Source organism: Pseudomonas sp. YuFO8 (assembly GCF_035065025.1).
In the GTDB taxonomy this organism is placed as follows: domain Bacteria; phylum Pseudomonadota; class Gammaproteobacteria; order Pseudomonadales; family Pseudomonadaceae; genus Aquipseudomonas; species Aquipseudomonas putida_AE.
Genome location: NZ_JAXDEQ010000026.1, coordinates 1 through 81,984, shown reverse-complemented (window position 1 = coordinate 81,984; position 81,984 = coordinate 1). Strand labels below are relative to the sequence as shown.

Below are 81,984 nucleotides of genomic sequence, written 5' to 3'. Positions count from 1 at the left end.
CCTCTACCGTGGTTTCGTGCGCGACATATACCTTGCCGGCGAAGGCGGCCTTGAGCCTGGTGCTGCTCTATCGGGCCTCTTCGCTGGCAAGCCAGCTCCTACAAAAATGTGCCTCTGCCGTGGTTTCGTGCGCGATATATACCTTGCCGGCGGGCGGCCTTGAGTCTGGTGCTGCTCTATCGGGCCGCTTCGCTGGCAAGCCAGCTCCTACAAAAACGTGCCTCTACCGTGGTTTCGTGCGCGACATATACCTTGCCGGCGAAGGCGGCCTTGAGTCTGGTGCGAGTCTTTCGGGCCGCTTCGCTGGCAAGCCAGCTCCTACAGGGGAATGCGTTCGCTTGGGATCAGGAATGGATATGTACTCGGTCAATAAATAATAGGTCGGCTGTCAGGACGCCGTCGTCGGAACGCCGCCCGCAGCAAGCCGGCTCCTACAGTAGATCGGGGACAGCCGCGGACGATTGGTCGGCTATAAGGCCGCCTTCGCGAGCAAGCCCGCTCCCACAGTTGGGATCGGGTACCGCCGCGAGAGACGGGTCGGCTGTAACGCCGTCATCGCTGCGATGCGGCGACCGGACAAGCCAGCTCCTACAAAGCCGCGCCGGTTCACTCGTCCTCTCCCTCACCTTCAGGTACAACACGATTCTGCGTCAGGTAGCGATCCAGCGTCTCGTTCTGCGCAGGTTGGGAATTATCCCCCGCCACCTGCCACAAATGCCGCTCGATCCCCTGCGCCAGCATATGCCCCACCGCCGCCTCGATCGCCGACAACACGCACAACTGCGCCGGTTCATTGGTGGTGTAGCCCACCTCGGCCTCGAGCAGTTTCTTGAACTCGATGAACTTGAACACCCCGGCACTGCGGGCCACGGAGTAGATGGTCTTGCTGGTCATGACGTTGGACAGCACCTGGCCGCTGCGCACGTCCACCGCCCGCAGGTTCACCGTGACCTGGTCGACGCGATACTCACGGGCTATGTCGATGCCCAGGTAGCGTGCGCCTTCGCCGCCGCTGCGTACGTTGGTGTCGTAGGCGATGATCCCGCCTTCGAGCATCATGTTCGCCGCTTGCAGCGGTGGCAGTTCCGCCTGGATGTTCACCGGGGTGTTGGGTTTCTTTTGCGAGGCGCGGATGATCTTGCGTTCGGTCAACAGGTTCTGCAGCCCTTCACGCTCGAGCACCACGAACCAGCCGCTGGCCTGCAAGGCGTCCATCAGCATGCTCGCCGCGCCCTGGGTGACGCTGGTGGAGAACGAGCTGGCCGGGGTTGGCTTGTATTGCCCGGTCTGGTCGCGGAAGCCGTAGACCACCGCCATCAAGCGGCCCTTGGGTCGTGGCATGTTGATCAAGTCATAATAAGTCGAGGCCCTTGGGGTCAGGGTCGGGGTTTGCGAGTCCTGTTCGGCCGGCATCGGCTCGCGCAGACTGCACCCCTGTAATGCCGCCAACATCAGCCCCAGCGCAATTATTTTTTTCATGTCCTTAACTCCCCATAAACCCGCATCCCCTCAAGGGGCCAGGCCATTCACCTGGATTTCCGAAACTTCGCCCGTGGCCCGGTCGGTGACGTTGATCGTCAGCGCACCGGAGTCGTCGACCACGTCGACGATGAAAGCGTCCGTGGACAGGCTCCCCGTGTTGCCGGTGGAGATGTTGTCCAGCAGTTGCCCGAGCAAACGCGATTGCAACTGGGCGCTGAAGCGCTCCAGGGCCGAGGTCCCGGCCACCGAGGTGCGATCCTTCAAGTCGGGATCGTCGTAGTCGTTCTGCGCCTGGGCATTGTTGAGCAGCCAGGTGCCGTTCAACGGGTTGCCGCCGAACGATGGGTTGACGGGCGTGTAGACCAGTTCCGTGCCCTGGGCCAGGGCGCAGGCGCCCAGGCCGAGCAAGCATCCACCGGCGCGCTGCAAAAACGTTTTCGCTTTCATAGTTCGTCCCTCTCAAGGTCCGTGGTGTCCTGCAACAAGGCTTCCAGCTTGCGCTGGACAATCTGCCCGCGTACCCAGTCGGCGGCGGCATAGGCCTCGTCCTTGAGCTCCACGGTGTTCGGCGGCAGGAAGCGCCGGTAAACCAGTCGTTGTTGAAATTCCACGGTCACCAGGCTGCCCCAGCGAGCCGAAGGTCGTTCGCGTACCACCAGGTTGAAATCCATCGGGCTGGTGGCGCGCAGGCGTTCACTGAACGAGTAGTAAAATTCGTGGCCGATGTGCGAGATCGTGTCGTCGACGATAAAGCCGAGCATTTCGTCCTCTTCACCGGCCCAGGTCACAGAGGTGCTCAACACCAGGATCAAGGCCAGGCAGAAGCGCTTCATGGCTGCACCGCCTGGGACGCTGCGGACTGGCCTTTGGCCGGGCCCGAGGCGCCGTCGAGGAAGGCTTTCTCGGCCACGAACTGCCAGTCCTTGTAGCTGGCCATGCCGTTGAAGTCCGACCACTGGCTGGGAAAATCCGCCTGCTTCAGGGGCTTGTCCGTGGACGGGCTGCTGATGCCGGTAATGCGTCCGTCGAAGCCGCGCATCAGGAACCATTCGCCGCCGCCAATCGGGTCCGGGTACAGCTGGCGGATATGGTGCTTGGCGCCGGGAAAACGCTCGTCCTGCACCAGGTCGGCGAGTTCCCTGGGGTACTGGGCCAGGCCTGGCGAACTGCGGTAATAGCTGCGCAGTGCCTGGGCGTACTGGGTGCCAACCCACAGCAACTGGCGTTCACGGTCGCGGCGCGAGGCGGTGGACCACAGCTCGCCGGCACTGGCCAGGCCCATGCCCATCACCATGATCAGGAACAGCACACCCAGGTAGGTGAAGCCGTCTTGCCCCGCAGGCTTACCACTCGGAATAAAGGCTGCCATCACGGGCCCTCCCTGTGGCACCACTCTTGATATCGGCGACACCGCCGGCCACGCCATCAGGCGGTGCAACCATGACCCAGGCGTCCTTGCGTTCGGTGATCGGGTCCATCGGCGGATTGCGCAGGTAACGCTGTTCAACCAGCTGTTCGAGGGAGTCGGGATAACGTCCGGTGTCACCGTAGTAGTGATCCAGGGCTTCGCGCATCGCCGACAGGCTCTGGCGCAGGGTGGTCTCCCTGGAGGCCTCGAGGCTGTTGAAATAGCGTGGCAAGGCGATGGTCATCAGGGTCGCGATGATTGCCATGACCACCATCAGTTCCAGCAGGGTAAAACCCTTTTCCCGACGCATATGCTCACCACTCCCGGTAGGCGATGCCGTTGAGCCCTTTGCCGTGGGCCTTGGAGTAAACGTCAAAGACGTCCTCGCCCTCCCGCGGGTTCTGAGCCGTACTGTCGTAGGAGCGCACGCCCCAGCCGCCTTCGTCGTCGCGCTTGACCGGTGCCAGCGGGTCATGGGGCACGCGCCGCAGGAAGTAGAACTTGGCACCCTTGGCGCTGCGCACATCACGCACGCCTTCCACCAGCACCTGCAGGTTCGGCGGGTAGCCGCTGCTGTTGAGCGACTTCTCGATGTAACCGGCGTCGAACGCGCGCTTGTAGGCGTCGATGGCATCGCGGATCTGGTACAGCGCGGTGCGCAATTCCTGCTCTTTGCCCCGGCGCACCACGGTCTCGGTCAGCGGTGCGGCCATGCCGGCCAGCAGGCCGATCAACGACAGCGTCACCACGACTTCGATCAGGGTAAAACCGCGTTGCGAGGCGTTCATGATCAAGGCTTCCCGACGGTAACGGTGGTCGCGATCGGTGCGCTCATGCCATTGGTCCGAACCTCTTCGACTTCGACCTTCGAACGATCCGGCGCCTGGATGTGCATGCTGGTTTCGGTGCCGGTGGTGAACTCCATGTCCGACGGGCTCTGGTACGGCAGGTTGCGCACGATCCGCGGAGTGATCGACAGCACCAGCTCGGATTTGCTGACATCGTCCTTGTTGCTGCCGAACAGGCGACCCAGGCCAGGAATGTCGCCAAGGCCGGGAATCTTGTTGCCGGTGCTGCCATGGTCGTTGCGCATCAGGCCGGCGAGGATCTGGGTTTCGCCGTCATGCAGGCGCAGGGTGGTCTGCGCGTTGCGGGTATCGACCTGGACCGGAATCGTGCCCTGGCGGGTCGGCTCCAGGGGCGTGGCGTTACTCACTTCCAGGGCCACCTTGATCGCCACTTCGTTGTTCAGGTGCACGGTGGGCTGCACTTCCAGTTTCAGACCGACATCGAGGTAAGTCACGCTTTCGGTGATCACCGGTCCCTGGGTCGACGGCACCGACGTGGCGCTGATGATCGGCACGCGCTGGCCGATGTGGATGCGCGCCTGCTCGCGGTTGCTGACGCGGATGACCGGGCTGGCCAGGGTGTTGATGTCCTTGTCCTGGGCGTTGATCTTGGCCTGTGGCGACGGCTGGATGGTGATCCGGCTGGAGTTGATGCCCTTGAGCTGATCGAGCAGGGTCACCGCCGAACCATCGCTGTTGACCACGCCGAAGGTGTTCGGCCATTGCAGGCCAAGGTCGAGGATGCGCTGGGTGGCGACTTCCATCACTTCCACTTCCAGCACCACTTCGGGGTTGGACTGATCCTGGGATTGCAGGAGTTTTTCCGCCATGCGCACGGCGTCGCCGGTGTCGCGCATGGTCAGGGTATTGAGGCGTTCATCGACGAACACGTCGCGGGTCTTGAGCATGGTCTTGACCATGTTCAGCGCGGTGTTGGCATCGATGCTGGTCAGGTAGAAGGTGCGCATCACCAGTTCCTGGTAATCCTTGAGCTTCTGCGGCGAATCCGGGTAGATCAGCAGGGTGTTTTCGTTCACCACTTTCTGGTGCAGCTGGTTCTGTTGCAGCAGCAGTTCCACGGCGTCTTCGATGCGCACGTCACGCACGAAGATGGTGGCTTTCATGTCCGGGCGCAGGTCCTTGTCGAAGATGAAGTTCAAGCCGGCGACCTGGGACAGCACTTCGAAGATGGTCTTGAGGTTGGCGTCGCGAAATTCCAGGGTCACCGGTTTGTCCAGGCGGGTGCGCAGTTGCGGATAGGCCACCACGTTGCGGCTCTGCACCAGGCGGATATTGCTCTGCAGTTCCAGGGCGCCTTCGTTGTTCGGGTCCAGTTCGAGAATCTGTTTGACCTGACGCTCGGCGCCGTAGATGTCGCCGCGGCGCAGGTCGCCGCGGGCCAGTTCGAGTTTCTCGTCGAGGCTGCGCATGTGTTCGAGTTGGCGCATGGCGTCCTGGGCGCGGCGGTTGTTCGGTTCGATGGTCAACACCCGGCCGTAGGCCATGCGGGCCGACGCGAAATCACGCTGGGTGCGGTCCATGTCGGCCTGGGTCAGCAGTGCCGTGATCGCCCGGGCACGGGAGCTGTTGAGGGCGATGTGCAGTTCGGTGTCGCGAGGGTTTTCCCGCAAGCCCTCCTCGATCCTGGCCAGGCCGGCTTCGTACTGCCCCTGCTCCATCAACTCGGAGGCTTCTTCCTTGGCGACCTGCGCCGAGCTGCACGCAGCCAGCCCGGCACAGAGACAGAGGCTCATCAGCAAACGGGATTTGTTCATTGCGCGCTCCCCACAGACAAAGTCTGGGACAAATGCAGAGGCAAATAGACCAGGCTCAGTTCCAGATCGGAAATCCCCTCGATCTTCCATGTTTCGTCGATCACATCCCCTTTACGCACGACGTAGATCTTCTCGCCGTTTTGCAAAAACACTTGCAGGTCGGTGCGGTCATCGATTCGCCCGATGAACTGGAAAGGCATCGGCGGTGCAGTGGGGACCTGCACCACCGGCGCGACGTTGACCGGTTTTTCGGTGACGCTGGCCAGGGTCGGCGCGGCCTTCCAGCTGCGCGCGGCGAACAGGTCGCCCGCCGGGCTCAGGTCCTTGATCGCCACGGGCGCAGCGGAGGCTTGCGCCGCTGGCAACGCGCTACGTTTTTTGCCTTTGGCCGGCGTGGCCACGGCGGCCACGGCAAGGTCGCTGTCGTCGGCCGGCTTGAAGTAGTCGGGCAACCAGGTCAGCGCCGCGGCCACGCCGAGGAACGCCACCCAACCCATAGTGCGTTTGCTGTTCATCATGACCTCGACAGGTAAAGGGTCATGCGGATCCGCCCATTGAGGTCGGTGTCGGCGATCTTCTTGCGTTGCAACTCCAGGTCTTCCACCACCACCGCCGGCAACTGGCCGAGCAAGGCGTGCATGAAGCGCCGCAGTTGCGGGTAGCTGCCCCGCACCGGCAACAGGATCTGGTAACGGGCCAGGTGGGTCTTGGGATCGATGCCCAGGGAGTACTCGCCCCGGGACAGGGTGATGCGTTCCTGGGCGGCCAGCGCATAGATCTTGTCGATGGCGACGGTAGCCTGGGGCTGGGTCGGCAACTTGCTGCGGAAATCATCGAGCTGACGTTGCGGTACCACCGGTGCGGCGACCGAACCCTCTTCGACCTTGGCCAGGTATTCGCGGGCTTCGCGGGTCTGCTGGCTCAGTTGCTGCAATGACTGCCAGTCCGGCAACAGGCCGAACAGCCCATAGGTCAGCGCCAGCACCAGCATGGCCAACCCCGCCAGGCCAGGCACGCCCAGGCTTTGCAGGTATTCGTGGACGATCAATCTAGGGATTTGCATCGCCAATCTCCCAGGTAGCCGACAGGTTGAATTGCACCGGGTGTTCCGGCACGTTGGCGACGATTTCGTGGCTGAGCAACGACACGTCGGAGAGCTCGTCGCTGGCTTCGAGGCGGCGGTGGAAGTCGAGCATGGCGTCCAGGTCACGCGCCTCGGCGCTGATCCGCACCTGGCCCTTGCGGGCGTCCGGGGTCAGGGTGAGCAAAGCGACGTTGTCCCGGGGCATGGCTTCCAGGGTGGCGAACAGACGCTCCCAAGGGCGGCGCAACTGCTGCGAGACCTTGCGCATCTCGGCCAGGTTCTGCGCCTGCTCGCGGGTTTCGGCCGGGGTCAGGCTGACCTTGCCACCGGTGTCGCCGGTGAGCACCCGTTGGGTGTTTTGCAGGTGACCTTGCTGTTGTTCGGCCTCACCGCTGAGGTGTTGCGCAAACACGATGCAGGTCAGCGCCAGCACCACGCCACCGGCCAGCAGGCTCCAGCCCAGGGGGCTCGAGCGGCGGCGTGGCTGAAAGTCGAGCATCAGCGGGCGCATGTCAGGCCACCGTCCGGGACATGACGTACAGGCAATCGCGTACGTTTGTCCGGCCTTCTTCGAGGGTGCGCAGGTGCACACCGGGCACTTCAGGATGGGAGTCGATGCGTGCCGGTGCGTGCAGGTAGACGTTCAGCGGCCGTTCGCTGGCAGAGGCCTGCAATTGGCATTCGCGTCCGACCAGTGCGCTCAGTGCGGCATCGCTGTCGCTGCTGCCGACCGAACGCACCGCTGTCCAGCGGCCTTCGCGGGCCAGCAGCAAGACGCTGCGCACCGGCTCGGCGACCACGAACAGGAAGTCGCCGGCGTCGAAGCTTTTGTCGAAGTGATTGAACGCCGCCATCAGGTACGGTTGCACCGAGCGCAGGCGCAGGCCACGGCCGCTGACCAGGGTACGCAGGCGCTCGAGCAAATCCTGCGGCAGCGCCGTAGCGATGCGGTCATAACCGGCGGGTTCGGCCGACAGCACCAGGTCCCAGGGTTGGTTCGCCGCGCCGTAGAGGTCTTCCAGGCACAGCTGGGCAAACCCCTGCAGCTCTGCGGGGCTGCTGATCTGCTCGCTCCAGGGCACCAGGCAGAACCGGCTGAAGTGGCCGGAGACCACCACGGTCAACTCGGCACCGGCGCGGGCATGTTCGCCCAGCAGGCGGTCGAGGGTTTCCAGGGCGACCGCCCAGGCCATGAACCCTTCATCGATGAAGCCGACGCTGCCCAGCCACAGGGTGTCGCCACCTTGACGCTGACCGAGGCCGACACCGCTGGCGCCGAGCACGGCGACATAACGCTCACGAGATAAAAGTGACACGATTGATCTCCTCGAGAGTGGTCCGGCCTTGTTGCACCAGTTCCAGCGCCGACTCGCGCAGCAGGCGCAAGCCACGTTTGCAGGCGTGTGCCTTGATTTTCGAAATCGGTTGGCGCTCGACGATCATCTGCCGCAGCTCGTCGTCCAGGTGCAGCAGCTCGGCAATCGCGCTGCGGCCGCGGTAGCCGGTGCCACGACAATGACCGCAGCCCTTGCCGTGGACAAACTGGTAGTGGCCGACCTGTTGCGGGTCCAGGCCCGAGCTTGAAAGCTCTTCTTCGCTCGGCGTGTACGGCGTGCTGCAAGCGCTGCACACCAGGCGGATCAGGCGCTGGGCCAATACCGCATTGAGCGCGGACACCAGGCTGTAGGGGTCGATCTCCATCTGGGTGAAGCGCCCGATCACGTCGAACACGTTGTTGGCGTGGATGGTGGTGAACACCAGGTGCCCGGTGAGCGCCGACTGCACGGCGATCTGCGCGGTGTCGGGGTCGCGGATCTCGCCGACCATGATCTTGTCCGGGTCGTGGCGCAGGATCGAGCGCAGGCCGCGGGCAAAGGTCAGGCCTTTCTTTTCGTTGACCGGGATTTGCAGCACGCCCGGCAGCTGGTATTCGACCGGGTCTTCGATGGTGATGATCTTGTCCACGCCGTGGTTGATCTCGGTGATCATCGCGTACAGCGTGGTGGTCTTGCCGCTGCCGGTGGGGCCGGTGACCAGCACCATGCCGTAGGGTTCGGCGGCCAGGCGGCGCAGTTGGCGCAGGGTTTCCTCTTCAAAGCCCAGGGCCTGCAACTGCACGCCGCAGACCTTGTCGGCCAGGTCCTGCTTGTCGAGCACCCGCAGCACCGCGTCCTCGCCGAAAATGCTCGGCATGATCGACACCCGGAAGTCGATCTGGCGGCCGCTGATGCCGATCTTGAAACGCCCGTCCTGGGGCACGCGTTTTTCGCCGATGTCCAGTTCGGCCATGACCTTGACCCGGGAAATCACCTGCTCGGCGAACTCGTTGCCCTGGATCTTGCTGATGTTGTTGAGCACGCCATCGATGCGGTACTTGATCACCAGGCCGCTGCCGGTGGTGCCCAGGTGGATATCGCTGGCGTGCATCTTCAGCGCGTCGTAGAGGGTCGAGTTGACCAGCTTGACCACCACGCTGGAGTCTTCGCTGATGCTGGTCAGGGACAGGCTTTGCAGGGTGTCGATCTCGGTATTGCCGTCGGCCTGGGCGTTGAGCGACTCCACCGCGTGGAAGCTCTCTTCATGGCGCGCCAGGTAGGCTTTCAGGTCGTCGGCATGCACCAGGTACAGCGGCGCGCCGTGCAGGCAGTCGTCGATCCAGGCAAGGCGTGCAGTGTCGAAGGGGTCGGCAAACACGCCAATGACCGCGTCGGCGTGACGCAGCAGGATGAATTCGCGCTTGAGGCATTGGGCCAGGGTGACCCGGTCGAATACCGGGGTCGATTGGAACAGGCTGTCGGTGTCGAGCACCGGATAGTGAAGGGTTGCGCCCAGGCACTGGATAAAGGGCATGGGGGCCAGTTCGCAGAGCACCCCGAGGGCTTCGAGCATCCGCTCGCCGGTACTGCCGGCCCGGGAACGGGCCTGGGCCAGTTGCTCACTGGAAAAACGAGTCGGTACAGAGTCCAGCGGTGGCACATCGACGACAAGGGATAGACGGTCCATGGCTTGCTCTCCAACACCCGGGGCTTAGAGCCCTGTCGGCGCGGCGAGCAATTGCGGCATGTGCCGGAACCTCTTGTCGCGCCATTACTCCCCGGTGAGCAATTGTTCGTCGTCTGGCGCTGTGGAGGCCGAGGTACTTCGTCGGCGATCTGCTAGCACCCAACTACCGTCGTACAACTGCAGCGGGAAACTCTCGGTCCTGCTCTGGCGTCGTTCGACAAAGCCTTCGGAACTGCTCACCGCCGCGTTGGGTTCGCGCTGTCGCCCCAGAAGATCAAGCACTGCACGCGCCAGTTCCGCCATCGGAAAGGGTTTGAACAGGATATGGCTGACTTCCAGTTGCCGGGCCCTTTCGCAAACCTCTGCGGTGGGGTGCCCCGTGATCAGCACAAAATGACACTTCCTGTTCTGGCGGACGGCATCGAGCACCTCAAAGCCTTCCATATCGGGCAAGCGGTAATCGAACACCATCACATCGGGTGCGAAGTCGCCGGCTTCAGCGATTCCTTGCGCACCGTCGTGAGCAATCCGGACTTCCAACCCTTGCGCCTGCAGGTAACCCTGGAGGTTTTCTGCAAGAAGTTGTTCGTCTTCAACAACCAGTACTTTGTTTAACAAGGTGGACTCCTTGAACCCCAGGTCCGAGTACCGAACCTGGCGGAGTGCGCGCCTTGATAGGTCTAACGCACACTTCATGCCAGGCTGAGTGCCGGTAATTTTATGTATTCATGTCCTTGAATTTAAAAGCAATGCCGTTTCGTCCACATGCCCCACCCCCCAAAAGCGGGGGAAAGCGAACGGACGTGCAGCGAAGCTTTCCCCCACTGTTGGGGAAAGCTCATTGATCGTCAATTCTTTCGATGCTGTTGCTTGCGCGCAGCTGCGCCAGCGCCTGCAGACGCGCCTGGACCTGTTTCTGTCGGGCAAGGTAGGCCCGAACCATTTCAAGTCCCTGCTCTTGTGTGACATCGGCGGCCTCCATTCGGTTCTCCAACAGGATCAAATGCCAGCCCACCGCCGTGCGCACCGGCTCGCTGACGGACCCGGGTTTGAGGGCAAAGGCTGCGGCTTCGAACTCCGGCATCATGCGCCCCCGGGCAAAGTAACCCAGGTCGCCGCCGGCGCTGGCCGAAGCGTCTTCGGAACCGCTGCGCGCGACGCTGGCAAAATCGGCGCCTTCACGGATGCTCGTGTGCAGTGCCTGCAAGCGTAGTCTCGCGGCTTCGACTGTGGAAGCGTCCGCCCCCTGAGGCACTTTTATCAGGATATGCCTGACCTGGATTTCCTCGGGACGGTTCATCTCGGCGCGGTGCTCCTGATAGAACGCCCGCACCTCTTTTTCGTCCGGCTCGCCGACCCTCGTGAGCTCAGTAAACATCTGCTGCGCCGCCAGGTCGCGGCGGGTGTACTCGATGTAAGAAGCCTCATCGAAACCGGCGTCTTCCAGGCGCCGGGCGAACACCTGTGGGCCACCCATGGCCTGGCGGGTCTGCTCGACCTGGTCCTGCACCGTGGCATCGCTGATCACCACCCCGCGCTTGAGCGCCTCCTGCCACAGCAGTTCCTTGTCGATCAGCGCATCCAGCGCCGCCGTGCGCAGCTGTTTGTAGGCGCTGGGGCTGCGGATGCTGGCGACCGCCCGGCCCTGATCCTCCAGGTATTCGGCGAAATAGCGCTCCAGGCGTAGCTGGGAAATTTCCTCGCCATTGACCCGTGCCACGGCCGGGCCATTGCTGCAAAACGCGGCGGGCACCCACAGGGTCAACAGCACCATTACAGTCGTGAGTTTCATCTTCGGCCTCCGGATCAGGGCGTGGCGGCAATGGGTTTGTAGGGGGCGACCAGATAGAAGCGCTGGTCGGGCAGGTCCACGGTGACCACATGGGCGCCGCTCAGGCCCAGGCGTCGGCCCGGCCCGAAACTGATCAGCGGGGTCAGGCCGGTATCGAAGTCGTGCAGGCCTTCCAGGGCACTGATGAGTTTTTCCCGGCTGGCATCGCGCCCCGCCTGTTTCATGCCCTCGCTGAGCAGCAGCATCGAACTGTAGGCCCCGACCTGCAGCACCGCGTGTTCGCCGCCGAGCTTCTGGCGTTCGCGCAATTGGGTCAGGGCGGTGCGCCCGGTGCGCGTCCAGTCGCTGGGCACGAACGGATACGCCAGGAACACCCGCCGGGAAAACCCGCTGGGCACCTGCATCAGATCCCCCGCCACCTGGTTCGAGGCGGCGAACAGATAAGGCACCTGGCCCGCGGTCTGCAAGCGCGCGGCCAAACGACTGAAGCCGCCACTGCTGCCCATGTAGAACACCGAGCGCGAGCCCAGTGGCAACTCGTCCTGCGCCGTCTCGTAGGGTTGCAGGCGCACTTTCTGCCAGGCGTTGTCCTGCAGGTATTGGGCAAGTTTCTCCGCCGCCAGGCGCTGGCCCGGCTCGTTCGGGTAGGCGATCAGCGTCGGGCCCTGCAGCACGCGCAGGCTGGTGGCGGCGTAGTTGGCCAGGGCAATCATCTGTTCGCGCAGCCCCGGCAGCGGCTCGAAAATCTGCCGACTGGCCTGGGCCGTGCCCTGCAACGACAGCGGCCCGATCAGGGGCACGCCGGCCTGCTCCAGGCGCGGGGCCAGTTCGTTATCCAGCGCCGGCACCAGCGGTGCGACCAGGGCGAACACCTGTTCCTGTTCGATCAACTGGTCGAGCGCATGCTCGGCGCTGACACGGTCGGGACCGGGATCGAGGATGGTCAGGCGCAACTGCCGGCCATGGATCCCGCCCGCTTCGTTGATCCGCGCCACGCTGCCCCGCAGCACCGCCGCCACCGTGGTGCCCTCCTCGCCCAACACGCCAGTGCTCGGCAGCAAGGTGCCCAGGTGCAGGCTGTCGGGGCTCAGGCCCGGATCGCGCTCATCAGCCAGGCGCTTGAGGTAGGCCGTCAGGTTGCGTTGATCGCTCATCGACAGGACGAACCGCGGCATCGCCGAATCCAGCCGGTTGTTGCCCGGGTCACGCCCCTCCTGGATCGCACGGGCCACAGTGCCCTCGGTGTAGGCTGGGTAGGCACGTCCGTTGATCTGCTGCTGGCCGTAGGTACTGGTCAGCCGCGACCAGCTCAGGTCCGGCGGGCGCACTCCGCCTTCCGGGCGCCCCAGGCCATCGCTGCCGTGGCAGTTGGCGCAGGGCACGCTGGTGGCCGGCAGCAGCATGCCCGCCGCGCCGATCCGGGCCATGATCGGCTCGCCGTTGGCGGAGACACCTTCGCGGTACAGCCGCTTGCCCGCACTTTCGCTGGGCGTCAGCGTTAATGCCTGGGCGCTCAGGCTGATGCCGCCGAGGAGAAGCAGGCCGAGGATCAGGGCGTTTTTCATGGCCCTGGCTCAGCGACCGGCCACGGGCATTGCCAGCAACTGCAAGCGCTGGGCAATGGCGGCGGCCGGGGCATCGGGACGGATCCTGCTCCAGCGCTTGTTCGCCACGTCACCGACGATCAGTTGGGTGGAGTGCTGCTCGGGGGACGGTATGACCTGGCCGATACGGCCCAGGACCAGGTCCATCTGCGCTTTGTCGCCGGTAAGAAAAAGCCAGTGGGGCTCATCGACGCCCTGCTTCAAGGTGTAAGCCTTGAGTACCGCCGGGGTGTCCCGCAGCGGATCACTGGTAAGGGAGATAAAGGTGATGCCGTCCGCCTTGTCGCCCAGCACTTCGCGCACTTGCTTGAGCTTCTGGGTGATCAACGGGCAGGCATCGGTGCAACTGGTGAAAATCACATTGAGCAGCACCACGCGGTTTTCCAGCGCGTCGCTGTAGAAACGCAGGGTATTGCCGTTCTGGTCCTGCAACGGCGTATCGGTGAACCAGGTCTTGGCATCGCGGGTGCCAGCGGTCGGCTGGGCGGCGGCCGCCACCGTATCGGCGGCAGGCGCCGCGGGTGCATGCCCTTCGTGGGCCATGGCCAGGGCGCTGGCGAGGCAGGCGCAGAGGCTCAGGGCGAACCCGTGGAGAAGTCTCATGGCTGATGCTCCATGGCGATGGCCGTGTGTTTGGCATGGGTGTTGCGTTCACCGCTGAGCTTCTCCACCTGCCGGGTCAATATGTTCGGGTCGGTGAAGCCGTAGTAGCGGGTCCAGTGGCGACTGTTGCCGTCCCCCACCAGGATCAGCGGCGCATGGTTCTTGAAGTCGCCACTGAAGCTGCCCAAACCCTTGAGGGTTTCGTTGACCGACTGCGTGGAACCGGTCAGCCAGCTCCAGCCCGGGCCGTTCTGGAAGGCGCGGGCGTAGTCGTTGAGGCGCTTGGCGTCGTCGCGCTGTGGGTCGATGCTGATCGACACCAGTTGCACCTCGGTGCCGACCCGCGCACCCAGCTGTTTCTGCACCTTGCCCATGATCGAGGACACCACCGGGCAGACCGTGGTGCAACTGGTGTAGATGAAGCTCATGACCACGATCTTGTTGGCCACCAGGTCTTTTTCCAGGCGCACGGTCTTGCCGCTCTGGTCCACCAGCGCGACGTCGGCAAACTTGACCTGGGCGGTCTCGGAACTGGTGCTCTTGGCCGCCTGGGTGTGGCCGGCATGTTCGTCTACCGAGTGGGCCAGGGCCTGGCCGATGGCTAATTCCAACGAGCAGGCCAACAGGCAGATCGTCAGCAGTCCATGATGTGCGAATCGGTTCATGTCGATGTCCTCTTCAATGAGCAATGCCTGGGGTTACCCGAACGCTGGCAAAAGTCTGGTCGTCGAAATTCGCGCCCAGGGACGCCGCACGCACGTGCAGGTACCAGGCGCCTTTTTGGTCAAGGGTGACCGGGGCTTCATAAATGCCATTGCCGACGTCCCGTGCTGCGACGTGCTGGGGCCGTGAACTCGGCGCGAGGAAGTAGCGCACCTGCACGTCCTTGACCCCGCTGCGCTGGACCTTCTGCTTGCCCTGGACGATACGAAAACGCACGACATAAGGGCTGCCCAAGGCAGCCGTGGTCTTGTCGAGCATGAATTCCACTTTCGGCACGCCGGCGACGGGCGGGAGTTTGTCGTTGGTCTCCACCACGGCGCTGAAGCAATGGATGATGTTGGGCTGGTTGAGCAGGAACGCCACATCGAAGCGCCCCGCCGCCGGCAGCTTGATCCGCGAGCTGTACAGCCCCGGTTCGACCTCGCGCAGGCTGCGGTCGATGACCAGTGCTGCCCGCGCCACCTGCCCGCGATTGGGGTAGCCGGACATCGGCGCGTTCATGCCTTCGGCGTAGAAGTAGGTGGTGTTGTCCACCGGGTTGACCACAAACACCGCGTTGTCGTCCCGCGACACCGCCAGGCTCGACGCCAGGGGCAGGTCACCGGCCAGCCGTGGTGGCTGCGGCCCGGCTTCGAAACCCTGGCTGATCGGCTTGCGGCCTTCGCCGAGGGACGCCAGGTTGATCATCGTCACCTTGGCCGAGGCCAGGCCGCGCACGTAGGCATAGGCCTTGGTGAACACCACCTGGTAGGGTTCGGCGGACACGTCCAGTTCATGGATCAGCGCATCGTTGGCCGCATCGATCACCGCGGCCTGGTTCTCCAGGGTATTGAGCACGATGCCGAAACGCCCGTCGGCGCTGAAGCCCATGGGGCCAAGGCCCTGCTTGACCTTGATCACCCGCCGCACCGACTGGCTCGCGGCATCGACCACGGTCACCGTGCCGTCCTTGCCATCGGCCACATAGGCCGCGTCGGACAGTGGCGAGTACGCCACCGACAGCGGGTGCGAACCGGTCTTGAGCTGCTTGGCGATGGTCAGGCTGGCGATATCGATGAGGCTGACGGTGCCGTCGTCGCGGTTGGTGACAAAGGCAAAACGGCTGTCCTTGCTGAAGGCGATCTCGTGGTGGCCGCTGCCGGTGGCCAGGTGCTTGAGGGTCTTGAGCGTGGCGGTGTCGATCACCGTGACCCCGGATTGCTCGGCCGACGGAGCATTGTTGCCCACCCACAGCAGGCGCTCGTCCGGTTGCAAGGCCACGCGCACCGGGTTACTCCCGGCGGCCACCGAGTCGATCAGCTTGAATTGCTCACTGTCGATCACCGCGACTTCGCCCGCCGTCGGCATCGACACGAATACCCGCTTGTTGTCCCTGGGGGTGACCCAATCCATCGGCGGTTGCTTGATGTCGATGCGGGTCAGGGTGCTGGTGATACCGCCCACCGAGACTGACGGGTCGACCACCGAGACGCTGGCATCACGGTTCATCACCATCAGGAAATAGCTGTTGAGATCGAGCAGCGGCCGTGCGCCGATACTCGACTTGAGGAACACCCCGACCCGGGCCTTGCAGCTCTGTTCGCGGCCCTGGGCCTGGTCGGCAGCAACGGTTTCCGGGTCAATCCAGGCGCCGGGGGCGATGCCCGCCAGCGGTTGGCCGGACGCCTTGTCGGTGACCTTGAAACGCACGTCGGCAAACTCACCCTCGCGCAACACGCCGCCTTCGGCCAGCGGCCGTACTTCCAGGGCCACCGACACGCCGTCGCGTTCAAGGGTCTGGTCGCTCCAGGTGTCGGGTAGCGCAATGTCGCTGAGCAGGGTCGGCGGCGATGTGCGCCACACCCCGAACCAGATCAGCGCGACCCCGACGATCAGCGCCACGCTGGCGATTTTGATGGTCCTGTTCATGTCACTCTCCCCTTCAGATCTATCCCTGCCTCACCGCGCCCCCTGTAGGAGCTGGCTTGCCAGCGAAGGCGTCAGCACATTCAACATTGATGTGTCTGACACTCCGTCTTCGCTGGCAAGCCAGCTCCTACAGGTGTTGCGTTTGCCTGCCCTACGGCGCTGGCGCCGGTTCCGCTTCGTTGGTCACCCGCAACAGCCCCCACAACCCGGAGGTGTTGCCGTAGGCGGCGTAATCGCGGAACAGGTAGTCACCCGGTATCGCGTTGACCCCCCCGGCGCTCGGCAGCATGAAGCTGAAGTGGGCTGCCGGCAGGACGCTCTCGCGGGCGCCGATGTACATCGACATCGGGTTGTAGCCGAACTTCACCGAGCCCACGCCAGGGGTGCCCATTGGATAGCCGCCGGTATCGCTCTTCTCCGACAGGAACGGGTTGGTCGACCAGACGTGCCCGTCCAGCTGGAAGGTCGTGCCGCGACTGCCGCCGGTAGGCATCAGGATGTGCGTACGGAATGGTTGCCCAGGCCTCGCGTAAAGCACCGGCGTTTGCGGATCACCACCCACCAGCGCATTGCTGTAGGCCATGTGCGCGTTCACCATGTCGCCGTAGCCCGCGCCATCGGCATGGCCGAACGGTGCATCCGGGGCCAGGCCGAAGCGGTACCACATCGGCTCGGTCCTGTAGTTGATGGCCATGCTCGAGTTGTCCTGCGGATCGTTCGGCACGCCGAACCCTTCCGCGGCAATCCCTTCCACCGGCCGACCATTGGCCCAGCGAATGTTCAAGGCCTTCTGCCAGACCATCGCAAAGTCGCGGTAGCTGGTTTGCCCTGGTGCGGTGACCGTGGCATTCACTTTGCGCGTGTCGTCAACCCAGGTGGCGCCCACCGGCAGGATGCTCGCCGCAGCGGCCAGGCCTTTTTGCGACTGCTTGATCACGTCCGCCGGAGTGAAATTCAACCCGCCGAACTCGATCGCCGTGGCGTTGATGTTGTCGACATTACGTCCCAACTGAGTGATCGGTTTGCCTTCACGCTCCAGGTGCCCGGCGTAGTACTGGTAGGTACGGGTCGGGTAGGCTCCGCTGCTGCCGACACGCGGCGGCACGGTCTGGGTCGGGTTGGCGCCGACGTTGGTGCCGTCGGATTTGGTGATGTCGTACGCCAGCAATTGCGCGTGCAGACCCACGTGGCTCGACGGCCGCATCAGGTTGTTGCTGAAGGTGGTCGAACCGGTGCCACTGTTGCGATCACGCTTGACCATGCCTTGCATCACCGCGGTCTGGGCCAGGTCCGGCATCACGCTCGGCAGACGGTTTTCCAGGGTGACATTGATGCAGTCACCGGCCGCTGCGCGCAGCACCAGGGGTTCGACTGGCACACCGGGTTTGAGCTTGCCGGTGGCAGGGTCGAGGTCGGCCTTGCGCACATACAGGATCGCGGTCGGGTCATGCAGCGGCCCGCTTTGCCCGCCGATGGTGATGGTTTCACCGTCTTCAGGGTCGAACACAGTGACCTGCGGAATGCTCACGGTCCGCGAGTTGAACACCAGGGTGCCGCCGGCCGGATTCAACGGCCCGCCGACATGCTGGCCGAGACCCGCCGGATCACCGATGGTCAGGCCCAGCGGGTTGCGGAGGATGTCGTTGGCCAATGCCGCCACCACTTCATAGTTGCGTTGTGGGGTCGGCCTAGTGCCGATACCGTTCGGGTTGGCGCCGTACCGTGGGCAGATGCCGTCGAACGCCACGGTGTTGCGCATGCCGGTAGGCTTGGCGTTGTTGGGCAGCGCGAACAGATCGCTGCGTTGCGCCGTGTAGTTGCGCATCACGCCCCAGATGCCGCTCCAGTAGCCTTCGATCGAAGCATCCATCGAGTACAGGTAGTCACCGGTGGTGGCCGCTGAGCTGGACAGCATCGACACCGGTGCAATGAAGCCCATCTGCTCGGAGATGCCGATCATCTGCGACGCGCGCCAGCCGGAGTTGGAGCTGTTGCCGAAACCGGAACCGCTTTGCAGCCACTTCACGCCGTGCAGGGTGACGTTGTGCTCCTCCTCGTGACCACCGGCATGCACCCGCAGCCGCACGTTGTCGCCGGTGTAGGTCCGCAGCATCGGGGTGAACGGATCGCCAGGCTCGGCGCCGCCCTTGTTGATGTGCGGCGGGAACAGCGTGGTGCCGCCGGTTGGGCCGGTGGCCGCGGTGATCAGGTTCGGCGCCAGGTTCATCGCCGGGATCGCACGGTCGGTACGGCTTTGCATGGCGTACGCCAGGTCGCCGCCCAGGCCATCGGCCTGCATGCCGCGCTTGCCGTCCGGGCCGACCTTGTTCGGGTCGTACACCCGCAGGGCCAGCGGTTCGTTGCGGTAATTGACCACGAACATGCCCGGGTCATCCACCGAAATGGCTTGAGGGCATGGCCGGGTTGGGCAGCCGGGCAGCATGCCGCCCTGCATTTCGACAATGCCGTCCAGCAAGGTACTGGCGTTGTTACGCACAGGCGGGTTGATGGCGTAGCGGAAGCTGTCCGCCGTAGCCGGGAAGGCTTGTGCATTCGGCTTGCCGTCCGGGCCTGCGCCGACGTACACACCGGCTTCATACGCGTGCTGGAAGTCGCTGTACTCGAGGAAGAACTCACGGAAGCTGTCGTTCTTGCCATCGCCGTCGATGTCACCGGTATTAATCACCGCTTGCCACGAAGTCGGTCCGCCATCCTGACGCGCGCCGCTGTACAACGGCTCGCCGGTCTCGGCGTGGAACCAGGTGGAACCGGCCGGTTCTGCCAGTACGGTGGCGTACAGGCCAATCTGTTGGTGAGTCGATGGGCCGAGGTGGTCGTGGGTGAAGATGGTGCCCAGGCCACGGTCGACGCCTTTGGCGTTCACCACCGGATCGACGAACCAGCGCTGCATCGCGGTACGCGCGCCGACCCAGTCAGCCCGGCCATATTGACCGAAGTACGGGTGGTTCTTGGCTTTCGGGCAGGCCGGCGTGCCGTCGCGTGGATCAGCCCCTTCGCACTGGTTGAACTCGCGGATGGCGTGGATGCGTTCTTGCACCGCACCTGGGGAAAGTACGCCGTCTTCGTAGTTCCAGCCGTTGGACGAACCATCGGCAGACACCAGGTCCCACTTCGGCAGGTGAATGTGCTGGCCGATCACGTCGGTCGGCGTGCGCACCTGATAGTCGTCCATCTCATAGGTGGCCGGCACCAGGTTGGTTTGCTGGTACTGCACGCAGTCGAAGGTGTTCATGCGCATCACCAGAGGTTCTGGTGGACGCTGCTTGGTGATCACCGGCCAGGCGTCTTCCCACAGCGCGAGGATGCGCGCTTGCGGGAAGTGGTAGCCGACCTTGTTGTACACCGCGTCGAACTGGATGTTGGCCGCCTTGTAGATGCGCGGACGGTCGGCGGTGAAACTCGAGGAGCCAATGAAGGACATGCCGTCGAGCCGCTCACCACTGTTGAATTCACCGATGCCGGCGCTGCTGCTCAGGCGTTTCTGCCGGTCGTCCATGCACGGTTCATAGAATGGCGCACCGGCCATCGGCAAGGCGCCGTTGGTGCGGAAAGGCCGTGCGACGATCTGGTTGCCCGGCAGCAGGGCGAAACTTGGATGGTCTTTCTTGGCGTGGAAGGCCATTGCCGCTTGCTCGACTTCGGTGCCCTCTTCCGGCAGGTAGATCGGCTTGGCGCGCGTGACCGTCTTGGAGAAATCCAGCGAGGTGGTAATGGTCTCGGCCTCGCCACCGGCAGACATGCCGTCCAGCACATGGCGGCCCAGGCCACCGTCCCAGCCACCGGACTGAGCCGGGTCAAGGTTGGCCCACAAGGCTTTGCCCGTGGCTTTCAAGGCCTGCGCCGTGGCAGCGTCGAGCATGTCCAGCGGCGGAGTCGGTGGGCGTTGGCCGACCGAGCTTTCCATGCCGCCGATCCAGAATGGATAACCAGGGTTTTTCAGGGTGCCGTCGGCGTTGCGGTTGGCTTCGCTGCGATCGACCAGGGCCAGGGAACCGATGGCCTGGGCGCCGCCGCTGCCGCCATGGTGCTCGCCGTCATCGTCGCCCTCTTCTTCATCGTCATCGTCGTTGGCGGCCAACAGGCCCTCGCCGATTTTCGGTACCACGGCGACTTTGCCTGGCATCGGTGCCATGGCTTTGCCGGGCAGCGGCACTACCGCAGGGATGGGTGTGCCAGCGACGATTTCGCCATCGGGCAAGGCCCGTGCGCCCGCCGCGGGTTTACCGCTGCGCAGGGCATAGGGCTCGCTGTGGTAACCGTCGTTGCCTTGCTGCGAGACTTCGAGCTTGGTGCCTTCTTCGAACACGTCGTGCACCCGCCACATGGCCCACATGCCCTGGGCGAAGTGCGGGTAGAAGTGGCAATGGTAGATCGCGTCGCCCGCTACCCGGTTGCGGTTGCCCGAACCGCCGTTGGCGATTTCATAGGTGTAGCCGGCGCCCGCACCGATGCCCTGGGCGTCCACGTAGTCCGAGTTGTCATCGTTGGGGTTGAACAGCCACTGATGCCCGTGCAGGTGGAAAATGTGCTGTTCATGGCCGTTGTGGGTGTTGCGGAATTTGACGAAGTCGCCGATGTAGCTGTGGTTGACGTTGGACGGCTCGGACGGGTACAGCGCCATGGTCGCCTTGACGCCCACCTGGTCGGCGTTCGGAGTCTGGCCCGGGGTGATGCCTTCCAGGCCGGCGTTGGCCGGAACGTCCACCAGCATCGCCACGTCGCCGACGGTGTGGGAGCTGAGGAAGAATTCTTCGTAGGCGCAGGACAGGCAATCGTGCATCGGACCGACGCCGAGACGGTTGGCGACCACTTCGGCGCCCATGCCGCCGGAGCCATAGTTGATCATGAAGGAATCGCGGGTCGGCTCCAGCACGTGGGCCATCACCGGGTCGGCCCAGTAGGCCGGAAACGCCTGGGTCGCTGCGGTTTCATCCTGGAACTGCGAGGCGAAGTCGCGGAACGGTTCCAGCCGATTGGGAAGCGCCGGGTTGCGTTTGCCCACCGATTCCAATGGATAGGTGGAGGGCGGGAAACTGCCGTCGGCATTGCTGCCCATGACGATCGCGTCGCTCTCGCTGGAAATGATCTCATTGCCGTCGACCATGTTGATGATCGGCGTGCCGGCCTTGCCTTCACGGACCCACGGCTCGCGTTGCGGGTAGCGGGCCTGGTAGTCGACGATCGGCTGACCGGCCGGGGTGCGCCCTGTGGTCGCCAGGCGCATTTCTTCTTCGGTCACCGTGTTGCGGTAGGTGCGACCGCCCTTGGGCACCACCACGACCTGGCCGAACAGACCGTTGGCGACGTTGCCGGCCGCACCTTCACCACCGAAAGTTGCGCCACGGCTGCTGGCGGCGAACACCCCTTCGCGCTCGGCATACAGGGTGTATGAGCGGCTGGCGCCCGGAGCGATCAGGCTATTGGCATTGCGCCCGGTGAACGAAGCGATGTCGTCGATGCTGTTGACCGCTTGCATGCCGTTGACCTGGAAACCGACATGCCGGTCGGCCACTTGCTCGTCGACCTTGAAGTTTTCGTTACCGCCCACTTCGATGCCTTCTTCTTCCTCGCCCTCCTCTTCCTCGCCACCGTCGTGGGAACCGGGGTTGGCCTGATAAGCCAGCAGGTTCTGCAGGTTGATGGTCAGGCAGTCACCGGCGGCCACCCGCAGCACCAGCGGACGTGGACGCTTGTCGGGACGCAGCGAAACCTTGCCCGGCACCGCCGCACCACCCTGGGCCAGTGAGACGTCATGGTCATCGACCACATCGCGACGCAGGGCGAACATCATGCCGTTGACGTTCTGCGCACCGAGGCGGTTGAACATCAGCGGCTGGTCCAGCGCCACGACGTTGGCCACCAGGTTGCGCTCACATCGCGCTGCCGCTTCGGCGACTTCGATGCCGAGCATCGATGCGGCCAACAGCAGCCAGGGAAGGACGGATGGAGCGTGGAATGTGCCGGTCATGATCACGGGCCTCGCTGTGGGTGCTCACAGGGAATAATTCTCGACAAAACCCTTTGAGCAATCTGCATGCCATAAAAAATTTATCGTTATTTCAAACAGTTACAGTCGCCATTCAATTCATCGGGGGATATTCCCCACCCATTCCCCACTTTTGCGTCGGGGCCACCATGCCCCAATGTTGGGGAAACTCGCCCCAAGCTGTTCGTCATAGCGGGGCATCCGCCGCCAGCCCCTGCAGGCGCCGGTATTGGCGCAGCACACTGGGCACATAACGCTGGGTTTCGGCGAACGGCGGGATCACCCCGCCACGGCTGAGCACCGCTTGCGGCCCGGCGTTGTAGGCGGCCACGGCGAGGGCGATGTCGTTGTCGAACATCGTCATCAGGCGCTTGAGATATCGGGCTCCGCCCTGGATGTTGGCCTTGGGGTCGTAGACGTTTTTCACCCCCAGCTCGCGGGCGGTGTCGGGCATCAACTGCATCAACCCGCCCGCGCCCCTGGGCGATACGGCGCGGGCGTTGTAGCTCGATTCGGTCTGGATCACCGCGTGCAGCAGCGCGGCCGGCAACTCGTTGTCCGTGGCGGCCTTGGAGACCAGCTCGGCATAGGGGCGCGAAGCGATCATTTGCGGCTGCTGATCGAGGCTGACCGCCGCCACTTCGACCTCTTGCACCACCCGTTCGTAGTGGCGGCCGGGGCGATGGACGTTGGACAAAACGAAGTCGCCCTTGGCGTCCCTGGAAACAAACACATCGGCCTGGACAGCACCGGCCAGCAGCATCATGCCAAGCAATCCTGTGGTGAGAGTTTTCATGGTTCTACCTCCCCTGACCGGCCCCGAAAAATGGGGGTAATGCCCCAATGGCCAGTCGCGTATCAGCCATACGCAAGCACTGTGCCGAAAGCGCGAGTGGCCGGAATACGGGGGCTGCACGAGGATGTCCGAAGCTTGAGCGGGGCTTTGCATGGCAATTGCATAAGCCGTTGACGCGACCCTTCTGCCGACTGTGTGAGGTCAACATGAAACAGCGTCTGCGTTTCGCCCCGCGTGCTTTTCCCCCTCGAGCCGAGCGCGGGTTCACATTGCTTGAACTGTTGGTGGTGCTGGTGGTGCTGGGGCTGTTGGCCGGCATCGTCGCGCCGAAATATTTCGCGCAACTGGGCCGTTCCGAAGTGAAGGTGGCCAAGGCGCAAATAGAAGGCCTGGGCAAGGCCCTGGACCTGTACCGCCTGGAGGTCGGCCATTACCCGTCGACCGAACAGGGGCTGCAGGCACTGGTCACCGCCCCCAGTGACGAAACTCATTGGACCGGTCCGTACCTGCAGAAAAAACTGCCGCAGGACCCCTGGGGCCGTAACTACAACTATCGCTACCCTGGCGAAAACGGCGAGTACGACCTGCTGTCCATGGGCAAGGACGGCCAACCCGGCGGCGAAGGCGAAAACGCCGAAGTCACCAGTTGGCAATGACGGGAATGGCGACCATGCGTTTTCACCTCAAAGCGGTCGGCAAGGCCGGTGTGGTTTCAATGACTGTCGAGGCACCGGGTGACAGCGAAGCCCGGCGCATCGCCGAGGACCAGGGCCTGCGGGTGGTCAGCCTGCACGCCGAGCGGCACTGGCGGGCGCTGCGCCCCAGGCAGCGTGAGACCTTCAACCTGGTGTTGTTCAGCCAGGAACTGACCACCCTGCTCAATGCCGGCCTGCCGTTGATCGATGCGCTGGAAAGCCTGGCGGAAAAAGAGAATGCGCCACAGGCCCGCAAGACCTTGAGCGAACTGGTGCGCCTGCTTTACGAAGGCAAATCGTTTTCCCAGGCGTTGGGCCAACTGTCGGCGGTGTTCCCCCCGCTCTACGTCGCCTTGGTCCAGTCCAGCGAGAAGACCGGCGCCGTGGGCGAAGCCTTGGGCCGCTACGTCAGCTATCGCCAGCGCATGGACGAGGTTCGCCAGAAGATCGTCAGCGCCTCGATCTACCCCATGCTGTTGCTGGTGGTGGGCGGTGGCGTGGTGTTGTTCCTGATGGGTTATGTGGTGCCGCGCTTCAGCCTGGTGTTCGAAGGACTGGGCTCGAACCTGCCGTGGCTGTCGCAGATCCTCATGAGCAGCGGCATGTTCCTGCACGCCCACCAGGGCGAATTCTTTGGCGCACTGGCGACGATCGTCATCGCCCTCGCCTTCCTCCAGCGCCAGCCGGCCTTTCGTCGGGGCCTGGACCGCTTGATCGAGAAACTGCCGGCGGTGCATCAACGCATCTTCATGTACGAACTGGCGCGGTTCTACCGTTCCCTGGGCATCCTGCTGCAAGGCGGCATCCCCCTCGTCACCGCCATGGGCATGGTCCGCAACCTGCTCACCCCGGCCTCCCGATTGCGACTGGACCAGGCCTGCGAAAGGGTGCGCGAGGGGCAATCCCTGTCGACGGCGCTGGAACTCAATCACCTGGTGACCCCGGTGTCCCTGCGCCTGCTGCGCGCTGGCGAACAGTCCGGCAACCTCGGGCAGATGATGGAGCGTAGTGCGGACTTCTACGACGAAGAAATCAGCCGCTGGATCGAATGGTTCGTGCGTTTGTTCGAACCCTTGCTCATGACTTTCATCGGGCTGCTGATCGGGGTGATCGTGATTTTGATGTACATCCCGATATTCGAACTGGCCTCAAGCATTCACTGACGGCTCTGGGACGGGCCTGCGCCGGCAATCGCCGTCTTTTTCGCTGTGACATCGAATAAAGCCGGACCCAGGCGTGTTTACCCACTGAATATGGCAGCACGTTGCATTGTTCATCAACGTTCCAACTTGAATTAAAAGACGGAGAAAGACATGCACATCAACAAGCTATTACTGGCGGTAGCGATTGGCGCGGTCTTATCGGCGTCTACCGTCCTGATTCCGGACAGCCTGTCCGGGGTATCGAGTGCCCAGGCGAAAGAAGGCGGAAGTGGTGGGGGCGGTGGTGGCGGTGGCCACGGTGGTGGTGGCGGCAGTGGTGGCGGTGGCGGCGGTCACGGTGGTGGTGGCGGTGGCGGTGGCGGTGGCGGCGGTAATGGTGGTGGCCACGGCGGAGGCAGTGGTGGCAGCGGCGGTGGCAATGGCGGAGGTCACGGCGGCAATAGCGCCGGCAGCGGTCATGGCGGCAGCGACCATGCTTCGGGACACGCCGGCAATACAGCCTCTAACTCCGGACGTAGCAGCACCCACTCTGAACCGGGCGACGATCATGGCGTACATCAGGCCGGGCATGACGACAATGGTGTTCACCGCTCCGGCGAGGTCGGCGACGACCACGGCGTTCACCGTGCTGGCGAAGTCGGTGACGATCGCGGCCTGCATGCTGCTGGCGAACCCGGCGACGACAAACGCGTCAACTGACCTGGTCTAAACCCTGTGGGAGCCAGCCTGCTGGCGATGGCGGTGGGTCAGACGACATCAATGTCGAATGTCCTGACGCCATCGCCAGCAGGCTGGCTCCCACAGTGGATTGTGTGAACCGCCGATCTACAACACAACTTCCGTCTGATCCAGGCGCTCGCGCAAAAACTCGATCAGCACCTGCACCGGTCGCGACGCCTGGCGATGCTGCGGATACACCGCCGACAGCGTCAGCGGCTCGGGACAAAATTCATCCAGCACCGCCACCAATCGCCCATCCTTCAACGCCGCCCCGACGATAAACGTCGGCAAATAGGTAATCCCCATCCCGGCAATCGCCGCGTCCTTAAGCAGCTCGCCATTGTTGACCCGCATCCGCCCGGTGACGTTGACCATCAGCGGCTTGCCCTGCCCTTCGAAGCGCCATTGCACCTGACGCCCATGACCGTAAGGCAGGCAGTCATGCTGGTGCAGGTCTTCGGGTTTGACCGGCGTACCGCGCTCAGCCAGGTAAGCCGGGCTGGCGCAGTAGACACGCTGGATGGAAGCGATGCGCCGCGCGATCAACGTCGAGTCTTCCAGCGTGCCGATGCGCAGTGCCAGGTCGTAGCCCTCGCCGAGCAAATCCACCGGGCGATCGCTCAGGTCCACCTCCACCGTGACGTCACGATAACGCTGCAGAAACTGCGGCAGCAGGCACCCCAGATGCGCCAGCGCAAACGACAGCGGCGCACTCACGCGAATGGTGCCGCGCGGCTCGGTGGTCTGCCCGGCGATGCCCTGCTCCACCTGCTCGACTTCGCCCAGCAGGCGCAAGGCCGATTCGTAGTAACTTTGCCCCAGGGGCGTGACATCCAGCCGCCTTGTCGAGCGATTGAGCAGCCGCACACCCAGACGCGCTTCGAGCTGCATCAGGCGCCGGCTGACGAACTGTTTGGATAATCCCAGTTGATCGGCGGCGGCCGTGAAGCTGCCGGAGTCCATCACCTGGCAAAAAATACGCATATCTTCGAACGGGTTCATTGTCGCGCCTTGATTGACAGTCCGACACTTTACAACGTTTACAAAGCAAAAGATCGCAGCCTCCGGCAGCTCCTACAGTTGTACGCGTTCCCCTGTAGGAGCTGCCGAAGGCTGCGATCTTTTCAGCCTGTCGACTTACTTCGAAGTAAAGGTCGTGTAGCTGTTGATCAGGTTACGGTAGTTCGGAATGCGTTCCGACAGCAGGTTGGCCAGGCCTTCCATGTCATTGCGCCAGTCGCCTTGCAGCTCGCAGGCAACCGAGAACCAGTTCAACAGCTGTGCACCGGCGGCCGACATGCGGGCCCAGGCGGCTTGTTGAACGGTGGTGTTGAAGGTGCCGGAAGCGTCCGTCACCACGAACACTTCGAAACCTTCGGCCAGGGCCGACAGGGTCGGGAACGCCACGCAGACGTCGGTGACCACGCCGGCGATGATCAGTTGCTTGCGACCGGTGGCCTTCACCGCCTTGACGAAGTCTTCGTTGTCCCAGGCGTTGATCTGGCCAGGGCGTGCAATAAACGGCGCGTCCGGGAACTGCGCCTTGAGCTCCGGCACGATCGGACCGTTGGGGCCGCTGTCGAAACTGGTGGTGAGGATGGTCGGCAGTTCGAAGAACTTGGCGATGTCGCCCAGGGCCAGCACGTTGTTCTTGAACTCATTGGGCGAGAAATCCTGGACCAGCGAGATCAGGCCAGTCTGGTGATCGACCAGCAGCACCACTGCATCGTCTTTGTTCAGGCGTTTGTACGGAACGTTGCTCATGAAAAACTCCTTGGTGGATGGTTGTCGCTTAAGTTGATTAGAAAGCAAAACACGAGCAGCCGAAGGCACCCCAGAACCCGGCGAAATCACTCACCGGCGCTTCGACAGACGCGCCCGCTCATGGCTGTGGGAGTGCACCGCGCAGGGTCCGCTGCACTGGTGAACCTGCGCCTGCAACGGCGAATTCGGCCGCCAGTGGCCCGGTACCTTCACCACCGGCGACCAGTCCGGCAGCACCGGCACGCTGGCGGGCCCAAGTTTTTCGAAATCATCGGCGGCATACACCACCTTGCCGCCGACCACGGTCAGCACCGACTCGATCCATTTGATCGCTTCGTCCTCGACGCTGAAATAGTCCGCGCTCAAGGCTGCCACGTCCGCCAGTTGCCCGACCTTGATCTGGCCTTTCTTGCCCTGCTCGGAGGAGAACCAGGCGCTGCCGTGGGTGAACAGTTCCAGGGCGGTCTGGCGCGACAGGCCCTCGGCGTGCAATGCCAGGCCACCGACGGTGCGGCCGCTGACCATCCAGTACAACGAGGTCCATGGGTTGTAGCTGGACACCCGCGTGGCATCGGTGCCGGCGCCGACCGGTACACCTTCGGCCAGCATGCGCTTGATCGGTGGCGTCGCCTCCGCTGCCTTGGCGCCGTAGCGCTCGACGAAGTATTCGCCCTGGAACGCCATGCGATCCTGGATGGCGATGCCGCCACCCAGCGCCCTCACCCGCTCGATGTTGCGGGGGGTGATGGTTTCGGCGTGGTCGAAAAACCACGGCAAGCCGTTGAACGGGATGTCGCGATTGACCTTCTCGAACACGTCGAGCATGCGGCTGATGGATTCGTCGTAGGTGGCGTGCAAACGAAACGGCCAGCGCTGCTCGACCAGATGGCGCACCACCGGTTCCAGTTCGTCTTCCATGGTTTGCGGCAGGTCCGGGCGCGGTTCGAGGAAGTCCTCGAAATCCGCCGCGGAGAACACCAGCATCTCCCCGGCGCCGTTGTGCCGCAGGTAGTCGTCACCCTGGTGCAGGGTCACGCTGCTGGTCCAGTTCTTGAAATCGGTCAGTTCTTCCTTGGGTTTCTGGGTGAACAGGTTGTAGGCGATGCGCACGGTCAGTTGCTGGTCCCTGGCCAACTGCTCGATCACCTGATAGTCGTCCGGGTAATTCTGGAAACCGCCGCCGGCGTCGATGGCGCTGGTCAGGCCGAGGCGATTGAGTTCGCGCATGAACTGGCGCGTCGAGTTGACCTGGTACTCCAGCGGCAACTTCGGCCCCTTGGCCAGCGTCGAGTACAGAATCATCGCGTTGGGCCGCGCCACCAGCATGCCGGTGGGTTCACCGTTCGAGTCCCGCACGATCTCGCCACCCGGCGGGTTCGGCGTGTTGCGGGTGTAGCCGGCGACCCGCAGCGCGGCGCGGTTGAGCAAGGCGCGGTCATACAGATGCAGGACAAACACCGGGGTATCGGGCGCGGCCTGGTTCAACTCTTCGAGGGTCGGCATGCGTTTTTCGGCGAACTGGAATTCGTTCCAGCCACCGACCACCCGCACCCATTGCGGCGTGGGTGTGCGGTCGGCCTGATCCTTGAGCATGCGCAGCGCATCGGCCAGTGACGGCACGCCTTCCCAGCGCAGTTCGAGGTTGTAGTTCAGACCGCCACGGATCAGGTGCAAGTGCGAGTCGTTGAGGCCGGGGATCACGCAACGGCCCTTGAGGTCGATCACCTGCGTGCCAGAACCGCGCAAGGCCATGGCCTCGGCATCGCTGCCGACCGCGACGAAGCGGCCCTCGCTGATGGCGACCGCAGTGGCGCGTGGGTTTTCACGGTCGACGGTATGAAATTGGCCATTGAACAGAATCAGATCGGCGTTCATCGCGTTTCCTTGGGCGCAGTGGAAGAAGACAGCCAGGGCGCGAACAGGCGCGTCGCCATCGGCATGAACAGGTACACCACCGACAGCACGATGGTCAGGGTGATCAGGAAGGTCGCGACCACGTAGTTGGAGAGCACGGCGTTGAGCCGCAACAACGGCCCCCAGAGCAGCGGCACCAGCAAGGTGTGCGGCAGAATCACCAGCAGCGTCACCACGGCCTGCTTCCAGCGCGGCGGTGGCGAGCCCGACTCGACTTGGGGGGCGAACCAGAATTCGTTGACCGGGTTGACCTCGGTCTGGTCGCCGTCGGCCAGCATCGGCGTGGCTTCGTTGACCAGCGCCTGGCGTTGGGGCGAATCGAGCCAGCGCTGCATCGCCGAGGTGGAGCAAAAGCGCAGGACGCAGGTGTACATATCGAGGCCCGCGTTCTTGCCGCGCATCACATCCACGCCCAGGTGCCCCTCCTGCTGTCCGGCGACACTGACGATGTTGCGCAGCCAGGCCTCGTAGGGCACTTCATAACCGGCCCTGACCCGGTGTTTGATGACCAGGGTCACGACCTCCTCGAAAGGCGAGTCGAGCACGTTGGAATCAGGCATGGCGGAGGGCTCCGGCGAGACAATATTGAATTGAATAATGCCGGGGCGAGAAAGGAAAAAATTGAATGTACGTGCTCTTATTGCGAGGGACCCCGAGCCCCCTGTAGGAGCTGGCTTGCCAGCGAAGGCGGTTTTACATTCAACAATGTTGCTGACTGACCCACCGCAATCGCGAGCAAGCTCTCTCCCACAGTGGTCCGAGTACATCTGTAGGAGATAGGTTGGCCTGGTAGCCGCCTTCGCTGGCAAGCCAGCTCCTACAGGGGTTGGGTACATCCGCAAAAATACAGGTTGGCCGGCAGGCCGCCGCGGTCACGCCGGGATCGACAGCGGCTCCGACATGAACTGACTGATCCGCGACCGCAACCAGCGCTCCGCCGGATCATTGTCATGCACCCCGCTCCAGGCCATCGACAATTGCGCAGCGGCAATCTCGAACGGCGGATCCTCGGCACGCAAGCCACACCCCTCCACCAGCGCACACGCCGCATAATCCGGCACCGTCGCAATCATCTCGGTGCCGGCGAGCAACGCGCGCAAGCCGCTGAACTGCGGAACGCCCAACACCACCCGGCGGGTGCGGCCAACCTTCGCCAGATCCAGGTCGATATTGCCGCTCAGGTCCCCGGAAAACGACACCATCGCATGGGGACGCGCGCAATACTCATCCAGGGTCAGCGTCCCCGGTCGCTTGTCACCGCGCAGCACTTTGCAGGGAATATCCCGCAGCTTCTTGCGCTTGGCATTGGCCGGCAGGTCGGTGGTGTAGCTGACGCCCACGGAGATTTCCCCCGACGCCAGCAACGCCGGCATCAGCAGGTAATTGGCCCGGCGCACCACCACGACAATGCCCGGTGCCTCTTCCTGCAGCTTGCTCAGCAGAGGCGGAAACAGACCGAACTCGGCATCGTCCGACAGGCCAATGCGAAAGACGTCGCAACTGGTCGCCGGATCAAATTCCTTGGCGCGACTGACCGCGCCGGAAATGGTGTCCATGGCCGGTTGCAGCTCCTTGAGAATCGCCAGCGCCCGTGCCGTCGGCTCCATGCTTCTACCGTTGCGCAACAGCAAAGGGTCGTCGAACAGATCGCGTAACCGCCCCAGCGCCGCACTCACGGCCGGTTGGCCCATGAACAGTTTTTCCGCCACGCGGGTCAGGTTCTTCTCGAACATCAGCGCTTCGAAAATCACCAGCAGGTTCATGTCGACGCGACGCAGATCGTTACGGTTCATAGGCACGGTTCCCTTGTGTGTTGAGCCAGGCGCGAGGTGGCGATTGTGTCTGACTTTACCCAGGACTGCCCACCCTGCATAAGGAATTAACAACGTTTAACTCGCGCGCCAGAGCCTTGGGGTTCAAGAATGAATCCTACCCATTCGGACATTCGCCATGGCTCAGTTCCAGCAAAGCGCCGCTCGCGCGACAGTCGCGCAGCCCCAGGAAAAAAGCGCCAGCGGCCTCAGTCCGCAGCGCGAACAGTTGGTGAAACAACTGATCCTCGATCGCCTCGGCGAATCCCTGCAAGTGACCGAACTGGCCCAGGCTTGTTCGCTGTCGCGCAGTCATTTCTCCCGCGCGTTCAAGTGCAGCACCGGCTGTTCGCCACAGGAATGGATTCGCCAGCAACGCATCGCCCGGGCCAAGCAGCTGATCCAGCACACCGACCTGAGTCTCACGCAAATCAGCCTCGAATGCGGCTTCTGCGACCAGGCTCACTTCTGCCACATGTTCACCCGCAGCGAGGGCATCAATCCGTTTGCGTGGCGTTGCCGGGCCGTACGCGCCCTCCCCACATCACCTGCCTGCGGGCAGCACCCGGATCATCGAGCACCGAGTTCAACCGCTGTGATAAACGACGCATTGCGCGCCGGCAAAAATATGAGGAATATGCTCCAGAAGTGCGTTCCAGACGCATTCACACAGGAGCAACCCGTTGACCCTCGCCCTCGAACAGGCTGTGCATTTCGGCCCCTACCGGATCTACCCCGGACAACGTCTGGTGCTGGAATCCGACCGGCCCCTGCGCCTGGGCCGACGCGCCATGGACATCCTGTTGATCCTGCTGGAACACGCCGGCAAGGTGGTCAGCAAGCAACAGCTGATCGCTGAAGTCTGGCCCGACAGCGTGGTGGAAGAGATCAACCTGCGGGTGCACATGGCCGCCCTGCGCAAAGCCCTCGGCGACGGCCAGGCTGGCCAGCGCTACATCGTCACCGTGGCCCAGCGCGGCTACAGCTTTGTCGCGCCATGGTCGCTTGCGCCCATCGAACACCGTCCGCAAAATGACCTGGTTGAATCCAGCGGCCATAACCTGCCCCTGCGCCGCGCCCGCCTGATCGGCCGCCAGGTGCTGGTCGACAGGCTGGTGGCGCAACTGCCGCGCCAGCGCTTCATCACCCTGGTCGGCCCCGGCGGCATCGGCAAGACCAGCGTCGCCCTGCGCGTCGCCGAGCAACTGATCGGCCACTACCGCGACGGCATCCGCCTGCTGGACCTGACGCCGATCAACGACCCCTCGTTGATCACCGGCCACCTGGCGACATTGCTGGGGTTGTCCCTGCACGACAGCGAACCGCTGAGCACGCTTGCCACGTTCCTGCGCGAGCGGCATATGCTGCTGGTCATCGACAACTGCGAACACCTGATCGACCGCGTGGCACTGCTCTGTGAAAGCCTGCTGGGTGGCGCGCCGCAGGTGCACATCCTCGCCACCAGCCGCGAGAGCCTGCGCGCCGAAGGCGAATTCGTCCAGCGCCTGGAGCCGCTGGATTGCCCCCCGCCCTTTGCCGTACCGGACCGCTCCCAGGCCCTGGGTTTTTCCGCACTACAGCTGTTTATCGAGCGGGCCATGGCCAACCAGGACAGCTTTGAGCTGAGCGAAGCCGAATTGCCGCTGGTCATCGAGATCTGCCAGCGCCTGGACGGCATTCCGCTGGCCCTGGAACTCGCGGCCGCGCAAGTCGCCAACCTTGGCCTCAGCGGTTTGCTGGCGCAGTTGCAGGAAAGTTTTCGCCTGCTCGCGCACAGCGGCCAAACGAACCTGGGCCGGCATCAAACCCTGCGCACGACGCTGGACTGGAGCTTCAACCTGCTCACTGCCTGCGAACAGACCTGCCTGCGGCGCCTGGGCATCTTGCGCGGTGGCTTTACCCTGGAATCGGCCGCGGCGGTGATCGTGGGCGAACACATCGAACCGCGCGAGGTGTTTGGCTCGATCATGCAACTGGTGGCCAAGTCGCTGCTGATCGTGGACGTCGGTGACGAAGAGGTGTTCTACCGCCTGCTCGACACCACCCGCCGTTATGCCCTGGAAAAACTCGAACAAAGCACTGAACTGCCCGACACCCGCAAACGCCACGCCGAACGGTGCCTGGCCCTGATGCAACAGGCGCAGGAGGACTGGGAACAGATCCCCACCGGTCTGTGGATCGAGCGTTATGCCCGCAGCCTGGAGGACATCCGCGCGGCGCTCGACTGGGGCCTGTCTGCATCAGGGCCGCAGGCGCTGGCGATCCGCCTGACCGCGACGTCCACGCCGCTGTGGCAGGAACTGTCGCTGCTCAACGAGTACGGCGGTTATGTGCGCAAGGCCCTGGCCCTGCTCGATGCCGCGCCCGAAGTCTGCCCACGGCTGCAAATGCTGCTGAAACTGGCCTTGGGCAGCACCTGTTACCACGCCCAGGGCGGCACCACCGAAACCGTCGAGGCCTTCGTCAGCGCCCGGGCTTTGGCCGAACACTGCAAGGACGTAGCCGGACAACTGCGCGCCATCTCCGGGCACCTGGCGGTCAACCTCAGTTGCGGCCACTATCAAATGGCCCTGGAACAGAGCGAGCAATTCGATCGCCTGGGGTTGCATGGTGACCCGATGCTGTCCCTGAGCACCCACCGCCTGCGGGTCCTGGCCCTGCACTTTGCCGGCGATCAGCAGCGGGCCCGGATGAACGCCGAAGAGGTGATCCAGCGCATGGCCCACAGTGGCCATCTCAATCGCTTCACCCATGGATTTGGCGTGCAATACGACCAGAGCGTCGCCGCGCTGACCATCCTCGCCCGTATCCTCTGGATCCAGGGCCAACCGGAGCAAGCCTGGCGTACGGCCCGGCAGGCACTGGACATCGCACTGCAGATCAACCATGGCACGTCCATCTGTTACACCCTGGCCCTGGCGGGCTGCCTGATCGCCCATTACAACGGCGACGCCCGAACCGCTCGAGAACTCTTGCACCTGCTGCTGGAACAGGCGCAGAAACACTCGGTGCTGCTGTTCCATACCTGGGCTAGACACTATGCCTTGGTCATCGACGATGCCGAAGTCGATGCGTTACCGCGTCCGGGTGTGGGTCTGATCAAGGAAATCATGGTCACCCTCGACAGCGGCCTGGTCGATGATGAGTTGCTGCAACGCGCCGAGTCCGGCGCTGCGGGCTGGAGCACCGCGGAGATTCTGCGGGCCAGGGCCGATGTGCTGCTGGCCGCTGATTGCCCGGTGCAGGACTGTGCCGCCGAGACCTTGCTGAGCAAGGCGCTCAACGTGGCAAGAGTCCAAGGAGCCCTGGCCTGGGAACTGCGCAGCGCCACCTCGTTGGCGCGGCTTTGGCAGCGTCAGGGCCGCGACCGGCAGGCCCGGGAGCTGCTGTCGCCGATCCACCAGCGGTTTACCGAAGGCCATGCCACACCGGACCTGGCCACCGCGCAACGCCTACTCGGCGAGCTCCACAGCCACGAGTCGGCTTGATGGCCGGTGGGTGTGACTGACGTAGCCGGCGTAGCGCATTTCGAAGGTGCGCAAGGCCCCGCTCTGTTCGAGTTTTTCCAGGGCATAACAACGGGTGGTATTGAGGAAACGGTAGCGCGTCACGCCGCGCAGTTGCTCCAGTGCCAGCAGCGATTTGAGCGCCAGGCTTTGCATCACGCTGCTCAGGCTGGACGGCGGCAGCGTCGCGCAACTGATCACGGCGATCGCCGCGTCGAGGGTAAACGCCGATTTAAACACCGCCAGACGCTGCAACACGGTTTGCTCCATCGGGCTCAGCCGCTCATAGCTCCAGTCCAGGGCCGCCTTCAGGGTCTGGTGTCGCGGGACCGCCGTGCGCCGCCCCTGGGTCAGCAGCTGAAAACAGTTGTCCAGTTGCGCTTGCAGCCCCACCAGCGCCAGCGCATCGATCTGCGCCGCCGCCAACTCGATAGCCAATGGCAGCCCATCGAGTCGCCAACAGATTTCGCGCACAGCCTTGAGGTCCTGCTCGCGCAGGGCAAAGCCTTGCTGGCGGGCGCGGGCACGGCTGACGAACAACTGCACGGCCGAATAGCCCATGACCTCATCGACACAACGTACCGCCGACGTCGGTGGCAGCAGCAGCGGCGGCAATGGCAAGAGTTCTTCGCCGGTGGCCAGCAGCGGCTCACGGCTGGTGACGAGAATCGACAGGCGCGGTGCCGAAATCAACAGCTGCTCGACCAGTGCCCGGCAGCGTTCAAGCAGATGCTCGCAATTGTCGAGGACCAGCAACGCATGCCACTGTCCCAGCGCGTCCAGGGTCGTACCCACATCCAGTTGCAAGGTGCGCGTCACACAGTCGACCACCTGTGCCGGGTCGTCGATCATCGCCAGATCCACCCGCCACACGCCATCGCGAAAGTGCTGCAACAGCAATTCGGCGACACGCAGGGCAACGGTGGTCTTGCCGATGCCACAGGGCCCGACCAGGGTCATGCAACGGCGCGCTGGCAACTTGCGCACCAGACTGCCCACCACGGCATCGCGACCGATGACGGGTGTGAGTCGTGCCGGCAGGTTGTGGGGGGATGGTGCAAAGGCGTCGCTGGCCAAAGGCGTGAGCTCCAGCGCCTGGCGCACCGGCGCGACAAAGCTGTAGCCACGCTCGGGGATGTTGACGATGTAGCCGTGCCCGTCCTGCCCGTCACGAAAGGCCCGGCGCAGGGCGGCAATGTGCACGCGCAGGTTGATGTCCTCGACCACCGTTCTCGGCCAGACCTGGGCAATCAGATGGTCCTTGCTGACCACCGAACCGGCATGCTCAACCAGCACCTGCAGGATATCCAGCGCCCGCCCGCCCAGGCGCAGCGGCTGATCACCCTGGCGAACCAGTCGCTGATTGACGTGGAAGGCGTAGGGGCCAAAGTGCAGCACCGTGTCGCTGATTACATTTCTGAGGCTGTTCATACGCTTTCATCCGCTGGAAACCTGCTCGGCACATGACAGGCTCCGTACCTTCCTTGCAATGAGTTCAGCGGTATCTTGGCAGGCCCCGGTGACGGTACAACCGCCATGGGGGGAGCGTCACGGCCAATAGGGTGCGCACAACGGACAAAACTATTAGTTGAACTGGTCGCGGTACTGGATTGGGGTCAGGCCGAGCTTTTCACTGAACAGGAAACGCATGTGCCGCACGCTGCCGAAGCCGTAATGCCATGTGGATAGCCGTCTGCTTTTGCTTTTAACGCCAAAGACTTTCAGACATTTACCACTTGGACGTAGGACTTTTCCCAAAAGCAATTAAGCAGTCCAAATAGCTGAGGCACCGAGAGCTTCACCGAGGGTATTCTCACCTAATAAAAAATCGTGCAGACGCCAACTTTTTTTACAATTCCACTGTGTGTTATCGCATACCAAACAACCATACACCTTATCGAAACCCAGTCATTCCCGATCCGGCGAATCAGCCCAGTGCTCACCTCAAAATAAACTTTGAGCGCCAGTTCAAAACAATAAAAAAATGAAACCTTAAGGAAAATACCAACAAGGATTAAACAATGAAAATCGGACATCTAAATTGGTTAGTTAAGCCCGTGGGCTACCAATCGATAACAAAGCGCTGCCCTAACTGCGAAATTAGAAAATTATTTTATCCTTCAGGTTGCTTTCGCGTCAACGCACAGAAAAAGACGCTTGACGTATGGAATATCTACAAGTGCGAAAAATGTGACTATACGTGGAACATCGATATATTCTCCCGCATCAACACTAACAAACTCAATTCAGAACTGCACGAGCACTTCCTGCATAACAACCTCGATCAAGTTCGACGTTGCGCTTATGACTACTCTACCTTGAAGAAAAACAACGCCAAACTCGGTCCCACTCCGGAATTTTATCTTGAGGGCCCGGATCCCTATGCACTTAATAATGGAGCTACCGTCCGCATTGAAGTCCTTTTCGAGCACCCTATACCGGTACGTCTGATCAATTTGCTGACACGTAAGCTTTCGCTTTCCCGTAGTGAGGTGTTAAAGCTTCTAGAGCACAAAGTGCTGTTGGATATTACCTTGGACGAATTGAATAAAAAAATCAAACGACCGTTCTCATTTCTTCTAGATTTTAAGCGACTGATTGATCTTCACCCGCCAGCTTCAGATTCCTGACACACTCTTTAAACAGGCAAAGATTTAACAGAACGAGTAAAGTTGAAGCGAACCAGCACCGCAACTATCAATAGCAAGACAATAGTCGTTCCCATTACCGAAAACACGGCATTATCGAAAGCCAGTCGTGCATTCATGACCAGCGAATCACCAACCGCACCCGGCAACTGTTCGGCCATCAGTATCGCGCTATCGATACCATCTCGGGCCAGTTCTGCATCAATGGAGCTTTCAGGAATAAATAATGTTCGACTGTAAACAACCGACATCAAGCTGCCCATGATTGCAATACCCAACCCCCCTCCCAATTCATATGATATTTCTTCGATTGAGGCTGCCATTCCGGCACGCTCGGGCGGTGCGGCGGACATAATCGTATTTGATGCAGCCGTCATACTGGCTCCAACACAAGCCCCTAGCAGAAATAAACAAGATACTTGCAGGTACATGGAGTAGGAGAAGCTGAACATGAACAGGCAATGCCCGCAGCGTACACAGTCAGCACACACGACAGAAAACGGTCGCTCCTGAAGCGCGGCAGAAGCCAACCACACAACGGACTGCCAACAATGGCGCCTAAAGACAAAGGCAAGAAGTAAAGCCCGGTCTGCAACGGAGAAAGCTCCAGAACCAGTTGCAATCGTTGACTAAGGACCAGGTTGATACCCATCAGACACCCGGCTACCACCAACCCGGCCAGAACCGCAGAGGAAAACGCAGGGTTACGAAAAACCTGCATATCAACCAATGGAAATTCGCTGTTGCGTTGGCGACGGGCGAACAGCAGGGCAAAGGAAATGCAGATCAGCAATGCCAGAATGACATCCGCATAGGTAGGCATCTGCTTGGCAAATTCCTTGATCGCATACGCGAGACTTATCAACACCACCGTGATTTGTAACGAAGCAACCAAGTCCCAAGGTTGAGCAGAATCGTTCTTGATATTTTTGATCAGCAATCCCGACAACAAACATGCTATCAACACAATCGGAACGTTGATCAGAAACACCGAGCCCCACCAGAAGTACTCAAGCAGTGCCCCGCCCATCAAAGGACCAGCAGCAGCACCTCCGGAGGCAACTGCTGCCCAAATGCCAATGGCAATAGAGCGTTCATCTTCATCTTCAAAAGACAAACTGATGATTGCAAGTGTCGCCGGCATCATGGCTGCCGCCCCGACACCCAAAAGTCCACGAGCAAGAATCAAAACAGCGGAAGTTGGTGAGAATGCCGCCAGTAGTGACGCCGCGCCGAAAATGAGCAGGCCAATGATAAAGATTCGTTTGTGCCCGATCCGATCCCCAAGCGTGCCAGCCCCTAACAAAAGGCCTGCAACCACCAATGGATACATATTTACGATCCAAAGCTTTTCTGAGGTAGAAGCCCGCAGCTCATGGGTTAAAGTGGGCAGCGCGATATATAAAACCGTCATATCAATCGCCACCAGAAGAAGTGCAATCGAAACAACAGCCAATACAAGCCATCTATATTTATCTACATGCATCTTCGCCCCCACCTAACTTGCTACTTTTAGTGCTTGCGGTAATAACAGCGGCCTCACAACCCCAACAACCTAACCACAAGCCCGATACACAATCAACAGGCACAACGCAAAACTCGAGCAAGAAAGTCAAAAGAAGAACACGCTGTAGGAATTATCCCTGCACTTCCACAAACACCTCACATGAAACACATTTCCTTTCGACTTTACACACAACTTCTTTCAGAACATGCGCCTGCCCCTCAGGATAAGACCCATCGAAAAAGGAGAAGATCAGTAGATATTACGGATCAGGAAATCCGTCTATTAGTGTTCGAAAATTGTAACGGTCAGAGGACACTAGCTGAACTGCTCACGGTACTGGATCGGGGTCAGGCCGAGCTTTTCACTGAACAGGAAACGCATGTGCCGTACGCTGCCGAAGCCACTTTTGAACGCCACGGTCTTGAGCGGCAGGTCAGCGGTTTCCAGCAGGTTCCTGGCGCGGTCGATGCGGGCGCTTTGCAGGAACTCCATGGGGGTCATGTTCACTTCCCGGGCAAAAACCCTGGCGAAATGGCGCGGGCTCATGTTGGCCAGGCTGGCCATGCGTTCGATGCTGAAGGCTTGGTCCAGGTGTTCGAGCACATGGTTCTGCACCCGGGTGATCGGCGTTTCATTTGGGGCCACTGCCGCCATTAGCGGGCTGAACTGCGCCTGGCCGCCCTGGCGTTTCATGACCACCAACAACACCTTGGCCACGTCCTGGGCGACTTTCTTGCCATGGTCGGCGGCGACCACGGCCAGCGCCAGGTCAATGCCGGCAGTGACGCCGCCGGAGGTGATGAGGTTGCGGTCCTGGACGTAGATCTGGTCGGTTTCGACCGTCGCCTTGGGGAATGCCTTGATCATCCGTTCGGTGTAGTGCCAGTGGGTGGTCACGCGATAGCCGTCGAGCAAACCGGCGTGCCCCAGCACGAACGCCCCGGTGCAGATCGAGCCAAAGGTCTGCGATCGGCTGACATTGCGCTTGAGCCACTCGAGCAAGGGCGGATGTTTTTCGTTGTAGGCACCGGGGCCGCCGGGCACCAGCAGCAGATCAAAGCCGTCACAGGCCTGCTCGACCGGCATGTCCGCCTGCACCCTCACCCCATTGGACGCCCGCAGTGCGCCGGACTCGGTGCCAAGGGTCGTCAGCACATAGTGCTCGTCGGGCTTGAGATAACGATTGGCGATGGAAAACACCTCCATCGGCCCGGCCATGTCGAGCAGGAGAAAGTCGGGGAACAGCACCATTGCCACGGTTTTCATGGGTTCAATCACTGAAATCAAGGAAGGTCTTTGTGCCGAACACCGAACCTGTGGGAGCGGGCTTGCTCGCGAAGGCGGTGTGTCAGTCACCAAATTTGTTGAATGTAACACCGCATTCGCGAGCAAGCCCGCTCCCACAGGGGTACTGCGTCCGTAGGTACACAGCTGTCAACCTGAAAGAGACAGTATTTCAGTTTTCATCTACTTATTGCACCAATGGATTAACATTAACCTTCTCCTCACTCGGACGAATCAACGTCCCAAAAGGAGATTTCATCATGCTGACCCTTCGCAAAGCATCGGATCGTGGCCTGGCCAATCACGGCTGGCTGAAGTCGTTCCATACCTTTTCCTTCGCCAGCTATCGCAACCCGAAAGAACAGGGTTTTTCCGATCTGCTGGTGATCAACGATGACCGCGTGGCTGCCGGCAAAGGCTTCGGCCAGCACCCGCACCGCGACATGGAGATTTTCTCCTATGTGCTCGAAGGCGCGCTGGAACACAAGGACACCCTGGGCACCGGCTCGGTGATCCGTCCCGGCGATGTGCAGTTGATGAGCGCCGGCAGCGGCGTGGCGCATAGCGAGTACAACCACTCGGATTCGCGGCCCGTGCACTTCCTGCAAATCTGGATAGTGCCGGACGTTAGCGGTGCCAAGCCACGCTATCAGCAGGAGCATTTCAGCACCCAGAAGAAACGCGGTCGCCTGCAATTGATCATCTCCCCCGACGGCGCCCAGGGTTCACTGACGGTGCGCCAGGATGCGCGGGTGTATGCCGGCCTGATCGATGGCAAGGAAAGTGCCACTGTGGAACTGGCTGCCAATCGTTATGCCTATGTCCATGTGGCTCGTGGTCGCGTTGAACTGAACGGCGTGGCACTGCAGGAAGGCGACGGCGTGCGGGTTCGCGAGGAACAGTTGCTGAGCTTGAGCAATGGGGTGGATGCCGAGGTGCTGGTGTTCGATTTGCGTGCGAATGAGTTGCCAGAAATGCCATAACCCTGCGGGAGCGAGCCCGCTCGCGAAGAACGGAAGGACAACGCGGTTTCCAGGGAGCACGCGTTATCGTTGACGTCCATCGCGAGCAGGCTCGCTCCCACAAAAGGCTTCGACAATTTCCTCAATCACCACACGGACCCTCGCCGTATGCCGAAGGTCCGCGTGGGTCACCAGCCACACGTCATAGGGCAACGGCCGAGTACGCTCCGGCCACAGCCGGACCAGTCCATCCCTCTCCCCCACGTACACCGGAATTTCCCCGATCCCGATCCCCTCGGCAATGGATCGCCGCACCAGCAGGCTGGAACTCAGGCTTGCGACAATTCGCCCGCGCCCCACAGGTTCACTGACCAGCGTCATGTCCTTGCCGCTCTGCAGATACGGCTGATACACCACCAGATCATGCCCCTCGAACGCCGATCCCGGCTCGGGTACACCGTGGGCATTGACATAGGTTTGCGAGGCGAACAGGCCCACCGGCCAACGGGCGATTCGCCGCGCGATGAGGTCCGGATTGTCCGGCCGGGTATTACGTACGGCGATGTCGGCTTCGCGTTTGGCCAGGCTGAGGATTTGTGTCGAGGCGTCCAGTTGCACCCGCACGTCGGGGTGACGTTGATGCAGTCGAGCGACGGCCGGGATCAGGAAGTCGATGGCCATGGAGTCGGTGGTAGTGACCCGCACGGTGCCCGTCAGCCGGTCGTCGAGGCCTTGGATACGGCGCTCCAGTTCCAGTGCCGAATGCTCCATTTTCTCGATGGCGCGCATCGCCGCTTCGCCGACCGCGGTCAACGCATAACCTTCGGAGGTACGCAGGAACAGCGTCGCTCCCAATGACTTTTCCAGCGACGTGATGCGCCGGCCCACCGTAGCCTGGTCGACACCCAATACTCGCGCGGCGCCGCGCAGCGTTGATTCGCGGCAGACCGCGAGAAATACCCGTGCGTCATCCCAGTTCATGGAGCTCTCCATCTGATGCATTTGCGCATCACGATAACGCGAAATCGCTGCGCTGGTGCATCACTAAACCTGGTTAAGCTGATCACCAGTGAAAAACTTGCAGGAGAGCACCCATGCTCAGCCCCCTGAACACCCCACGCAACGCATTCTGGCTGCCGATTTTTGCCGGCCTGTGCGCCAGCCTGGTCAGCATTGGCCTGGCGCGTTTTGCCTATACGCCGTTGATTCCCTCGCTGATCCAGGCCCATTGGTTTTCCGCCAGCGACGTGGTGTACCTCGGTGCCGCCAACCTGGTGGGCTACCTGATCGGTGCACTGATCGGCCACCCGTTGGCGCGTCACACATCCAACAAAACTGCGCTGCGGCTGATGATGCTGGCGGTCACCCTATCGTTCTTCGCCTGTGCCTTTCCCTTGTCGGTGAGCTGGTTTTTCGGCTGGCGTTTGCTCTCGGGCGTCGCCGGTGGCGCGATCATGGTGCTGGTGGCGTCGACGGTGTTGCCGCATGTGCCGGCCTCGCGCAAAGGGCTGGCCAGTGGCGCGATCTTTCTCGGCATCGGGCTGGGCATTGCCGGGTCGGGGACGATCGTCCCGCCGCTGCTGAGCTTGGGCCTGCAGCAAACCTGGTTGGGACTCGGCTTGCTGGCACTGATATTGACCGCTATCAGCTGGTTTGGCTGGCCGTCGGCTGCGCCCCAGGCAACGATGACAGCGACGGCCGATGCCGCGTCGACCCGCACCCACCCGGGTGTCTACTTGCTGTTTGCCCAATACGCACTTATGGCGGCGGGGCTGGTGCCAGCCATGGTGTTCCTGGTGGATTACGTGGCTCGCGGCCTCGGTGCCGGGCCACAGGTCGGCGCGCTGATCTGGGTGATGTACGGACTCGGCGCGATTGTCGGGCCGGTAAGCTATGGCTTTCTCGCGGATCAACTGGGGGCGAAGCCGAGTATTCGTCTGGTGCTGGTGGTGCAGGCGATTGCCGTGGCGCTGCTGTCGATCTCCAGCTCTTTCGCGGCATTGGCGCTGCTGGCAGTGATCCTCGGCTCGTTCCCACCGGGCATCGTGCCGCTGGCACTGGCGCGGGTTCACGAATTGGTCCCCGGGCATCATCAGCAACAGGTGGTGTGGAGTCGCGCCACCGTATCGTTTGCCACCTTCCAGGCCATTTCCGGGTTTGCTTATTCCGCCTTGTTCAATGCCAGCGGCGGCCATCATGGGCTGATGTTCGTGATTGCTGCCGGGGCGATTGTTTTGGCGTTGTTGCTGGAGTTGGCGGTGCGTTTATCGAGTCGGCCTGACTCTCTTGTTCAGGTCAGTTGCCCATGAAGATCAAAAGATCGCAGCCTGCGGCAGCTCCTGCAAGGGGCCTGCATTCCCATGTAGGAGCTGCCAAAGGCTGCGATCTTTTGATTCTCCGCGCGAAAGCGCGGTCTCATTTAACGGACACTTTGCCCACAGGTATATGAAATGAATTTGCCCAAAGACATGACCCTGATCGAAATCACCCAACCCGGTGGCCCTGAAGTCCTGCAACCACGCCAGGTGCCCTTGCCCACTGCAGGCGTCGGTGAAGTGCTGATCCGCGTGCATGCTGCCGGGGTCAATCGCCCCGACGTTCTTCAACGAGCCGGCAAGTACCCGATGAAACCCGGCATGAACCCAAACCCAGGTTTGGAAGTGGCCGGCGAAGTGGTCGCCGTTGGCGCAGATGTCAGCGAGTTTATCGTCGGCGACAAGGTCTGTGCGCTGACCAATGGCGGCGGTTATGCGCAGTATTGCGCGGTCCCGGCCAGCCAGGCGCTGCCGATCCCCGAAGGCATGGACTGGGTGCAAGCGGCGGCGGTCCCGGAAACCTTCTTCACGGTGTGGGCCAATCTGTTCGACATGGGCGGCGCCAGCAAAGGCCAGCGCGCGCTGATTCACGGTGGCACCAGTGGCATCGGCACCACCGCCTTGATGTTATGCCGCGAGTTCGGTGTCAAGGCATTTGCCACGGCGGGCAGTGAGGAGAAATGTGTGGCGATCCGCCAATTGGGCGCCGAAGCGATCAACTATCGCGATCAGGACTTCGTCCAGGTCATCCAGGAAAAAACCGCCGGCAAGGGCGTCAATGTCATCCTCGACATCATGGGCGCTTCGTACCTGAACCAGAATATCGCGGCACTGGGAATGGAAGGTCGACTGGTGATGCTGGGTTTCCTCGGCGGTGCCGTCGGCAAGGATGTCGACCTGCTGGCGATCATGAGCAAGCGCGCGACGGTCACCGGCTCGCTGCTGCGCCCGCGTACCCGGGAAGAAAAAGCCTCGATTGCCGAACAATTGCGCGAATACGTATGGCCGGTGCTGGCGGCCGGGCGTTGCCTGCCGATGATCGACAAGGTGTATGCGCTCACCGAGGCCTCCCAGGCCCATGCGCGAATGGAAGCTGGCGATCACATCGGCAAGATCGTGCTGCGCGTCGACTGATAGCGCCGCATCCCCCCTGTAGGAGTGAGCCCTGCTCGCGATGGCGGAGTGTCAGACGACATCAACGTCGACTGACACTCCTCCATCGCGAGCAGGGTTCCCACAAGTCGCATTTTTCCCCACCCCGCGCGCGCATCTGTTAAAACGCGGTCTTCATGTCCCTACCGGTGAACCACCCAATGCCCTCTGCCCTGCTCACCCGTCTACGCCTGCGCTGGCTGCCGCTGCTGTGCATGGCCGCGCTGGTCGTCGGCTTGCCCGTGGGTTGCGGCGCACTCAAGTACAAAGAGCGCGAGTTGCTGTTCCGCATCGAGCCGGGCACGGCCGGCTGGTATCGCGGCCTGCCGCAGGATGTGCAGGAATTCGACATCAAGCCTGCCAGTTTCAAGGCCGGGCAAAACCTGCATGCCTGGTGGTGGCCGGCCGCGCGCCGTGACGCGCCGTCGATCCTCTACCTGCATGGCGTACGCTGGAACCTGACCGGCCAGGCCTTTCGCATCGAGCAGTTGCGCGCCATGGGCTATTCAGTGCTGGCGATCGACTACCGCGGCTTTGGCCAGAGCAAGGGTGACTTGCCGTCGGAGGCCAGCGTTTACGAAGATGCCCGCGCTGCCTGGGATCGTTTCAGCACGATGCAACCGGACCCCGGCAAGCGCCTGATCTACGGCCACTCCCTGGGTGGCGCGGTGGCCATCGACCTGGCCGCAGACTTGGCCGCGCAAGCGAAAAAGCAGCATGGCGCCGTTCCGGTGCGCGGCCTGGTGATCGAGTCTACCTTCACTTCCCTGGGCGATGCCGTGGCGGAAGTGGCCGACAACAACCTGCCGGTGAACTGGCTGCCGGTGCGCTGGTTGCTGTCGCAGAAGTTCGACTCCATCGACAAGATCGTCGACATTCACATGCCGTTGCTGGTGGTCCATGGCCTGGCCGACCGGTTCATGCCTTCGAGGTTCAGTGAGCAACTGTTCAATGCCGCCAACGAACCCAAGCGTCTGTTGCTGATCCCCGGCGGCACCCACAACAACAGCATGAGCCTGGGCGGCAGCCAGTATCGTCAGGCGCTGGAAGGCTTGATGAAGGCCAAACCGCAGATGGCCGGGCCGATGGTCTCGCGAAGCGCCCAGGATTCCTGAGGGTTATCGATAGCCCCGTGCCTGCAGGTCGAACAGCTGCGCATAACGCCCACCCGCCGTGACCAGCGTGTCGTGATCGCCACGTTCCAGAATCGAGCCCTGATCCAGCACGATGATGTGATCGGCGTTGCGCACGCTGGAAAAACGGTGGGAGATCAGCAGGGTCATGCGGCCCTGGGTGTGCTGGCTGAAATGCTCGAACACCGCCGCTTCCGCCGCCGGGTCGAGTGCCGAGGTCGGCTCGTCGAGGATCAGGATATCGGCATCGCGGCGCATGTAGGCGCGCGACAGCGCGATTTTCTGCCACTGCCCGCCCGACAGCTCCAGCCCACCGGCAAACCAGCGCCCCAGTTGCGTGGCGTAACCGCGATCGAGCCGCTCGATGAACGGCGCGGCCATGCCTTCGGCGGCGGCTTGCTGCCAGCGCTGCTCGTCCTGGAACGCCAGGGTGTCGCCCACACCGATGTTCTCGCCGACGGAAAACTGGTAGCGAATGTAGTCCTGGAAGATCACCCCGATGCGCCGGCGTAGCGCATTTTCCTCCCAGGCCTGCAAGTCGCTGCCGTCCAGCAGGATGCGTCCTTGATCGGGACGGTACAGCCGGGTCAAGAGTTTGATCAGCGTGGTCTTGCCCGAACCGTTCTCGCCCACCAGCGCCACACTGTGCCCCGGTACCAGGTGCAGGTCGATGCCCGCCAGCGCGTCGCGGCTTGCACCCGGGTAACGGAAGCCGACGTTCTCGAACCGCAAGCCATCGCCAGGCACCGCGCCCACCGTGAGATGGCCCGTGGCGGCGACCACGGGCTCGGCCAGGTATTCGTAGAGGCTCGACAGGTAGAGGCCATCCTCGTACAGGCCGCTGATGGCGCTCAGGCTGCTGCTCACTGCCGCCTGCCCCTGCTTGAACAGCACCAGGTACATGGTCATCTGGCCGAGGCTGATGTTGCCGTGCACGGCATCGACCACCACCCAGGCGTAGGCCAGGTAGAACGCCGCGGTGCCCAGCAGGCCGAGGACAAATCCCCAGCCATCGCGACGCAGGGTCAGCCGCCGGTCCTCGGCATAGAGCCTGGCAAAGGTGTCGCGGTAACGCTGCAACAGCAGCGGCGCGAAACCGAACAGCTTGACCTCCTTGATGTAGCCCTCATGGGACAGCAACGTCTCGATGTAGGTCTGCTGTCGGCTCTCCGGCGCACGGCGGGTAAAAAGGCGAAAGGCATCGCCGGAAAAATGCGCCTCGGCAAAAAACACCGGCAACGCGCCGACCACCAGCAACACCAGCGCCCAAGGCGAAAAATGCACCAGCAACACCCCGAAGCTGATCAGCACGATCAGGTTCTGGATCAGCCCCAGCGACTTCATCACCAACGCCAACGGCCGGGTCGAGGCTTCGCGCCGAACCCGCACCAGCTTGTCGTAGAACTCCGAATTCTCGAACTGCACCAGCGATAACGTCTGGGCCTTTTCCAGAATCATCGTGTTGACCTTCTGCCCCAGCTGCACCCGCAACAGCGACTGCTGCACCGACAGCGCACGCTGGGCACCCGACAGCAAGGCCAGTACCCCCGCCTCCAGCAGCACATAACGCACCACCGGCCACAAAGGCGCACTGCCCTGCTGCGCATGCAATTGCATGGCAAAGACCACGGCATCGACAATGCGCTGGCCCAGCCACGCCGCCAATGCCGGAAGCACACCGGCAATGAGGGTCGCCACCACCAGACCCAGAAACAATGCGCGCGAGGTGCCCCAGACCAGCAGCAAGGCACGCTGGGATTGGTCGAGCAATGAGGTGACGCGGGCAAATACCGGGCTCACTCCAAAGGCTCCGCCAAGGTATCGAACCGCTCCCCCTGAAACCGCGCCCGATACCGCCCCGGACTCTCCCCCGTCCACTTCTTGAACGCCCGGTGAAATGCGCTCGGCTCCTGGAAACCCAGTTGTTCGGCGATGTCGCCGATACTCGCCTGGCTCTCACGCAACTGTTCGAACGCCACCCCACGGCGTACTTCGTCCTTGATCTCCTGATAGGAGCAGCCCTCGCGCTCGAGTTTGCGGCGGAAGGTACTGGGGCTCAGGTGTTGTTCGAGGGCAAAGGCCTGCAGGGTCGGCCACTCGCTGTAATGGCTGTTGCGCAAGCGCTGGTGCACCTGTGACGCCAGGCCGTGCTGGTTGCGAAAGCGGATCACCAGCCATTGTGGCGCGGTGCGCAGGAACACTTTGAGCGACGCCAGGTCCTGGACCACCGGCAGGCGCAGGTAGTGACTGGCGAACTCGATTTCGGTGCGCTCGGCGCCGAAGGTCAGGTTCGGCCCCCAGAGCAAACGGTCATCGCTGAGCGACAGGCGCCCGTGGCGAAAGTCCGCGCGGTCGATCGGGATGCGTCGTCCACCCAGCCAGCACATAAGGCTGATCATCAACACCAGGAAGGTCTCTTCGCCGAAACGGCTGACGTCTTCGTTGGCCCCCTGGCTTTGCAGGCTGATGACAGCTCGTTTGCCGCGCACGGTCAGGGTGCCGCGAAAATCGCGCAGGAACAGTCCGAAGTTGACCAGGCACTGGCGCATGGCCTTGTGCAGATCGGGCTCCTGGATCAGTGCCCGACAAATCAGGGCGAAGCTGCCCGGCGGCATGCCGTGGGAATCGAGGCCGAAGAATTCGTCGTCGAGCTCGCGGATCTGGATCAGCCACAGCGCTGCGAACGCGCTGGCCGGTACCCGCGACGTGGGTTGCGCAATCACCGCCGGGTCGATGCCGGCCTGTTCGAGCACAGCCCGAACACGCTGCGGATCGTCCCCCAGCCCCTGGATCATTGCCTGCACGAAGTAGGCGGCCACCGAGTCCTTTTCCCGCATGCGAACGCTTCGCTCCCCATCACCCGAAATGGCAAAAAACATCAGTGCCGTTGAACAGTTTCGGCATAGGACAACCACCCTGCCGGCTCTAGACTCGCGGCAATAGTACGCTTTCGGCCATACAGGCGGCCAAGGTATCGCAGGGTTTATCGAAAGGACGGCAACATGAATCTGCAAAACATTGGCGTGATCGGCGCCGGCACCATGGGCAACGGCATCGCGCAGGTCTGCGCCCTGGCCGGTTTCAACGTGACCCTGGTGGACATCAGCGAGGGTGCCTTGCAAAAAGCCCTCGCCACCGTCGGCAAGAACCTTGACCGCCAGGTCGCCAAGGAAACCCTGAGCGCCGAGCAGAAAAACGCCGCCCTCGACAAAATCCGCACCAGCACCGATTACAGCAACCTGCGCGACGCGCAACTGGTGATCGAAGCCGCCACCGAGAACCTCGAACTGAAACTGCGGTTGCTGCAACAGGTTGCCGCACAGGTCGGCGCCGAGTGCGTGATCGCCTCCAACACGTCGTCGCTGTCGATCACCCAGCTCGCGGCCAGTGTCAGCCAGCCTGAACGCTTCATCGGCCTGCACTTCTTCAACCCGGTGCCGGTGATGGGCCTGATCGAAGTCATTCGCGGCCTGCAAACCAGCGATGCCACCCATGCCCTGGCGCTGGACATGGCGACCCGCCTGGGCAAGACCGCGATCACCGCCGGCAACCGCCCGGGGTTCGTGGTCAACCGGATCCTGGTGCCGATGATCAACGAAGCAATCCTGGTGTTCCAGGAGGGCCTGGCCAGTGCCGAAGACATCGACGCCGGCATGCGCCTGGGCTGCAACCAGCCTATCGGCCCCCTGGCCCTCGCGGACCTGATCGGCCTGGATACGCTGCTGGCGATCATGGAGGCCTTCCACGACGGCTTCAACGACAGCAAATACCGCCCGGCGCCATTGCTCAAGGAAATGGTCGCCGCCGGTTACCTGGGACGCAAGACGGGGCGCGGCTTCCATGCCTATGCCTGAGCGTTGTTCGCGTTTCGCCGAATACCGGGACAAGGTGCTGGAGCTGTTCGCCAGCAAGGGTTTCGGTCAGGTCGGCATGCGCGAGCTCGCGACGTGCCTGGGGCTTTCCCCGGGCTCGTTGTATCACCATTACCCAAGCAAACAGCACCTGCTGCTGGACTTGATCGAAGAGTTCTACGAAGAGCTGCTGGCCACGCTGGGGCGTATCAAGCAAAAGGCGCCGGGTAAACGCGACCGCCTCAACAGCCTGATCCGCGCGCACCTGAACCTGCATCGCGACATGCCCTGGCATTTTCGCCTGGTGGAACGCGACAGCGGCTGCCTGAACGACGAGCAACAGGCACGGGTTCGACATTTGAGCGAGCAGTACCAACGCCAATTGATGGTGATACTCGGCGCCCGTTCGCGGTTCAGCGAATCGGGCCTGCTGGCGGCCGGTCATGCCATCGCCGCCTTGCTCAACAGCGCGCCCAGCTGGCTGGCGTCCCATGCGCTGGAAGAAGGCGAGCACAATGAACTGCTGGAGAACATGGTCGGTGGCGCCATCGAGCGCTTGCTGGCGCCGAAGCGCCCAAGCGAGGCTATAAGCCTGGCCCGGCCTATCGAGAATCCATCTAAAAAAACCCAGGCTCCCACCGCGATTTAGCGCTTTGCTTGCCCAGTCAATCTCATCGGAATTCGCGCTGGTACCCGGCGTCCAATCCGATGTGTATCTTCAATGACCGGGAGCAGCACCATGAAAATCAGTCCCTACCTTATCTTCAATGGCGATTGCCGCGCCGCCTTCACGTTTTACCAGCAATGCCTGCAAGCCCAGCTCGAGGCGATGATGACGTTCGGCGAAACACCCGCCGCCGAGCACGTCCCCAAGGAACATCACCACCTGATCATCCACACCTGCCTGAAGGTCGGTGACCAGATGCTCATGGCCTCGGACACCACCCCCGACCGTCCGACCCAGGGCATGAGCGGTTGCTCGATTTCCCTGAACGTCGACAGCATTGCCGAAGCCGAGCGGGTGTTCAACGCACTGGCAGAAGGCGGCAAAGTCGACATGCCACTGGAAGCCACGTTCTGGGCCGCACGCTTTGGCATGCTGGTCGACCGCTTTGGTGTGTCGTGGATGGTCAATTGCGAAAAGGATCAGTGACACTGTTAAGACCGGCTGTCTGGCAACTCCCGGGCCGTCTGCTACCGTCAACTTCTAACCCCTGTAGCAGCGGCCCTTCGGAGAAAACCCACCATGCAAGCCCATGACGCGTCATGGTCCACCCGTTTCAAACTGTCCTTGCTGGCGGGCGGGCTCACCGCCGCGCTGCTGGCACTCAGCGGTTGCGCGACAGTCGATGCCCAGACCACCGCCTACGTCGGCGTGGAACATCCCGCACCGACGCTGCCCAGCGAAGTCGTGGTGCTGCGCACCGAGCCCCTTCGCCCGCACGTTCGACTGGGCGAAATACTGATCGACGCCAGTGTCGACCCCGCCCCGCCGATTACCGAGGTTGAAGAAAAATTGCGGGAAGAAACCGCCAAGCTCGGCGGCGATGCCGTGGTGGTGGTGTATGACCATATCCAGGCGGTCGGTGCCTATGTCAACGGGCCGCTATGGGCGCGCGACGTGCAGACCATCGAGGGGCGCAAACTCAAAGGGATCGTGATCAAGTACAAGTGAGGCGCGGGGATTTTTCGTCGAAAAATGCCGGTCGAGTAGCCTTCATCGGGCCTCGCCTGACAGGACACTGAATGAACCTTGTAGGAGCTGGCTTGCCAGCGAAGGCACCCGAACGACCAACGCAATACTCAAAGACGCCTTCGCCGGCAAGCCGGGCTCCTACAGTCCACCGCTACCCCCAATTGATGGGAGCCCCGTAGACACCGTCTTGAGCCTACACCAACCGCTCAATCTTCTGATGCTGCCACACCAGTTTGTAATACAGCGTCTGCAACGCCAGCATCCCCAGATACGCCACCGGAAACGCCATCCACACCCCTTGCAGCCCGAACCGCGCGTCCAGCAGATACGCCACCGGCAACTGCACGCCCACCACGCACACGATCGAGATCGCCACCGGCACCATCACCGTGCCGCTGGCGCGCATGATGCCGCCGATGATCGCCTGGAAGCCGAACACCAACAGGCTCCAGAGCATGATGTGCAGCAAGTGCTCGGCCATGCTGCGGGTCGCATCCTCGGTGAGGAACGAGCCCAGCAGCCAGTGCGACAGCAAATACCCCAACACCACCAGGCCGCCGGTCAGGCACACGTTGATCATCAACCCGGTCTTCAAGATCGGCCCGATGCGTTCGATGCGCCCTGCCCCGATCGCCTGCGCCCCAAGGATCGACGCCGTGATCGCGATCGACAGCGCCGGGAACTGCACGTAATTGACGATCTGCGTCACCGCGCCGTACGCCGCCGTCGCCTGGGAACCGTGCTGGTTCACCAGCGCCAGGATCACCAGCTCCGACAGCGACAACACCACCATCTGCAAGCCGGTAGGCAGGCCGATGCGCAGCACCTTGCCGAGGATCGCCCTGTCGAGCTTCATCGCCGCGAAAAATTCCCGGTCCGGCGCCAGCGGATGGCCCTTGCGGATCAAGCGCCACGCCAGCCACCCCATCGCCGCCAGGTTGCCCGCCAACCCGGCAAATGCCGCACTCTGGATCCCCATCGGCGGCAACCCCAGCCACCCGCGTATCAACGCCGGCGTCAACGCCAGGCCGATACAGGTCGACACCACCAGCGCCAGCAACGGCGACAACGTATCGCTCACCCCGCGCAGCAACTGCGTGAACAACACGAACACCAACAGCGTCGGCATGAACCACAACATCACATGGGCATACGCCACCGCATCGTCCAGCACATCCCCCGGCGTCCCCAACCCCACCAGCGACGACCGCGCAAACACACTCCCGACCACCGCCGCCACCAGCCCGATCAGCAATCCCAACAACAAGGTCGAGCCGGCAATGGCCTTCACCAGATGCGTCTCCCGCGCGCCCCAGGCCTGGCCAATCAACACACCCGCCCCCGCACCCAGGCCGATGACCAGGGCGATGAAAAAGAACACGATGGGGAACATGCCCGACACCGCCGCCAGGGCCTGGGTGCCGAGCATCTGGCCGATGTAGATGCTGTTGACCGTGCCGGACATCGACTGGAGGAAATTGGACAGGACCATGGGCGCGAGGAACAGCAGGTAGGTTTTCCAGAGGGCGCGTTGCGGTTGGGCTGGGGTTTGCATGGGGGTAGAGGTCCATCTCGACGGCGGGCGTGTTGATTGAGGATAGCTTCGGTGGCTGAAACCAAAGGGCGATGACCATCTCAGGTCTGTGTTTGGATTTCCAGTGAAGAGATGTGAAAGGTCTGAGATTTGATCAGCAAAGGTCCTACATAAAGCTCGGAAACCCTCACCTACCCTGCGGATGCCATGCGGCTTATAGTCAGTCCCGTCGCCCAAATGGCGATTCAGGTTTGGCGACCTGATCACAGAGAATGCGAAGGCTATCCGCTTCATTGCAGGTATCATCGCACCCGCAAAGCCGCTGTTATGGCGGCTGTGCGCGGGAGACCTTCGGGTCTGCCGGTTTTCTCTGTTGCCGGTTCGCCAACCTGCGCACAGCTGCCACCTGATCGTTTGGCGACGACTGAGTGACGGCTCTAAGCCAATCAAATAGAGAACTTCACTATGAATCGATACATGCCTCTTACCGGGATTGACCTGATTCCGGCTTCTCTGCTCATTGACACCCAAGCCCCCCTCGACGTCCTGCAAGCCATGGCGGATTACCGTATCCGCACCGTGACGCAAGTGCTGGAAAACATCGCCTTTCGTGCCGAAATTGGCTGCGACACGGTGGTGTTGTCCGACTTCTCAAAACTGCTGGCGATCCCATTACGCGATGGTTGCGATTTGATGGACGTGATTGGCCGACGCTTGCGTGCCCAAGCGGCGGAGTAAATGAAAAGGGCGCCCAAGGCGCCCGCTTCTTTGATCCGTCGACAAATGATCCTGGCCCATTTTTCTGAATGGCAACCAGCAACAGTCAATGAATCTTCCATTGGCAACGACCCAGCGAAACCCTTGATAACTACCCTGAAGCCTGGCACTGAATCTTGTCGCCCTTGCAGTCTCTCTTGCCCAACCTACCCGAACAGGGTACAAATCGCTCAAGTTGTACGACAACATAATAAAAAACCCCCACATCATACCCGAGTTGTCCTATCACCCTTCGAGATCTGCCATGCCCCGCCCTACATTTGCGCAAACCGTACCGCCACCCTTCCCCCGCCATCTCGCCTTGATCATTCTTTTGTGCATGGGCTGCGCATTCGCCGGCAACCATGTGGCGGCGCGGGTCGCTTTTGATGATGGCGCGGGTGTGTTGCTGGCGATTTTGATGCGTTCTGGCGGGACCTTGCTGGTGCTGGCAAGCCTGGTGCTGTGGCAAAGACAAAGTTTGCGTCTGCCGGCAGGTGCATGGCGCTGGCAATTGCTGTTGGGCCTTCTGATTACCGCGCAGAGCCTGTGTCTGTATTCTGCCGTCGCACGGGTCCCGGTGGCGCTGGCGCTGCTGGTGGCGAACGTGTTTCCCATCCTGCTGGCGTTGCTCACCTGGGCGCTGGGTGGCCCGAGACCGACCGCACGCACCGCTACGTTGATGGGTTTGATTCTGGTGGGGTTGGTGTTTGTGCTGGATGTCCCCGGGCGCCTTTCGACCACGACCAGCGTCGGCCCGCAATGGCTGCTGGGCGTCGCGCTCGCGTTCTGCGCCGCCAGCGTATTCGCCTGCGCGCTGTGGATCACCGACCACAAGTTGTCTCAGGTGCGTGGTTCGGTGCGCAGTCTGCTAACCATTTTCATCGTCTTCAGCAGCGTCAATCTGGCGGGACTGACGGGTGCCGTACCTGGCGGACTAAACCTGCCCGCAACCTCGACCGGATGGCTGGCCTTGGCCACCTTGGTTGTGCTGTACGGCACCGGTTTTATCGTGCTGTTCATTTCGGTGCCTCGGCTGGACATGCCACGCAATGCGCCGGTAATGAACATCGAGCCGTTGGCGACGTTGCTGATGGGCTGGATTGTGCTGGATCAAATGCTCAGCGCGGGGCAGATCCTGGGTGGGGTGATTGTGGTCACCGGCATCGTTTTGCTGACGTATCGCAAATCAGTTATCAAGGCTGACGCCAAAGCTGTGGCGTGAAATGCCTCGATGAACCGTTCGTTTCACTGCACCGCTTGCGCGATATCCCCACAGAAGAATATCGGTGCTGCCATCTCGCATTCGAGTGAAATGCAGCTGGCAACAGGCCCGCTGCGAAAGCTTTTGGCACCTTGCGCACGATATGTCATTGGGTGCGCAAGGTCGTCTCAGCCTGCAACAGGGCCGCATCCGGCCCTGATGAATTACTGCTGGGTGCCGGGCAGCAGTTCAAAGGTAGGGGTAAAAGGCGTAATGGCGGCCATCAACCGTTCGAAGGGTTTGTGGTCGCCTTCGAAGGTAGCTTTTCCCGCCGCGACGAGTTGAGCAAAGCTGGTTTTCCTTGCCATCACGCCTTCAAGATCCGAGCGGTCAAGGGTGATGGTCAGGTCAGCCTTTTTCGCTTGCTGCCCCTTGATGGTGGTCAGCGTTGAATTGCTCAACTCAACCACGAACTGTTCACCGTTGTCGGGTGTCCTGAGATTCAGAACCAGGTGTTGATCCGCGACCTTGCTGCCGTCCAGGGCAATGCCGAGGTATTCCAGCCACAACTCGGTGCTCATCGCGCGGATCATGTCCGGCCCGGTGGGTTTCGGCGGCACTCCCTTGGGCATGCCATGGCGTAGTTCATACGCCGCCGCCAGGAAGCTGTTGCGCACGCCCGCACTTTCCTTCTGATAACCAACCTGCTCATAGACGTCCGCGAGCAAGTCCTTGGCCTGGGTGTTCTGGGGTTCGGCGTACACCAGCTTATTGAGAATTTCATAGGCTTCGCGGTATTTGCCCTGATCGAACAGGGATTTGCCCTTGACCATGATTTTGTCCGCGCCCCCCATCATTTCCACGTACAGCGGTGCCGAATCTTTCGGAGACAACGGCATCAGTGTCGCCGGGTTGGCATCCCAGTAACCCAGGTAGCGGTTTATCACGGCACGGCTGTTGTGCTCTTCGGAGCCGTGGTAGCTATGGGTCGCCCAGTTGTTTTTCAGGCTTTCGGGCAACTTGTAGACGTTTTGGATCTCGTTGATGGTGACGCCCTGGTTGGCGGCGTGCAGCACGGCATTGTTCAGGTTGGCATAGGCATCGCGTTGCGCGCGCATGACGTCCTGAATACGCTCATTGCCCCAGCGTGGCCAACTGTGGGAGGCGAACATGACATCGGCCTGTTGCCCGTAGCGATACAGGGCGTTGTTGATGTTTTTCGACCAGACCAGTGGATCACGGACCAGAGCACCGCGCAGGGTGTAGATGTTATGGATGGTGCCGACGATGTTTTCAGCTGCCCAGAATGCCTTGAACTGCGGGAACCAGGTGTTCATCTCTGCCGGCGCCTCGGTGCCGGGAGTGCTTTGAAACTCCATTTCAATGCCGTCGATGGTCAGGGACTCGAAATCTTTCTCGATGTAGCGATTGGGTTCGATCAGGCCCATGTTGCCTAGCGAGGCATTTTTTCCGATAGCCATGTCGACATGGCCATAGGGGCTGTGCGGCAGCATCACGCCATATTGGAAAAAGGCGCGCCGGGTCATGGCGTTGCCGGCGTAGACGTTTTCAGCCACGGCATGCTCCATGAAACCGGTGGGTGCTATGAGCGGGATCTTGCCGCTGCGCACATCGGCTTCATCGACCAGACCGCGGACACCACCGAAATGGTCGGCATGGGAGTGAGAGATCACTATCGCCACGACCGGGCGCTTGCCGAGTTTTTCATTGATGAAATCCAGCGCAGCCTTGGCGGTTTCCTTCGACATCAGGGTGTCGAACACAATCCAGCCCGTATCGCCCTTGATGAATGTGATATTGGCCAGGTCAAACCCACGCACTTGGTAAATCTTTTCCGGAACGACCTCATACAGACCGAAGGCCATGTTGAGTACCGCCTGGCGCTGCAAGGACGGATTGATACTGTCGTAGTCCTTGCCCCCGAGCAGGAAGTCATAGCTGCCCATGTTCCAGGCGACATTTCCGGCTTCGGCCATGATCTTGTTGTAGGACGGTGCCGCGATGAAGCCTTTCCTGGCTTCTTCAAAATCACGTTTGTCCGCGAACGGAAGGGTCTTGCGTACAGCATTTTGCGCTTCGATCGTGTAGGACGAAGGCGCTTTACCCTTGCTGTCGAAGTGCGAATTTTGTGTCGCTGCCGGTTCAGGATTTGCGTCGTTTGCCACGGCAGCAAAGAGCAGAGGGCTGATGCCGCTCCCAAGGGTGATTGCCAATGCCAGATGAAGGGTCTTGTTGTGCATGGGGGTTCCTGCGCCAGAGGGCCATGAGCGTCAATGGGGAAATTTGCGCTCGATTGTATTTATTGGGTACGCGTCACCTTGACCCGCCTGGCCATGAATAGCATATTCATTTCATTACGAAAAATTCCGTTTCAGCCATTTTCGATAACATAAAGGTTATGAGATGACACCGCGTCGCTTACGTCAGTTTCTGGCATTGATTGAGCAGGCACACTTTGGTCGAGCGGCCAAAGCGTTGGGGGTTTCCCAGCCGGCGCTGAGCAAAAGCATCCAGTTGCTGGAGAGCGAACTGGGGGTCACGCTGTTTGATCGACGCTCAGACGGCGTCGTATTGACGGCGTTTGGTCAGTTGCTACGGGAAAAAAGCCAGCGCCTGTTAGTGGCCGAGGAGGATTTGCGCCGCGATATCACCCTGTTGGCGGGTGGCGATATCGGCGCGCTGAAAGTGGCCTTGGGTCCCTATCCGAGTGTCACCAGCGGATACGCCAGCATCGCGCGTTTGCATGCCCGACATCCGCAGATCAAGGTCACTGCCCATGTCGCCGGCTGGCGCGAAGTCGCTCATCAGGTCGCCACGGGTGCAGTGGACCTGGGGATCGCCGAAATCAGTACCTTGCAAGGCCGGGAAGAGTTCACCTGTGAGTTGCTGGGTGAGCATGTGGGCCGTCTGTTTTGTCGCCCCGGCCATCCCCTGCTATCGCAAAAACGTTCACCAACGCTGGCGCAAACACTCGACTACCCTTGGGTGGCCTCGCGCATTCCGCTGCGGTTGGCGACCCATTTGCTTCCGGCAACGTTGGGCTGTGCCGGCGCCTACGATCCCTTGACGGGTGATTTCGTACCGGCGATCGAAATAGACGTGCCCATGCAAATTGTCAAATTCGTCGAGAACAGCAATGCCCTTGCGTTAGGCAATCTATCGACTTTCGAGCAGGAAATCAGCGCAGGGGCAATCGTGCCGTTGCCCGCCCATGACCCTGCCCTGCGTACCCGTTATGGCTTCATTTACCTGAAAGAGCGCTCACTGCCACCCGCGGTAGAGATTTACATGCGGGAGGTGCGAGCTGTGGAAGCAGAAATTTGTCAACGTGAACGCATCCTGGCCCGGATGGGCAGCGAGTGAACTGAGTTATATATCCAGGAACGCAATGCGACATTATTGAGCTATACCCAATAGTCCCCCCAACGCACTTCTTCCATTCTTGGAGGTTGGCAATGAAACCCTGTCTCTCCCTTTCAGCACTATTGATGACCGCAACGCTCTTGGGCTGCTCCAGCTCTTCACACCACCAGTCAATGAATCTTCCTTTGGCAGCGACCCAGCGAAACCCCGGTCACACCGCCACGACTACATTGACCGGCGAAGGCAATCAGACCAACTTTGACTTCTACCTGACCGGCGTTCCCAACGGCACCATCCTGCCGCCGCGCATCTACACCTTCATCAACAAAGGCAGTTGCCAGCAACCCGGGGCAGTCGCGTTCGCAATGAACGACAAGGTCAACACTGAACCCAATGCAGGCACCGGCGGATGGACGTTTTACAGGAGCGCGCCGATCGCCATGCCAGACCTGCTTTCCGGCAAGTACGCCGTTGTCGTGCGAACTTCACCCGAGGATGGCAGCGCCGATATTTTCTGCGGCGATGTTGTACATGCGACTCGATGAAACACCCATCGCCGTGAGTAGTTGAGTCGCGTTGTATGTGGCGATTGTGTTTACCGTTTCCAGGTTGGTGTTAACCCAGTTTGTAATACTGGCGTTACATCAGCCACTGAAGCACTGCAATCGCCCGTTCATTTGAAAAAACCGCACTAGACTCCTTCCTGCGCCTTAATCCGTGCACGGTCATGCAGTAATGGGGAAATGATTCTGTACGCAGTACCTAGGCTAATTACTCGGTGGTCAATGCATCAGGGGACAATGTAAATATGCACTCATCACCCGGTTGCCAACACTTTGAAACAACGAGGAATCCTGGTATGGAACAGCTATCGGATCGTTTCAGACGCTCAATAGTGTTTGCCGCGCTTTTGTCATTGACCGGGCTTGCCCACGCAGCCCAGACGGAAAAGACCAATATCCTGTTTATCGTCTCCGACGATACCGGTTATGGCGACCTGGGCCCCTACGGCGGTGGGGTCGGTCGAGGCATGCCCACGCCCAGCATCGATCAACTGGCGGCAGAAGGGGTCACCTTCTACTCGTTTTATGCCCAGCCCAGCTGCACTCCGGGTCGGGCGGCCATGCAAACCGGGCGTATCCCCAATCGTAGCGGCATGACCACCGTGGCCTTCCAGGGCCAGGGCGGCGGCTTGCCAGCCGCCGAGTGGACACTGGCATCGGTGTTGAAAACTGGCGGCTACGACACCTACTTCACCGGCAAATGGCACTTGGGCGAAGCCGACTATGCGTTGCCCAATGCCCAGGGTTATGACGTGATGAAGTACGTCGGCCTGTACCACCTCAACGCCTACACCTACGCAGACCCGACCTGGTTCCCGGACATGGATCCGGAAACCCGCGAGATGTTCCAGAGGGTCACCAAGGGCGCATTGTCCGGCAAGGCGGGGGAAAAACCGGTCGAGGAATTCAAGGTCAATGGCCAGTACGTGGACACGCCGGTCGTAGACGGCAAACCCGGCGTGGTCGGCATTCCGTTCTTTGATAACTATGTCGAAAAAGCCGCCCTGGAGTTTCTCGACACGGCGGCCAAATCGGACAAGCCGTTTTTCATCAACGTCAACTTCATGAAAGTGCACCAGCCCAACATGCCGGCGCCGGAGTTCGTTCACAAGTCCATATCCAAGTCCAAGTACGCCGATTCCGTCGTCGAACTCGATACCCACATCGGCCGCATCATGGACAAGCTCAGGGCGCTCGGCCTGGATAAGAACACCCTGGTGGTCTACACCACTGATAACGGGGCCTGGCAGGATGTCTATCCGGACGCCGGCTACACCCCGTTCCGCGGCACCAAGGGCACGGTGCGTGAAGGCGGCAACCGGGTACCGGCCATTGCCGTCTGGCCAGACAAGATCAAGCCGGACAGCAAAAACCACGAGATCCTCGGTGGCCTGGACCTGATGGCAACATTCGCTTCTGTGGCTGGCGTGAAGTTGCCGGAGAAAGATCGCGAAGGTCAGCCCATCATCTTCGACAGCTATGACATGACCCCGGTACTCACCGGCAACGGCCCTTCTCCACGCAAGGAGTGGTTCTACTTCACCGAGAACGAACTGTCACCGGGGGCGGCGCGGGTCGGCAACTACAAGGCCGTGTTCAACCTGCGCGGCGACAATGGCGCGCAAACCGGTGGTTTGTCGGTGGACACTAACCTGGGATGGAAAGGCGGCGAAAAATATGTGGCCGTCGTGCCGCAGGTCTATGACTTGTTGCAAGACCCTCAAGAGCGCTATGACCTGTTCATGAACAACTTTACCGAACGCACCTGGACAATGGTCCCGATCTCGGCCGCGATCATCAAGTTGATGAAAACCTACGTCGATTACCCTCCCCGCAAACTGCAGAGCATGGGTTATGACGGGCCGATCGAGCTGTCGCAGTACCAGAAATTCCAGTACGTGCGTGACGTCCTGAAAAAAGAAGGTATCAACCTGCCGATGCCAGCGGGTAACTGATCAGGCAAGCGAAGCATGGCGGCTTCATCAGGGGGCCGCCACTTCGCAAGCAGCGGAGAATGGAGCGATGGCAAATGACAGCTAAGCTTCCTCTGGAGTGAGCTCTTCACTACAGCCTCGGAGGGGAGCCAATGAAACGCTTCGTCATGCTTATTACCATCACTTTACTGACCACTGCTTGTCAGTCGGATGATTACGGCATCACCAAACTTGATAATTGTGTCTGCTATAAAACGCCCGAGGGACAACACATACAACTGTCGCAAGTGGCATCTATAGACCCTGACACCTTGCAGGAAAATTTCTCGCATTGCGTTTGCCGAGCCTTGGTTGACCTGAAGAAGGTCGATGATCCCGGTAAATTTTTCGTGCCCGGAACTGAAATCAAAACTCAAATCAAGTAAGGGTCTTGTGTCGGCAGCCTCATAGTTCGGGCATTGGCCGGCTTTCGTTCGGCGACGATTTATGCCACGGATAGCCCTTCGAACTGAGTTGAAAGGCGTAATCGAACAAACGCTTCATGTACTCGCCATCGAATTTGCGGGTGCGCGTAAAGTCAAAATCGGCGCCAATGTAGGCAAGGTTGAAGTCGGCTCCATCCTGCTGCGCCATACGGTAGATGCGCTCCAGGTCGCTGATCCCCTGGGTCTGAATCAACGCACTGATGGCCCGCCCGCCGATGCTCAATGTACGGCGCTTCGTCCCGGACCACTGCGGCTCCAATGTCCCGTTACGAATGACATAGAAATGCCGTTCCCGTCGCAAAGGGACTCCGGCAGCACGGTTCAGTCCCACCAAAGTGCCAGGCGGGTAAAGAAACACTTGGGTGATCACCCCGCCGTCCACGTGCATTTCATGAAACTGTTGGCCGTCTACTTCCACATCGATCATGACGGGTGAGACCGCGCCGGGAATGCTCATCGACGCGAGCATGATGCTGCGGAACAGGTCGAGCGCGCCCGGTGCCTGGCTTGAGGCAATGGCGCCCATGTTCCAGGTGACGGGTCGCCCTGAATCAAGGTCGGTTGTGCCGATCAGCAGGATTCTTCCTTTGGCGTATTCCGAAGCTATCGCCGCAAGAATCCGCGTAGTGATGTATCTGGAAATGAGCCGCGACAGTGGCTTGCTGTCCGCGATACCGTCGCTGGCAAAACGGGTGAGCACGTTTCGCGAATGAAAGATGTCTTTGGGACCAACTGCGTTGGAGACGTAGCGAATCACACCGTCGTACTCAGGCCCCAGGTAAGCGAACGGGGCGATCAGGGCACCCGCGCTGATACCCGTGACCACCTTGAACACGGGCCGGGTTCCATGGGTAGTCCATCCAGCAATCAGCCCCGCGGCGAATGCGCCGGCATCACCGCCGCCGGAAACGGCCAACATGCTTGCCAGCGGCAGGATATCGTTCGGCTTCCCGGCCTTGGCCAGCTCCTCGCTTTCACGTTTGTTGGCCTGAACCGCATCCTGGATGAACGGTGTCAGGTCGTGGTCCAACCGGTAGCGGGCATTGGGTATACCCGGGATGACCGCTTTGTCCGTCAAGGTTTGCGGAACGGCGTCACGGCGAGGCAGACAGGCTTGAAGAAACATGTCCAGGGTCAAGTCGCCGGGTTTGAGCGGGAATGGTTTCACAACGCTTCCTCCGGTGCGTGAGACAGCTGCATGCCAGCCGAGCGCGACAGCTCATTCGAACGCCAGGTCGCTCAGTTTGCGCTCCTTTACGGGATAAAAAAACTCGCTGGGTGAGGACACCAAGGGGACAGGGACACAATAAATCTGTCCCCTTGGTCCGATATGTAGAATTTTATATCTGTTCTTGATCGATCAGTGTTCTATATTTTGCAAATGTGGAAATGGCCAAGTCTTCGCCTTCTATTAATTTTTCATAATAGCTCGGGTCACTGGCCCATTCTGAGAACGCGATCTTGCTCTGGGGCTTATCACCATACTCATGCTCAAAGCTAAGCTCCCAGTACATTGAAAACCGTTTATCTATGACATCGAAAAAACTTGCGGAAAAAGGCTTTGGATAATCGTCGTAGTCTTCTGTGCATATATAGAACCACGGGCAATTTTCACGAAATTCAATTCCATAAACAACATACTGCTTCCCAACTTCCAGTTCGACCTCACCGTCAGGCATTGATATATAACGCTTCAAATGCAAGACAGTGTCATGCTCTTTTATGTCATTAAGGTTATTGTGTACGCAAAGAATTTTCATTTTCTTTTCATTTCTCCAGACCATACGGCAGGGTCATTGCCCCAAGGTTTTACGCCTTCAGCGCTATGCTTTTTGAATTTGAAATCCATCAACTCTCCAGTGCTCGGATTTTTCACGTAATGCACAACTGAATCTTGGCCATTCTTGGATTTTACTTTAAGTTCCACCTTATTCATGCCTTCGAAGGTGGGGTCTTTTAGCTTCTCTATAATTACCACACCTTGGCCATCTTTTGCAGCCTGCAACGTCATTTGATCTTGAATACTTCTCGGCTCTCGACTCCACTTATCAGATTTTGGGGATGCTGGGTTGGGAACCGGTGGATTTGAAATTTCATCGGGTATGATTTCTTTGGGGCGCCGCAAAACTACAGTGACGGCACTTGTACCTGTAGTCCCTTTGACATGAGATGTTGACTTAACTGTGTGGTTGATGATCCACCTGGTAAGATTTTGTAATGCCTCCTCTAGCGATTTCAGTAATTTTAGAAGCGGGGACGATACAGCGAATCTGGCTGCGTTCCCTGCCCCTCCAGTTGTCGCGATCAACAATGCGTTCAATACGATTTCAAAGACAACGGATCCACCAAATTCCATTTTCTCCTCTATGTTCTGAACATCTATATAACTACCAGCGAAATTTTTGAGTATTTCTCTGCTGCGGGCGTCTTCATAGATGAAGCAAGCGATCTCATATGCTTCCGCCAGTTTTTCACGAGACACTTCTTCCGGGTCAAAACCAAGTGCTTCGGTTATCTCACGATGTTGTTCATCAGAGTAATTTTTTGAAAAAGATTGAACCCAGGAGGTTCCGTCGTCCCTTTTGGCCGTCCATGCGGCAGCAAGTGCGTTCGAAAGGGAAGTGAAAGGGTTAACGAGGTCGGATAGCTCCTTGGTGCTTTTAATGAATCCCCATAAACTATGAAAAAAGCCACGACCCATTGCCAGGAGTAAATGGAAGGGTCTGATGAAGATGTGCTGGCTATCTTGAATCTTCTTCAGCGCCGCAGCTTCTTCTTTTTCATGCTCAATGATTGCGTCCAAAGCTTTTTTGAGTTGCTGTCGAGCTTCGTTGAGTTTTTCCTCGGCATTAACATTTCGAAGTAGTTGAGCCTCGTATTTACCGGGTGGTGTCTGACAAAACAGTTTTTTTCCATCCATTAACCCGTAAATCGTGGTCTCACCCCCGATAGTGAGATGGCAGGACATATTCGGACCCAGTTGCTCACCGTTATCCCACTCAAAAAGGAGTCCGATCTCCTTTTGCATGACCTGCTTGCGTGGTCCCTGATCATCATCACAATCAAACTGCCTTTGTGACGGCGGCCGATGTGCGCCATACATATTCGGAGACGCAGGGCGGCAAACACCTGACGGCGTCGAGTATCTTGAGTTGTAACTGCTCATCGGCAATGAGCTCCTTCTGACTATTTTTCTGTCCTTGAATCGCCACTGTCGTATCAGCAGTCGGCAGTGGCATTGGCTTCGGGTGTAACTAGTCTAATGATTGAAAGCGCTGTCGAAAGAACCAGCGCCCAATCTATAGCGCAAAACCAATGCCAATTTTAAATATCGTTTAAATTCAACCGGTTAAAATCTACAATCTCTTTTCACCTGTTTTCGCAGAGCTCCCACCACTCAAAACTGCGCAGAGTTTTTCTCAGCTTGCCGTATCGAACTGTGTAATTTTCTACCAGGCTGAAATATCCCTTAAACACCATAAAATGGGTACAGACCGAAACGTCGACTGTGCCGATAGTAGAATGGAAAGAATGGAAGGTGGTCAGACTGGAAAGTGAAAAGCTGTGGAACGGGACAGTGGAACGGCACAGATTTATTTAGCCTAAGAGTGGGCAGATTTATTGTCCCATTAGCTCCCTGAAAGGCAGGGTTAAGTCTTCTTAGGGATCAGTTTGGACTGGAATGAGGAACTGCCATCTGATAACTCATCAATGAGAACTTCGAAAGTACCTGCTGCCAGCGATGCAGATGCCAAGGTGACGACTTTACCGTCACGTCTGCATCTGACCCGTTAGCTGCCGCCCCCAAATAAGCCCCTTGCCATCGCTAATTCAACATTACTTTTCGCCCCCTTTGCCAAAGATGCGCAACGGCCAGCCTTCCGGAAAACGCTCATTCCAACAACGAAACCAACCGCGGCTCAATCAGACCGTCTTCAATTTCGAGCAATGCCAAGGTCACCGGCAGCTTGAACCGCCGCGGCCCCGCGCTACCCGGATTAAGGAATAGCCGCTCCCCACGCCACTCTATCCGCGGCTTATGAGAATGCCCGGTAATCACCAGCCTCGTACCTGCATCCAGTACCGCCGGTACGTCAGCCATGTCGTGAACCAGCAAGGTCAACCACCCATTGAGGTCGAAACTCAGGTGATCGGCGATGTGCTCCGCCCACGGGGCCGCCTGGTCATTGTTCCCGCGTACGACATGCAGCGGCGCAATCGCCGCCAGTTGTTCGAGGATTTGCGCTTTGCCGATGTCGCCGGCGTGAATGATCCGTTCACAGCCCTGCAACGCCGCGAGGGCTTCGGCGCGGAGCAAGCCGTGGGTATCGGAGATCACGCCAACTTTCATGCCAGGCTCCAGGAATGAATACAGGTCCCCATCGCGTTGTTTGCGTGTTCCGGGATCAGCTGCTTGACTCACTCCGGCACACGGTCAACGACAGGGATGTTCGCCAGCACTACCTTAGCCGAGTCCGGCCTGATCCACGATCTGCACTTTCATTGACTCAGGTCTGAAACCAGTGCGATTAGCGCTGGATAATATTTTTTTCAGGTTTTTCAATAGGCTATAGATGACCGCCCAACTCTTTGCTGTTCATGGCCTGGTGAGTTTCACGCTCGCTATCCTGCTGCTCTTCCTGGGCAAGACGCTGGTCCAGCACAGCACCTTGCTGCGCCAATACTGCATTCCCGAATCGGTGGTCGGCGGTTTTGTCTGTGCGGCGGTCACCAGCGTTTTGTACTTCGGCCTCAACATCCAGGTCGAGTTCGACCTGCAAGTTCGCGACACCATGCTGCTGTACTTCTTTGCCGGTATCGGCTTGAAGTCGGACATGCGCCAGTTGATCAAGGGTGGGTGGCCGCTGATGATCCTGCTGGTGCTCGCCACCGTGTTCATCTTCCTGCAAAACGCGCTGGGCATGGGCATGGCCGAGGTCTTCGGGCTTGATCCCAAGGCAGGCCTGATGGTGGGTTCCATCTCCCTCACCGGTGGGATTGGCACTAGCCTGGCCTGGGCACCGCTGTTCGTCGAAAAGCTGGGCATCCAGAACGCGCACGAATTGGGGATCGCCAGCAACACCGTCGGCCTGATTGCCGCCTGTGTGATCGGCGGTCCCATCGCCAACCGGTTGATCCGTCGCCATCAACTCACGCCCTCCCGGGATGAGGGGCTGGAAGTCGGCATTCTCGAGCAACAGCAGAGCAAGCCGCTGGACTACTACGACGTGCTCTGGGCGTGGATGTGGCTCAACCTTACCTTGATGCTTGGTTATGGGCTCAACCTGGTGCTGGTCGACAGCGGGATCACCCTGCCCAAGTTCGTCAGTTGCCTGTTCGCCGGTATCGTCATTCACCACCTTGTTCGGGCACTGATTGGCGAGCAGCGCCTGAAGTCCTGGAGCGGTGCCAGCCAGGGCCTCGCGCTGATTTCCGACGTCTGCCTGGGCATGTTTTTGACCATGGCGCTGATGGGCTTGCAGTTGTGGCAGCTCAGCGGCGCGTTGCTGTTCATTGCTTGTGCGTTGACCCTGCAGATTCTGTTGACGGTGCTCTATACGTATTTTGTGGTGTTTCGTTTCATGGGTCGCAACTATGAAGCCAGCGTGATCGCTTCAGGCTTTGGCGGGATTGCGCTCGGTTCTACCGCGACCGCCATCGTCAATATGACCACCGTGACCCAGAAGTATGGTGCGGCGCACCAGGCGTTTCTTATCGTGCCGCTGGTGTGTGGGTTTTTCATTGATCTGGTGAATGCCGTGATCATTGGGATGTTCAGTGGTCTGTAGCGGGTGAAGCTCCACAAATGGCAGGCGCCTCGCAAGGGCGCCCGTTTTGCAGAAGCCACACAAAAATAATGCGAAATAAAATGTGAAGATTATTTCTCTCAAAGCGGATGAAAACAGCCAAAAATCCAATAATTTAGCACTTGTTAAGCGGTCAACTATGTGAAATAAAATGTGAAGTCTTTTCACGCAGTGCAAACCGCTATGTCCCTGATCACATCAAAATCCTGGCTCGATCCGATACTTCCCGATGCGTTGCCCCCATCGATCATCGCCCTTGCGGATGCGCTGCCCAGAAAGACGCAATTCCTTGCTGGACGCTTACCGCCTGAAACCGCCGCACGCCTTCGCCGTCTCCTGCAAATCACCAATACGTACTATTCGAACCTGATCGAAGGGCAGTACACCGAGCCTGCCGATATGCAGAAAGCGCAGGCAGCCCCGGTCAAGGATCGCAAGCGGCTTAAAAGCCTGGCGGTTGATCAGATGGCGGTCCAGGCTTTGTTCGAACGGACGTTAAGCCAGCGTGGACCGTTTCCCTGGAGCGCCATGTTTGCCCCTGAGCTGATAAGCACTGCACATGATCGGCTTTTTCGCGGTGCCAGTGATGCAGAACGCACGCTGTCCGATGGCTCAGTAATGCAGCCCGGCGCACTCCGGTCGATCACAGGCCAGAACGTTGTTGTGGGCAATCATGATGCACCGCACGCTTCTACAGTTGACGGGATGCTGCGACATCTCCAGGCAGGCTTCGGCCGGCAGACCGACCCGCGTCGTCAGCTTGTTTCTTCGCTTGCCTACCATCATCGTCTCGCATGGGTTCACCCCTTTGCTGACGGAAATGGTCGGGTTGCCCGGTTGATCACTCATTTGCAGTTGGTGCAACTGGGGCTGGAGCCGACACTCTGGTCGCTGTCTCGCGGACTCGCACGACAGCATCAGGATTACTACAGAGCCTTGACCATGGCCGACCGACCACGAGAAGGCGGTTTGGACGGACGAGGCCAGTTATCTCAGCGACGCTACTTCGAATTTATCGAGTTCATGCTGCAGGTTTGTAATGATCAGGTGGATTACATGACCGCAGCGGTAGACCCGTCCAAACTGCGAGAGCGCGTGATACGTGCGTTTCGCTTCAACGAGAAACTTCTACAGCAAGGCATTCGCCCGGAAAGTGCGCCAGCGATCATTGCGCTGATCACCCAAGGTAGTCTGCCGCGCAACGAAATAAAGACGTTCACCGGCCTGACACCACGCCCGGCAATCGATGAGCTGTCGCGACTGATCAAAGTCGGCCTGGTGGAAAGCCGAACGCCCAAATCGCGAATCGTCACACCCGGACTGCCTGCGTGGTTTGCCCAGGATATTTTTCCGGATTTGCATCGACGGTTTCAGTAGAATTCATCGACCGCTTACGCTTCACGATGGCAGCTCCAGGGCTAGCGCGCAGCACTCCGGGTACCAGCAAACGCACTCGTACCCAGCCAGCGCCATAGGCTTTGCGCATCCTGCGCCGCGCCGTCTACACGCAGCTCTTGCGACTGGAGCACCTCCTTCGGTGTACGGTCGCCCGCCCACACTTCGGTCAACGCGCGCACGCTGGAGTCGACGACGAGCGTCAATTCGCGTCCGGGGTCGTCGCGGCACAGGTCCGCCACACCCTCTTCGACCACCAGCCACCATTGCTGCTCACCGGGTCGCGCGTCGCGAAACTTGAACTGGATGACCACCGGCCGGGACGGGAACGTCTCGATGTGCACGAACCGGCGCACGTCCCACATGAGCAGGCCCGCGTCGAGTTGGTCGTCGCGCAGGCGACTGCCGATCCAGCGCGCGCCCCAATGCCCCAGCGCCATGATGATCGGGCGCAGTTCCTCACCCGCTTCGGTCAGGCTGTACTCCCAGACTTTGCCAACCGCCGTGCGATGCACCACGCCGATCTCTTCCAGGTGACGCAGCCGCTGCGCCAGCAGGTTGGTGGACATCCGGGGTACGCCGCGGTGCAGTTCATTGAAGCGTTTGCTGCCGCACAGCAGTTCGCGCACGACCAAGGGTGTCCAGCGCTCGCACAGTGCTTCGGCACCGCGGGCGACCGTGCAGAACTGACCGTAGCTTTCGTCCATCGCCTGCCCTCCCGCTGCTGCAACGCTTCAGATTCTGAACTAGCCGCACGACTTCGCCACGCGCACGCTCAAGTCTCCTAACAGCCAACCGTCCCAGGAGAACGCCATGACCAGGATCGCCATCATTCAGCGCCCGCCCGTGCTGCTCGATCGCAGCGCGACGATCGCCCGGGCCGTGCAATCGGTCGCCGAGGCTGCGGCAGCGGGCGCCTCGCTGATCGTTTTGCCCGAATCGTACATTCCAGGTTACCCGTCATGGATCTGGCGGCTGGCGGCGGGAAAGGACGGTGCTGTAGTGGGTCAGTTGCACACGCGGCTGCTGGCCAACGCCGTCGATATCACCCACGGTGATCTGTGCCAATTGTGCGAGGCTGCCAGGGTCCACGCCGTGACGATCGTGTGCGGCATCAATGAATGCGACCAGTGCAATGGCGGCGGCACGCTCTATAACAGCGTAGTCGTTATCGGCGCGAGCGGCGCCGTGCTCAACCGCCACCGCAAGCTGATGCCGACCAATCCCGAGCGCATGGTGCATGGCTTCGGCGATGCGTCCGGCTTGCGTGCGGTCGATACACCGGTCGGTCGCGTGGGTGCGCTCATCTGCTGGGAAAACTACATGCCGCTGGCTCGCTATGCGCTGTATGCCCAAGGGGTGGAAATCTACGTCGCCCCCACCTACGACACCGGCGAAGGCTGGATCAGCACGATGCGTCACATTGCCCTCGAAGGCCGTTGCTGGGTGCTCGGCAGTGGCAGTGCGCTGCGTGGCAGCGACATTCCCGATGACTTTCCGGCGCGTGCGCAACTGTTTTCCGATCCGGACGAGTGGATCAACGACGGTGACTCGGTGGTGGTCAACCCGCAAGGCCGGATCGTGGCCGGTCCATTGCACCGCGAGGCAGGCATCCTGTATGCGGACATCGACGTCGCACTCGTGGCGCCAGCACGGCGGGCGCTCGACGTCACCGGGCACTATGCGCGCCCGGATATTTTCGAACTGCAGGTGCGGCGCACGCCGGCGACCTCGGTTCACTACATCGACAGGTAAAGGCAGGCAACATTCAGGCGAGCGCTCGCCTGACCACTGATCAAGGAGTCATGCCATGAACAATGAACGGACGTACAAAGGCAGTTGTTTTTGCGGCGCAGTCCAGTTCACCGTCAGCGGAGAGCCCCCCGGGATGGGCTATTGCCATTGCGAGTCGTGCCGGCATTGGTCAGCCGGGCCGGTCAATGCCTTCACCTTGTGGAAGCCCGAGGCGGTGCACGTAACTCAGGGGGCTGACAATATTGGCACCTACAACAAGACACCACAGAGTTACCGCAAGTGGTGCAGGACGTGCGGCGGGCATCTCTTCACCGAGCATCCGGGGATGGGGCTGATCGATGTGTATGCCGCGGTCATCCCGGATCTTGAGTATTCGCCCGGGGTTCATGTCCATTATCAGGAGTCGGTGCTGCGCATCAAAGATGGATTGCCCAAGTTCAAGGACGTGCCGAAAGAACTGGGGGGATCGGGTATTAGCGTGGATGAGTAGGAGCAAGCTTGCTCGCGAAAAGATCGTGAACGATATTACGTGACCGGATACTTGCGACATCTTTGGATTTTTCGCGAGCGAGCTCGCTCCTACATAGGCATGACGGAGTTACCTACATGGAAGTTTCCAACCCATTGCAACCTGCAGAATGCACAGGAATGGAGGACATCAGACGCGAGATCGATGCCCTCGACCAGGCCGTTATCAAGCTGCTGGGCCGGCGTTTTCAGTACGTGCTGGCGGCTTCGAAATTCAAGACCTCTGCGGCTTCGGTGCGTGCCCGGGAGCGTTTCGATTCGATGCTGGCGACACGTCGGGATTGGGCTGTGGCCGAAGGGCTGAGCCCGGATGCGATCGAAAAGATGTATAGCGATCTGGTTAAGCATTTTATTGCCGAGGAGATGAAACACTGGTCGGCGCAATTGCCCGAGACCTGATTCTCAGGGATTGGATGCCCCTTTAATCAGCGGCGTGAATAAAAACGGACGCTGGGGACTTAAGCAGATCTGTAGGAGCCGGCTTGCTGGCGATAGCGCAGGTACAGTCGACCAAGTCTTCGCCTGACAATCCGCAATCGCCAGCAAGCCGGCCCCTACAGGATTGGGTCTTCACTGACATTTGTGCCGAGGACAGATCTTTTTCACTTCGACGCATTACATGGATCATCACGCCCACCAGAGGTGGGCCGCTGGCCCTATCAATCCCATCGATGTTCACAATCACGTCAATGAAGTTCTCTTAAAAACTCCGCGGCGTAACATCAGCCACATACCAACCAACAACACCCCGGAGTATACGATCATGAAACGCCAAACCCTCCTCAGCATCGCTTTCTCGGTTTTTGCAGTTAACGCTTTTGCCGCTACCTCAGTTCAGCCTGTTGTCGCTGAAGGTGGCTCGGATCGCCTGATTGAAAGCCTTGTGGCTGAGGGTGGTTCTGACCGCCTGATCGAAAATCGCGTCGCCGCCGATGGTTCCGACCGCCTGCAAGGCAACACTGTCGCCGCCGATGGTTCCGACCGCCTGCAAGGCAACACCGTCGCTGCCGATGGTTCGGACCGTCTGCAAGGCAACACCGTCGCCGCCGATGGTTCCGACCGCCTGCAAGGCAACACCGTCGCCGCCGATGGGTCCGACCGCCTGCAAGGCAACACCGTCGCCGCCGATGGCTCGGACCGCCTGCAAGGCAACACCGTCGCCGCCGATGGCTCGGACCGCCTGCAAGGCAACACCGTCGCCTGACCCCATCGCTACACCGCAGTACCCAACAAAAAGCCCGGCCTGATCAGCCGGGCTTTTTCGTGTTCACTGCGTTTCACCTGTCTATCAAGGCACTGCATCCATCTTGTTCACCGCCACTCCAGGCCCACCCCGGTTTTCAGCTTTTTCCATGGCCGCCACCAGGTCCTTGGCGCCCGCGCCCCATTTGGAGATGACTTTGAACGTATCGGTGAAGGACACGTCGAGGGGATGCACGCGGCTCGGCTCGAGGATGTAGATTGCGCCGGCCAGGGGTGTGGGTACCGAGGGGACGAAGATGGTGTAGCGGCCGTCGTCGAACACTTCGATGATGAACGCCGGGACCAGGGCATCTTCGATCTCGACCAGGGCGGGTTTCCACACGGTCTGGCGGCTATCCCCCGCTATCTGCTGGGTCAGGCTGCGGAATAATCCGTAGCCGGGAATGCGTTCGAACACGCCCGTCTCTACCCGTTTGCGGGCTATCTCGCCCAATCGGGTGCGCAGCGCCACGCCGATCAGGAAGCAGATCACCAACACCAGTATCAATGACAGGAGTTGCTCGGCCGGCAGCCATTCCGGAAGCAACTTCGTAAACGGTCGGACCAGTTGTCCGAGGGATTTCATGCCCTTGAGCAAGACCAGGATGGCGAGGTAGATGGGGATGATCACCAGCAAGCCGGCAATGACCCGTTTAGTGAAATACCCCAGTGCCTGGTTCATATGCGCTACCTTTTCTGGATGGGCAGAATGGCTCAGGACTTCTCGCGCCTGGGAGCTGAATTGGCTGCCGGCGCCCTGAAAAACAGCACTGCAAATGTGATATTTGACGATAGTACCCACCCGGCGGTCCCACAAGCACAGGCCGGTAAAGTTGGCTTGGTGGGACTATTGGGCTCGGAGTCGAAGGTATTGCGAGCAGATTTTTTTTGTTTGCTACTATCAATGCACGGCGTCGACGCCGAGGTCCGGGGTCTGCTCAGGCGGCCTGCATTTCCCGGCAATGATGCACTTATTGCAAATCTGCCTGACCACAGGGAGCTGTGATGCGCATTCCATTTTTCTACGCGTTGTCAGCGGTCCTTTTACTGAGCGGCTCCCCCTTCATGGCGCAGTCAGCGGATACAACCGCTACCCCGCCGCCCAACCCTCCCAGTACGGCACCCGTCGCGGCACCAACCAAAGACCCCGTATTCACCCAGGAACAACTGGACCAGATGCTGGCGCCCGTTGCGCTCTACCCGGACCCGCTGCTGGCACAGATACTGATGGCGTCCACCTACCCCGGGGAAGTCGCCGAGGCGGTCACCTGGTCCAAGGCGCACCCGGACGCCAAGGGCGATGATGCGGTCAAGCAAGTGGCGAACCAGCCCTGGGACCCGAGTGTGCAGGCGCTGGTTGCCTTCCCGCAGGTGTTGGCGACGCTGGGGCAGGATCCGGTCTGGGTCCAGCGCTTGGGTGATGCTTTCCTCGCGCAGCCCGACGATCTCATGAACGGGGTGCAACGCTTGCGTCATCAGGCCCAGGCAGCCGGCAACCTGCAGAGCAACCAGTATCAGAACGTGACGATCCAGAATGCTGCGCCAGCGGCTCCAGCACCGGCGACCACGACTGCGGCGCCGGCCCCTGCTGAGGCCCCATCCAGCAGCAGCTCAACCATCATCATCCAGCCCGCCGATCCGCAGGTGGTATACGTCCCCACCTATAACCCGACAACCACCTACGGCACCTGGGCCTACCCCGCCTCGCCTCCTGCCTACTATCCACCGCCGCCCGCCTATTACCCCGGCCAGGCGCTGATGGCCGGGCTGGCGTTCGGTACCGGGGTGGCGATCGTCGGGGCGCTGTGGGGCGACTGTGACTGGGGCAATAACGACGTCGACATCGACGTCAATCGCTACAACAACATCAACGCCAACAACCGGATCGGCAACAATCAGAACAAGTGGCAGCATAACGCTGCGCATCGCAATGGCGTGCCCTATCGGGACAACAGGAGCCGTGAACAGTACGGCCGGCAGCTGGACGGTGCCAATCAGCGTCAGGCCTATCGCGGCGACAACAACGCCCAGCGCGCCCAGGCGCGTGAAAATGCCCGCAGTTCAATGGACAGGGCCGGTATCGAACGGCCTGCCACCAGCAATCTGGAGGCCCGTGATCGGGCGCGCGAAGCCCAGTCCAGGGCTTCGGCCAGCAATCGGATGCAGGCCGGTGCAGACAGACCGAGGACTACCGACAGAAGCCAGGGCACTGCCAGAAACACCCGGGAGAATCAGCAGCCGAGGACTCAGCAAACCAGGAATCAGGCGAATCAACGCATACAGGGCAGCACACAGGCGCGCCAGACAACGCAAAAACGCCAGACCGCACCTGCCGTCAATAGAGGCAGCGCCCGTAACAATGCCTTCGCCGGCGCGCGTTCACCGTCCCAGGCCAACATGCAAGCCAATCGTGGTCGGGCCAGCCAGGCATCCTATCAGCGCCCCAGCGCCTCACGAGCCGCCGGCCACCAGATCAGTCGGCCATCCAGTCCACCAGCGCGTTCAAGGGGGGGCCGCCGTTGAATAACCATCCTCGAGTAAAGGCAAGGGGCATGTTTGTACAGGCCCTGGCGATCACTGTCGGCCTGGCCTGGTCGTGCCTGGCAGCGGCGCAGCAGGAGTTTGCGACGCCGGAAAAGGCCGCTCAAGCGTTCGTCGAAGCGCTGGGTACGAAAAACGCCGATCAGAAACGCCTGACCGAGCTGCTGGGTGAAAACTGGCGCAGCTACATCCCTCGCGACGGCGCGGAACGCGAAGACGTGGAGGCGTTCCTCAAGCAATACCACCAGCAACACGAGATCGAAAAAATCGCGGACAACAAGGCGCTTCTATCGGTGGGAACTGACCACTGGACGCTGCCTATTCCCATCGTCAAAAGCGCGAACGGTTGGCGCTTCGACCCCAAGGGCGGCAGTGCCGAAATCCGTGCCCGGCAAATTGGCCGCAACGAGCTGGCCGCGGTGCAATCGGCACTGGCCTATCACGATGCCCAGATGGATTACGCCTCGGTGGATCGTGACGGTGACGGCGCACTCGAGTATGCGCAGAACATCTACAGCACCCCCGGCCAGCACGACGGACTCTATTGGGCCGACGACGATAGCGGCCAGATCAGCCCGTTGGGCCCCGAGTTCGGCAAGACCATTGCCGGCGAGCCCTGGCATGGCTACCACTTCCGTATCCTGCTGGGCCAGGGTCCTTCGGCACCGGGCGGGGCCTACAGTTACCTGATCGGCGACAAGATGAGCCGGGGCTTTGCCCTGATCGCCTGGCCGGCAAAATACGGTGAAACCGGGGTGATGAGTTTCATGATCAGTCATGACGGGCAGGTCTTCGAAAAGGACCTGGGACCGGATAGTGAAAAGTTGGCGCAGGCGATGAAACGCTTTGATCCGGATGACAGCTGGAAGGAAGTGCCGGACGACCAGGAGAAGCCGGATTGACTCCAGTTTTGGGCGGGCGAAGTCAATGAAATCGGGCGCGCAAGGCGCCCGTTTTTGTACTCGGTGTCCTGTCCTCAAGCCCCTTACCCGCCAAATGCGCATTAGTTGCCTCTAAAACTGACATTGTTCGCTGTCCACGCCATCGCTCACTTCCAGAGTGATGGCAAACAGCTACTCTCTTCCCGATTTCGCATGCACACCTCAACCAACCCAAAACGATGACCCTGTGGCGAGGGAGCTTGCTCCCGTTCAAACGTCCCGTGCTCGTGTGCAGCCGGAGCAAGCTCCCTCTCCACAGGGTCATCGTCATGAGTACCTGATTGGCAGCCCCCCCTGCTTCGTCCCGGCTCCATGTCATGAAGTAAGCTTTCGTCGGTTTTTTTCAGCCTCCGCCAGTGCCTGGCGAACCAGCGCCCGCGCCGCCCAGGCGCTGGCGTCGAGTGACTCCTCTAGACTCGCGCCACTGATATCGCGCACGGCAATCAACGCTTCGGTGCCCATCACAATCGACAGCGCCTGCTTCAGGCGTTTGCGCGCCCTGGGAGCAAGCACGTCCCTCATCGAGTCGACAATCGGCTCGATGTAGCTCAGGCGACGGCCCGGTCGCAGGGGCTCGTGGGACTCGTTTTCGAGCCACACGGTCATGAACGAACGCTCCATCACGTGCAGGCCGACCTCGTCGCCGAGCAAGAGTTTGTTCAGCGCATTCGCCGCCAGGCCGATGCCCTTGACCGGATCGTCGCCCGGGCGCCAGACGCGCTCCAGCGGCGGCATGTCGCGATCGGCCGCCGTCTCGCTGATCAACGCTTCAACCGTGGGAAAGTAGCGATACGCCGTGGCGCGCGAGACCTTGGCGCGCTCGGCTGCTTGCGCCACCGTGGGCCGATGGCCCTCGTCGCGCAAGGCGACGGCGGCCTCGATCAGCGCCTGGCGGGTGCGCAGCTTCTGGTTGACGCGGCCTTGCGAATCGCCGTCGCCGACCGACGGGCCTGGCTCGGATCTTGACTTGGGGCTGGACATGGAATAAATGATACCTTGTCTTGTAATGAGACTATTGTCTCATGATAGACCCACGGCACCGGACCTGCCACCGCACTTGCGGTCATCACGATTTCAGGGATTTTCCAGCAACTGAGCGCGCCTCAGGGCGCTTGAGGTGAATGCCATGAATCACACTCCCCGTTCGCGAACCTGGTTTCGACTCGCGGCCCTCTACTTTGCCATGGGCGTGCTGCTGGGGGTGGCCATGGGCGCCTCCGGCGACCACTCGCTGTTCGCGGTCCATGCCCATATCAACCTGTTGGGATGGGTGTCGATGGCCCTGTTCGGCGTCATCGCCACACTGCACCCGTGCATGACCGAAGGTCGCGTTGCCACCGTGCAGTTCTGGACCTACAACCTGGGCGTGCCGGTGATGCTCGGCGCATTGACCCTGCGCATGAAGGGCTTCCCGGCAGTCGAACCGCTGATTGGCGTCGCATCGATCCTGATTGGCTTGAGCGTGCTGCTTTTTCTGTGGCTGGTGTTCTCGCGCATCGGCGTGACGGCCGGGTATGTGAATCGCGCGACAGGCGAATCGCGCCTGTCCTGACGCGGGTGACCGGCTTGTCACCCAGCCGAAGAACGCTGCCGTTTTATCCGGTACATATCGTCATCCGCCTGGCTGAGCAGCGTATCGGCGTCCTCCCCGTCCGCGGGATAACAGGCGATGCCGATACTGCAGGACGGCATCTTGACTGCACCGGATTCAGCGTCCAGCGGCTCGGCCATGACCGCGAGAATCCGCGCCACGGTCTCGCTGACGGCGCCCTCGGACTGGATGTCCGTCAGCAGTACCGTGAATTCATCGCCGCCCATTCGGGCCACCGTGTCCGTCTCACGCACGCAGCCCTCCAGCCGTCGTGCAATCGTGCTCAGCACACGATCGCCCGCGGCATGGCCATGGACGTCATTGATGCCCTTGAAGTCATCGATATCGAGGAACAGCAAGGCCAGCGTGCTGTTGTGCCGGCGCGCCGTGCGCAGGGCGGTGTCCAGGCGATCATTGAACAGCGCCCGGTTGGCCAGGCCTGTCAGCGGATCGTGATGGGCGAGGAAACGCAGTTCCTCCTCGGCCTGCCAGAGGGCCGTCACATTGCGCGCGACACCGATGCGCGCCCCCACTTCCTCGGACCAGAAGGCCGCCCACAGGATGTGGACGATGCCGCCATCCTTGCGGACATAACGGTTGCGGAAGTCGACGTGAGGCTGGCCGTTCATGACCCGGACAATGGAGGCCCGAGTGATCGCCAGGTCGTCAGGGTGCATGTAGTCGGTGATCGCGGTACCGGTCAGCTCGTCGGCACGGTAACCGAGCAGTGCCTCGCAGGCATCGCTCACGAATACGATCTGGTTATGCCTGTCGACCACGAAGACCGTGTCCAGCATCAGATGGATCAGTTTGGGGTAGAGCGCTTGCAGGTCGACGGGCATAGGTCAGGGGAGTCCCGGTTCATATAGCCCGATCATGCCTGATCGCGAAGGGAGGCGGCTAGGACCTTGTCATGCCGATTGTCTGCGCCAGGTGCCGGGGGACGCGCCGAACTGGCGCTTGAATGCGCGACTGAACGCGGCTTCGGATTCGTAGCCCACGGCAAAGCCGATTTGCGCCACGTTGCCGCGGCCTTCACGCAAATGTTGCGCCGCCACGTGCAGGCGCCAGAGCGTCAGGTATTGCATCGGTGGCTGGCCGACCAATGCGGTGAACCGCTGGGCGAACACCGAGCGCGACATGCCCACTTCCAGCGCCAGCGCTTCTGCAGTCCAGCCTTCGGTTGGGCGTGCATGGAGCAGCGCCAGTGCGCGTCCGATCTGCGGGTCGCGCAGCCCCGCCAGCCACCCGCGCCGCTCGGCCGGGAGGCTGGCGACATACTGGCTGACGGCTTCGACGAAGAGCAATTCTGACAGCTTGGCGATGACCGCAGTCGAGCCGACGCGTCCCGCCGCGATCTCGCTGACCGCGAAACGGAATGAGCTTTCAATCCAGGCCCCCGAAGTCGTCGCGCGCACGTCCAGTTTCAATACCGGCGGCAGCGACGAAAGCAGCGGGTTGAATGGGGTTTCCGAGCCGAGGAAACCACACAGTAACTGCGTGGATTCGCCGCCCCCGCCGTATTTGAGTCGTGAAATGCTGCCAACGTCTGGCGGCTGGATGACTTCGCGCGCGGGCATGGGCGCAATGCTCAGGTCGCTGCCAAAAGTATGGACGTCATTGCGAGGAAGCAGGATGAGTTCGCCTGCGCGAACGTCGAGGATGGCGCCATCGCCAATGCGCAAATGCATGTGCCCCGCGGCGACAAAATGCGAGGCAATGATATGTCGAGGGGTCGCCAGGTACGGCATGCAATCGTCCGCGGAAAGGCTGCCGCTGACGCTTGTTTTTTCGCGCTCATTGTCCTGGTTGTCTGTTACGGCGTATGAATACGGCAACTGTGCCAAGTTCGGTCAGCGAGGCCTGAGGCCAGCAGCCACGACCTGCATCCGCAGCTCGATATCAATGCCTGGACATCAACCCATGCAGCACGCCCAGCCTCAACCCCGGTTCGGAGGGCGTCATGTGCAACACACCGAATACCTTGAACGCCGCCAGCATCGCCACCAGGCCACCGGGCAGGATGCTCAGGCGATGGGCTTGCAGGCCCGCCAGCTTGAGTTGCCTGACATGCCCGACTTCCAGCAGGCGCAATGACAAGCGCAGCAGGCCGCTGTAGGTGATACCGTTTTGGCCGTCGTCGTTCAGCCCGTTGGCCTTGAGCACCTTGGCCAGCATCCGCGCGGTACCGGAAGAGCCAATGGCCTGCTGCCAACCCAGCGCGCGATAACGCCGTGCGACCTTTTCGAACTGCAGGGTGGCGACCCGCTCGGCTTCGAGCAGCGCCTTGGCCGTGATCACCCCGCCGGCAAAGTAGCGCGCCCCCAGGGTACCGCTGCCGATGGCGATGCTTTCGGTGACGAGGGGTTGTGCGCCCTTGCCCAGGATCAACTCGGTGGAGCCGCCGCCGATGTCCACCACCAGCCGCATGCGTTCGGGATCGGGATTCGTATGCGCAACCCCGGCGTACACCAGCCGGGCCTCTTCATGCCCGGAGATGACATCGATACGAAACCCCAGGTGGCGCTCGGCGCTGGCGAGGAACAGTTGCGCATTTTCGGCTTCGCGCACCGCGCTGGTGGCCACCGCCCGCACGCGACCGGCTTCGAACCCGCGCAGTTTTTTGCCGAAGCGCGCCAGGGCTTGCCAGCCACGATCAAGCGCGAGCTCGTCGAGCGCGCCGCCCTGCAAGCCTTCCGCCAGACGTACGGGTTCTCGCAGGGTCTTCACTTCCTGGATCACGATCTGCTGGCTGCGCCGGACTTGCTGGCCAATCATCATGCGAAACGCGTTGGAGCCCAGGTCAATGGCCGCAAATAGCGAGGCGTCGCCTTTCATGGTGGGGGTTCCTGGCAAATTCATCGGCCCGTGACGGGTCTGTCGCCCATGGCGGTTGCGCGGATGTTGCCATGGGTTCAGTGACACCCTGATGACAGGGTGCACGCTCGGGTAGCCCGTCGATCAAGTACGGGTTATCGATTTCCAGGAAGAGCGCTGGCTGGGGCGGACATTCAAGCGCCTACAGGCAACAGCGTTTGCCGATCCGGCAAAAACACGATGCCGAAATCTCCACATCCGCCCGGGCCATGGCCAGGTTGAGGCGAACCTGCGCAGCGCCCGCTTCGGCATCGCGACCCAGTCGCTTCAAACATTCCACGTAGCCGTGCAGGCTCCACACATTGTCCAGGTGCCAGGACGAGCGACTGAGGGTGTTGTCCAGGCCCAGGTCGGCACGGTAGGCCTGCAGGGCTTCTTCCACCCTGCCCTGCTCCAGCAGCAGTGCGCCCAGGGCGTGGCGCACCGGTTGCATCCAGCCCCAGGGCTCGTCGTAAGGCAGGTGATCGTCCAACGACTGCGCTTCACACAGATGCGCGAAGGCTTCGTCGAAGTTGCCTTTGCGGTACTCGATTTCACCGCGCAGCATGCCCGCGGCCACGGCCAGGATATCGTTGCATTGGTTGTTGAAGAGGTAGCGTGTGTCCGGCACACGGGCCCAGGCCTCGAGGAACAGGTGATGCTCGGTTTCGGCCTCGGCGACCTGCCCGCAGGCCGCATGGGCCACGCCTTTGGCGTAGTGCAGCATGGCCGTGGTCACGCAGTACAGCACCTGGTCGGCGGGCAGTGGCGTGGCGAGGATGTCTTGCCATCTGCCGAAGCGGATCTGCACGTGGAGCTTCATCGACACGAAGCTTTCCAGCCAGTCGGCCATGGGCGGTTTTTCCACCCTCAGCAGGTCTTCCTTGATGGTATCGGCCAGTTGTTCGGCGGCTTCCAGGGCCGGTTGGTACTGGCCGAGGAACATCGCCGAGTAGAGTTTGAAGTGATAGTTGTGGCTGCGGTACAGGGTGTAGAAATTGATCGGACCTTCCTCGGCCAGATACAGGCTGTCGGCCTGGATGGCCCGGTGATTGGTGATCATGGCCCCGCGGTAATCGCCGCAGAGCACGTCGATGTGCGACGGCATATGGCGCAGGTGTCCGGCATCCGGCACCAGGTCACGCAGGACATCACCGGCGCGCAAGGCCCGTTCCGGGTACGGCGACATTTCCAGGGTGTGGACGTACATGTGCAGCACGCCGGGGTGCGGTGCGTCGCCGTGTTGCTCCATGCGGTGCAGGGCCCGTTCGAGCACGGCCACCGTTTCGAGGGTGTCGGCACCGGCTGCTGGCTCGCCGGTTTTCAGGTCCCACAACTGCCAGGGCGTGCGGTCGATCAGCGCTTCGGCGAACAGCGCCACCACGTCGGGATCGTCGGGAAAGCCGTGGTAGACATCGCGCATGGACGCCGCATAGGCATCGTTCCAGGTGAAGAGTTCATCAACGCTGCTCGCTTGTTCGGCCTGGTAGCGTTGCTGCAGCGCGCGGATCAGGGCCTCTTCCACCGGCGTCGCGCCGTCGAGGTGCACCAGGGCGATTTGCGTCGCCAGGCGCGCCTGGGCCACGGCCTCCTTGAGCTCTTGTTCGATGAAGGCGTCCCAGCGCTTGTTGTAGTTGGGCCCCGAGGCATAGGCGATGCCCCAGTAGGCCATCGCGCAGTTGCGGTCGTGTTCCAGGGCCTTCTGGAAACAGCGGATGGCTTCGTCGTGGTTGTAGCCGTAGCACCACATCAGGCCGCGGTCGAACCACAGCTGGGCCTGGGGTGAACTGGTCGTCACGGGGCGGCTGTAGGTGCCCAGATCGTAATAGTCGTGCATCGGTTTATCCTCTCGATCAGAGTGCGGAACCTGCGAAAAACCAGCATACCCCTGCGCACCTGGCCCGGCGCCGCAACTGACGACAGGCTACGCCCTGTCATCACGCTCGCCACAGGTGTGGCGCTTGCTACATCAATACCGTCGATGTTCACCATCACGTCAATGAAGTTCTCTTAAAAATCCTGCGGCGTAACATTGGCTCATACCAACCAACAACACCCCGGAGTACACGATCATGAAACGCCAAACCCTCCTCAGCATCGCTTTCTCGGTTTTTGCAGTTAACGCTTTTGCCGCTACCTCTGCTGCGCCTGTTGTCGCTGAAGGTGGCTCGGATCGTCTGATTGAAAGCCGTGTGGCTGAGGGTGGTTCTGACCGCCTGATCGAAAATCGCGTCGCTGCCGATGGTTCCGATCGTCTGCAAGGCAACACTGTTGCCGCCGATGGCTCCGACCGCTTGCAAGGCAACACTGTCGC

At 61.0% G+C, this 81,984-nt stretch carries 72 protein-coding genes and 4 pseudogenes; 32 read left to right on the top strand and 44 right to left on the bottom strand.

Annotated elements, in window-relative coordinates:
- Positions 1 to 377 (top strand): hypothetical protein (locus SOP95_RS21585; RefSeq protein WP_323608252.1); only part of this gene is annotated, 377 nt, incomplete at its 5' end.
- 229 nt (positions 378 to 606) lie between these two features.
- Here the strand turns inward: SOP95_RS21585 and SOP95_RS21580 are convergent.
- The 20 genes from SOP95_RS21580 to SOP95_RS21485 form a co-directional block, all read right to left on the bottom strand.
- A complete protein-coding gene (locus tag SOP95_RS21580) occupies positions 607 to 1,479 on the bottom strand; it encodes a CsgG/HfaB family protein (protein WP_274076680.1) in 873 nt (290 codons plus the stop codon).
- Positions 1,480 to 1,509: 30 nt separating this feature from the next.
- Positions 1,510 to 1,929, bottom strand: coding sequence for a curli assembly protein CsgF (locus SOP95_RS21575; protein WP_274076679.1), 420 nt, complete (start codon positions 1,927 to 1,929; stop codon positions 1,510 to 1,512).
- On the bottom strand, positions 1,926 to 2,315 hold the full coding sequence (gene csgE / locus SOP95_RS21570; protein ID WP_274076678.1) for a curli production assembly/transport protein CsgE: 390 nt from the start codon (positions 2,313 to 2,315) through the stop codon (positions 1,926 to 1,928). The genes SOP95_RS21575 and csgE overlap by 4 nt, the downstream gene beginning before the upstream one ends.
- Positions 2,312 to 2,851 carry a type II secretion system protein gene (locus tag SOP95_RS21565; protein WP_323608251.1) on the bottom strand — a complete coding sequence of 180 codons (540 nt, stop codon included), beginning with the start codon at positions 2,849 to 2,851 and terminating at the stop codon, positions 2,312 to 2,314. The genes csgE and SOP95_RS21565 overlap by 4 nt, the downstream gene beginning before the upstream one ends.
- Positions 2,826 to 3,200, bottom strand: a complete 375-nt coding sequence (locus SOP95_RS21560) for a type II secretion system protein (protein WP_323608250.1) — start codon at positions 3,198 to 3,200, stop codon at positions 2,826 to 2,828. The genes SOP95_RS21565 and SOP95_RS21560 overlap by 26 nt, the downstream gene beginning before the upstream one ends.
- 4 nt (positions 3,201 to 3,204) lie before the next feature.
- A complete protein-coding gene (locus tag SOP95_RS21555; RefSeq protein WP_323608249.1) occupies positions 3,205 to 3,678 on the bottom strand; it encodes a type II secretion system protein in 474 nt (157 codons plus the stop codon).
- A gap of 2 nt (positions 3,679 to 3,680) precedes the next feature.
- Complete coding sequence (locus SOP95_RS21550) at positions 3,681 to 5,513, bottom strand: secretin N-terminal domain-containing protein (RefSeq protein WP_323608248.1); 1,833 nt, start codon at positions 5,511 to 5,513, stop codon at positions 3,681 to 3,683.
- On the bottom strand, positions 5,510 to 6,028 hold the full coding sequence (locus SOP95_RS21545; RefSeq protein WP_323608247.1) for a hypothetical protein: 519 nt from the start codon (positions 6,026 to 6,028) through the stop codon (positions 5,510 to 5,512). The genes SOP95_RS21550 and SOP95_RS21545 overlap by 4 nt, the downstream gene beginning before the upstream one ends.
- Complete coding sequence (locus SOP95_RS21540; protein WP_323608246.1) at positions 6,028 to 6,576, bottom strand: GspMb/PilO family protein; 549 nt, start codon at positions 6,574 to 6,576, stop codon at positions 6,028 to 6,030. The genes SOP95_RS21545 and SOP95_RS21540 overlap by 1 nt, the downstream gene beginning before the upstream one ends.
- Complete coding sequence (locus SOP95_RS21535; protein ID WP_323608244.1) at positions 6,563 to 7,108, bottom strand: PilN domain-containing protein; 546 nt, start codon at positions 7,106 to 7,108, stop codon at positions 6,563 to 6,565. The genes SOP95_RS21540 and SOP95_RS21535 overlap by 14 nt, the downstream gene beginning before the upstream one ends.
- Before the next feature lies 1 nt (position 7,109).
- Positions 7,110 to 7,913 (bottom strand): hypothetical protein, encoded by an 804-nt coding sequence (locus SOP95_RS21530; protein ID WP_323608243.1) that lies wholly within the window; start codon positions 7,911 to 7,913, stop codon positions 7,110 to 7,112.
- Entirely contained in the window at positions 7,894 to 9,600 is a 1,707-nt protein-coding gene (locus tag SOP95_RS21525; protein WP_274076669.1) for a GspE/PulE family protein, read from the bottom strand. The genes SOP95_RS21530 and SOP95_RS21525 overlap by 20 nt, the downstream gene beginning before the upstream one ends.
- Positions 9,601 to 9,684: 84 nt before the next feature.
- Positions 9,685 to 10,218, bottom strand: coding sequence for a response regulator (locus SOP95_RS21520; protein ID WP_274076668.1), 534 nt, complete (start codon positions 10,216 to 10,218; stop codon positions 9,685 to 9,687).
- 220 nt (positions 10,219 to 10,438) lie between these two features.
- Positions 10,439 to 11,392, bottom strand: coding sequence for a peptidylprolyl isomerase (locus tag SOP95_RS21515; RefSeq protein WP_323608241.1), 954 nt, complete (start codon positions 11,390 to 11,392; stop codon positions 10,439 to 10,441).
- Between the two features lie 14 nt (positions 11,393 to 11,406).
- On the bottom strand, positions 11,407 to 12,957 hold the full coding sequence (locus tag SOP95_RS21510; RefSeq protein ID WP_323608240.1) for a cytochrome c/ABC transporter substrate-binding protein: 1,551 nt from the start codon (positions 12,955 to 12,957) through the stop codon (positions 11,407 to 11,409).
- 9 nt (positions 12,958 to 12,966) lie between these two features.
- Positions 12,967 to 13,599 (bottom strand): SCO family protein, encoded by a 633-nt coding sequence (locus SOP95_RS21505; RefSeq protein WP_323608238.1) that lies wholly within the window; start codon positions 13,597 to 13,599, stop codon positions 12,967 to 12,969.
- Entirely contained in the window at positions 13,596 to 14,264 is a 669-nt protein-coding gene (locus SOP95_RS21500; RefSeq protein WP_274076664.1) for an SCO family protein, read from the bottom strand. The genes SOP95_RS21505 and SOP95_RS21500 overlap by 4 nt, the downstream gene beginning before the upstream one ends.
- Before the next feature lie 13 nt (positions 14,265 to 14,277).
- Positions 14,278 to 16,230 (bottom strand): YncE family protein, encoded by a 1,953-nt coding sequence (locus tag SOP95_RS21495; protein WP_274076663.1) that lies wholly within the window; start codon positions 16,228 to 16,230, stop codon positions 14,278 to 14,280.
- A gap of 151 nt (positions 16,231 to 16,381) precedes the next feature.
- Positions 16,382 to 22,219, bottom strand: a complete 5,838-nt coding sequence (gene mnxG, locus SOP95_RS21490) for a manganese-oxidizing multicopper oxidase MnxG (RefSeq protein ID WP_323608237.1) — start codon at positions 22,217 to 22,219, stop codon at positions 16,382 to 16,384.
- Between the two features lie 205 nt (positions 22,220 to 22,424).
- Entirely contained in the window at positions 22,425 to 23,033 is a 609-nt protein-coding gene (locus tag SOP95_RS21485) for a lytic transglycosylase domain-containing protein (RefSeq protein ID WP_274076661.1), read from the bottom strand.
- A 206-nt stretch (positions 23,034 to 23,239) separates the two neighbouring features.
- On the opposite strand from SOP95_RS21485, the gene gspG reads away from it, so the two are divergent.
- From gspG to SOP95_RS21470, 3 genes are all read left to right on the top strand, one after another.
- The gene (gspG, locus tag SOP95_RS21480) at positions 23,240 to 23,689 is read left to right on the top strand and encodes a type II secretion system major pseudopilin GspG (protein ID WP_274076660.1); all 450 of its coding nucleotides are present in this window, start codon (positions 23,240 to 23,242) and stop codon (positions 23,687 to 23,689) included.
- A gap of 14 nt (positions 23,690 to 23,703) precedes the next feature.
- A complete protein-coding gene (locus SOP95_RS21475) occupies positions 23,704 to 24,891 on the top strand; it encodes a type II secretion system F family protein (protein WP_274076659.1) in 1,188 nt (395 codons plus the stop codon).
- A 150-nt stretch (positions 24,892 to 25,041) separates the two neighbouring features.
- Complete coding sequence (locus SOP95_RS21470; protein WP_323608236.1) at positions 25,042 to 25,590, top strand: hypothetical protein; 549 nt, start codon at positions 25,042 to 25,044, stop codon at positions 25,588 to 25,590.
- A gap of 126 nt (positions 25,591 to 25,716) precedes the next feature.
- Here the strand turns inward: SOP95_RS21470 and SOP95_RS21465 are convergent, their stop codons facing one another.
- The 5 genes and pseudogenes from SOP95_RS21465 to SOP95_RS21445 all read right to left on the bottom strand — a co-directional run bounded on the left by SOP95_RS21465 (position 25,717) and on the right by SOP95_RS21445 (position 31,082).
- Complete coding sequence (locus tag SOP95_RS21465; RefSeq protein ID WP_323608235.1) at positions 25,717 to 26,613, bottom strand: LysR family transcriptional regulator; 897 nt, start codon at positions 26,611 to 26,613, stop codon at positions 25,717 to 25,719.
- Between the two features lie 135 nt (positions 26,614 to 26,748).
- Positions 26,749 to 27,375 carry an isochorismate family cysteine hydrolase YcaC gene (ycaC, locus tag SOP95_RS21460; RefSeq protein WP_323608234.1) on the bottom strand — a complete coding sequence of 209 codons (627 nt, stop codon included), beginning with the start codon at positions 27,373 to 27,375 and terminating at the stop codon, positions 26,749 to 26,751.
- 37 nt (positions 27,376 to 27,412) lie between these two features.
- Positions 27,413 to 29,250: pseudogene (locus SOP95_RS21455) on the bottom strand (amidohydrolase).
- Positions 29,247 to 29,849: an antibiotic biosynthesis monooxygenase gene (locus SOP95_RS21450; protein ID WP_274076654.1), complete on the bottom strand. Its 603-nt coding sequence runs from the start codon at positions 29,847 to 29,849 to the stop codon at positions 29,247 to 29,249. The pseudogene SOP95_RS21455 and the gene SOP95_RS21450 overlap by 4 nt, the downstream one beginning before the upstream one ends.
- A gap of 312 nt (positions 29,850 to 30,161) precedes the next feature.
- Positions 30,162 to 31,082, bottom strand: coding sequence for a LysR family transcriptional regulator (locus tag SOP95_RS21445; protein WP_274076653.1), 921 nt, complete (start codon positions 31,080 to 31,082; stop codon positions 30,162 to 30,164).
- Between the two features lie 157 nt (positions 31,083 to 31,239).
- On the opposite strand from SOP95_RS21445, the pseudogene SOP95_RS21440 reads away from it, so the two are divergent.
- Both SOP95_RS21440 and SOP95_RS21435 read left to right on the top strand, forming a co-directional pair.
- A pseudogene (locus tag SOP95_RS21440) lies at positions 31,240 to 31,653 on the top strand (helix-turn-helix domain-containing protein); the annotation flags it as partial.
- A gap of 130 nt (positions 31,654 to 31,783) precedes the next feature.
- On the top strand, positions 31,784 to 34,588 hold the full coding sequence (locus SOP95_RS21435; protein ID WP_323608233.1) for an ATP-binding protein: 2,805 nt from the start codon (positions 31,784 to 31,786) through the stop codon (positions 34,586 to 34,588).
- Here SOP95_RS21435 and SOP95_RS21430 read toward each other — a convergent pair.
- A complete protein-coding gene (locus SOP95_RS21430) occupies positions 34,553 to 36,037 on the bottom strand; it encodes an ATP-binding protein (protein ID WP_323608232.1) in 1,485 nt (494 codons plus the stop codon). The two genes, SOP95_RS21435 and SOP95_RS21430, sit on opposite strands and share 36 nt — an antisense overlap.
- A 590-nt stretch (positions 36,038 to 36,627) precedes the next feature.
- Here SOP95_RS21430 and SOP95_RS21425 point away from each other — a divergent pair.
- Entirely contained in the window at positions 36,628 to 37,236 is a 609-nt protein-coding gene (locus SOP95_RS21425) for a DUF1062 domain-containing protein (protein ID WP_323608231.1), read from the top strand.
- Between the two features lie 8 nt (positions 37,237 to 37,244).
- On the opposite strand, the pseudogene SOP95_RS21420 reads toward SOP95_RS21425, so the two are convergent.
- Together SOP95_RS21420 and SOP95_RS21415 are read right to left on the bottom strand one after the other, a co-directional pair.
- Positions 37,245 to 38,740: pseudogene (locus SOP95_RS21420) on the bottom strand (MFS transporter).
- A 336-nt stretch (positions 38,741 to 39,076) separates the two neighbouring features.
- Complete coding sequence (locus SOP95_RS21415) at positions 39,077 to 40,027, bottom strand: GlxA family transcriptional regulator (RefSeq protein ID WP_323608230.1); 951 nt, start codon at positions 40,025 to 40,027, stop codon at positions 39,077 to 39,079.
- Between the two features lie 278 nt (positions 40,028 to 40,305).
- Here SOP95_RS21415 and SOP95_RS21410 point away from each other — a divergent pair, with 278 nt between their 5' ends.
- Positions 40,306 to 41,028, top strand: a complete 723-nt coding sequence (locus SOP95_RS21410; protein ID WP_274076648.1) for a pirin family protein — start codon at positions 40,306 to 40,308, stop codon at positions 41,026 to 41,028.
- A 63-nt stretch (positions 41,029 to 41,091) separates the two neighbouring features.
- Here SOP95_RS21410 and SOP95_RS21405 read toward each other — a convergent pair whose 3' ends face one another.
- Positions 41,092 to 41,988 carry a LysR family transcriptional regulator gene (locus SOP95_RS21405; RefSeq protein ID WP_323608229.1) on the bottom strand — a complete coding sequence of 299 codons (897 nt, stop codon included), beginning with the start codon at positions 41,986 to 41,988 and terminating at the stop codon, positions 41,092 to 41,094.
- Between the two features lie 113 nt (positions 41,989 to 42,101).
- On the opposite strand from SOP95_RS21405, the gene SOP95_RS21400 reads away from it, so the two are divergent.
- The 3 genes from SOP95_RS21400 to SOP95_RS21390 all read left to right on the top strand — a co-directional run bounded on the left by SOP95_RS21400 (position 42,102) and on the right by SOP95_RS21390 (position 45,589).
- Positions 42,102 to 43,316, top strand: a complete 1,215-nt coding sequence (locus SOP95_RS21400; protein ID WP_323608228.1) for a YbfB/YjiJ family MFS transporter — start codon at positions 42,102 to 42,104, stop codon at positions 43,314 to 43,316.
- 141 nt (positions 43,317 to 43,457) lie between these two features.
- Positions 43,458 to 44,456: an NAD(P)H-quinone oxidoreductase gene (locus SOP95_RS21395; protein WP_274076645.1), complete on the top strand. Its 999-nt coding sequence runs from the start codon at positions 43,458 to 43,460 to the stop codon at positions 44,454 to 44,456.
- Positions 44,457 to 44,635: 179 nt separating this feature from the next.
- Complete coding sequence (locus SOP95_RS21390) at positions 44,636 to 45,589, top strand: alpha/beta hydrolase (RefSeq protein ID WP_323608227.1); 954 nt, start codon at positions 44,636 to 44,638, stop codon at positions 45,587 to 45,589.
- A gap of 3 nt (positions 45,590 to 45,592) precedes the next feature.
- On the opposite strand, the gene SOP95_RS21385 is transcribed toward SOP95_RS21390, so the two are convergent.
- The gene (locus tag SOP95_RS21385) at positions 45,593 to 47,407 is read right to left on the bottom strand and encodes an ABC transporter ATP-binding protein (RefSeq protein WP_323608226.1); all 1,815 of its coding nucleotides are present in this window, start codon (positions 47,405 to 47,407) and stop codon (positions 45,593 to 45,595) included.
- Positions 47,404 to 48,444 (bottom strand): AraC family transcriptional regulator, encoded by a 1,041-nt coding sequence (locus SOP95_RS21380; RefSeq protein ID WP_323608225.1) that lies wholly within the window; start codon positions 48,442 to 48,444, stop codon positions 47,404 to 47,406. Before SOP95_RS21380 ends, SOP95_RS21385 begins: the two co-directional genes overlap by 4 nt.
- Before the next feature lie 165 nt (positions 48,445 to 48,609).
- Here SOP95_RS21380 and SOP95_RS21375 point away from each other — a divergent pair, with 165 nt between their 5' ends.
- The 4 genes from SOP95_RS21375 to SOP95_RS21360 all read left to right on the top strand — a co-directional run bounded on the left by SOP95_RS21375 (position 48,610) and on the right by SOP95_RS21360 (position 51,133).
- Positions 48,610 to 49,461 carry a 3-hydroxybutyryl-CoA dehydrogenase gene (locus SOP95_RS21375; RefSeq protein ID WP_323608224.1) on the top strand — a complete coding sequence of 284 codons (852 nt, stop codon included), beginning with the start codon at positions 48,610 to 48,612 and terminating at the stop codon, positions 49,459 to 49,461.
- Positions 49,448 to 50,107 (top strand): TetR/AcrR family transcriptional regulator, encoded by a 660-nt coding sequence (locus tag SOP95_RS21370; RefSeq protein ID WP_274076640.1) that lies wholly within the window; start codon positions 49,448 to 49,450, stop codon positions 50,105 to 50,107. The genes SOP95_RS21375 and SOP95_RS21370 overlap by 14 nt, the downstream gene beginning before the upstream one ends.
- A 90-nt stretch (positions 50,108 to 50,197) precedes the next feature.
- Positions 50,198 to 50,611 (top strand): VOC family protein, encoded by a 414-nt coding sequence (locus SOP95_RS21365; protein WP_274076639.1) that lies wholly within the window; start codon positions 50,198 to 50,200, stop codon positions 50,609 to 50,611.
- A 93-nt stretch (positions 50,612 to 50,704) separates the two neighbouring features.
- Positions 50,705 to 51,133 carry a hypothetical protein gene (locus SOP95_RS21360; protein WP_274076638.1) on the top strand — a complete coding sequence of 143 codons (429 nt, stop codon included), beginning with the start codon at positions 50,705 to 50,707 and terminating at the stop codon, positions 51,131 to 51,133.
- Positions 51,134 to 51,347: 214 nt separating this feature from the next.
- Here the strand turns inward: SOP95_RS21360 and SOP95_RS21355 are convergent, their stop codons facing one another.
- Positions 51,348 to 52,709, bottom strand: coding sequence for an MATE family efflux transporter (locus SOP95_RS21355; RefSeq protein ID WP_323608223.1), 1,362 nt, complete (start codon positions 52,707 to 52,709; stop codon positions 51,348 to 51,350).
- 444 nt (positions 52,710 to 53,153) lie between these two features.
- On the opposite strand from SOP95_RS21355, the gene SOP95_RS21350 reads away from it, so the two are divergent.
- On the top strand, positions 53,154 to 53,426 hold the full coding sequence (locus SOP95_RS21350) for a hypothetical protein (RefSeq protein ID WP_129442062.1): 273 nt from the start codon (positions 53,154 to 53,156) through the stop codon (positions 53,424 to 53,426).
- A gap of 283 nt (positions 53,427 to 53,709) precedes the next feature.
- On the top strand, positions 53,710 to 54,669 hold the full coding sequence (locus SOP95_RS21345; RefSeq protein ID WP_323608222.1) for an EamA family transporter: 960 nt from the start codon (positions 53,710 to 53,712) through the stop codon (positions 54,667 to 54,669).
- Positions 54,670 to 54,872: 203 nt separating this feature from the next.
- Here the strand turns inward: SOP95_RS21345 and SOP95_RS21340 are convergent, their stop codons facing one another.
- Positions 54,873 to 56,909: an alkyl/aryl-sulfatase gene (locus tag SOP95_RS21340; RefSeq protein ID WP_323608221.1), complete on the bottom strand. Its 2,037-nt coding sequence runs from the start codon at positions 56,907 to 56,909 to the stop codon at positions 54,873 to 54,875.
- Positions 56,910 to 57,072: 163 nt separating this feature from the next.
- On the opposite strand from SOP95_RS21340, the gene SOP95_RS21335 reads away from it, so the two are divergent.
- From SOP95_RS21335 to SOP95_RS21320, 4 genes are all read left to right on the top strand, one after another.
- On the top strand, positions 57,073 to 58,032 hold the full coding sequence (locus SOP95_RS21335; protein WP_274076633.1) for a LysR family transcriptional regulator: 960 nt from the start codon (positions 57,073 to 57,075) through the stop codon (positions 58,030 to 58,032).
- Positions 58,033 to 58,124: 92 nt separating this feature from the next.
- Positions 58,125 to 58,577 (top strand): hypothetical protein, encoded by a 453-nt coding sequence (locus tag SOP95_RS21330; protein WP_323608220.1) that lies wholly within the window; start codon positions 58,125 to 58,127, stop codon positions 58,575 to 58,577.
- A 314-nt stretch (positions 58,578 to 58,891) separates the two neighbouring features.
- Positions 58,892 to 60,550, top strand: a complete 1,659-nt coding sequence (locus tag SOP95_RS21325) for an arylsulfatase (protein ID WP_323608219.1) — start codon at positions 58,892 to 58,894, stop codon at positions 60,548 to 60,550.
- Positions 60,551 to 60,681: 131 nt separating this feature from the next.
- The gene (locus tag SOP95_RS21320; protein ID WP_274076630.1) at positions 60,682 to 60,954 is read left to right on the top strand and encodes a hypothetical protein; all 273 of its coding nucleotides are present in this window, start codon (positions 60,682 to 60,684) and stop codon (positions 60,952 to 60,954) included.
- 19 nt (positions 60,955 to 60,973) lie between these two features.
- Here the strand turns inward: SOP95_RS21320 and SOP95_RS21315 are convergent, their stop codons facing one another.
- From SOP95_RS21315 to SOP95_RS21300, 4 genes are all read right to left on the bottom strand, one after another.
- Positions 60,974 to 62,182: a patatin-like phospholipase family protein gene (locus tag SOP95_RS21315; RefSeq protein WP_274076629.1), complete on the bottom strand. Its 1,209-nt coding sequence runs from the start codon at positions 62,180 to 62,182 to the stop codon at positions 60,974 to 60,976.
- A 172-nt stretch (positions 62,183 to 62,354) separates the two neighbouring features.
- Positions 62,355 to 62,774: a hypothetical protein gene (locus SOP95_RS21310; protein WP_323608218.1), complete on the bottom strand. Its 420-nt coding sequence runs from the start codon at positions 62,772 to 62,774 to the stop codon at positions 62,355 to 62,357.
- Positions 62,771 to 64,180: a hypothetical protein gene (locus tag SOP95_RS21305; protein WP_323608217.1), complete on the bottom strand. Its 1,410-nt coding sequence runs from the start codon at positions 64,178 to 64,180 to the stop codon at positions 62,771 to 62,773. The genes SOP95_RS21310 and SOP95_RS21305 overlap by 4 nt, the downstream gene beginning before the upstream one ends.
- 726 nt (positions 64,181 to 64,906) lie before the next feature.
- A complete protein-coding gene (locus tag SOP95_RS21300; RefSeq protein ID WP_323608216.1) occupies positions 64,907 to 65,365 on the bottom strand; it encodes a metallophosphoesterase family protein in 459 nt (152 codons plus the stop codon).
- A 223-nt stretch (positions 65,366 to 65,588) separates the two neighbouring features.
- Here SOP95_RS21300 and gltS point away from each other — a divergent pair, with 223 nt between their 5' ends.
- Together gltS and SOP95_RS21290 are read left to right on the top strand one after the other, a co-directional pair.
- Complete coding sequence (gltS, locus tag SOP95_RS21295) at positions 65,589 to 66,803, top strand: sodium/glutamate symporter (protein WP_323608215.1); 1,215 nt, start codon at positions 65,589 to 65,591, stop codon at positions 66,801 to 66,803.
- Positions 66,804 to 67,004: 201 nt separating this feature from the next.
- Positions 67,005 to 68,198, top strand: a complete 1,194-nt coding sequence (locus tag SOP95_RS21290; RefSeq protein WP_323608214.1) for a Fic family protein — start codon at positions 67,005 to 67,007, stop codon at positions 68,196 to 68,198.
- A 41-nt stretch (positions 68,199 to 68,239) separates the two neighbouring features.
- Here SOP95_RS21290 and SOP95_RS21285 read toward each other — a convergent pair whose 3' ends face one another.
- The gene (locus tag SOP95_RS21285; protein ID WP_323608213.1) at positions 68,240 to 68,923 is read right to left on the bottom strand and encodes a winged helix-turn-helix transcriptional regulator; all 684 of its coding nucleotides are present in this window, start codon (positions 68,921 to 68,923) and stop codon (positions 68,240 to 68,242) included.
- 106 nt (positions 68,924 to 69,029) lie between these two features.
- Here SOP95_RS21285 and SOP95_RS21280 point away from each other — a divergent pair, with 106 nt between their 5' ends.
- The 4 genes from SOP95_RS21280 (at position 69,030) to SOP95_RS21265 (ending at position 71,703) form a co-directional block, all read left to right on the top strand.
- Positions 69,030 to 69,971 (top strand): carbon-nitrogen hydrolase family protein, encoded by a 942-nt coding sequence (locus tag SOP95_RS21280; protein WP_323608212.1) that lies wholly within the window; start codon positions 69,030 to 69,032, stop codon positions 69,969 to 69,971.
- 55 nt (positions 69,972 to 70,026) lie between these two features.
- Complete coding sequence (locus SOP95_RS21275; RefSeq protein WP_323608211.1) at positions 70,027 to 70,461, top strand: GFA family protein; 435 nt, start codon at positions 70,027 to 70,029, stop codon at positions 70,459 to 70,461.
- Between the two features lie 116 nt (positions 70,462 to 70,577).
- Positions 70,578 to 70,898 (top strand): isochorismate lyase, encoded by a 321-nt coding sequence (locus SOP95_RS21270; RefSeq protein ID WP_323608210.1) that lies wholly within the window; start codon positions 70,578 to 70,580, stop codon positions 70,896 to 70,898.
- 364 nt (positions 70,899 to 71,262) lie between these two features.
- Positions 71,263 to 71,703: a hypothetical protein gene (locus SOP95_RS21265; RefSeq protein WP_323608209.1), complete on the top strand. Its 441-nt coding sequence runs from the start codon at positions 71,263 to 71,265 to the stop codon at positions 71,701 to 71,703.
- A gap of 84 nt (positions 71,704 to 71,787) precedes the next feature.
- On the opposite strand, the gene SOP95_RS21260 is transcribed toward SOP95_RS21265, so the two are convergent.
- Positions 71,788 to 72,423: a DUF502 domain-containing protein gene (locus SOP95_RS21260; protein ID WP_323608208.1), complete on the bottom strand. Its 636-nt coding sequence runs from the start codon at positions 72,421 to 72,423 to the stop codon at positions 71,788 to 71,790.
- Between the two features lie 27 nt (positions 72,424 to 72,450).
- Between SOP95_RS21260 and SOP95_RS21255 the strand changes: the two genes are divergently transcribed.
- The 3 genes from SOP95_RS21255 to SOP95_RS21245 are packed head-to-tail and all read left to right on the top strand — an operon-like array spanning position 72,451 to position 75,184.
- Positions 72,451 to 72,747 (top strand): hypothetical protein, encoded by a 297-nt coding sequence (locus tag SOP95_RS21255; RefSeq protein ID WP_274076620.1) that lies wholly within the window; start codon positions 72,451 to 72,453, stop codon positions 72,745 to 72,747.
- Entirely contained in the window at positions 72,747 to 74,264 is a 1,518-nt protein-coding gene (locus tag SOP95_RS21250; protein WP_323608207.1) for a DUF3300 domain-containing protein, read from the top strand. The genes SOP95_RS21255 and SOP95_RS21250 overlap by 1 nt, the downstream gene beginning before the upstream one ends.
- Positions 74,265 to 74,293: 29 nt before the next feature.
- Positions 74,294 to 75,184, top strand: a complete 891-nt coding sequence (locus SOP95_RS21245; protein WP_323608206.1) for a DUF2950 domain-containing protein — start codon at positions 74,294 to 74,296, stop codon at positions 75,182 to 75,184.
- 354 nt (positions 75,185 to 75,538) lie between these two features.
- On the opposite strand, the gene SOP95_RS21240 is transcribed toward SOP95_RS21245, so the two are convergent.
- Positions 75,539 to 76,204 (bottom strand): TetR/AcrR family transcriptional regulator, encoded by a 666-nt coding sequence (locus SOP95_RS21240; protein WP_323608205.1) that lies wholly within the window; start codon positions 76,202 to 76,204, stop codon positions 75,539 to 75,541.
- A gap of 145 nt (positions 76,205 to 76,349) precedes the next feature.
- Between SOP95_RS21240 and SOP95_RS21235 the strand changes: the two genes are divergently transcribed.
- On the top strand, positions 76,350 to 76,775 hold the full coding sequence (locus tag SOP95_RS21235; protein ID WP_323608204.1) for a hypothetical protein: 426 nt from the start codon (positions 76,350 to 76,352) through the stop codon (positions 76,773 to 76,775).
- 17 nt (positions 76,776 to 76,792) lie between these two features.
- Here the strand turns inward: SOP95_RS21235 and SOP95_RS21230 are convergent, their stop codons facing one another.
- From SOP95_RS21230 to SOP95_RS21215, 4 genes and pseudogenes are all read right to left on the bottom strand, one after another.
- Positions 76,793 to 77,656, bottom strand: coding sequence for a sensor domain-containing diguanylate cyclase (locus SOP95_RS21230; RefSeq protein WP_274076615.1), 864 nt, complete (start codon positions 77,654 to 77,656; stop codon positions 76,793 to 76,795).
- Between the two features lie 69 nt (positions 77,657 to 77,725).
- Positions 77,726 to 78,595, bottom strand: a pseudogene (locus SOP95_RS21225) (AraC family transcriptional regulator); the annotation flags it as partial.
- A gap of 121 nt (positions 78,596 to 78,716) precedes the next feature.
- Complete coding sequence (locus SOP95_RS21220) at positions 78,717 to 79,652, bottom strand: Ppx/GppA family phosphatase (protein ID WP_274076612.1); 936 nt, start codon at positions 79,650 to 79,652, stop codon at positions 78,717 to 78,719.
- Positions 79,653 to 79,833: 181 nt separating this feature from the next.
- Positions 79,834 to 81,507 carry a tetratricopeptide repeat protein gene (locus SOP95_RS21215; protein WP_323608203.1) on the bottom strand — a complete coding sequence of 558 codons (1,674 nt, stop codon included), beginning with the start codon at positions 81,505 to 81,507 and terminating at the stop codon, positions 79,834 to 79,836.
- Between the two features lie 235 nt (positions 81,508 to 81,742).
- On the opposite strand from SOP95_RS21215, the gene SOP95_RS21210 reads away from it, so the two are divergent.
- Positions 81,743 to 81,984: hypothetical protein (locus SOP95_RS21210; protein WP_323608202.1), on the top strand; the 242-nt coding region annotated here is incomplete at its 3' end.

Coding starts and splice junctions, on each gene's coding strand:
- SOP95_RS21580 (WP_274076680.1), bottom strand. CDS start 1,479: ATGAAAAAAATAATTGCGCTGGGGCTGATGTTGGCGGCATTACAGGGG.
- SOP95_RS21575 (WP_274076679.1), bottom strand. CDS start 1,929: ATGAAAGCGAAAACGTTTTTGCAGCGCGCCGGTGGATGCTTGCTCGGC.
- csgE (WP_274076678.1), bottom strand. CDS start 2,315: ATGAAGCGCTTCTGCCTGGCCTTGATCCTGGTGTTGAGCACCTCTGTG.
- SOP95_RS21565 (WP_323608251.1), bottom strand. CDS start 2,851: ATGGCAGCCTTTATTCCGAGTGGTAAGCCTGCGGGGCAAGACGGCTTC.
- SOP95_RS21560 (WP_323608250.1), bottom strand. CDS start 3,200: ATGCGTCGGGAAAAGGGTTTTACCCTGCTGGAACTGATGGTGGTCATG.
- SOP95_RS21555 (WP_323608249.1), bottom strand. CDS start 3,678: ATGAACGCCTCGCAACGCGGTTTTACCCTGATCGAAGTCGTGGTGACG.
- SOP95_RS21550 (WP_323608248.1), bottom strand. CDS start 5,513: ATGAACAAATCCCGTTTGCTGATGAGCCTCTGTCTCTGTGCCGGGCTG.
- SOP95_RS21545 (WP_323608247.1), bottom strand. CDS start 6,028: ATGAACAGCAAACGCACTATGGGTTGGGTGGCGTTCCTCGGCGTGGCC.
- SOP95_RS21540 (WP_323608246.1), bottom strand. CDS start 6,576: ATGCAAATCCCTAGATTGATCGTCCACGAATACCTGCAAAGCCTGGGC.
- SOP95_RS21535 (WP_323608244.1), bottom strand. CDS start 7,108: ATGCGCCCGCTGATGCTCGACTTTCAGCCACGCCGCCGCTCGAGCCCC.
- SOP95_RS21525 (WP_274076669.1), bottom strand. CDS start 9,600: ATGGACCGTCTATCCCTTGTCGTCGATGTGCCACCGCTGGACTCTGTA.
- SOP95_RS21515 (WP_323608241.1), bottom strand. CDS start 11,392: ATGAAACTCACGACTGTAATGGTGCTGTTGACCCTGTGGGTGCCCGCC.
- SOP95_RS21510 (WP_323608240.1), bottom strand. CDS start 12,957: ATGAAAAACGCCCTGATCCTCGGCCTGCTTCTCCTCGGCGGCATCAGC.
- SOP95_RS21505 (WP_323608238.1), bottom strand. CDS start 13,599: ATGAGACTTCTCCACGGGTTCGCCCTGAGCCTCTGCGCCTGCCTCGCC.
- SOP95_RS21500 (WP_274076664.1), bottom strand. CDS start 14,264: ATGAACCGATTCGCACATCATGGACTGCTGACGATCTGCCTGTTGGCC.
- SOP95_RS21495 (WP_274076663.1), bottom strand. CDS start 16,230: ATGAACAGGACCATCAAAATCGCCAGCGTGGCGCTGATCGTCGGGGTC.
- mnxG (WP_323608237.1), bottom strand. CDS start 22,219: ATGACCGGCACATTCCACGCTCCATCCGTCCTTCCCTGGCTGCTGTTG.
- SOP95_RS21485 (WP_274076661.1), bottom strand. CDS start 23,033: ATGAAAACTCTCACCACAGGATTGCTTGGCATGATGCTGCTGGCCGGT.
- gspG (WP_274076660.1), top strand. CDS start 23,240: ATGAAACAGCGTCTGCGTTTCGCCCCGCGTGCTTTTCCCCCTCGAGCC.
- SOP95_RS21475 (WP_274076659.1), top strand. CDS start 23,704: ATGCGTTTTCACCTCAAAGCGGTCGGCAAGGCCGGTGTGGTTTCAATG.
- SOP95_RS21470 (WP_323608236.1), top strand. CDS start 25,042: ATGCACATCAACAAGCTATTACTGGCGGTAGCGATTGGCGCGGTCTTA.
- SOP95_RS21465 (WP_323608235.1), bottom strand. CDS start 26,613: ATGAACCCGTTCGAAGATATGCGTATTTTTTGCCAGGTGATGGACTCC.
- ycaC (WP_323608234.1), bottom strand. CDS start 27,375: ATGAGCAACGTTCCGTACAAACGCCTGAACAAAGACGATGCAGTGGTG.
- SOP95_RS21450 (WP_274076654.1), bottom strand. CDS start 29,849: ATGCCTGATTCCAACGTGCTCGACTCGCCTTTCGAGGAGGTCGTGACC.
- SOP95_RS21445 (WP_274076653.1), bottom strand. CDS start 31,082: ATGAACCGTAACGATCTGCGTCGCGTCGACATGAACCTGCTGGTGATT.
- SOP95_RS21430 (WP_323608232.1), bottom strand. CDS start 36,037: ATGAACAGCCTCAGAAATGTAATCAGCGACACGGTGCTGCACTTTGGC.
- SOP95_RS21425 (WP_323608231.1), top strand. CDS start 36,628: ATGAAAATCGGACATCTAAATTGGTTAGTTAAGCCCGTGGGCTACCAA.
- SOP95_RS21415 (WP_323608230.1), bottom strand. CDS start 40,027: ATGAAAACCGTGGCAATGGTGCTGTTCCCCGACTTTCTCCTGCTCGAC.
- SOP95_RS21410 (WP_274076648.1), top strand. CDS start 40,306: ATGCTGACCCTTCGCAAAGCATCGGATCGTGGCCTGGCCAATCACGGC.
- SOP95_RS21405 (WP_323608229.1), bottom strand. CDS start 41,988: ATGAACTGGGATGACGCACGGGTATTTCTCGCGGTCTGCCGCGAATCA.
- SOP95_RS21400 (WP_323608228.1), top strand. CDS start 42,102: ATGCTCAGCCCCCTGAACACCCCACGCAACGCATTCTGGCTGCCGATT.
- SOP95_RS21395 (WP_274076645.1), top strand. CDS start 43,458: ATGAATTTGCCCAAAGACATGACCCTGATCGAAATCACCCAACCCGGT.
- SOP95_RS21390 (WP_323608227.1), top strand. CDS start 44,636: ATGCCCTCTGCCCTGCTCACCCGTCTACGCCTGCGCTGGCTGCCGCTG.
- SOP95_RS21380 (WP_323608225.1), bottom strand. CDS start 48,444: ATGCGGGAAAAGGACTCGGTGGCCGCCTACTTCGTGCAGGCAATGATC.
- SOP95_RS21375 (WP_323608224.1), top strand. CDS start 48,610: ATGAATCTGCAAAACATTGGCGTGATCGGCGCCGGCACCATGGGCAAC.
- SOP95_RS21370 (WP_274076640.1), top strand. CDS start 49,448: ATGCCTATGCCTGAGCGTTGTTCGCGTTTCGCCGAATACCGGGACAAG.
- SOP95_RS21365 (WP_274076639.1), top strand. CDS start 50,198: ATGAAAATCAGTCCCTACCTTATCTTCAATGGCGATTGCCGCGCCGCC.
- SOP95_RS21360 (WP_274076638.1), top strand. CDS start 50,705: ATGCAAGCCCATGACGCGTCATGGTCCACCCGTTTCAAACTGTCCTTG.
- SOP95_RS21355 (WP_323608223.1), bottom strand. CDS start 52,709: ATGCAAACCCCAGCCCAACCGCAACGCGCCCTCTGGAAAACCTACCTG.
- SOP95_RS21350 (WP_129442062.1), top strand. CDS start 53,154: ATGAATCGATACATGCCTCTTACCGGGATTGACCTGATTCCGGCTTCT.
- SOP95_RS21345 (WP_323608222.1), top strand. CDS start 53,710: ATGCCCCGCCCTACATTTGCGCAAACCGTACCGCCACCCTTCCCCCGC.
- SOP95_RS21340 (WP_323608221.1), bottom strand. CDS start 56,909: ATGCACAACAAGACCCTTCATCTGGCATTGGCAATCACCCTTGGGAGC.
- SOP95_RS21335 (WP_274076633.1), top strand. CDS start 57,073: ATGACACCGCGTCGCTTACGTCAGTTTCTGGCATTGATTGAGCAGGCA.
- SOP95_RS21330 (WP_323608220.1), top strand. CDS start 58,125: ATGAAACCCTGTCTCTCCCTTTCAGCACTATTGATGACCGCAACGCTC.
- SOP95_RS21325 (WP_323608219.1), top strand. CDS start 58,892: ATGGAACAGCTATCGGATCGTTTCAGACGCTCAATAGTGTTTGCCGCG.
- SOP95_RS21320 (WP_274076630.1), top strand. CDS start 60,682: ATGAAACGCTTCGTCATGCTTATTACCATCACTTTACTGACCACTGCT.
- SOP95_RS21310 (WP_323608218.1), bottom strand. CDS start 62,774: ATGAAAATTCTTTGCGTACACAATAACCTTAATGACATAAAAGAGCAT.
- SOP95_RS21305 (WP_323608217.1), bottom strand. CDS start 64,180: ATGAGCAGTTACAACTCAAGATACTCGACGCCGTCAGGTGTTTGCCGC.
- SOP95_RS21300 (WP_323608216.1), bottom strand. CDS start 65,365: ATGAAAGTTGGCGTGATCTCCGATACCCACGGCTTGCTCCGCGCCGAA.
- gltS (WP_323608215.1), top strand. CDS start 65,589: ATGACCGCCCAACTCTTTGCTGTTCATGGCCTGGTGAGTTTCACGCTC.
- SOP95_RS21290 (WP_323608214.1), top strand. CDS start 67,005: ATGTCCCTGATCACATCAAAATCCTGGCTCGATCCGATACTTCCCGAT.
- SOP95_RS21285 (WP_323608213.1), bottom strand. CDS start 68,923: ATGGACGAAAGCTACGGTCAGTTCTGCACGGTCGCCCGCGGTGCCGAA.
- SOP95_RS21280 (WP_323608212.1), top strand. CDS start 69,030: ATGACCAGGATCGCCATCATTCAGCGCCCGCCCGTGCTGCTCGATCGC.
- SOP95_RS21275 (WP_323608211.1), top strand. CDS start 70,027: ATGAACAATGAACGGACGTACAAAGGCAGTTGTTTTTGCGGCGCAGTC.
- SOP95_RS21270 (WP_323608210.1), top strand. CDS start 70,578: ATGGAAGTTTCCAACCCATTGCAACCTGCAGAATGCACAGGAATGGAG.
- SOP95_RS21265 (WP_323608209.1), top strand. CDS start 71,263: ATGAAACGCCAAACCCTCCTCAGCATCGCTTTCTCGGTTTTTGCAGTT.
- SOP95_RS21260 (WP_323608208.1), bottom strand. CDS start 72,423: ATGAACCAGGCACTGGGGTATTTCACTAAACGGGTCATTGCCGGCTTG.
- SOP95_RS21255 (WP_274076620.1), top strand. CDS start 72,451: ATGGCTCAGGACTTCTCGCGCCTGGGAGCTGAATTGGCTGCCGGCGCC.
- SOP95_RS21250 (WP_323608207.1), top strand. CDS start 72,747: ATGCGCATTCCATTTTTCTACGCGTTGTCAGCGGTCCTTTTACTGAGC.
- SOP95_RS21245 (WP_323608206.1), top strand. CDS start 74,294: ATGTTTGTACAGGCCCTGGCGATCACTGTCGGCCTGGCCTGGTCGTGC.
- SOP95_RS21240 (WP_323608205.1), bottom strand. CDS start 76,204: ATGTCCAGCCCCAAGTCAAGATCCGAGCCAGGCCCGTCGGTCGGCGAC.
- SOP95_RS21235 (WP_323608204.1), top strand. CDS start 76,350: ATGAATCACACTCCCCGTTCGCGAACCTGGTTTCGACTCGCGGCCCTC.
- SOP95_RS21230 (WP_274076615.1), bottom strand. CDS start 77,656: ATGCCCGTCGACCTGCAAGCGCTCTACCCCAAACTGATCCATCTGATG.
- SOP95_RS21220 (WP_274076612.1), bottom strand. CDS start 79,652: ATGAAAGGCGACGCCTCGCTATTTGCGGCCATTGACCTGGGCTCCAAC.
- SOP95_RS21215 (WP_323608203.1), bottom strand. CDS start 81,507: ATGCACGACTATTACGATCTGGGCACCTACAGCCGCCCCGTGACGACC.